Source organism: Streptomyces sp. NPDC029836 (genome assembly GCF_055574495.1).
This window is the reverse complement of record NZ_JBVHZI010000006.1, coordinates 168,227-281,020: the sequence shown is the minus strand read 5'-3', so window position 1 is coordinate 281,020 and position 112,794 is coordinate 168,227. Positions and strand designations below refer to the sequence as shown.

Here is a 112,794-nt window from a genome sequence, read left to right as displayed (position 1 = left end):
GATCTCCTCGCGCCCGACGACCGCCGCCGCCGCGAGGACGCCGAGCCCGCCGAAGAGCACCGCCCTGCGGGTCCTGCGCGCCGGTTTCCCGGCCTTGTCCGCCTGCTCCGTCATGTGATCCACCCCCCACAGCCGATAACGCGCCGTGACCCCGCTCGGTTCCCCGTACCCTGGACGGTGCTATGACTCAGAACCTGCCGCGCACCGCCCGTCCCCTTCGCGTCCTGGCCGCCATGTCCGGCGGCGTGGACTCCGCCGTCGCCGCCGCCCGCGCGGTCGAAGCCGGGCACGACGTCACCGGCGTCCACCTGGCGCTCTCCGCGAACCCGCAGTCCTTCCGGACCGGGGCCCGCGGCTGTTGCACCATCGAGGACTCCCGGGACGCCCGCCGCGCCGCCGACGTCATCGGCATCCCGTTCTACGTGTGGGACCTCGCCGAGCGCTTCCGCGAGGACGTCGTCGAGGACTTCATCTCCGAGTACGAGGCCGGCCGCACCCCGAACCCCTGCCTGCGCTGCAACGAGAAGATCAAGTTCGCGGCGCTGCTGGACAAGGCCCTCGCCCTCGGCTTCGACGCCGTCTGCACCGGCCACTACGCCACCGTCGTCCTGAACGAGGACGGCTCCCGCGAGCTCCACCGCGCCTCCGACATGGCCAAGGACCAGTCGTACGTCCTCGGCGTGCTCGACGAGAAGCAGCTCGCCCACGCCCTCTTCCCGCTCGGTGACACCCTCACCACCAAGGAGGAGATCCGGGCGGAGGCCGAGGAGCGCGGTCTGGCCGTCGCGAAGAAGCCCGACAGCCACGACATCTGCTTCATCGCCGACGGCGACACCCAGGGCTTCCTCGCGAACCGCCTCGGCAAGGCCGAGGGTGACATCGTCGACGAGAGCGGGGAGAAGGTCGGCACCCACGAGGGCGCCTTCGGCTTCACCATCGGCCAGCGCAAGGGCCTGCGCATCGGCCACCCCGCCGCCGACGGCAAGCCGCGCTACGTCCTCGACATCTCGCCGGTGAACAACACCGTCACCGTCGGACCCGTCGAGGCGCTCGACGTCGGCGCGCTCACCGCGATCCGGCCCCGCTGGTGCGGCTCCACGGCCGCCGCCCCCGGCACCTACACCGCGCAGCTGCGCGCCCATGGCGGTGAGACCGAGGTCTTCGCCGAGCTCGTGGACGGCGAGCTGCGCGTCGCCTTCACCGAGCCGGTCCGCGGCGTCGCCCCGGGCCAGGCGATCGTGCTCTACGACGGCACCCGCGTCGTCGGCTCCGCCACCATCGCGACGACGACCCGGGCCGCGGCCGCCGTCTGAGGCGGGCGCGGTCCGGGTCGTACGGTCGTCGGGTCCGCGCGGTCCTAGGGGCCGCCGCGGGTCCTGCGGGTCAGGCCACCGTCAGGACGATCTTGCCGGTGGTGCGGCCCAGTTCGCCGATCTCGTGGGCCCTGGCGGCCTGCTCCAGCGGCAGCACCGTGTCCACCAAGGGCTTCAGCAGCCCCTGGTCGGCCAGGTCGGCGATGCCCCGCAGGCCCGCCAGGTCGGGCTCGACCAGCAGCCACACGGCCCGCGCGGAGCCCGCGTCGGCCGGGACGGAGTCGGGGCCGGGCAGCGAGATCAGGTGGCCGCCCGGCTTCAGCACCTTGAGGGAACGCTCCGCGGTCCCGTCGCCGAGCGCGTCGATCACCACGTCCACGTCGGAGACGACCTCCGTGAAGTCCTGCTCCCGGTAGTCGACCAGCTCGTCGGCGCCCAGCCCGCGCAGCAGCTCGTGCTTGGCCGCGCTCGCGGTGCCGATGACGTACGCGCCGCGCGCCTTGGCGATCTGCACCGCCAGGTGGCCCACGCCGCCCGCCGCCGCGTGCACCAGGACCCGCTGACCGGCCGTGACGCCGGCGGTGTCCACCAGCGCCTGCCAGGCGGTGAGCGCCGCCAGCGGCAGCGCGGCCGCCTGTACGTGGTCCAGGGCGGCGGGCTTGCGGGCCAGGTGCCGGGCCGGGGCCACCACGTACTCGGCGTAGCCGCCCGCCTGCCGCGGGAAGAGCGGCATCCCGAAGACCTCGTCGCCCGCCCGGTACAGGGTCACGCCGGGGCCGACCGCCTCGACGGTGCCGGAGACGTCCCAGCCCAGGATCGGGGTCTCGCCCCAGGCGATCAGGGCGCCGCTGGCGCGGGTCTTCCAGTCGACCGGGTTCACGCCGGCCGCGTGGACCCGTACCAGGACCTCGCCCAGGCCGGGCTCCGGGCGCTCGACCTCCCGCTCGACCAGGTTCTCGGGTCCGCCCCACTCGTTCACGACCATCGCGCGCATGCTGTCCGCCTCGTTCCGTCCGATTGGTGTCCGTCGCCGGGCCGTTCCGTTCCCCGGCGACGTGTTCCACATTCGGACACCGCGCGCCCCGACGGTATTGGCCGTCCGGCCACTATGTGACAGGATCTGGCCATGAGCGAGGCGCGTACGGAACCGACGAAACCGACCGAACCCGTGCAATCCGCGCCACTCCCGGCACCGACCGGCCGGAGCGGGGTGGACGGCCGGCACCTGGTCGCCGTCCTGGCCCTGCCCGGCTTCCCGCCGTTCGAGCTGGGCATTCCGTCCCGGGTCTTCGGCAGCGCCGTGGACGAGCACGGCGCCGACCTGTACGAGGTCGTCGTGTGCACCGCCGACGGCGGCCCGGTGACCAGCGACTCCGGCTTCGCCATCCAACCCGCCGCCGGGCCCGAGGCCCTCGCCGCCGCCGACACCGTGATCATCCCGCCCACCCACGCGATGCCCGAACTGGCCCTCGGCGGGCCGCTGCCGCCCGAGGTGGCCGCGGCCATCGCCGGCATCCGCCCCGGCACCCGCCTGGTCTCCATCTGCAGCGGCTCCTACGTGCTCGCCGCCGCCGGGCTCCTCGACGGCCGGCCCGCGACGACCCACTGGAACCTCGCCCCCGAATTCCGCCGGGCCTTCCCCCGGGTCCTGGTCGACGAGGAGGTCCTCTTCGTCGACGACGGAGACATCCTGACCTCCGCCGGAGTCTCCGCCGGCGTCGACCTGTGCCTGCACCTGGTCCGCCGCGACCACGGCGCCGCCATCACCAACCGGGCCGCCCGGATGTGCGTCGTACCGCCGTGGCGGGACGGCGGGCAGGCCCAGTACATCGACCGGCCCGTCCCCGAACCCACCGTCGCCACCACTACGGCCACCCGCGCGTGGGCCCTGGAGCGGCTCGCCGAGCCCATCGCCCTCGCCGAACTCGCCGCCCACGCCCGGATGAGCCTGCGCACCTTCACCCGGCGCTTCCGCGACGAGGTCGGCATGACCCCCGTGCAGTGGCTCACCGCCCAACGCCTGGAGATCGCCCGCCAGTTGCTGGAGTCCAGCGACCTGCCGGTCGATCTCGTGGCGCACCGCGCCGGTTTCGGCTCCGCCAACTCCCTGCGCCAGCACATGCGCGCCGCCCTCGGGGTCTCCCCGATCGCCTACCGCCGCACCTTCCACCCGCACGGCCCGGCCGCCGAAGCCGAAGCCGCGGCCTCCGCCTCCCCGGCCCCCGTCGCGACCTGACATGACCTGTGAGGGAATCGACCCGGGGGGTACCCCCTCGGGCACGATGGGAGCCGAGGCCCCGGGGACCCGGGGCGCGTGACAGGGGAGACCGCCATGACCGCGTACGCCATCGCCCACATACGTCCCGCGGCGCCGAACGAGGACATCCTGCGCTACATCGAGGAGATCCAGTCGACCCTGGAGCCCTTCGGCGGCCACTTCCTCGTCCACGGCGCCGAGGTCGAGGTCCTCGAAGGCCCCTTCCCCGGCACCATCGTCATGATCGGCTTCCCGGACATCGAGCGGGCCCGCGCCTGGTACGCCTCGCCCGCCTACCAGGAGATCCTGCCGCTGCGCACCGCCCACATCGCGGGCGAGACGTTCCTGGTCGAGGGCGTCCCCGCCGGCTACGACGCCCGCACGACCGCCGCCGCGCTGCGGGCCCAGGCCGGCCTCTGACCCGGCCGACCCGCCCGCCCCGGCGCCCGCCCGGCCCGCCGGCCGGGCCGTGGACGGCGCCGGGCCGGGGCGATCACCGGCCCCCCCGCCACCTGCTTCCGGTCGGGGGCCGCGGGGCCCCCTCGGGGGTGCGAGCATGGCCCGTATGCCTACTCATCTCATCACCGGTGCCGGCTCCGGCATCGGCGCCGCCGTCGCGGCCCGCCTCCACGCCCGCGGCGACGACCTGGTCCTCCTCGCCCGTGACGCCGGCCGGGCTCGGCAGCTCGCCGACGCCCATCCCGGCGCGCGGACCCTCGTGGGAGACCTGGCCGACCCCGACCGGCTGTCGTGGGCCTTCTCCAAGCAGCCGATCCCGGAGCGCATCGACTCCCTCCTGCACATCGCGGGCATCGTCGACCTCGGCCCCGTCGGCGAGCTGCGCCCCAAGACCTGGCACCAGCAGCTCAACGTCAACCTGATCGCGCCCGCCGAGGTCACCCGGCTGCTGCTGCCCACCCTGCGCGCCTCCAAGAGCACCATCGTGTTCGTGAACTCCGGCGCCGGACTCGCCGCCCACGCCGACTGGAGCGCGTACGCCGCCTCCAAGCACGGCCTCAAGGCCCTCGCCGACTCGCTGCGCGCCGAGGAGAAGGAGCACGGCATCCGCGTCACCTCCGTCTACCCCGGGCGTACCGCGAGCCCCATGCAGGCCAAGGTGCACTCGCAGGAGGGCAAGGACTACGACCCCGCCGCCTGGATCGACCCCGAGTCGGTGGCCACCACCATCGTCATGGCCGTCGACCTGCCCCGCGACGCCGAGGTGAACGACCTGTCCGTCAGGCCCGGCCGATGACCGGCGCCACCGGAGTCGGCTCGCTGCCCGGCGGGGACGCCCGCGAGGCCGCCAAGACCGTCACCGGTTCCTTCGAGGAGTTCCCGTACCTCGCCGAGCTGCCCGCCCGCGGGCCCGGCGCGGACATGATCGGCCGGTCCCTCGGGCTACTCGTCGACCTGTACGCCCACGTCGAGCCGAGCGGCTGGCGCATCAGCGACCGCCCGGGCCGCGACACCCGCCGCGCCCGCTCCTGGCTCGGCGAGGACCTCGACGCCCTGGAGGAGTTCACCCAGGGCTACACCGGGAAGCTCAAGGTCCAGGCCGTCGGACCGTGGACGCTGGCCGCCTCCCTCGAACTGCACGGCGGCGAGGCCGTGCTCCAGGACGCCGGTGCCTGCCGGGACCTGGCAGCCTCCCTCGCCGAGGGCCTGCGCGCGCACCTGGCCGACGTCCACAAGCGCATCCCAGGCGCCGAGATCGTCCTCCAGTACGACGAGCCCTCGCTCACCTCCGTCCTCCTCGGCCGGGTCCGCTCGGCCAGCGGCTACCGCACCTACCGGGCCGTCGACCGGCAGGTCGTCGAAGGCACCCTGCGCGAGCTCTTCGCCGTCCACGACGGCGAGGTCGTCGTCCACTCCTGCGCCCCCGAGGTCCCCTTCGCGCTGTTGCGACGGGCCGGAGCGGCGGGCGTCTCGTTCGATTTCTCGTTGCTCACCGAGCGCGAGGACGACGTCCTCGGGGAGGCCGTCGAGGGCGGCCTGAAACTCTTCGCCGGAGTGGTGCCGGGCACCGACGCCGCGTTGTCCGACCCGGGCGGTAGCGTCATGGGGGTCAGGAAGCTTTGGCGCAGGCTGGGGCTGGCCCCGGGGACTCTCGCCGAGTCCGTCGTGGTCACTCCCTCGTGCGGCCTGGCGGGCGCCTCGCCCGCCTACGCCCGCGCGGTGCAGGCCCATTGCGTCAGGGCGGCGAGGTCGCTCGCCGATAACCCTGAGTGACGCTCGGGACGGGCCACGGGAGGACACGGCATGGCAGCCGAACAGCAGGACACGGCAGTACCGACGGCGGTGCGCGAACAGCACGCGCTGCTGGCCGAGCAGGTCGAGGAGCACCGCTTCCGGTACTACGTGAACGACCAGCCGGTCGTCAGCGACGCCGAGTTCGACACGCTGCTGCGCTCGTTGGAGGCGCTGGAGGAGCAGTACCCCCAGCTGCGCACGCCCGACTCGCCCACCCAGAAGGTGGCCGGGGCGTACGCGACGGACTTCGCCTCCGTCGAGCACCGGGAGCGGATGCTCTCCCTCGACAACGCCTTCGACGACGAGGAACTGGCCGCCTGGGCCGAGCGCGTGGCCCGGGACGCCAACACCTCCGACTACCACTACCTGTGCGAACTGAAGGTGGACGGCCTCGCCGTCAACCTCACCTACGAGAACGGCCGCCTCACCCGCGCCGCCACCCGCGGCGACGGCCGCACCGGTGAGGACATCACGCCCAACGTCCGCACCATCGCCGAGATCCCGGACCGGCTGAAGGGCGAGCGGATCCCGGCCCTCGTCGAGATCCGCGGCGAGGTCTTCTTCCCGATGGAGAAGTTCGAGGAGCTCAACGCGCGGCTCGTGGCGGCGGAGGGCAAGCCCTTCGCCAACCCGCGCAACGCGGCGGCCGGATCGCTGCGGCAGAAGGACCCCAAGGTCACCGCCGGCCGGCCGCTGCACATGGTCGTGCACGGCATCGGCGCCCGCGAGGGCTTCGACATCGAGCGGCAGTCGCAGGCGTACGAGCTGCTGCGCGAATGGGGCCTGCCCACCGCCCAGCACAACGCGGTGGTCTCCACGCTCGCCGAGGTGCGGGAGTTCATCACCCGCTTCGGCGAGAACCGGCACTCGGTGGAGCACGAGATCGACGGGGTCGTCGTCAAGCTCGACGAGATCGCCCTCCAGGGCCGGCTCGGCTCCACCGCCCGCGCCCCGCGCTGGGCCATCGCCTGGAAGTACGCCCCCGAAGAGGTCAACACCAAGCTGATCGACATCAAGGTCGGGGTCGGGCGCACCGGGCGGGTGACCCCGTACGCGCAGGTCGAGCCGGTCACGGTGGCGGGCTCCGAGGTCGAGTTCGCGACCCTGCACAACCAGGAGGTCGTCAAGGCCAAGGGCGTCCTCATCGGCGACACCGTCGTACTGCGCAAGGCGGGCGACGTCATCCCCGAGATCCTCGGCCCGGTGGTGGACCTGCGCGACGGCGGCGAGCGGGAGTTCGTCATGCCGGCCGAGTGCCCCGAGTGCGGGACGCCGCTGCGGCCGATGAAGGAAGGGGACATCGACGTCCGCTGCCCCAACGGGCAGACCTGCCCGGCCCAGTTGCGCGAGCGGCTCTTCTACCTCGGCGGCCGGCAGAGCCTGGACATCGAGAACTTCGGCATGGTCGCGGCGGCCGCGCTGACCGGCCCGCTGGAGCCGGCCACGCCCCCGCTGCTGGACGAGGGCGACCTGTTCGGCCTGACCATCGAGCAGCTGCTGCCCATCAAGGCGTACGTCCTCGACGCGGACAGCGGACTGCCCAAGAGGGACCCGAAGACCGGCGAGGAGAAGATCGTCACGGTCTTCGCCAACCAGAAGGGCGAGCCGAAGAAGAACGCCCTGGCGATGTTGGAGAACATCGCCGCCGCCAAGGACCGTCCGCTCGCCCGCATCATCAACGGCCTGTCGATCCGTCACGTCGGCCCGGTCGCGGCGGAGGCCCTCGCCCGCGAGTTCCGTTCCATCGAGCGCATCGAGCAGGCCTCCGAGGAGGAGCTGACCGCCACGGAGGGCGTCGGCGCGATCATCGCGGCCTCCCTCAAGGAGTGGTTCGCCGTCGACTGGCACCAGGAGATCCTCCGCAAGTGGCGGGAGGCCGGCGTCCGGATGGAGGAGGAGGGCTCCGCCGAGGAGCAGGGTCCGCGTCCGCTCGAAGGGCTGACCGTCGTCGTCACCGGCACCCTCGTGGGCCACACCCGCGACGGCGCCAAGGAGGCCCTGCAGAGCCGGGGCGCGAAGGTCACCGGATCGGTGTCCAAGAAGACCTCGTTCGTGGTGGTCGGCGACAACCCCGGCTCGAAGTACGACAAGGCCGTGCAGCTGAAACTGGCCATCCTGGACGACGCCGGGTTCGAGGTGCTGCTCGAACAGGGGCCCGACGCGGCACGCGAAGCCGCGCTCCCCCTGGACGACGGGGCCGCGGCGGAGTAGTAACCCCCACGGGAGCCGCCGAGAAGGGCGCGTCGGGGGCGAACGGATGCATGGCGTGCGGCCGTGCGGGCGGGCGCACGCCCGGCGCGGCACCCGGTGGTAAACGGCCGGTACAGGCCTGGTCGTGGCGGGGTGCGCTGTCGGATCATCGGTATGGCGACGGGGGGCCTGGTCCAAACTCACCCGTTCGGCGGATACCGTACTGATGAGGATGGCTGGGTCGCATTCGGGCAACCGCTGCCGACCGCTGCCCCTGGGTGCCCCTCGCGTCCTACTGTTGTGGGGTGCGCCTGTCGTGCACGGCTGCCCGGAAGCGATCGCGGCCGTGATGGCATGACATCGGGGCCATCGCGTGACATCGGCATCGCCGGCTGTGAGAGGGACGGGCATGAAACCCACCGAAAGCGCCGACCCGTCACCTGAGTTGGGCGGCGAACCCCCGCCCGTACGGACGGGCCGGCTCGGACTCCTGGGCGCCAGAACGCCGCAGACCCGCCCCCTCGACACCGGTACGGGCGGCGGAACCGGCGGACAACGGCGCACCGCACTGCCCCTGGTGGTCATCGGCATGGCCGCCGTGGTCCTCGCCGGCGGCATCGTCTCCACACTGACGAGCCGTCAAGCCCTGTTCCCCGGCGGTCGCGTGGGCTGGGCGCTGGCGATCCTCACCGGAGTCATCGTCGGCCACCTCGTCGCCCTCGGCCGGGACCGCTGGTGGGGCGGCACCGGCTCGGGCGCCGCCCTCACCCTCGGCGTGCTCCTCCTCTACGGCTGGGTCCCCGCCGGACTCGTCTCGCTGGCCGTGGTCACCCTGGTCGGCGCCGCCCGCCGGCACCGCTGGCGCCAGGGGCTGCTCCACGGTTGCGTCGACATCCTCGGCATCGGCGCGGGAGCCCTCGTCCTGGCCGCCTTCGACGACACCCCGACCGTCGAGGAACCCTGGCTGCCCGGCACCTGGGGTCCGGCCGACGTCCCCGAGGTCGTCCTCGTCGCCGTCTCCTACCTCGCCGTCACCCGGCTGCTGCTCTGGTGCTCGCTCGCGCCCCGCGGCGGCGGGCTGCCCACCGTCGCCCGCACCGCCCTGCTCCGGCAGGCCCTGGTCGCCGCCGCCCTGCTCGGCATCGCCCCGCTGATCTGCGTGGTCGCCGTCAGCCAGCCGGTGCTGCTGCCGCTGTTCGCCGTACCGCTCATCGCGCTCGACTCCACCCTGTGGATCGCCCGGGCCCGGGCCGAGGAGCAGTTGCGCGACCCGCTGACCGGGCTGCCGAACCGCCAGTGGCTGCTGGAACGTGCCTGGTCGGCCCTCGACGAGGCCGAACGTTCGGGCACCCGGTCCGCCCTCGTCCTGATCGACCTGGACCGCTTCCGGGCCGTCAACGACACCCTCGGCCACCTCGCCGGGGACCGGCTGCTGCTCCAGATCGCCGACCGGCTGCGCCAGGCCCTGCCCCAGGACGCGGAAGTGGCCCGGCTCGGCGGCGACGAGTTCGCCGTACTGCTGCCCGTCGCCGACTCCACCACCAGCGCCCAGCGGGTCGCCCGCCACCTCGTCGCCGAACTCAGCTCCCCGCTCGACCTCGACGGCCTCACCCTCGTCCTGGAGGCCAGCGCCGGACTCGCGGTCTTCCCCGACCACGCCCTGGACGCGGAAGGCCTGCTGCGCCGCGCCGACGTCGCCATGTACCAGGCGAAGCGCGACCGCACCGGCGTCGAGGTGTACGAGTCCAAGCGGGACAGCAACACCCCCGACCGCCTGGGACTCCTCGGCGACCTGCGGCGCGCCCTGGACGCGGGCGAGGTCGAACTCCACTACCAGCCGAAGGTCCGCTTCGACGGACAGGTCGCCGGCCTGGAGGCCCTGGTGCGCTGGGTGCACCCGGAGCGCGGGCGCGTCCCCCCGGACGAGTTCATCGCGATCGCCGAGACCTCCGGGCTGATGCCCCACCTCACCGAGTACGTCCTGGAGACGGCCCTCGCCCAGGTCGCCCGCTGGCGCGCCCAGGGCCTCAAGGTGCCCGTCGCCGTCAACGTGTCGCCGCGCGACGTCCACACCCCCGGCTTCGCCGGCGCCGTCGCCGCCCGCCTCGCCCGGCACGGGGTACCGGCGAGCGGCCTCCAGCTGGAGATAACGGAACACGTCCTGCTGGAGGACCCCCAGCGGGCCGCCGACACCATGGCCGGCCTGACCGGGTACGGCGTCAAGATGTCCCTGGACGACTTCGGCACCGGCTACTCCTCGCTGGTGCACCTGCGCCGGCTGCCCGTCAGCGAGTTGAAGATCGACCGCTCCTTCGTCGCCCGGCTCGCCGTGGACGCCCAGGACGCGGAGATCGTCCGGTGCACCGTCGACCTGGCGCACTCCCTGGGACTGCTCGTCGTGGCCGAGGGCGTCGAGGACGACGAGACGTGGGAGCGGCTGCGCGACCTGGGCTGCGACGCCGTCCAGGGGTGGCTGGTGGCGGCCGCGATGCCACCGCAGGAAGCCACCGCCTGGCTGCTGGCCCGGGGCGAGCGCGGCTGGCGCCGGCCGGCCGACATCGACGCCGAGCTCGCCGCCGCGGCGGCCGCCGCGGAGCCGCAGTCCTCGTGACCAGGTGACGGGACCGACGAGGTGACGATGTGAGTCGATGCCGGGCGGCGCCGCCCTCTAGGATTGGGCCCTACGCCCAGAACTCCAACCCCAGAGGATCGCCGCATGCCTGGCATTACGCGCGAGGAGGTCGTTCACCTCGCTCGGCTGGCACGTCTTGAGCTGGCCAGCGATGAGCTGGACCACTTCGCCGGACAGCTCGACGACATCATCGGCGCGGTCGCCCGCGTTTCCGAGGTAGCCGACCAAGACGTACCGCCGACCTCCCACCCGCTGCCGCTGACGAACGTCATGCGCGCGGACGAGGTCCGCCCGTCGCTCACCCCCGAGCAGGCGCTTTCCGGCGCTCCCGCCCAGGAGCAGCAGCGTTTCAAGGTGCCGCAGATCCTGGGGGAGGACTAATCACCATGACCACCGAAAACATCCTGAGCATCATCAAGCTCACCGCCGCCGAGACCGCCGCGAAGATCGCCTCCGGCGAACTCACGGCCGTCGAGGTCACCGAGGCCCACCTGGCCCGCATCGAGGCGACGGACGAGAAGGTCCACGCCTTCCTGCACGTCGACCGCGAGGGCGCCCTCGCGCAGGCCCGCGCCGTCGACGCCAAGCGCGAGGCGGGCGAGGAGCTCGGCCCGCTGGCCGGCGTACCGCTCGCCCTCAAGGACATCTTCACCACCATCGGGGTCCCGACCACCGTCGGTTCGAAGATCCTCGAAGGCTGGATCCCGCCCTACGACGCCACCCTCACGCGCAAGCTGAAGGAAGCCGACGTCGTCATCCTCGGCAAGACCAACATGGACGAGTTCGCCATGGGGTCCTCCACCGAGAACAGCGCCTACGGCCCCACCGGCAACCCGTGGGACCTCACCCGGATCCCCGGCGGGTCCGGCGGTGGCTCCGCCGCCGCGCTGGCCGCCTTCCAGGCCCCGCTCGCGATCGGCACGGACACCGGCGGTTCCATCCGTCAGCCCGCCGCCGTCACCGGCACCGTCGGCGTGAAGCCCACGTACGGCGGCGTCTCCCGCTACGGCATGGTGGCCTTCTCCTCGTCCCTCGACCAGGGCGGTCCCTGCGCCCGTACGGTCCTGGACGCGGCCCTGCTGCACGAGGTCATCGCCGGGCACGACCCGCTCGACTCCACCTCCATCGACGCGCCGGTCCCGCCGGTCGTCGAGGCGGCCCGCAACGGCTCCGTCGCCGGGATGCGCGTCGGCGTCGTCAAGCAGTTCTCCGGCGAGGGCTACCAGGCCGGTGTCGTCCAGCGCTTCAACGAGTCCGTCGCGCTCCTCAAGGAGCTCGGCGCCGAGATCGTCGAGCTGGACTGCCCCTCCTTCGACCTCGCGATGGCCGCGTACTACCTGATCGCGCCGTCCGAGTGCTCCTCGAACTTGGCCCGCTTCGACGCCATGCGCTACGGCCTGCGCGTCGGCGACGACGGTACGAAGTCCGCCGAGGACGTCACCGCCCTGACCCGTGAGGCCGGCTTCGGCGACGAGGTCAAGCGCCGCGTCATCCTCGGTACCTACGCGCTCAGCTCCGGCTACTACGACGCGTACTACGGCTCGGCCCAGAAGGTCCGCACGCTCATCACGAAGGACTTCGAGAAGTCCTTCGAGCAGGTCGACGTGATCGTCTCCCCGACGACCCCGACCACCGCCTTCCCCATCGGCGAGCGCTCCGACGACCCCCTCGCCATGTACCTCGCGGACCTGTGCACCATCCCGACCAACCTGGCCGGCAACTCCGCCATGTCGCTGCCCTGCGGCCTGGCACCGGAGGACGGTCTCCCGGTCGGGCTCCAGATCATCGCCCCGGCGATGAAGGACGACCGCCTGTACAAGGTCGGTGCCGCCGTCGAGGCCGCCTTCATCGAGCGCTGGGGTCACCCGTTGCTTGAGGAGGCACCGTCGCTGTGAGCACCAGTGCACTGTCCAAGGCCAAGGGCTTCAAGAAGTCCAAGACCGGGACCTACCTGTCGATCGGCACCACGGCCTTCGGCGCCCTGAGCGTGCTGAAGCAGGTCAAGAAGGCCCGTGTCGAGCGCGACACGCTGAAGCTGATCGACGCCGCCGTGTCCGCCGCCGCCATCGTCACCGGCCTCGCGATCCTGTACCGCGAGCTGAAGCGCCTGGGCGACGACGACGTCCTGCTGGGCTGAGAGGGAAAGTTTCACCGTGACCACCTTCACCGAACTCCTGTCGTACGAGGACGCTCTCGCCTCGTTCGACCCCGTCATGGGCCTGGAGGTCCATGTCGAGCTCGGCACCAGGACCAAGATGTTCTGCGGCTGCTCGACCGAGCTGGGCGCCGAGCCCAACTCGCAGACCTGCCCGGTCTGCCTCGGTCTGCCCGGCGCGCTCCCGGTCGTCAACGAGATCGGCATCGAGTCCGCCATCAAGATCGGCCTCGCGCTGAACTGCGAGATCGCCGAGTGGTGCCGCTTCGCCCGGAAGAACTACTTCTACCCGGACATGCCGAAGAACTTCCAGACCTCCCAGTACGACGAGCCGATCGCCTTCAACGGCTTCCTCGACGTACAGCTGGAGGACGGCGAGATCTTCCGCGTGGAGATCGAGCGCGCCCACATGGAGGAGGACACCGGCAAGTCGCTGCACGTCGGCGGTGCCACCGGCCGCATCCACGGCGCGTCCCACTCCCTGCTGGACTACAACCGCGCCGGCATCCCGCTCATCGAGATCGTCACCAAGCCGATCGAGGGCGCGGGCGAGCGGGCCCCCGAGGTCGCCAAGGCGTACGTCGCCGAGCTGCGCGAGGTCATCAAGGCGCTCGGCGTCTCCGAGGCCCGCATGGACAAGGGCCAGATGCGCTGCGACGTCAACCTGTCGCTGCGCCCGACCCCCGAGTCCGAGTTCGGCACCCGCTCGGAGACCAAGAACGTCAACTCCCTGCGGTCCGTCGAGCGGGCGGCCCGCTTCGAGATCCAGCGCCACGCGGCGGTGCTCTCGTCGGGCGGTTCGATCGTGCAGGAGACCCGGCACTTCCACGAGGAGGACGGCTCCACCACGGCCGGCCGCATCAAGGACAACGCCGAGGACTACCGCTACTTCCCGGAGCCGGACCTCGTGCCCGTCGCCCCGGCCCGCACCTGGGTCGAGGAACTGCGCGCCGGTCTGCCCGAGATGCCGCGCGTGCGCCGCAACCGGCTCCGCGAGGAGTGGGGCGTCAGCGAGCACGACATGCAGTCGATCCTCAACGCGGGCGCGGTGGACTCCATCGTCGCCACGATCGAGGCGGGCGCCGACTCGGCGGCCGCCCGCAAGTGGTGGATGGGCGAACTGGCGCGCAACGCGAACGAGCAGGGCGTCGTCGTCGACGAACTGCCGATCACCCCGGCGCAGGTGGCCCGGGTCGCGGCGCTGGTCGCGGACGGCTCGCTCAACGACAAGCTGGCCCGTCAGGTCATCGAGGGCGTCCTCGCCGGCGAGGGCACCCCGGACGAGGTCGTCGACAAGCGCGGCCTGAAGGTCGTCTCCGACGAGGGCGCGCTGGGCGCGGCCGTGGACGAGGCCATCGCGGGCAACGCGGCCATCGCGGACAAGATCCGCGGCGGCAAGGTCGCCGCCGTCGGCGCCCTGGTCGGCGCGGTCATGAAGACCACCCGCGGCCAGGCCGACGCGGCGCGCGTGAAGGAACTCATCCTGGAACGCCTGGGCGTCACCGAGGGCTGAGCCCCATCGGCCGACACTCGGACGTCCGCCTCGGCCGCGAGCCCGACCGCAAGGGCCCCGCCCCCCGATCAGGGGACGCGGGGCCCTTCCGCGTGACCGGCCTCCCGGTGGCCGGCCCGGACTGCGACAGTCTGGGTTAGGGTGACCTAACCAATGGGGTGTCGGTGAAGGGGTGGGTGGGCATGGTCGCGGGCAAGGGGTGGGAGGGCATGGTCCTCAAGTTGCTCAGGGGCAAGGACTTCACCTTCACCGTGACGCAGGTCGAGCAGGTCACCGAGCACTTCCGGCGGATCCGCTTCACCGACGGCGGGCTGCTCGCGGCCGCCGGGGAGTCCCTCCACCCGACCATGTGGGTGCGGGTCTGGTTCGAGGGCGGCAGCCGACCGCACCAGCGGGCGTACACCCTCGTCGACCCCGACCCGGCCACCGGCACCTTCGCGTTCGAGTTCGCCCTCCACGACGGGCTCGCCAGCCGGTGGGCGCGCGGCGCCGCGCCCGGTGACACCGTCGAAGCCACCGTGCAGGGCACCGGTTTCACCGCGCCCGACCCGGCGCCCGAGCGGCTGCTGGTGATCGGCGATCCGGCCTCCCTGCCCGCCATCAACTCCCTGCTGGACGCCTACCCGGCAACCCCGGCGACCGTCTGGTTCGAGACCCAGCACGCCTCGGACGTGGACCTGCCGCTGCGCACCGATGCCGGTCGGCACGACGTCCGGCGGGTGGAGCGGGGCGCGACGGCGCTCGCCGACCGGGTCCGGGCCGAACTGCCCGAGCTGGTCGCCGACCCGGCGTCCGCCTACGTGTGGATGGCCTGCGACACCGCGACCACCCGCGCCCTGACGGCGTACCTGCGCAAGGACCTGGCCCTGCCCAAGCAGCGGGTCAACAGCCTCGGGTACTGGCGGGCGGCCTGAGGCGCGCACCCCGGCGGCGCTCGTCGCCGTGAGGGGTCAGGCCCCGACCGTGCCGTCCACGGCCTCGCGGAGGAAGTCCGCGTGGCCGTTGTGGCGGGCGTACTCGTGGATCATGTGCAGCATCACCACGCGGGCCGAGACGTCCGCCTCCCACTTCGGGACGTGCGCCGTCACGTCGAGGGACACCAACGCGGCCTCGACCGACCGGGCGTGCTCCACCTCGGCCCGCCAGGCGGCGAACGCCTCCGCCATCGTGGCGCCGGTCGTGTCGTAGGCGGCCTGGAAGTCCCGCCGGTCGGACCACACGTGCGGCACGTCCGCGTCACCGCCCAGCGTGCGGCGGAACCACTGCCGCTCCACCTCGGCCATGTGGCGGACCAGCCCCAGCAGGGACAGCGTGGACGGCGGCGAGGCCGGGCGGCGCAGGTCCTCGTCCCCGAGGCCCTCGCACTTCATGGCGAGGGTGGCCCGGTGGAAGTCGAGGTACGCCCGCAGGGTCTCGCGTTCGCCCGCGGTCAGGGGCGGACCGACGCGCTCGACGTCCCGGACGACGGGGGCGACCACCGCCGGGTCCGGGGCGCCGGCGGGTGTGCCTTCGGTGCTCGTACGGCTGCTCATGGCGATCATCCTGCCGTCCCGTCCACCCTTCCGGGAAGGGCGCCGGTCCCGCCTCGGCCCCGCCACACGTACGGGACGGTGACCCCCAACACCCCGAAACCGAGGCGCTCCAGGATCGGCCGACTGTCGTCCGACGCGTCCACCTGAAGGTACGGAACACCCCGCTCCGCCGCCACGCGGGCGCGGTGGGCCACCAGCAGCCGGTAGATGCCCCGGCCACGCCAGTGCGGGTCGGTACCGCCGCCCCACAGCCCCGCGAAGGAGGACCCCGGCCGCATCTCCATCCGGGCCGCGCTCACCGGAACGTCGCCGGCCATCGCCACCACGGCCTCGACCGTGTCCGGCTCGTCGCGCAGCAGCCGCAGCAACGTCTCCCGGATCGCCGGCCGCTCGGTGCCGAAGGCCCGACGGTGGACCTCCATCATCAGATCCACCCCGGCCCGGTCCCGCACCACCCGCAGGGCGATCCCCCGCGGCGGCTCCACCGGCAGCCCGGCGAGATCGGCCGTACGGGCCACCAGCACCGTCTCCGCCGGCTCCGGTACGAAGCCCGCCGCGCGCAACCGGTCCCCGAGGTCGGCCGGCCGGTCGTGGGAGTACAGCTTCCACTCGAACTCCGTGCCCGCGCCGAACTCCGTGCCCGCGCCGAACTCCGTGCCCGCGCCGTGGTCGTCCCGCGCCGCGAAGAACGCCACCTGCTCCGCGATGGCCGCGTCCGCCGTCGTCTCGTCGAGGTCCGACCAGAGCACCCCGTTCCAGCCCGGGCCCGGCACGGTCTGCCGGACGACCGGACCGACCCGCTCCACCCGCGCCGCCGCGACGTCGGGCGCCGCGTCCCGGCGCATCTGGGCGTCGTGCAGGGCGCGCACCGTCAACAGCTGTTCATCATCCATCGGGTTGCTCATCGGGCCAGCCGATCAGTTGTCGGGGCGCCGCGGCAACTGCATTAACCTCGCCTGCGTGAACACTTCCTCCGGCGACGGCGACGGCGCGGACACCGCGGACGCCGCGAATGCCGTGCCCGCGGACTTCGTCGTCCACACCGGTAAGGCCGGCCCCGACGCCGCCGGCGACCGCGGCTGGCTGCTCGGGCACTTCAAGCCGTCCGGCGACCCCCGCCACAGCACGGACGTGGAGATCAAGTGGGGCGTCCACCCCAAGGGCGAGGAGCGCGGGCGCTGGGTGACCGGCGAGCGTCGCACCGCCCTCCAGGTGCTGATCAGCGGCCGGTTCCGGCTGGAGTTCCCCGGCCGCACCGTGGTCCTCGCCGAACAGGGGGACTACGTCGTGTGGGGACGGGGCGTCGACCACTCCTGGTACGCGGCGGAGGACAGCGTCGTCCTCACCGTCCGGTGGCCGTCGGTGGCGGGCTACCGCGCCGACGCCCCGTCCGACGGCGCTGTCGACGGCGCGGCCCACGTACCGGTCGGCCCCGTGAACGACTGACCGAGGTCCCGCACTTCCCCGCCGACCTGTGACGATGCACACGAATCGGGCCAACGATCACGAAACGCTGAGATCGTGGCCCCGAGGTGCGGACCATCCCGGCCGTGACGGGGCGACCCCCCGGGCGGCGGCCGTCCGCACGCGTTCAAGCGTTCTTTGCGTCGGGCCGACTCCCGGTGAAGATCCGAACCACCAGGGAGCACGTCCGTTGGCAGCAATCGCACGGTGGTGCATGCGGCACCGCCTGGCCACCGTCCTGATCTGGCTGCTGGCCCTCGGCGGGACCGCCGCGGCCGCCGGCGTCGCCGGGAGCGCGTTCTCCACCGACTACGAGGTCCCCGGCACCGAGTCCGCCAAGGCCCACGCCCTGCTCCGCGAGGGCTTCCGGGACCAGGGCGGGGACACCGACACCATCGTGTGGCGGACCCCGGAGCACCGCACGGCACGCACCCCGGACGTCGAACAACGCATGACCCGCGCCCTGGAGGACGTCGCCGCCCTCCCCGGCGTCGGATCCGTCGCGAGCCCCTACGGGCCCGGCCCGGGCAGCGCCGCGCAGATCAGCGCCGACGGCCGCACCGCCTACGCCGTCGTCACCTTCGACGAGCCGGCCGACGCCGTGCCCAAGGCGCAGGCCCGAGCCGTGGTCGACGCCGCGCGCAACGACACCACCCGGGCCGACGGCCTCCAGGTCGAACTCGGCGGCCGTGCCATCGGCCTGACGGAGGCGCCCGGAGCCCACCTCGCCGAGGTCATCGGCGTGGTCATCGCCGCCGTCGTCCTCTTCCTCGCCTTCGGCTCCCTCGCCGCGAGCCTGCTGCCCATCGCCACCGCCCTCGTCAGCGTCGGCAGCGCCTACTTCGGCATCACCCTCCTCGGGCACGCCATGCCCGTCGCCGACTTCGCCCCCATGCTGGGCACCCTCGTCGGCCTCGGCGTCGGCATCGACTACGCCCTGTTCATCGTCACCCGGCACCGCAAGGGCCTGACCCGCGGACTCACCGTCGACGAGGCGGGCGAGAACGCGGTGGCCACCACCGGCCGGGCCGTCGTCTTCGCCGGGGCCACCGTCTGCATCGCCCTGCTCGGCATGCTGGTGCTGCGGCTGAACTTCCTCAACGGCGTCGCGATGGCCGCCTCCCTCACCGTCGTGCTGACCGTGGCCGCGTCGGTGACGCTGCTCCCCGCGCTCCTCTCCTTCATCGGCACGCGCGCCCTCTCCGGCCGCGAGCGGCGCCGGCTCGCGGCGGAGGGGCCACGGCCCGAGCAGCCCAGCGGCTTCGCCGCCCGCTGGTCGGCCTTCGTCGAGCGGCACCCGAAACTGCTCGGGGCCGTCGCCACCGCCGTCATGGTGGCGCTGGCCCTGCCCACCTTCTGGCTCCACCTCGGTACCTCCGACCAGGGCAACAACCCGGCGGGCTCCACCACGCGCAAGGCCTACGACCTGCTCGCCGAGGGCTTCGGGCCCGGCACCAACGGCCCCCTGACCGTCGTCACCCGCCTCGACGGGCCCGGCGACCGGATCGCCGTCGACCGGATCGCCGAGGCGGTACGGGACACGCACGGCGTGGCCTCCGTGGGCCCGGCGGTCCTCAACCGCGCCGGGGACACCGCGGTCCTGACCGTCGTACCGGACTTCGCCCCGCAGGCCCGCGCCACCAGCGAACTCGTCGACACCCTCCGCCAGGACGTCATCCCGCGCGCCTCCCACGGCAGCTCGGCGCAGACCCACGTGGGCGGGGTGACGGCCGGCTACGACGACTTCGCCGAGGTGATCATCGGGAAGCTGCCGCTGTTCGTCGCCGTCGTGATCGCCCTCGGCTGCGTGCTCCTGCTGCTGGCCTTCCGGTCCGTGGGCATCCCGCTGAAGGCGGCCGTCATGAACGTCGCGGCCGTCGCCTCCTCGTTCGGCGTCGTCGTCGTGGTCTTCCAGTGGGGCTGGGGGAGCGAACTGCTGGGCCTGGGCAGCGCCGGCCCCATCGAACCCTTCCTGCCCGTGATCATGGTGTCGGTGCTCTTCGGGCTCTCCATGGACTACCAGGTCTTCCTCGTCAGCCGGATGTACGAGGAATGGCTCGAAACCGGCGACAACAAGCGGGCCGTCCGCGTCGGCCTCGCGGAGACCAGCCGGGTCATCAACTCGGCGGCCGTCATCATGATCGCCGTGTTCCTGGCCTTCGTACTGAGCGGCGACCGGATCATCGCGATGTTCGGCATCGCGCTGGCGGCCGCCGTCGCCCTCGACGCCTTCGTCCTGCGCACCCTGCTCGTACCGGCCCTCATGCACATGCTCGGCGGGGCCAACTGGTGGCTGCCCGGCTGGCTCGACCGCAGGTTGCCCCGCATCAGCATCGAGGCGCCGGAACGCCGCACCCGCGTGAGCCTGCCCGCCCAGCGACCGGACGCCGACCGCGCGGAGCCGCCCGTCCCGTCCCGCTGACCGGTCGAGGGCGGGCCGGGGGACCCCTTCGGACCACCCCGCCGCCGGCCCCGCCCCCGGGACCTGCGGACCCTGCGGGGGGACGCCGTCCCGGCCTCTCAGAAACCTCTCAGAAAGGCCGCCTACGGTGCGCGGCATGGACATCAAGAAGACCCCCGCCCCGACCGCCCCCGAGGCGGCCGCGGACGCCGTCGCGGACCCGGAGGCCGGGACCCCCGCCGCCCCCGCCGACACCACCGCCGCAGCGGGCCCGGCCGTCGGAACCCCCGCCGAGGTGGACGCGTCCGACGACGCCTCCGCGTACCCCGAGGATTCCGCGTACGACGACGAGGACGAGGCCCTCGCCCCGCGGGAGCACGCCGGCGTCGGCGCCGCGGCCTCCGCGATCGTCGCCGCCGGCCTCGGGCTGGTCGCCCTCAGCGGCAGCTGGGTCTCCCGCGTCATCGCCGAACGCCAGACACTGATCGGCCAGATCGAGTCGGCCAACGCGGCCACCGCCAAGGAGAAGATCGCCGCCCTCTACGGCGACGCCTGGCACATGACCGCCCTGGTCAACGGTGTCCTGTCCACCCTCGCCCTGCTCATCGCCGTCTTCGTCCTGGCCCGCCCGGCCTTCGGCGCCCCCGGCCGCGTCCTGCCCGTGTGGATCCGCTCCGTGTCCTGGGCCGCCGTCGCCCTGGGACTCCTCGGCGTCCTGCTGTTCGGCCTCATGTACTTCGACGTGCTCGTTCCCATGCCGACGGCCGCCGAGTAGGCACCCCCTTAGGGCGCTCCACCCGTTCTGGAGCGCCCGGGCCCGCGGCCTAAGGACCCCCACCCCGTACAGATGCGGCATGCGCCCGATGCGGCGGCACCCCCTGGGAAGCGAATCTTGGATCACACCGAACGAGGTGCCCGAGAAACACCACCAGGGAGTACGAGATGTTCGAGTACGAGATGGCCACCGCCCGCCGCGCCGACCTCATCCGCGAGGCCGACCGGTACCGCATGGTCCAGGAGGCGAAGAAGGCCCGCCGCGCCTCTTCCCGCGATCAGGAACCCGAAGGGCCGGTGAGAGCCGTCCGCAGTCTCTTCACCCGCGCCGCGTAACCCGCGCCGCACCCCGGGTGAGCTGATACGTGATGAGAAGCGCAGCGATATCCGGTGCCGCCGGGCCGCAGCTCTGTGCGATGCTCGGCGGCGTGGAGACCAGATCTGTCAGCCCGGTGTTCGTCGGCCGAGCCGACGAACTGGCCGTACTCGTGGACGCCCTGACGCGGGCCGCGGCGCAGGAGCCGCAGGCCCTGCTCATCGGGGGAGAGGCCGGGGTCGGCAAGACCAGGCTGACCGAGGAGTTCCTCGGCGAGGCCACCCGACGCGGCGCGGTCGTCGCCGTCGGGAGCTGTGTGGAGATCGGGGCGGAGGGACTTCCCTTCGCCCCTTTCTCGACGGCCCTGCGCGCCCTGCGCCGCCAACTCCCCGACGAGCTCGCCGTCGCGGCCGCCGGCCAGGAGGACGAACTGGCCCGGATCCTCCCCGAACTCGGCGAGACCCCGCGCGGTCCGCACGACGAGGAGAGCACCGCCCGGCTCTTCGAGCTGACGGCCCGGATGCTGGAGCGCCTCGCCGCCGACCGCACCCTCGTGCTCGTCCTGGAGGACCTGCACTGGGCGGACACCTCCACCCGTCACCTGCTCGCCTACCTCTTCCGCACCCTCGGCAGCGGCCGGCTCGTCGTCGTCGCCACCTACCGGGCCGACGACGTCCACCGCCGCCACCCGCTGCGTCCGCTCCTCGCCGAACTGGACCGGCTCCGCACCGTCCAGCGCATCGAGCTGCCCCGGTTCAACCGCGCCGAGGTGCGCCGCCAGCTCGTCGGCATCCTCGCCTCGCAGCCCGACGAGACCTTCGTCGACTCCGTCTTCGACCGCTCCGACGGCAACGCCTTCTTCGTCGAGGAACTCGTCGCCTCACGGCAGAGCGGCTGCCGCACCGGCCTCACCGAATCCCTGCGCGACCTGCTCCTCGTCCGCGTCGAAGTGCTCCCGGACGCCGCCCAGCGCGTGGTGCGCGTCGTCGCCGAGGGCGGCTCCACCGTCGAGTACCCGCTGCTGCGCGCCGTGGCCCGGCTCGGCGAGGACGAGCTCATCGACGCGCTGCGGGCCGCCGTCGGCGCCAACATCCTGCTCGCCACCTCCGACGGCGACGGCTACCGCTTCCGCCACTCCCTGGTCCGCGAGGCCGTCAGCGACGACCTCCTGCCCGGCGAACGCGCCCGCGTCAACCGGCGCTACGCCGAAGCCATGGAAGCCGACGGGACGCTGGTGCGCGCCGAGGAACGCGTCATCCGGCTCGCCCACTACTGGTACGCCGCCAACGAGCCCGCCAAATCGCTGCCCGCCGTCCTCGCCGCCTCGGTGGTCGCCCGGCGCCGGCACGCCTACTCCGAGCAACTGAGCCTGCTGGAGCGGGCCATGGACCTGTGGGACAGCACCCCGCAGGAGATCCGCGAGGCCCTGCGCCCGGCCGACTACACCGACGTCTACCCGCCCTGTGGCTGCGACCCGGAGACCACCCCGCTGCGACGCCTCGACCTGCTGGCCGAGGCCACCGTCGCCGCCCGCTTCGGCGGCGAACGCGAACGGGCCCTGAAGATAACCAAGTTGGCCCTGCGAACCCTCGCCGAGGACGGCGACGATCCGCTGCGCGCCGCCTGGTTCTGGGCCGAACGCTCCCGGCTCGTCGCCGGACTCGGCCGCAGCGACGGCTGGGAGGAGATCGCCCGGGCCCAGGAACTGGTCAAGGGGCTGCCCCCGTCCCAGGTGCACGCCGACGTCCTCGTCCTCGCCGCCGGCTGGGGCATGCTGCACAAGCCCGGACCCGGCAACCTCGCCGCCGCCGAACGCGCCGTCGAGTACGCGCGCATGGTCGGCGCCGAGGACACCGAACTCAACGCCCGCATCACCCTCGGCAGCCTCCTCACCGATTCCGGTGACGGCAGCGCCGGACTCGCCGAGATGCACGCGGTCAAGGACCGGGCCGCCGAACTCGGCCTCACCCCGATCGTGGGACGCGCCCACATCAACCTGACCTCCCAACTGGAAAGCCTGGGCCGCTCCCGCGAGGCCGTGGAACTGGCCGAACGGGGCGCCCAACTGGTGCGCAAGTCCCGGCTCATGGACACCGAGGCCTGGGTCTGCGGGAACATGGCGGAGAGCCTGTACAGCCTGGGCCGCTGGGACGAGGCCGCCGACGCCGCCCGGCGCACCCTGAGCGTCGGCCAGAGCGCGGCCCCCCGCGGATCCGCCGCGGCCCGCCTCGCCTACCTGGCGCTGGCCCGCGGCGAACTCGCCGAGGCCGCTCAGCAACTGGCCGCCGCACACGCGCATTTCGGCACCCACGACACCCAGCCCCAGCACCGGGTCCCGCTCTACCGGCTCGCCGTCGGCGTCGCCGCCGGCGAGGGCCGGATCGCCGACGTCCGCACCGAGATCGAGCAGGCCGTCAGCATCGGCTTCCGGCTCGGCCAGCACCGCTACGCCTGGCCCCTGCTCCTCGCCGGCGCCACCGCCGAAGCCGACTCGCGCGGCCTGCCCGCCGCCGAACCCGGCCGCAGCGCCGCCATCGGCCTGCTGCGCACCGCCGCCCGCACCCTGGCCGCCCCGGCCCCGGTGTGGAGCGCCCACGCCGAGTACGTGCGCGCCGAGCTGCTGCGCGCCGAGGCCGCCGACACCGTCGCCGACTGGACGGCCGTCGAAGCCGCCGTCCGCGCCCTGGAGCGGCCCTACCTGCTGGCCCGCGCCCGCCACCGGCTCGCCGAGGCGCTGCTGGCCGCGGGCGGCGACCGGACCGCGGCCGTGGCCCTACTGCGCGACGCCCACGCCACCGCCGACCGGCTCGGCTCCCGCCGACTGCGCGAGGACCTGGCCCTACTGGCCCAGCGCGCCCGGATCCCGCTGGACGCCGAGGCCGACGCCGACCCGCACCCGCCCGTCGCGGACACCGACCCGGCCGAGGCCCTCGGCCTGACCGGTCGCGAACGGGAGGTGCTGCGCCTGGTCGCGGGCGGCAGCACCAACCGCCGGATCGCCGAGGAGCTCTTCATCTCCCCGAAGACCGCCAGCGTGCACGTGTCGAACATCCTGGCGAAGCTGGGCGTCGCCGGCCGCGGCGAGGCAGCCGCCCTCGCCCACCGCCTGCACCTCTTCACCCCCCTCCCGCCACCGCCCCCACCTACCCCGAACACTCCGGCGGCTCCGGGCAGGACACCTGCCGGCCGCCGCTAGCGCTGTGACCGGAGCGTTTGGACAGTGGCGCCGGGCGCCCGAAGGGCGCGGCGAAGGCGGACCGGTTCGGCGCCCCGGAGGGACCTGTGCGAGGTGCTGTCCACCCCCCACGGCGTCCGCCTCGTGGTCGCCGATGTCCAGAGCGAGGGGGGCGGCACCGTCCGCTGCGCGGCCGTGGTGCTGACCGCGTGCCGGGAAGCCGGGCCAGGCTCGACGACCCGGCGGGGGTCGGCCGCGTGTCGATGCCGCCCTGGACCGCAACCGGCGGTCAGGGGCCGACCCCCGGGACCGCGTCGTCATCGTGTTCCTCGGACGGGCGTATGAGCACTCTGCCCGAATCCAGGTCTATCGGCCCCCGCCCCGGGTCGCCGTCGTTCACGTCCGTCCGGGACAGCTCCAGGCGCTTGCGCTCCTCGTCCGTGTGCTTGCTGCCGGGATTGAACAGTTGGTCGATCATGTTGAACACCGTGCACCGTGCCTTCCACCCCGCCGGGGCCTCGTTCGCTCACTGCACCTTCAGCGTCAGGATCCTGTCGTCGTCCGCCTCCGGCGATCCCCGTCCGTCCGTCTCGCTCGTCACCAGCAGCAAGCCGTCCCCACCGAGCGGGACCACCGTGCGCAGCCGCCCGTACTTGCCCTCCAGGAAGGCCTCCGGCTCCGCGACCGGTACGGCCCCGTCCAGCGGGATCCGCCACAGCCGCTGCCCCTTCAACCCGGCCATCCAGATCGAGCCCTGCGCCCAGGCGATCCCGCTCGGCGAGGCCTCGTTCGTTCTCCACACCGCCACCGGATCCCGGAAGCCGGGCTTCGACGCCTTCCCTTCCGCCTCCGGCCAGCCGTAGTTGCCGCCCGGCTCGATCAGATTCAGCTCGTCCCAGGTGTTCTGCCCGAACTCGGCGGCCCAAAGCCGTTTGTCCTTGTCCCAGGCCAGACCCTGCACGTTGCGGTGTCCGTACGAGTAGACGACCGAGTCCGCCTCGGGATTGCCGTGCACCGGCTCACCGTCCGGCGTCATCCGCAGGACCTTCCCGGCGAGCGACTTCTTGTCCTGGGCCAGCCCCGTCTCACCGGTCTCGCCCGTCCCCGCCCAGAGCATCTTGTCCGGCCCGAACGCGATCCGGCCCCCGTTGTGGATGACCCCCTTGGGGATGCCCCGGAACACCGTGTCGGGCGCGCCCAGTTGCTGTCCGGGGGCTCTCTGTTCCTCGTACCGCATCCGGGCGATCCGGTTGTCGGACTCGGTGGTGAAGTACGCGTACACCAGCCGGTCCGTCGCGAACGTCGGGGACACCGCCAGGCCCAGGAGGCCCCCCTCGCCGCCCGGAGCGACCCCGGGGACCTCGCCGATCGGCGTCACCGCCCCCGTGTCGGCGCGGATCCGGCTGATCGTGCCCTTGTCCCGGGAGGCGACCAGCAGGTCCCCGCCGGGCAGCGCCGCCACGCCCCACGGCGACTCCAGACCCTTGGCGAGCTCGCCCGTCACCGCCACCGAACCCTTCGCCGGCGCCGCGGGGGCCTTCGCCGGGGCCGAGGCGCCCGGGGACGCCGACCCGGCCGGAGGTGAGCCCGGGGGAGAGCCGCCCGGGCCCGCCTGGGCCCCGCCCGAACCGGAGCAGCCGGCCGCCAGCAGGGCCCCGCACCCGGCCAGCGCGAGCGCCGTCAGCCCACCGCGCCGGCCCGCGCCGGCGGACCCGTACGCCCCCGGCCGCGGCTCTCGCGGACCGCCCCGGTCCCCGACCCCGCCGACCGGGCGCGCCCCGCCGACGCCGCCGATCCGTCCGTCGTCCCACATGGCCCCGCTCCCCTCCGTCGCCTGCCTGCCTTCCCTCTGTTCCAACAGCCCGGGCAGCTCACGAAGTTCCACCGCTCGTACACCCGATCGAGTGCACTTGCCCGGGACCGCTCAGTCCCAGGCTCCCACCGCCGAGGGCAGCGCCGCTATCTCGGACAGCTCGGCGGCCGTCAGCCGCACCTCCGCCGCCCCGGCGTTCTCCGCCGCCCACCGGGCCCGCTCGGCCCCCGGCACCGGTATCACGTGCGGCCCCTGCGCCAGCACCCAGGCCAGCGCCACCTGCGCCGCCGTGACCTGCGGGCCGTGCCGCAGCGCCACCCGGCGCAGCCCCGCCGGCAGCACCTGGTTCGAGGCCATCGCGTGCGCCGTGAACCTCGGGTGCCGGGCCCGCACGTCCGCGTCCTCGAACCCCTGCCCCGGCGTCAACGTCCCGGTCAGGAACCCGCTGCCCAACGGCATCGCCGCCAGCACCCCGACCCCCCGCGCCGCGCACCACGGCAACAGCTGCCACGCCGCCTCCGGGGACCACACCGACAGCTCGGCCTGCACTGCCGTCACCGGGAACACCTGCTGGACCCGCTCCAGCCGCCGCAGGGTCGTCGCGTACGCCCGGTCGCCGCGCCGCCCCGCGCCCGGCCCGGCCCCCGCCCCCAGCGCGCAGTACCCCAGCGCCCGCACCTTCCCAGCGCCCACCAGCTCCGCCATCGCGCCCCAGGTCTCCTCCACCGGAACGTCCGGGTCCACCCGGTGCAGTTGGTACAGGTCGATGACGTCGGTCCGCAGCCGCCGCAGCGAGGCGTCGCAGGCCCGCCGCACGTAGCCCGGCCGCCCGTCCGCCACCACGTGCTGCTCGCCGGCCCGCAGCCCGACCTTCGCCGCCACGAAGGCGTCCGCCCGCCGCTCCCGCAGGACCCGCCCGACCACCAGTTCGTTGGTGAACGGCCCGTACAGATCGGCCGTGTCCAGCAGGTTCGCCCCCAGATCCAGCGCCGTGTGCACGGTCCGCAGTGACTCCTCGCCCCGGCGGAGCGACGGCGCGTAGGCCCAGCTCATCGGCATGCAGCCGAGCCCGATGGCGCCCACCGTCAGCGGTCCCGACCCGATCGACCTGCGCTCCACTCCCGCGTCCCCCTCCCGGTCCGGCCCTCAAACTAACGGCTCGATCCGGATCCCTTGGCATAGCCTCGTGATCATGACTGCACCGACCGCCGACGTCTGGCTCCCCTTCCCCGCCGGGGAGATCGACGGCCTGCCCGATTCGTTCCGCTACCGTCGCTGGGACGGCGAGGACGAGTTCCCCGCGGACCCCGCCGCCTGCGTCTTCTACGTCACGCCCTACATGAAGTCCCCGGAGGTGACCCTGCGGCCGCTGGCGGCGATGCCCGACCTGAAGGTCGTCCAGACCCTCACCGCCGGCATCGACCACGTGCTCGGCGGGCTCGCCGACCTCGGCCCCGGCGTACGTCTGTGCAACGCACGCGGCGTCCACGAGGCCAGCACCGCCGAACTCGCCCTGACCCTGACCCTCGCCTCCCTGCGCGGCATCCCCCGCATGGTCCGCGGCCAGGACCGCGAGGAGTGGCGCGACGGCTTCTACGAGTCCCTCGCCGACAAGTCGGTCCTGATCATCGGCTACGGATCGATCGGCGCGGCCGTCGAGGACCGCCTGACCGTCTTCGAGTGCGGGCGGATCACCCGCGTCGCCCGCTCGGCGCGCACCGCCCCGCACGGCCCGGTGCACGCGCTCACCGACCTCCCCGGGCTCCTCCCGGACGCCGACGTGGTGATCCTCTGCACGCCGCTGACCGAGGAGACCAAGGGCCTGGCCGGAGCCGACTTCCTGGCCCGCATGAAGGACGGCGCCCTGCTCGTCAACGTCTCCCGCGGCCCCGTGGTCGACACCAACTCCCTGCTGACGGAGGTCGGATCGGGCAGGCTGCGGGCCGCGCTCGACGTCACCGACCCCGAACCGTTGCCCGCCGGCCACCCGCTCTGGCACGCGCCGAACGTCCTGATCACCCCTCATGTGGGCGGCAGCAGCTCGGCGTTCGAGCCCCGCGCGAAGCGACTGGTGGCCCGCCAGCTCGTCCGCTTCGCGGCCGGGGAGCCGGTGGAGAACACCGTGCTCGTCACCGACTGAGGCGCCCGGCGCGCACGCTCCGCGACCGCCCCCGCGCAGGCAGTGGCCACAACTCCCCGGATGGTGACGGAGAGTAGAGATGCTATGTCGCTGAGTGACGAAAGTGGTGTATCGTCCGGAAGAAGGGGCTGCGCCGCGTACGTCTGGCGCTGGGGAGTGATCGGACCATTTGGGGGGCGACGGGCGATGCACGGCCAATGGACGAAGGATCCGACGCGGCACAGCCGCCGGAGGCGACGATGGGGCGCGCCGAAACAAGCCGGCGAGGTGGACCGGTGAGCACCCCGGGGGCGGCGCTCCTGACCCGGCCCCCCGCCGCGGCCGACGGGGGCAGAGGACTGGCGGCGCAGCTCCTCCTCGCGGTGGTCAGCGGCGGGTACGCCGTCGGAGCCGCCCTGGGATGGGGGTCCAAGGACGTCGCCAAGATCATGGGCGACTTCGGGCTCAGCACGGCCGGCTTACTCGCCGCCGTCTCGTGCTACCACTACGCGCGGACGATCGACCGCCGCGAACGCCCCGCCTGGATGATGTTCGCCTTCTCCTCGCTCATGGGCGCCCTCGGCAACGCGATCTGGGGCTGGTACGAGGTCATCCTCGGCCAGGAGGTGCCCGAACCCTCCCTCGCGGACTTCGCCTTCCTCTGCTTCGCCCCGCCCGCCATCGTGGGCCTGCTCGTCCTCGCCAAACGCCCGGTCACCCGCGCCGGTTGGGTCTGCCTCGGACTGGACTCCTGGCTCATCGGCGGTTCGCTCCTGACCCTGTCCTGGAGCCTGGCACTGGCCAACGCCGCCCGCACCGCCCAGTCGGGAGCCCCCGGCAGCGTTCCGCGCGCCGCGCTCTCGCTCGCCTACCCGCTCCTGGACATCGCCCTCGTGTCGATGGTCCTGGTACTGCACTTCCGTCGCTCGGCGAACAACCGCTCCGCGGTCAACACGGCCATCGCGGCCCTCGCCCTGACCGTCCTCAGCGACGCCCTGTTCACCTCGCCGCTGCTGAACACGACCTACCGCTCCGGCGAGATCCTCGACGCCGGCTGGTTCGCCGGCTCCCTCCTGCTCGCCTACGCGCCCTGGGGCGCCCGGCGGGCCGACTCCGCCCGGCGCGCCGATCCCACCGGCCGGGCGGCGCCCCCCGGCGTCGAGCGGCCGCACAGCCGGCCCATCACGGGCTCGCTGCCCGCCCTCACCCCGTACCTCGCCGCGGCGGTGTGCACCCTCGGGATCCTCTACAACGTCGTGGACGGGCGGAAGGTCGACCGCATGGTCGTCTTCACCGGCTGCACCGTCGTCCTGGCCCTCGTCATCCGCCAGGGCATCATGCTCCTCGACAACATCGCGCTGACCCAGGAACTGGCCCAGAAGGAAAATCACTTCCGCTCCCTGGTCCAGGGCTCCAGCGACGTCATCATGATCGCCGCACCCACCGGAACCCTGCGCTACGTCAGCCCCGCCGCCGCCGGCGTCTACGGCCGTGAGGCGGAGGAACTGATCGGTAGCGAACTCGCCGCCCTCATCCACCCCGACGACCTCGGACAGGTCGTCCACGAGGTGCGCCGCTTCCTCGCCGCCCAGCCGACGGAGGAGCCCACCACCCGCATCGAGTGCCGGTTCAGGTCGGGCAGCGGCGATTGGCTCAACGTGGAGTCCACCGTGAACCGGCACCAGGGCGGGCTCATCCTCAACAGCCGGGACGTCACCGAGCGGGTCCGCCTCCAGGCCCAGCTCCAGCACAGCGCCGAGCACGACCCGCTGACCGACCTGCCCAACCGCGCCCTGTTCACCCGCCGGGTCCGCCAGGCCCTCACCGGCCGCCGGTCGGGTGACCACAGCACCGCCGTGCTCTTCATCGACCTCGACGGCTTCAAGGCCGTCAACGACACCATCGGCCACCAGGCCGGCGACGAACTGCTCGTCGAGGCCGCGCACCGGCTCCGGGCCGCGGTCCGCGCCGGGGACACCGCCGCCCGACTCGGCGGCGACGAGTTCGCCGCCCTGATCCTCGGCGACGGCAGCCGCGACCGCGGCGCCCGCGAGTACCAGGTCCACGAGATCGCCGACCGGCTGCGGACCACCCTCGCCCAGCCCTACCGGATCGCCGGGAGCGAGGTCCGCGTGGCCGCCAGCATCGGCGTCGCCTTCGCGGACCCCGGCATCACCCCCTCGGACCTGATGCGCAACGCGGACCTCGCGATGTACCGGGCCAAGGCCGGCGGCAAGGACCGCGTCGAGCTGTACGCCCCGCAGATGCAGGCCGAGGTGGTCCGCAAGGCGGAGCTCGCCGGCCGGCTGCGCACCGCCCTCCACGAGGGGGAATTCACCCTCCTGCACCAACCCGTGGTCTCGCTGGCCACCGGGGAGGTCACGGCGGTGGCCGCGCAGGCCCGCTGGCGCTCCGCCCAGGGGATCCTCTTCACCCCGGCCGAGTTCCTCAGGGTGGCCGAACAGAGCGAAGCCGCCGGCCCCGGGCAGGAGGCCGCGCGCAGCGCCGAACTGGGCCGCTGGCTGCTGGAGGAGGCCGTGGAGCAGGCCGCCGAGCGCCACCGCGCCGGGCGCGCCGTACCAGTGGCCGTCCGGATGACCGCCCAGCGGCTGTTGGACCGCTCCATGCCGCGCGGCTCCGTGGAGGCGCTGCTGACGCGCCACGGGCTGCCCTCCGGCGCGCTCGTCCTCGAACTGGCCGCATCCGACCCCAGAGTCCCCTTCGATGAGCTGGAGCGCCGTCTGACGGCCCTGCACCGGTTGGGCGTACGCATCGCCCTCGACGGCTTCGGCAGCGGCTACGCGGCCATCAGCGCCCTGCGGCGGCTTCCCGTGGACCTGCTGAAACTGGACCGCGGCCTGGTGGAGGGCGTGGTCGAGTCGGCCCGACTCCACAAGATCACCGCCGGATTGTTGCGGATCGCAAACGACCTGGGGATGCAGTCCGTGGCCGACGGCGTGGACCTGCCCGAACAGGTGATGGCGCTGCGCGCGATGGGGTGCACCCACGGCCAGGGAACGGCCTTCTCCGGACCACTCGACGAATACAGGCTGCGGCGCGCGCTCGTGCGCGGTACGTTCCCAGTACCGGGCGGTACGGCCCAGCCGGCCTTGGCCGGAGGCTCGTCCGGCGGTTCGATGATCATCCGTAGAGGCTCACATAATGAGACGCCCGTCCCACCCGCTTGACATCCCCCTCCCGCCGGAGGGAGGGTCAATGCCATGCGCACCCGAATTCTCGTACTTGGAAAGCGCGTCGGCTGAAGCCGGGACCTGCATGTCCCCGCTCAACACCCCCGACGCGCTCCCCTCGCTTGCCACCCGGCACGAGGGGTTTTTTGTTGCACTGGCACACGCCCCCGGTTCTTATCCGGGGGATCCCCGCTCCTCGTAAAACCCTCAGCTTCGAGAAGAGAATGCCGATGACCGAGCAGGCCACCGGGGCCCACCATCCGCAGCCGCGGCCCCGTACGGGTGGACACCAGCCCACCGCAGTTGAGCACGTCACGGGTGCGCAGTCCCTCATCCGCTCTCTCGAAGAGGTGGGGTGCGACACCGTCTTCGGGATTCCGGGGGGCTGCATCCTCCCCGCGTACGACCCGATGATGGACAGCAAGAAGGTCCGTCACATCCTCGTCCGCCACGAGCAGGGGGCCGGCCACGCCGCCACCGGCTACGCGCAGGCCACCGGCAAGGTCGGCGTCTGCATGGCGACCTCCGGCCCCGGCGCCACCAACCTGGTCACCCCGATCGCCGACGCGCACATGGACTCGGTCCCGCTCGTCGCCATCACCGGCCAGGTCTCCTCCAAGGCGATCGGCACGGACGCCTTCCAGGAAGCGGACATCGTCGGCATCACGATGCCGATCACCAAGCACAACTTCCTGGTGACCAAGGCCGGGGACATCGCGAAGACCATCGCCGAGGCCTTCCACATCGCCGCCAGCGGCCGACCGGGCCCGGTCCTGGTCGACATCGCCAAGGACGCCCTCCAGGCCAAGACCACCTTCTCCTGGCCGCCCACGCAGGACCTGCCCGGCTACCGGCCGGTCACCAAGCCGCACGCCAAGCAGATCCGCGAGGCCGCCAAGCTCATCTGTCAGGCCAAGCGCCCGGTCCTGTACGTCGGCGGCGGCGTCATGAAGTCCGGCGCCACGGCCGAGCTGAAGGTCCTCGCCGAGCTGACCGGCGTCCCGGTCGCGACCACCCTGATGGCCCTGGGCTCCTTCCCCGACAGCCACCCCCTGCACGTCGGCATGCCCGGCATGCACGGCAGCGTCACCGGCGTCACCGCGCTGCAGAAGTCGGACCTGCTGATCGCGCTCGGCACCCGCTTCGACGACCGCGTCACCGGCAAGCTGGACAGCTTCGCCCCCTTCGCCAAGGTCATCCACGCGGACATCGACCCGGCCGAGATCGGCAAGAACCGCGAGGTCGACGTCCCGATCGTGGGCGACGCCCGCGAGGTCATCGCCGACCTGATCCAGGCGGTCCAGGCCGAGCACACCGACGGCAACGCGGGTGACTACAGCGCCTGGTGGAAGGACCTCAGCCGCTGGCGCGAGACCTACCCGCTCGGCTACGACCAGCCCGAGGACGGCTCGCTCTCCCCGCAGCACGTCATCGAGCGGATCGGCGAGCTCGCCCCGCAGGGCACGATCTTCACGGCGGGCGTCGGCCAGCACCAGATGTGGGCCTCGCACTTCGTGAAGTACGAGGAGCCCCGCACCTGGCTGAACTCCGGCGGCGCCGGAACGATGGGCTACGCGGTCCCGGCCGCGATGGGCGCCAAGGTCGGCATGCCGGACCGCGCGGTCTGGGCGATCGACGGTGACGGCTGCTTCCAGATGACCAATCAGGAACTGGCCACCTGCGCGCTGAACAACATCCCGATCAAGGTCGCCATCATCAACAACGGCGCCCTGGGCATGGTCCGCCAGTGGCAGACGCTGTTCTACAACCAGCGCTACTCCAACACGGTGCTCCACGGCGACGCGACCGGCGCCGACGTGGGCTCCCAGCTCGGCGAGTCCAGCGCCCCCCGTCAGGGCACCCGCGTCCCGGACTTCGTCAAGCTGTCCGAGGCCATGGGCTGCGTCGCGCTGCGCTGCGAGGACCCGGCCGACCTGGACAAGGTCATCGCCGAGGCCAACGCGATCAACGACCGTCCCGTCGTGGTCGACTTCATCGTCCACGAGGACGCCATGGTGTGGCCGATGGTCGCCGCCGGCACCTCCAACGACGAGGTCATGGCAGCCCGGGGCGTCCGCCCCGACTTCGGCGACAACGAAGACGACTGAGCCGAGAGAGCCGAAGAGAGAGAACGACCCACATGTCCAAGCACACGCTCTCCGTCCTGGTCGAGAACACGCCCGGCATCCTCGCCCGGATCGCCGCCCTGTTCTCCCGCCGCGGGTTCAACATCGACTCCCTCGCGGTCGGCGTCACCGAGCACCCCGACATCTCGCGCATCACCATCGTCGTGAACGTCGAGGACCTCCCGCTGGAGCAGGTGACCAAGCAGCTGAACAAGCTGGTCAACGTGCTCAAGATCGTCGAGCTGGAGGCGCACAACGCCATCGAGCGCGAACTCGTTCTGGTGAAGGTCCGCGCCGACAACGAGACCCGCTCGCAGATCGTCGAGATCGTCCAGCTGTTCCGCGCCAAGACCGTCGACGTCTCCCCGGACGCCGTCACCATCGAGGCCACGGGCGGTACCGACAAGCTCGGCGCGATGCTCAAGATGCTGGAGCCCTTCGGCATCAAGGAACTGGTCCAGTCCGGCACGATCGCCATAGGGCGTGGCGGCCGGTCCATCACGGACCGCAGCCTGCGCTCGCTCGACCGCAGCGCCTGACGGGCCGGACACGCTCCCGGCTCGCATCGCGAGACCAAGAACCTCAGATTCCGTTCCCCGCCGTACGGTGGGTGCAACATCAGCGCACCAAGGAGATATCCCAGTGGCCGAGCTGTTCTACGAGAACGACGCCGACCTGTCCATCATCCAGGGCCGCAAGGTCGCTGTCATCGGATACGGCAGCCAGGGCCACGCCCACGCGCTGTCGCTCCGTGACTCCGGCGTCGACGTCGTCGTCGGCCTCAAGGAGGGCTCGAAGTCCAAGGCCAAGGCCGAGGAGCAGGGCCTGAAGGTCGTCCCCGTGGCCGAGGCGGCCGCGTGGGCGAACGTCATCATGATCCTGACCCCGGACCCGCTCCAGGCCGAGATCTACGAGGAGTCCATCAAGGAGCACCTCGAAGAGGGCGACGCGCTCTTCTTCGGTCACGGCTTCAACGTGCGCTACGGCTTCATCAAGCCCCCGGCCAACGTCGACGTCGCCCTGGTCGCCCCGAAGGGCCCGGGCCACCTCGTCCGCCGCCAGTACGAGGAAGGCCGCGGCGTGCCCTGCATCGCCGCCGTCGAGCAGGACTTCACCGGTTCCGCCTTCGCCCTCGCGCTGTCGTACGCGGCCGGCATCGGCGGCACCCGCGCCGGCGTCATCAAGACCACCTTCACCGAGGAGACCGAGACCGACCTGTTCGGTGAGCAGGCCGTTCTCTGCGGTGGCGCCTCCGCGCTGGTCAAGGCCGGTTTCGAGACCCTGACCGAGGCCGGCTACCAGCCGGAGATCGCGTACTTCGAGTGCCTGCACGAGCTGAAGCTCATCGTGGACCTCATGTACGAGGGCGGCCTGGAGAAGATGCGCTGGTCGGTCTCCGAGACCGCCGAGTGGGGCGACTACATCACCGGCCCGCGCGTCATCACCGACGCCACCAAGGCCGAGATGAAGAAGGTCCTCGCGGAGATCCAGAGCGGCGAGTTCGCCAACACCTGGATGGCCGAGTACAAGGCGGGCCTGCCCAAGTACAACGAGTACAAGAAGGCCGACGAGGCCCACCTGCTGGAGACCACCGGCAAGAAGCTGCGCAAGCTGATGAGCTGGGTCGACAACGACGAGAGCTGATCCCCTGCGCGGCGGGGCCGGGACGCGCGTCCCGGCCCCGCCCCGCATCTCCGGCACGGCCGGAAAGCAACCCTCGTACTGCACGGATTGTCCACCCCGGCCAATCTCGGACGGGTGATCCTTCCGTACAGGCGGAATTCCGCTGTGGATCCGCTACTACACTGCTCAACACAACGCGTCAGGCCCACAGTGTCGTGCGTCTTCCACGCGGCTACCCCCTCCACGCCTGCGGCCGTCGGGACGGCCGTCCGCACTGGACTTGTGAGGACCCACGTGAGCTCGAAACCTGTCGTACTCATCGCCGAAGAGCTGTCGCCCGCCACGGTGGACGCGCTCGGTCCGGACTTCGAGATCAGGCACGTCAACGGCGCGGACCGCGCCGAGCTGCTGCCCGCGATCGTCGACGTCGACGCGATCCTGGTCCGTTCCGCCACCAAGGTGGACGCCGAGGCCATCGCGGCCGCCAAGAAGCTGAAGGTCGTCGCCCGCGCCGGTGTCGGCCTGGACAACGTCGACGTCTCCGCCGCCACCAAGGCCGGCGTGATGGTCGTCAACGCGCCGACCTCGAACATCGTCACCGCCGCCGAGCTGGCCTGCGGCCTGCTCGTGGCCACGGCCCGCCACATTCCGCAGGCCAACACCGCCCTGAAGAACGGCGAGTGGAAGCGGAACAAGTACACGGGCGTCGAGCTCAGCGAGAAGGTCCTCGGCGTCGTCGGTCTCGGCCGCATCGGCGTCCTGGTCGCCCAGCGCATGTCGGCCTTCGGCATGAAGATCGTCGCGTACGACCCCTACGTACAGCCCGCGCGCGCCGCCCAGATGGGCGTCAAGATGCTCGCGCTGGACGAGCTGCTGGAGGTCGCCGACTTCATCACCGTGCACCTGCCCAAGACCCCCGAGACCCTCGGTCTCATCGGGGACGAGGCGCTGCACAAGGTGAAGCCGTCCGTCCGCATCGTCAACGCCGCGCGCGGCGGGATCGTGGACGAGGCCGCCCTGTACGCGGCCATCAAGGAGGGTCGTGTCGCCGGCGCCGGCCTCGACGTGTACGCGAAGGAGCCCTGCACGGACTCCCCGCTGTTCGAGCTCGACCAGGTCGTCTGCACCCCGCACCTCGGCGCGTCCACGGACGAGGCCCAGGAGAAGGCCGGTGTCTCGGTCGCGAAGTCGGTGCGCCTCGCGCTCGCCGGTGAGCTCGTCCCGGACGCGGTCAACGTCCAGGGCGGGGTCATCGCCGAGGACGTCCGTCCGGGCCTGCCGCTCGCCGAGAAGCTCGGTCGCATCTTCACCGCCCTCGCGGGCGAGGTCGCGGTCCGCCTCGACGTCGAGGTCTGCGGCGAGATCACCCAGCACGACGTGAAGGTGCTGGAACTCTCCGCGCTCAAGGGCGTGTTCGAGGACGTCGTCGACGAGACGGTCTCCTACGTCAACGCCCCGCTGTTCGCGCAGGAGCGCGGTGTCGAGGTCCGCCTCACCACCAGCTCGGAGTCCCCGGACCACCGCAACGTGGTGACCGTGCGCGGCACCCTGTCGGACGGTCAGGAGGTGTCGGTCTCCGGCACCCTGGCGGGCCCGAAGCACCTGCAGAAGATCGTGGGCGTCGGCGAGTACGACGTGGACCTGGCCCTGGCCGACCACATGATCGTGCTGCGCTACACCGACCGTCCCGGCGTGGTCGGCAAGGTCGGGCAGCTGCTCGGCGAAGCCGGTCTGAACATCGCGGGCATGCAGGTCGCCCGCGCCGAGGAGGGCGGCGAGGCGCTCGTCGTGCTCACCGTCGACGCGGAGGTCCCGGTGGACGTCCTCGCGGCCATCTCGGCGGAGATCGGCGCGGCTTCGGCCCGTACGGTCAACCTCGTCTGAGCGGAACCAGCAGCGCGCGAAGGGCCCGGGGTGTTCACCTCGGGCCCTTTCGCGTACCCCCGTCCCGCGCGGCTCAGCGGGCCGGCACCGGGGGAGTCGCGGCCGGTTCGGCGTCGACGGGGGCGTTCTGCGCCGGGCCCCGCAGCAGGACCGGCGCCAGCAGCGCCGCGCCGAGCAGGAGGGCCGCGCCGCCCCAGGCCGCGTACTGCATGCCGTGCACGAACGCCTCGCGGGCCAGGGTCAGCAGGTGGTCGCCCGCCCCGCCCCCGAGTCGGCCGGCGGCGGCGACCGCGCCGCCCAGGGTCTCCCGTACGGCCGGGTCCGTACCGGCGAGGTCGGCGCGGTAGACCGCGGTGCCGAGGCTGCCCAGCAGGGCCATGCCGAGCGCGCCGCCGAACTCCTGGCCCGTCTCCAGCAGGGAGGCGGCCGAACCGGCCTTCTCGGCGGGGGCGGCGGCCAGCGCCATGTCCGAGACCAGGGACATCACGGTCACGATGCCGGCGGCCAGTACCCCGGCGGCGGTGAGCAGCAGCCACAGGGAGTCGCTGCCGGTGAGGGCCATCAGGACGAATCCGGCCGCGGCGAGGACGAAGCCGCCGGCGATGACGGGGGTACGGCCGATCCGGCGGGCCAGGGCGGCGCCGGCCGGGGCGGCGGCGCCGATGAACAGCGAGGGGGCGAGGCTCCACAGGGCCGCCGCCAGGGTGCCCATGCCGAGGACGGACTGCAGGTACTGCGTGGTGTAGTAGGCCGAGCCCATCATGGCGAAGGCCGCCACCGCGTTGAGGGCGATGCCCGCCCCGAAGCCGCGGCCCCGGAACAGGGCCCGGCCGATCATCGCGTCGGGCCGGGAGCGCTGACGGAGGACGAAGAGCCACCCGAAGGCCACGCCGATGGCCAGGCAGCCCAGGCGGAAGGGGGTGAAGCCCTCGGCGGCGATCTCCTTGAGGCCGTACACCACGGGCAGGACGGCGGCCGTCGACAAGGGGACGCTCAGCAGGTCGAAGCGACCGGGGGCCGGGTCCTTGAACTCCGGTACCAGCACCGGGACGAGGGCCAGCAGGAGCAGCATCGCGGGCACGTTGATCAGGAAGACCGAACCCCAGTGGAAGTGGTTCAGCATCACCCCGCTCAGCACCGAGCCCAGGGCGATGCCGCCGGTCATGGCGCCGGACCAGATGGCGATGGCCTTGCCGCGCTGGGCGTCGTCCTGGAAGAGGTTGCGCACGAGGGCCAGCGTGGACGGCATCAGGGTCGCGCCGCCGATGCCCAGCAGCACGCGGGCCGCGATGAGCATGTCGGCGCTGGTGGCGTACGCGGCGGCGACGGAGGCCAGCCCGAAGGCGGCCGCGCCGATCAGCAGCAGCTTGCGGCGGCCGATCCGGTCGCCCAACGAGCCCATCGTGATGAGCAGTCCGGCGAGGGCGAAGGCGTAGCTGTCGAAGATCCAGAGCTGTTGGGATGCGCTCGGGTCGAGCTCGCGGGTGATGGCCGGGACGGCGAAGTAGAGGACGGACACGTCCATCGCGACCAGCAGCAGGGGCAGCAGGAGGACGGTGAAGGCGGTCCATTCGCGGCGGCCGGCGAGGCGCGCCGTGGCGGCGGGATTGGTCATGAACAGGAATGTACAGACGTCATAAACGTCTGTCTATGACGAATGTATGGAACGATCGTCTGGAACTTCTGTCTGAGACGCCTGTCTTGCTACCGTGGCGGCATGGGACATCGTGAAGATCTGCTCGAAGGCGCCAAGAAGTGCCTGGCCGAGAAGGGATTCGTGCGCACCACGGCGCGCGACATCGTCAGCGCGTCCGGAACCAACCTGGCGTCGATCGGCTACCACTACGGCTCCAAGGACGCCCTGCTCACGCAGGCGTTCATCGCCCTGATGGAGGAGTGGGGCGAGGGCTTCCAGACCGGACTCGGCGCCGACGCCGCCTTCCCGGACCGGTTCCGGGCACTGTTCGAAGGGGTGCTGGACCGGCACGAGGAGACGGCGCCGATCTGGGCCGCCAGCCTCGAAGTGGCCCTGAACCGGGACCGGATGACGGAGCTGCGGACGCTGCTCGCCGCCTCTCAGGACGAGGGCCGCAAGGGCCTGATCGCGATGATGACGGGCGTCCGGGAGGAGGACATCACCGAGGGCGAGGTCCGCACGGTCGGGGCCGTCTACCAGGCGCTGCTCAACGGCCTGATGGTCCAGTGGCTGTTCGACCCCGCGAGCGCCGCCACCCCGGAGGAGTTCACGGAAGGCATGCGGCAGGTGGCGCGGGGGTTCAACACGGGGGAGTAGGGGTGGCGGAGGGCGCGGCCCGTCTCACCGGTGGAGGCGGGAGGCCTTGAGGGCCATGTGGAGCAGGAGGCGGTCCTCGCCCTCGTCGAGGTCGAGGCCGGTCAGCTGCTCGACCTTGCCGAGGCGGTAGTACAGCGTCTGCCGGTGCACCCCGAGGACCGCCGCCGCGCGGCCCGCCTGCCCGGCGCAGTCGAGGAACACCTCCGCCGTACGGGCCAGTTCGCGGTGGGCGGGGCTCAGCAGGGTCCGGACCGCCGGGTCGTCCGCCGGGCCGGCGGGGAGCGCCGCCAGCATCCGGTACGGGCCGATCCGTGACCACTGGGCCACCGGGCCGAACCGGGGCTGCGCGGTCGCGGCCCGCGCCGCGGCGCAGGCCTGCGCCCAGGCGGCCGGCAGCTCCCCGAGGGCCCGGACGGGATCGGACACCCCCGCGTTCATGCCCGGGGCCCGCGCCGACGTCGCCGACCCGGCGGGCGGCCTCCCCCCGGCCGACGGCGCGGCCCGCGGGCCGCCGGTTCCCGCCCCGGCCGCGCCACCCGGCGACTCCGCCGCGCGCGGCAGGAGCCGTCCGAGGGCGGTCAGGGCCGGGGCCAAGGCGTCCGTACCGCGCATCCGGACCAGCGCCGCGAGCCGTCCACCCGCTTCGCCCTCCTGGGCCGGGACCACGCACACCGCCGCCGCACCCGGGACCGACTGGGGGATCTCCCCGGCCCACGGCGCCACGCACACCACCGTGTGCGGGCCCTCCCCGGCCGCCCCGAGGGCCAGCCGCAGCGCGGCGACCGCCATGTCCTGTTGCCAGCCGCGCCCGGCGGTGAGCACGGCGAGGAACTCCCGCGACAGGTCGGCGCCGGCCTTGGCCTCCTGCGCGAGCAGCACCCCGATCCGCTGGGCCACCTCCATGGCGGCGGCCAGCGCCTGCGGGCCGGGCCCGGCGGCCTCGGCGTCCGGGCCCTCCTGGTCGAGGAGCCACACGTACCCCTGCACGATGCCGCGGTAGCGCACCGGCAGGCAGATCCGTCCCCGGAAGACGCCCGCGTCCGGCGCCGCGGGGATGCGGACGGGGCCCGTCGCGCGGGCGATGCCGAAGCCCTCGAACCAGGACCGGACGGCGGAGGTCGACTGCCGGGTCAGGATCGAGCGGGTCCGTACGGGATCCAGGACGAGTTCCTCGCCGTCGCTGTCGCTGTCGTGCGCGCCGAAGGCGATCAGGCGGAAGTCCCGGTTCTCCAGCGTCGCGGGGGCGCCGAGGAGCGCGGAGATCTCGTCCACCAGGTCCTGGTACTCGTCCTTCACCCGGACATTCTCCCACTCCCCGACCGGCCCTTCAGACAGATGTATGAGATCCGGGCCACGGATGCGTGACAGCTGTCGATGGCCGAGGATCGTGGGGATCCTTAGGTTTCACGGTGGTTTCACTTGCGTTTTCCTTACGGCCGCGGCCCATCCGGCGACGGACCGTATGTCTGCTTCTGCCACCCGTTGGAGGTGCCCCGTGCTGGGTCCCGCGATCCTCGCCGCTTCGCGCAGCGACAAGATGCGCCGAATCGTCTCTGCCGCCCCGGTGACCAAGCCCGTGGTGAACCGGTTCATCCCCGGTGAGACGGTCGACCAGGTCATCCCGATCGTCGAGGAGCTCACGCGCAAGGGCCTGGAGGTCACGCTCGACGTCGTCGGTGAGGACATCACCGCCGTGGAGCAGTCCCACGCCGCCCGTGACGCCTACCTCCTGCTGATCGAGCGGCTGGCCGAGCTGGGCCTCGGCGAGACGGTCGAGATGTCGGTCAAGCTGTCGATGTTCGGCCAGGCGCTGGAGGGCGGTCACGAGCTGGCCCTCGCCAACGTCCGCCCGGTCGTCGAGGCCGCCGCCGCCATCGGCACCACCGTCACCCTCGACGCCGAGGACCACACCACCCTCGACTCGATGTTCGCCATCCACGAGGAGCTGCGCCGGGACTTCCCGCAGACCGGCTGCGTGATCCAGGCCTACCTGTTCCGCACCGAGGCCGACGCCCACCGGCTGGCCGCCGCCGGCAGCCGCGTGCGGATCGTGAAGGGCGCCTACAAGGAGCCCGCAGAGGTCGCTTACCTCGACAAGGCCGAGATCGACAGGGCCTACGTCCGGATCATGAAGATCCTGATGGAGGGCGAGGGCTACCCGATGATCGGCTCCCACGACCCGCGCCTGATCGCCATCGCCCAGGAGCTGGCCCGGCAGGCGGGGCGCAAGCTGGACGAGTACGAGTTCCAGATGCTGTACGGCATCCGCGGCGAGGAGCACCTGCGGCTCGCCGCCGAGGGCCACCGCATGCGCGTCTACACGGCGTACGGCACCGACTGGTACGGATACTTCATGCGCCGCCTCGCGGAGAAGCCGGCCAACCTGCTGTTCTTCCTCCGCTCGATGATCACCAAGAACTAGGCACCCCACTAGCTCAAGGCCCGTCCCCCTAGCTCAAGGAGTTCCCGCCCCATGGATGCTGTGACCCAGGTCCCCGCGCCCGTCAACGAGCCGGTTCACTCGTACGCCCCCGGCAGCCCGGAGCGCGCGCGTCTCGAAATCCAGCTCAAGCAGCTGTCCGAGAACCCGATCGACCTCCCGATGACCATCGGTGGCGTCAAGCGGATGGGCGGCGGCGAGCGCTTCGACGTGGTCCAGCCGCACGACCACAAGTCCGTCATCGGCACCTACGCCAACGCCACCGAGGCCGACGCGCAGGAGGCCGTCGACGCGGCCCTCGCCGCCGCCCCCGCCTGGCGCGCGATGGACTTCGACGACCGTGCCGCGATCATCCTGCGCGCCGCCGAGCTGCTGGCCGGCCCGTGGCGCGAGAAGCTGGCCGCGTCCACCATGCTGGGCCAGTCCAAGACCGCCCAGCAGGCGGAGATCGACACTCCCTGCGAGCTCGTCGACTTCTGGCGCTTCAACGTCCACTTCGCCCGGCAGATCCTCGCCGAGCAGCCCGCCGCGAACTCCGCGGGCGTGTGGAACCGCAGCGACCACCGCCCGCTGGAGGGCTTCGTCTACGCGATCACGCCGTTCAACTTCACGGCCATCGCCGGCAACCTGCCGACCGCCCCGGCCCTGATGGGCAACGTGGTCGTCTGGAAGCCGTCCCCGACGCAGACGCACTCCGCGGTCCTGCTGATGGAGGTCCTGGAGGCGGCCGGTCTGCCCAAGGGCGTCATCAACCTGGTGACCGGCGACGGCATCGCCGTCTCCGAGGTGGCGCTGAACCACCCCGAGCTGGCCGGCATCCACTTCACCGGCTCGACCAAGACCTTCCAGTACCTGTGGAAGACGGTCGGCAACAACATCGAGAAGTACAAGTCCTACCCGCGTCTGGTCGGCGAGACCGGCGGCAAGGACTTCGTCGTCGCGCACCCCTCCGCCGACCACGACATCCTGAAGACCGCCCTGACCCGCGGCTCCTTCGAGTTCCAGGGTCAGAAGTGCTCGGCCTCCTCGCGCGCCTACGTGCCGGCCTCCATCTGGAACGCCGGCTTCAAGGAGCGCTTCGCGGCCGAGGTCGACGGCATCACCATGGGCGACGTCCGCGACCTGGACAACTTCATCGGCGCGGTCATCGACGAGCGCTCCTTCGCGAAGAACAAGGCCGCGATCGACCGCGCGAAGGCCGACCCGACCTGCACCATCGTCGCCGGCGGCAGCTACGACGACTCGGAGGGCTACTTCGTCCGCCCGACCGTCATCGAGTGCACCGACCCGGAGAACGAGGTCTTCACGACCGAGTACTTCGGCCCGATCCTCGCCGTCCTGGTCTACGAGGACGAGAAGTACGACGAGATGCTGGCCCAGATGGAGTCCGTCTCGGCGTACGCCCTGACCGGCGCCGTCATCGCGCAGGACCGCTACGCGGCCGCCGACACGATGGAGAAGCTCCGCTTCGCGGCGGGCAACTTCTACATCAACGACAAGTCGACCGGCGCCGTCGTCGGCCAGCAGCCCTTCGGCGGCGGCCGTGCCTCGGGTACGAACGACAAGGCGGGCGCGGCCTCGAACCTGCTGCGCTGGACCTCGACGCGCTCCATCAAGGAGACCCTGGTCCCGCCGACCGAGTACGGCTACCCGCACATGGGCTGATCACCGCCCACCGCTGAACCCCGCCCCCGCTCCGGTACCCCCAAGTCCGGAGCGGGGGCGGTTCCAGTTGCCCGACCGGTACCGGTCCTGGTACCGGTACCGGTCAGACCTCGACCATCACCTGGTCCAGGGACTTGCGGACCAGGTCCGGGACCTCGCAGTCGTCGGCGGGGTAGCCCACCGGGATGACCGCGAACGCCTTCTCGTTCGCGGGGCGGTTCAGGACGTGCCCGAGGAAGCGCATCGGACTCGGGGTGTGGATCAGCGCGGAGAGCCCGCTCAGGTGCAGGGCGGACAGCAGCATGCCGACGGCGATGCCGACCGACTCGTCCACGTAGTAGTGCTTGCGCTTCGCACCGTCCGGGCCGAGCCAGTAGCGCTGTTGGAACACCACGATCAGCGCGGGCGCGTCGGTCAGGTGGGTCTTCACGGCGTCCGTGCCGATCGGGCGCAGCGCGGCGAGCCACTCGTCGCCCAACCGGCCGTCGTAGGAGATCTGCTCCTCCTGCTCGGCGGCGGCGCGGATCTGGAGGCGGATGTCCGGATCCTTGACGAGGACGAACGTCCACGGCTGCTGGTGGGCTCCGGAAGGGGCGGTGGCGGCGCAGGCGACGGCGTCGCGGACGACCTGCTCGGGGACCGGATCGCCGGCGAACTGGCGCACGGTCCGCCGTTCGTCCATCCGCTCCCTCAGTTCCGCGGCCCGCGCGAGGGATTCCCGGCTCGGCATGCGCGCCGGCCGGTAGGCGACGGGCCGGTAGGGCCGGCCGTGGGTGGGCGTCCACTGCTGCGTTTCTGGCGACATGGGCAGATCTTCGGTCCGCGCCACCGCCCGAGGCCAGCGCCGCGTCATGGCTCCCTGTCCGTTGTGTACTGACAGGGGGCCTATGACCGTGGCGATCGTCGGTCGATTCGTGGACCGGGAGGGCTGCCACTACGCCCGCGACCTGGGCGGGGTCGCAGGCCTGCGGCCGGGCCGCCTCGTGCGGCCCGACAGCCTCGACGGGCTGACCTCCCGGGGCTGGACCGCGCTCGCCGCGCACGGGGTGCGGACCGTCATCGACCTGCGGAACGACGACGAGCGGGGAGTGGACCAATCCCCGCGACCGGCCGGTACGACCACCTGCGAGTCCCCCTCGACGGCATCGAACACCGGGACTTCCGGGACGCGTGGTGGGGCACTCCGGGATGCGGAACCCCCGCGCATTTCCGGCCTTTCCCGGTCGCCTCGTCGGGGAGGGGGTCGGGGTGGCGCTGGTAGCGTCCACCGGCGGGGCCCGCCGCGCGCCCGGAGCCGCCGGCCGACCGCCGGAGGACGAGCAGTGACCGTGACCCTGACGCTGACCCACACCGCCGGGCTCGGGTCCGCGGCGTTGGGGGAGGTCCGCGCCCTGCTGGACGCGGCCTTCGAGGGGGACTTCGCCGACGAGGACTTCGAGCACGCCCTCGGCGGGATGCACGTACTGCTGCGCGAGGGCGGCCCCGGCGGCGCCCTCGTCGCGCACGGCAGCGTCGTACAGCGGCGGGTCCTGCACGGCGGCCGGGCCCTGCGCACCGGCTACGTGGAGGCGGTGGCCGTCCGCGCCGACCGGCGCCGGCGCGGACTCGCCGGGCAGGTCATGGCCGAGCTGGAACGGGTGATCGGCGGGGCGTACGTACTGGGCGCGCTCTCCGCGTCCGAGGCCGGCGCGGCCCTGTACGAGAGCCGCGGCTGGCGCCCGCACCCCGGCCCGATCGGGGTCCTCGGACCGACCGGCCCCGAGCGGCTGGCCGAGGAGGAGGGCTCGACCTATGTGTGGACGCCGCCGGGCGCGACCCCGCCGGACCCGGCCGGGCGGCTCGACTTCGACTGGCGCGACGGGGACGTCCTGTAGCGCGGCGCACGCCCTTGAGCCGGCCGAAGTAGTGGTCCAAGCCGCGGTTCTCCTGCATCCCGATCACCACGTGCTTCACGTCGGTGATCGTGCCCGTCGCGGCGGCCGCCGCCGCGGACGCCGGTCCAAGGTCCAAGGTCCAAGGTCCAAGGTCCAAGGTCCACAAGCGTGCGGTAAGAACTCGGTGAACGTCCGGAGGGGTGCGGTCAGCCGGTGACGCGCACCAGCATCTCGCCCGTGTTCTGCCCGTGGAGCATTCCGAGGAAGGCCTCCACAGTGCGGTCAAAACCCTCAAAAACGGTGGTGTCCGTGCCCACGCGACCACTGCGTAGGTGGGGGACCAGGAAATCCTCCAGCTCCTCCTGGAGATTGGTGTGGTGACGTACCAATACCCCTTCCATCCGCAGGGACTTGTGCACGACCTCGAAGAGGTTGTGGGGTGCGGCGGGCGCCCGGTCGCCGTTGTACGTCGAGATCGCACCGACCCAGGCGATGCGCCCGAACTCGCGCAGCGAGGCGATCGCACCCTCCAGGTGTTCCCCGCCGACGTTGTCCACGTAGACGTCGATCCCGTCCGGCGCCGCCTTCGCCAGCTGCTCGGCGACGGGGCCGTCGTGGTGGTCGAAGGCCGCGTCGAAGCCGAGTCGATCCGTCAGGTGACGCACCTTCGCCGCCGAGCCCGCGCTGCCGATGACGCTGCGGGCGCCGAGCAGGCGGGCGATGTGCCCGGTGGCCGTGCCGACCCCGCCGGCGGCGGCGGACACGTAGAGGTCCTCGCCCGGGCGCAGGGCCGCCGTCCGGGTGAGGGCGGCGTACGCGGTCAGACCGGTGCCGCCCAGGATGGACAGGTACGCCTCCAGCGGGACGCCCGCGTGCCCCGGCAGCCTGCGGGCCCCGTCGACGCCGCGGGCGACCAGGGCGTGGGTGCGCCAGCCCGCGCGGTGGAAGACCAGGTCGCCCTCGGCGAGCCCCGGATCGCGGGAGGCGAGGACCCGGCCCACGGAGCGCCCCTCCAACGGGACGCCCAGCGCGAAGCCGCCCTCGCCGCCGTCCATCAGCCCCCGGTGGTAGGGGTCCACGGACAGGAGCAGGTTCTCCACCAGGGCCGTCCCGGGGGCCGGTTCGGGGACCGGGTACGCGGCGTACGCGAAGTCGGTCGCGGCGGGGAAGCCGGTGGGGCGGGCGGTCTGGTGGACGGCGAGAGCGGTCTTCGTGGTCATGGCGCCGACGCTACGAAGGAATCCCCGGGCCGGGCAGGAGGTTGCGTTCATGACAGCCGTTCCGCCATGAACACCGCTCATGGAACGAGGTGAGAGCCCCGTGGCCGATCTGCTCCCGCAGGAACTGCGGATCCTGGTCGCCGTCGCCGAGACGGGCGGCTTCACCGCCGCGGCCGCCCGGCTCGGGATCGGCCAGTCCGCCGTCTCGCACTCCGTGCGCGGCAGCGAGCGAAAGGTCGGCGCGGTCCTCTTCGAGCGCGGCCGCGCCGGGGCCTCGCCCACCCCGGCGGGGGAGCGGGTCGTCGCCCTCGGTCGGCGCATCCTGCGGATGTACGAGGTCCTCGGCGCTGAGGCGCGCGCCGCCGGTCGCGCCGGACCCAACCGGGGCGAACCGGCGGGAACCCTGCGCATCGCCGCGTTCCGCAGCGCGGCCCTGCACCTGCTGCCGCCCGCGCTGGAACGCCTGACGATCCGGCACCCCGGCATCCGGCCCGAGGTTCGGGTGGTGCGCGAACTCGGCGCCGGTACCGCGGGGGAGGTGGCCGCCGGCCGCGCCGACCTGGGCATCGCGACGCTGTACCCGGGGGATCCCCTACCGCCCGGCCTGCTGACCGGGGTCCTCGCGGACGAGGCGTACGCCTTGGTCCACCCGGTCGGACATCCGGACCCCAGGGCGTTGCCGCTGCTGGACTGGGACGAGAACTGCGGTTCCCGGACCCGCGACTGGTGGCGGGCCCAGGACTGGATCCCGTCGGCGACGGTGAAGGCGCAGGACGACGCGATGGTGCTCACGATGGTCGGCCGGGGTCTGGGCATGGCGATCCTGCCGGAACTCTCGCTGCGGGAGGCCACGGACGCGGTGCAGATCGTCGCGCTGGGGCCCGAGGGGCCGGTGCGGCAGGTGGGATACGTCACCACACCGGAATCGGCGTCAACCCTCGCCGTCAGGGCTCTGATCAGGGAACTCAGGGCCGAGAAGGGCTGAAAGGGGAACCGGCGGAGGGGCGGATTCGGCGGTTCGGCGTCTCAGATACTAGGAAGTCCGAGTAATTGCCGAGACATACAGCCGGACCTGCCCTAGCTTTGTAGGAGCCGAACGTCTCGCTGATCCAGCGAATGGCGGTCGAGAGCGCGCGCCCCTGGCAGGCAACCCCTGCGGCGCACCGCTCCCCGCCTCTTCCGGCGCCTTGAAGGAACCCCTCATCCGTGGCCCCGCCACGCCGTGATCTCAAGGAGTCGATCACCATGACCCCCACCACCGCCGCAGTCCGCCGCGTCCGCCACTCATCCCCGGCCGACGCCGACCGCAAGAACGCCGCCGCAGCCCTCCAGCGCGCCCTGGACCGCCGTGACAACGGCGGCTCGACCGGCCACTGAGCTGCCGCTTCCTCCCTCGCACACCCCCCCCGGCCGACTGACGTCTCGCGTCCACACGGGTCCACATCGTGGACGCGAGATGTCTGAGGGCTAAGACGCGGAGTACGGTTCCGTCATGTCGACCAGCATCAATCTCGCAGTGATCCCCGGCGATGGCATCGGCCAGGAAGTCGTGGCTCAGGGCCTCAAGGTCCTTACCGCGGTCCTGCCCCAGGACGTGAAGCTGGAGACCAAGCAATACGACCTCGGCGCCCAGCGCTGGCACCGCACCGGTGAGACCCTCCCGGAAGCGGAGCTCGAAGCCCTCAAGCACCACGACGCGATCCTCCTGGGCGCCATCGGTGACCCCTCGGTCCCGTCGGGCGTGCTGGAGCGCGGTCTGCTGCTGAAGCTCCGCTTCGCCTTCGACCACTTCATCAACCTGCGCCCGTCGAAGCTCTTCCCCAACACGGCCACCCCGCTCGCCGGCCGCCCGGAGATCGACTTCGTCGTGGTCCGCGAGGGCACCGAAGGCCCGTACACCGGGAACGGCGGCTCGCTGCGCACCGGCACCCCGGCCGAGGTCGCCACCGAGGTCAGCGTCAACACCGCCTACGGTGTCGAGCGCGTCGTGCGCGACGCCTACGAGCGGGCCAACGCCCGCCCCCGCAAGAAGCTGACGCTGGTCCACAAGAACAACGTCCTCGTGTACGCGGGCCACATGTGGAAGAACATCTTCGACCGGGTCGGCCAGGAGTACCCCGAGGTCACCACCGACTACCTGCACGTCGACGCCGCGACGATCTTCTTCGTCACCCAGCCCGAGCGCTTCGACGTCATCGTCACGGACAACCTCTTCGGTGACATCCTCACCGACCTGGCCGCTGCCGTGACCGGCGGCATCGGCCTGGCCGCCTCCGGGAACATCAACCCGACCGGCTCCTTCCCGTCCATGTTCGAGCCCGTCCACGGCTCGGCCCCGGACATCGCCGGCACCGGCAAGGCGGACCCGACCGCGACGATCCTCTCGGTCGCCCTCCTGCTGCGCCACCTCGGCTACGAGGCCCAGGCCGTCCGCATCGAGGACGCCGTCTCCGCCGACCTCGCCGAGCGCGACGGCACCTTCCGCTCCACCGACGCCATCGGCGACGCACTCGCCGCTCGCGTAGCCGGCTGACCCGGTAGCTCCATCCCAGGAAGCCGCCGGGTCGCGACCAACGCACCCGGCGGCTTTTCCTGTGCGGCCCCGGGTGCCACCATCTCCCCTGGGCCGCTCATGCCCCGTTTCACCGAAGCCTGGCCGCGGGCGATAATCGAACGCGAGGCCGCGGAATACGGGGAAGCTCGGACGTCCTAGTACGCCGTGAGCGCGGTCCGCCCTACCCAACCGGTGAAGGACAAGCACTCATGACGACGCCCACGATCGAGCTGAAGCCCTCCTCGAACCCTCTGTCCGACACGGAGCGGGAAGCGATCCTGGCCAGCCCCGGTTTCGGCCGCCACTTCACCGACCACATGGTGACGATCAAGTGGACCGAGGGACGCGGCTGGCACGACGCCGAGCTGGTCCCGTACGCGCCGCTGTCGATGGACCCGGCGAACATGACCCTGCACTACGCGCAGACGATCTTCGAGGGGCTCAAGGCGTACAAGCAGCCCGACGGCACCGTGGCCACCTTCCGCCCCGAGGCCAACGCCGAGCGCTTCCAGGCCTCCGCCCGCCGCATGGCCATGCCGGAGCTGCCGTCCGAGCTGTTCATCGGCGCCTGCGACGCCCTCATCACGCAGGACCGCGCCTGGGTCCCGGACTCCGGCGAGGCCTCCCTCTACCTGCGGCCCTTCATGTTCGCCTCCGAGGTCGGCCTGGGCGTCCGCCCCGCGAACGAGTTCCTCTTCATGGTCATCGCCTCCCCGGCGGGCGCCTACTTCCCCGGCGGCGTGAAGCCGGTCTCCGTCTGGCTCTCCGAGGAGTACGTCCGCGCGGTCAAGGGCGGCACCGGCGCCGCGAAGACCGGCGGCAACTACGCGGCCTCCCTCGTCGCCCAGGCCCAGGCCGCCTCGCACGGCTGCGACCAGGTCGTCTGGCTCGACGCGGTCGAGCACCGCTGGATCGAGGAGATGGGCGGCATGAACCTGTACTTCGTGTACGCCGAGAAGGACGGCACCCGCAGGATCGTCACGCCGGAACTCACCGGCTCGCTCCTCCCGGGCATCACCCGCAACTCCCTCCTCACCATCGCCCGCGACCTCGGCTACACCGCCGAGGAGGGCCGGATCACCACCGAGGACTGGAAGCGCGACAACGAGAACGGCACCCTGACCGAGGTGTTCGCCTGCGGCACCGCCGCCGTGATCACCCCGGTCGGCTCGGTGAAGTCCGAGCGCGCCAACTGGACCCAGGGCGACGGCGAGCCCGGCGAGGTCACGATGGAGCTCCGCAAGGCGCTCCTCGACCTTCAGACCGGCCGCGCCGCCGACGCGCACGGCTGGATGCACCCGCTCGGTTAGTCGTCCCGGCGCGCTCGTCGCCCGCTCGCGCGAAAGGCCCCCGACCGGACCGGTCGGGGGCCTTTCGTACGGTGCGCCCGCGCGGTGCGCGGGCACGCCGTCAGCGGGCGCGGCGGGCCGCCCGCCGCGCGCGACGGGCGTCGGCGCGGGCCGAGCCGTCGGGCAGCAGCGCGACGAGGGCGTCGCCGAAGAGGTACACCACCGCGCCGATCCCCTTGAGGACCCGGATGATCACAGGGCCTGCGAGCTCGTCCATGTCTGCTCCGCGTTCTTCACCTGCTCCTGTGCGTCCGCGGCGGGCGCGTCCGCCGACCGCGGGGTCAGCGCGGCGTAGACGAGTCCGCCGACCAGCCCCGAGAGGACGAAGCTGCAGTCCACGCCGCCCGTCAGGGCCAGCAGGGGGCCCTCGTAGAACGGTGTGGTGACGGCCGCGAGGCCGGTTGCCGCTCCGAGTGCCCAGGACACCGTCGCACGCGGGTTCCACCCCCCGCTGTACCAGTAGACGCCGCCGCGGGCGCGCTGGTTGAACACCTGGAGCGACTGCTCGTCGTACCGGCCGCGGCAGCGCACGTACCCGATCAGCGTGATCACGGCCCACGGGGTGCCGATCGCGGTGAGGACGAGGACGAACGAGGTCATCGCGGCCTGGGCGTTCCAGCCGAAGGAGCCGATGAACACGAAGGCGGTGGCCACGGCCGCGGCGACCAGGGTGGCCGTGGTGCGGGTGGCACGCGGGACGATCGCGTCGAGGTCCAGGCCCATCGAGTAGAGCATCAGGCCGGCGTTGCCGATCGAGCCGGCCGCCGCCGCCACCAGCAGCGGGACCAGGTACCAGAACGGCGATGCGGCCACGAGCGGCCCGGCGTAGTCCGCCCCGGCGCGGGCGGCGAGCGCCGTGTACGTACCGAAGAGCTGCGGGATCAACAGGCCGAAGAGCAGACCGACCACGGTGGCCCACAGCACCGTGCGGGAGCTGTGCCGGCGCGGGGAGATGTAGCGGGTGTAGTCGCCGAGCAGGGTGATGAAGGCGACCGGGCCGCTGAGCCCGGCGGCGACGGTGGCGAGCAGCCAGGTCGGCCAGAAGGAGCCCAGCAGGTACGAGGTATCCGGCGGCGCGGCGCCGGTGAAGTCCGGGGCGTACGCGATGACGCCGATGGCCAGCAGGATCACCATGGCGACGGACAGGATCTTGCTCATGCGCAGCAGCAGTCGGTAGCCGAACACGGCCCCGACGACGGTACAGGCGGCGAGTACGCCGTACATCGCGGCCCGGGAGACGCCCGTGTCGGGCAGTCCGGTGAGCCGGGACAGCGCCCCGACCATCACGTCGCCGCCGATCCACAGGGTCAGCGCGGTGTAGCCGAGCGAGAGCAGCAGTCCCACCACCGATCCGACGAGCCGGCCCCGGACGCCGAACTGGGCGCCGCTGGAGGTGGACAGGTTGGTCGCGGTGCGCAGGGAGACCAGCGCGAGCGGGGCGGTGAAGGCGATGCCGACGAGGGTTCCGATCACCACGGCGGTGACCGAGGGCCACAGCCCCAGCCCGAAGGACGGGGGCAGCCAGCCGAAGACGATCACACCGAGGCAGAGATTGGAACCGAGCAGGATCGAGACGAGGTCGCGGGGACCACTCGTCCGTTCCTCCTCGGGGACGGTGTCGACTCCGCGCTGTTCGATGGGCATGGGGGACTCCCTTGGCAGGGCGGGGGGTGGTTGTGCTGGTGTTTGAGCGACACTCAATGTGACTCAGGCTTTGCCTTCCGGTCAATGGTTCCCCGCAAGGAACTGAAGAGTTAGAGTGATGCTCTAACCCATCGACTCAAGAGGTGGTGGATCGGCGTGCGGCTGACCCCTACGGAGCGCGACCGGCTGCTGCTGCGCAGCGCCGCGGAACTGGCCAGGGCCCGGCGGGCCCGCGGCCTGAAGCTCAATGTCCCGGAGGCCACGGCGCTCATCGCGGACACCGTCTGCGAGGCTGCCCGGGACGGCAAGCGGCTGGCGGAGGCCATCGAGGAGGCCCGCGGCGTGCTCGGCCCCGACGACGTGCTGCCCGGCGTGTCCGACGTGGTCACCGAGGTGCACGTGGAGGCCGTCTTCGACGACGGCTCCCGCCTCGCGGTGGTCTCCGCGCCGATCGCCGGCGCCACCTCGCTCGGTGAGGACGCTCCGGGCGCGGTGGTACCGGGCCCCGGCGCCCCGCAGCCGCAGCCGCAACTCCACCTGCACGTGCGCAACACCGCGTCCGTGCCGGTCAGCGTCACCTCGCACTTCCACTTCTTCGAGTCGAACCCGCGCCTGGACTTCGACCGCTCCGCCGCCTACGGCATGCGCCTGTGCGTGCCGGCCGGCTCCTCCGTACGGTTCGACCCGCACGGCGGGGCCGAGGTCGGGCTGGTCCCGATCGGCGGCGAGCGGATCGCCATCGGCTTCGCGGGCCTGGTCGACGGGCCGCTGGACGCGCCCGGCGCCAAGGAGGAGGCCCTGCGCCGTGCGGCGGCCTGCGGCTACCTCGGCGTGACCGCGGGTAGCGCGGACGGGGCCGAAGGAATCGATGACGTGGACGGAGATCCGGCGTGAGCAAGAAGACCCCGCACAGCGACCACTGCGCCCCCGGCAGTCGACACGTCGACCCGCACGAGTACGCCTCCGTGTTCGGCCCCCGCGCCGGCGACCGGGTCCGTCTCGGCGACTCCGGCCTCACCGTGCGCGTCGAGCACGACGCCCAGAAGCCCGGGGACGAGTTCCTGGCCGGCTTCGGCAAGACCGCCCGTGACGGCCTGCACCTCAAGGCGGCGGCGGTCCGCGAGACCTGCGACGTGGTGATCAGCAACGTGCTGGTCATCGACGCGGTCCTCGGCATCCGCAAGGTGTCCATCGGCATCCGCGAGGGCCGCATCCACGCGATCGGCCGGGCCGGCAACCCCGACACCCTCGACGGCGTCGACGTCGTCGTCGGCACCGGCACCTCGATCGTGTCCGGCGAAGGCATGATCGCCACCGCCGGAGCCGTCGACACCCACGTCCACCTGCTCTCCCCGCGGATCATGGAAGCCTCGCTCGCCGCGGGCGTCACCACGATCATCGGCCAGGAGTTCGGCCCGGTCTGGGGTGTCGGCGTGAACTCGCCGTGGGCGCTCAAGCACGCCTTCAACGCCTTCGACGCCTGGCCCGTCAACATCGGCTTCCTCGCCCGCGGTTCCTCCTCGGACGCCGCCCCGCTGATCGAGGCCCTCGCCGAGGGGGGCGCCAGCGGCTTCAAGGTCCACGAGGACATGGGCGCCCACACCCGCGCGCTGGACACGGCGTTGCGGGTGGCGGAGGAGTACGACGTGCAGGTGGCCCTGCACTCGGACGGCCTGAACGAGTGCCTGTCGGTGGAGGACACCCTGCGGGTCCTGGAGGGGCGGACGATCCACGCCTTCCACATCGAGGGGTGCGGCGGCGGGCACGTGCCGAACGTGTTGAAGATGGCGGGGGTGGAGAACGTCATCGGTTCCTCCACCAATCCGACGTTGCCCTTCGGTCGGGACGCGGTGGCCGAGCACTACGGCATGATCGTCTCCGTCCATGACCTGAAGCCGGACCTGCCGGGTGACGCGGCGATGGCCCGTGACCGGATCCGGGCCGGGACGATGGGCGCGGAGGACGTGCTCCACGACCTCGGGGCGATCGGCATCACCTCCTCGGACGCGCAGGGCATGGGTCGGGCGGGCGAGACCATCCGGCGGACCTTCGCGATGGCCGCCAAGATGAAGGGCGAGTTGGGCCCGATGGACGGCGACGGCGAGGGCGACGACAACGCCCGCGTGCTGCGCTACATGGCCAAGCTGACGATCAACCCGGCCATCGCCCACGGTCTGGCGCACGAGATCGGCTCGATCGAGATCGGCAAGCTCGCCGACATCGTGCTGTGGCGCCCCCAGTTCTTCGGTGCCAAACCCCAACTCGTCCTCAAGTCCGGGTTCCCGGCCTACGGCGTCACCGGCGACCCCAACGCCGCCACCGACACCTGCGAACCCCTCGTCCTCGGACCGCAGTTCGGCTCCTACGGGGCCACCGCCGCCGACATTTCCGTCGCCTTCGTCTCCGCCGCGGCCGCCGCGCTCGGCTCCGACGAGATGCCCACCCGCCGGCGCCGCGTCGCCGTCCGCGGCACCCGCGGCATCGGACCGAAGGACATGCTCCGCAACTCCCGGGTGGGCGCGGTCGATGTGGACGCGCGCAGCGGACTCGTCTCCCTCGACGGGGAACCGCTGCGCTCCGAAGCGGCCGAATCGGTCTCCCTGAACCGCCTGTACTTCCTGTAAGCCAAGCCAAGCCCAGCCAAGCCCAGCCAAGCCAGCCAAGCCCAGCCGCCGGCCAAGCCCAGCAGCCGGCCGGCCCGGCCGGCTCAGCCCAGCCCCAGCCCAGCCTGTGAGGACCCTGCCATGACCCAGCCGACGCAGCCGGCCCAGCCGGCCAAGCCCGTCGACGCCGGATTCCGGATGCCCGCCGAGTGGACCCCGCACGAGCGCACCTGGATGGCCTGGCCCAGCCCCAACCCCACCTTCACCAACGAGCAGGAGCTCGCCGAGGCCCGCGAGGCCTGGGGCGCCGTCGCCCGCGCGGTCCGCGCGTACGAACCGGTGACCCTCGTCGTCTCCCCGGGCGACGCCGAGAGCGCCCGCGCGGTCGTCGGCGACGACGTCGACCTGGTCGAGCGCGAGCTCGACGACGCCTGGATGCGCGACATCGGCCCCACCTTCGTCACCAACGAAGCGGGCGAACTGGCGGCCGTCGACTGGACGTTCAACGGCTGGGGCGCCCAGGAATGGGCCCGCTGGGACCACGACTCCAAGGTCGCCCGGCACGTGTCCGACCTCATCGGCACCCGCACGTACAGCACCCGCCTGGTCAACGAGGGCGGCGCCATCCACGTCGACGGCGAGGGCACCGTGCTGCTCACCGACACCGTGCAACTGGGCCAGGGCCGCAACCCCGACTGGACCCGCGCGCAGGTCGAGGCCGAGATCCACGCCCACCTCGGCACCACCAAGGCGATCTGGCTCCCGTACGGCCTGGCCGGCGACTACGGCACCTACGGCACCCAGGGCCACGTCGACATCGTCGCCGCCTTCGCCCGACCCGGCGTCGTCATGGTCCACAGCCAGCCCGACCCGGCCCACCCGGACCACGAGCGCTGCAAGACCGTCGCCGCCCTGCTGCGCGCCGCCACCGACGCGCGGGGCCGGCTGCTGGAGGTCGTGGAGGTCCCGGCGCCGACGGTGCTGGAGGAGGACGGCGAGTGGGTCGACTACTCGTACATCAACCACTACCTGTGCAACGGCGGCGTCGTACTGTGCGCGTTCGACGACCCGCGCGACGAGGAGGCCGCCGAGATCTTCCGCGGTCTGTTCCCCGAGCGGACCGTGACGCTGGTTGACGCACGTACGATTTTCGCCGGGGGCGGCGGTATCCACTGCATCACCCAGCAACAGCCGAAGGTCTGACCTGCGGCGGACCTCATGAAGGAGTGGCCCATGGTGGCGGGTGGAGTACCGGTACGGGCAGCGCGCAAGAACGCGCCCCCGCGCGAGGACGTACTCGTCGCCGCCATGGCCACGATCGCCGAGCGCGGCCTGGAAGGCCTGACCATGGCCGGTCTGGGCCGCCAGGTCGGCATGAGCAGCGGCCACCTCCTCTACTACTTCCGCAGCAAGGACGAACTCCTGCTGCAGACCCTGGAGTGGAGCGAGGCCGCCCTCGGCACCGAGCGGCGGGCCCTGCTCTCCCGCCGCGACCCGGTCGGCGCCCGGCTCCGGGCGTACGTCGACCTGTACGTCCCCGACGGCCCCCGGGACCCGCACTGGACCCTGTGGCTGGAGGTCTGGAACCGTTCCCAGAACGCCGGCCCCCAGGAACGCGAGCGACAGGCCGCCATCGAGGGCGCCTGGCACCGAGACCTGGTCGCCCTCCTCGCCGAGGGCGTCTCGCGCGGGGAGTTCCGCCAGGTCGACCCCGACCGCTACGCCGCCCGGCTCCGGGCCCTCCTCGACGGCTTCAGCATCCAGGTCGCCGTCGGGCTGCCCGGCATAGGCCGGGCCGACATCCTCGAACACGTACGGGAGTTCCTCACCGAGAGCCTCACCGTTCCCGTCCCCGGCGGCCCCGGGGACCACCCCGTGCGGGGGCTGCCCGCATCGTGAGATCTCCGTCCACGGACGGCGGGTCGTGTGGCACACTGCGGACGTGCCTGCTCAGCTCATGATTATGGACAGCAGCGCGCCGGTCCTCTGTGACCGCTGAACCGTGGAAGACCTTCGCGGCAGCGGCCACCGTGCCTCGGACCCGCGCGCAGACCTCTCGCACCCGCGAGGGGTCTTTTCGTTTCCCGGCCCGAAATCATGCCGGGACCGGGCGGCGCGCGATGATGGGGGCAGTGGATCCCGGGCTTCCGGAACCACTCATCCGACAGGAGTCAGATCAGCATGACGACGACAGAGGCGACGGAGTCGACCGAGCCGACGGAGCCGCGCACCGGTCCCGACGACAGCTTCCACGTCTTCGACACCACGCTGCGCGACGGCGCCCAGCGTGAGGGCATCAACCTCACGGTCGCGGACAAGCTGACCATCGCCCGGCACCTCGACGACTTCGGCGTCGGCTTCATCGAGGGCGGTTGGCCCGGCGCCAACCCCCGCGACACGGAGTTCTTCGCCCGCGCCACCGCCGAGATCGACTTCAAGCACGCCAAGCTGGTCGCCTTCGGCGCGACCCGTCGCGCGGGCGGCTCCGCCGCCAAGGACCCGCAGGTCCGCGCCCTCCTGGAATCCGGCGCACCGGTGATCACCCTGGTCGCCAAGTCCCACGACCGGCACGTCGAACTCGCGCTGCGCACCACCCTCGACGAGAACCTGGAGATGGTCCGCGACACCGTCGCCCACCTGGTGGAGCAGGGCCGCCGGGTCTTCGTCGACTGCGAGCACTTCTTCGACGGCTACCGCGCGAACGCCGAGTACGCCAAAGCCGTCGTGCGCGCCGCGTACGAGGCCGGCGCCGACGTCGTCATCCTCTGCGACACCAACGGCGGCATGCTGCCCGCGCAGATCTCCGCGACGGTGGCGACCGTCGCCGCCGACACCGGCGCCCGGCTCGGCATCCACGCCCAGGACGACACCGGTTGCGCCGTCGCCAACACCCTGGCCGCCGTCGACGCGGGCGCCACCCACGTCCAGTGCACCGCGAACGGCTACGGCGAGCGCGTCGGCAACGCCAACCTGTTTCCCGTCGTGGCCGCGCTGGAGATCAAGTACGGCCGGACCGTCCTCCCCGAGGGCGCCCTCGCCGAAATGACCCGGATCTCGCACGCCATCGCCGAGGTCGTCAACCTCACGCCCTCCACGCACCAGCCGTACGTCGGCGTCTCCGCCTTCGCGCACAAGGCCGGCCTGCACGCCTCGGCCATCAAGGTCGACCCCGACCTGTACCAGCACATCGACCCCGAGCGGGTCGGCAACACCATGCGGATGCTGGTCTCCGACATGGCCGGGCGCGCCTCCATCGAGCTGAAGGGCAAGGAGCTCGGCGTCGACCTCGGCGGTGACCGCGCGCTGATCGCCAGGGTCGTCGAGCGGGTCAAGGAGCGCGAGCTCCAGGGCTACACCTACGAGGCCGCCGACGCCTCCTTCGAGCTGCTGCTGCGGGCCGAGGTCGAGGGCCGGGCCCGCAAGTACTTCCGCATCGAATCCTGGCGCGCGATCGTCGAGGACCGCCCGGACGGCACCCACGCCAACGAGGCCACGGTCAAGCTGTGGGCCAAGGGCGAGCGGATCGTCGCGACGGCCGAGGGCAACGGCCCGGTCAACGCCCTGGACCGGGCGCTGCGGGTGGCGCTGGAGCGGTTCTACCCGCAGTTGGCCAAGTTCGAGCTGGTCGACTACAAGGTCCGCATCCTGGAGGGCACGCACGGCACGGAGTCCACGACCCGCGTACTGATCGCCACGACGGACGGCGTCCGCGAGTGGTCGACCGTGGGCGTCGCCCCGAACGTGATCGCCGCGTCCTGGCAGGCCCTGGAGGACGCCTACACCTTCGGTCTCCTGCACGCGGGCGTGGTACCGGCGGAGTAGTCCGGCTTCGGGCACAACAGGCGGTGTCCCGCACTTTTCGAAACGCCCCCCGGGACCTCGCCCGTCCGTCGACCCACACCTCGCCGGGCGCCGACCCGGCGAGGTCGTCCTCCGCGAACTGCGCCTGCCCGTAGTACACGCCGTCGTCCGGACCTGGCCCTTATGTCCTGTTAACACAGGAAACGACCTGTTCGGGTAGCGTCGTAGGCATGAGGACCAGGCTGATATCCGCACGTGTCGGACCGCTGCTGGCCGGTCTGCTGCTGGCCCTGTCGACGACCGCGCTCGTGGCCGCCCCGCAGGCATCGGCCGCCACCGGGGTCGCCGCGGTGGGGGAGGCCCTCAAGCAGGGCCCGGTCTACGTGGACCCCGGCGCCCGCGAGCAGTTGTCCGCGGCGCAGGCCGACGCGCTGGCCCGGAAGATCAAGGACTCCGGGAAGCCGGTGTTCCTCGCCGTACTGCCGGCCACCGCACAGTTCCCGCAGGACAAGGTGCTCTCCGCCGTCCGCGCCGAGACCGGCATCACCGGCCTGTACGCGATCCGCCTCGGCGACGGCTTCAGCGCCGGCGCCGACCCGGCCGTCATGCCGAGGAACGCGGTGCGCAACCTCAGCGACGCCGTGAAGACCGGCGCCCCGGTGGACGCGGCCACCCAGCTCGACAACTTCGTCGACCAGGCCCTGAGCCAGGCCAAGGGGTCCGCCCCCGCTTCCTGGGGCACTACCGGCGCCTCCGACGGGGCGCCGGTCGGCGGGCTGGTCGCGCTCGGCGCGGTCGCCGTCGCGGGAGGGGGCGGCGCCTACCTGCTGGTGAAGCGGAACCGCAAGAAGAAGGAGGAGACCCGGCGCGAGGCGATCGAGCGGCTCTCCGTGGTCGTGGACGAGGACATCACGGCCTTCGGCGAGGAACTGGAGCGGCTGGACTTCCACCCGGGCGAACCCGGCGCCGACGACGCCATGCGCCGCGACTACGAACAGGCCCTCGACTCGTACGAGAAGGCCAAGCAGATCATGGCTTCGGTGCGGCGCCCCGAAGAGGTGCAGGACGTGACCCAGGCGCTGGAGGACGGCCGGTACGCCCTGGCCCGCCTGGACGCGCGCCGTCAGGGCGCGCCGGTGCCCGAGCGCCGATCGCCCTGCTTCTTCGACCCGCGGCACGGACCGAGCACCGAGGACGCCGCCTGGGCGCCGCCCGACGGGGCCGCCCGTACCGTTCCGGTCTGCGCGGCGGACGCCGTACGGCTGCGCGACGGCCTCGACCCCGCGGTCCGTACGGTCGACACCGAGCGCGGGCCGCGTCCGTACTACGACGCCGGCCCGGCGTACGGTCCCTGGGCCGGCGGGTACTTCGGCGGGGGCATCCTGCCGGGACTGCTGATGGGCACGATGCTCGGATCGATGATGGCCGGTCCCGCCTACGCCTCGGACTTCGGCGGCGCGGGGAGCGGCTTCGCGGGCGGGGACGCCTCCGGGGCCGACTTCAACCCGTCCGACTTCGGCGGCGGGGACTTCGGCGGCGGGGGCGGGTTCGACGGGGGCGGCGGGTTCGACGGCGGGGGCGGCTGGTAGCAGCGGTGGCCGAGGTGGCTCGGGCGGCTGCGGTGGCCGCCCCCGGGCCGGCGTCGCGAGCGGGTGGTCAGGCCTGCTTGATCGCCGAGATGTCGAAGGTCAGCTTCACCTTGTCGCTGACCATGACGCCGCCGGCCTCCAGTGCGGCGTTCCAGGTCAGGCCCCAGTCGGAGCGCAGGATCTCGGCGGCGCCCTCGAAGCCGACGCGCTCGTTGCCGTAGACGTCCGTGGCGGAGCCGGTGAACTCCAGGTCGATGGAGAGCGGGCGGGTGACGTCCTTGATCGTGAGCTCGCCGGTGATCCGGTACGCGTCCCCGCCGAGGGTCTCGGCCGAGGTGGAGTGGAAGCTCATCACGGGGAAGGCCTCGGCGTCGAAGAAGTCGCCGCTGCGCAGGTGGGTGTCGCGGTCGGCGATGCCGGTGCCGATCGAGGCGATCTTCACGTCGATGACCGCGGTGGAGCGGGACGGGTCGCCGCCGTCGAGGTGGAGGGTGCCCTCGTGCTCGGTGAAGCTGCCGCGCACGTTGGTGACCATCGCGTGCCGGACGGTGAAGCCGATGCTGCTGTGCGCGGCGTCGATCACGTAGTCGCCGGTCAGGGCGGCCAGTGCCGGGTCCACTTCGAGCGTGGCGACGGCGGTGGGGGCGGTGCGGCGGGTGAAGAGACCCATGACTTCCTCCTCGGAAGATCCTGCTGCCGGCGTGTCCGGCGAGGTGTCCGACGGGTTCGGCGGGGCCCGAACTCGTTGAACTTTCAACGAGATAGACGCTAGACCCATTCCGTTCAAATTTCAACTTTCATGGCAGCGAGTCCGTTGTTTTGTGGAACCTCCACAAAGGGCCACGGTCTCGACTGGGGGAGTCCATGCATTCATCGCCGGTTCTGTCCGGGCCGGACAGCGGATCGGGTCCGAGACTGTGCGGAACCAACGGAGGGTTTTCGCCGTCGGACTTCGTAAGGTCGGTACATGACCGTTGTGGACCAGACTTCGAGCGAGCCGACCGACGCCCGTGGACGCGTGGCCGAGCTGCACTCCCTCCGTGAGGAGGCGCGGCGCGGGCCGAGCGATCGGGCGACGGAGGCGCAGCACGCCAAGGGCAAGCTGACGGCCCGGGAGCGGATCGCGCTCCTGCTCGACGAGGGGTCCTTCAAGGAGGTCGAGCAGTTGCGTCGGCACCGGGCGACCGGTTTCGGCCTGGAGGCGAAGAGGCCCTACACGGATGGTGTGATCACCGGGTGGGGGACGGTCGAGGGTCGTACGGTCTTCGTCTACGCGCACGATTTCCGGATCTTCGGCGGTGCGTTGGGCGAGGCCCACGCGACGAAGATCCACAAGATCATGGACATGGCGATCGCGGCCGGTGCCCCGTTGGTGTCGCTCAACGACGGGGCGGGGGCCCGTATCCAGGAGGGCGTTTCGGCGCTGGCCGGGTACGGCGGGATCTTCCAGCGCAACACGCGGGCGTCGGGTGTCATCCCGCAGATCAGTGTGATGCTGGGTCCGTGCGCGGGTGGCGCGGCGTACTCGCCGGCGTTGACGGACTTCGTGTTCATGGTCCGTGAGACCTCGCAGATGTTCATCACCGGTCCGGACGTGGTCCGCGCGGTGACGGGTGAGGAGATCACCCAGAACGGGCTCGGCGGGGCCGATGTGCACGCGGAGACCTCGGGCGTGGCGCACTTCGCGTACGACGACGAGGAGACCTGCATCTCCGAGGTCCGCTACCTCATCACGATGCTGCCCTCCAACAACCGCGAGAACCCGCCGGTCCACGAGACGGACGACCCCAAGGACCGCCGCTCCGACGTCCTGCTGGACCTGGTGCCGGCCGACGGGAACCGCCCGTACGACATGCTCAAGGTGATCGAGGAGCTCGTCGACGAGGGCGACGTCCTGGAGATCCACGAGCGCTGGGCGCGCAACATCATCTGCGCGCTGGCCCGGATCGACGGCCAGGTCGTGGGCATCGTCGCCAACCAGCCCGGTCACCTCGCGGGCGTCCTGGACATCCACGCCTCGGAGAAGGCGGCGCGTTTCGTCCAGCTGTGCGACGCGTTCAACATCCCCATCGTCACCCTGCTCGACGTCCCCGGGTTCCTGCCGGGTGTCGACCAGGAGCACGGCGGCATCATCCGGCACGGCGCGAAGTTGCTGTACGCGTACTGCAATGCGACCGTGCCGCGGATCTCGCTGATCCTGCGGAAGGCGTACGGCGGTGCGTACATCGTCATGGACTCGCAGTCCATCGGGGCCGACCTGACCTACGCCTGGCCCACCAACGAGATCGCGGTGATGGGCGCCGACGGCGCCGCCAACGTCATCTTCCGCAAGCAGATCGCGGACGCCGAGGACCCCGAGGCGATGCGCGCGCGCATGGTCAAGGAGTACAAGGCCGAGCTGATGCACCCGTACTACGCGGCCGAACGCGGTCTCGTGGACGACGTCATCGATCCCGCCGAGACCCGCGAGGTCCTCGCGGGCGCGCTCGCGATGCTCCGCACCAAGCACGCCGACCTGCCGTCGCGCAAGCACGGCAACCCGCCGCAGTAAACGAAGGAGACATGCCACCGATGAGCATCGCCACCGACACCCTGTTGAAGGTCGAGAAGGGCAACGCCGAGCCCGAGGAGCTGGCCGCGATCACCGCGATCCTGCTCGCCCGCGCCGCCGCGACCCCCGAGGCCGTCAACATCCCCCGCCCCCCGGCGGGCTGGCGGCGCCTGGAGCGCAGCCGGGGCTTCCAGGCCCCGCACAGCTGGCGCTGACCCGGCGCGGTACGCACCCCGCTCGCCCGACGGCCGCTCAGCCGCTCCTGACCTTGATGCCCTCCGGCACCGAGTCGAGGCGCGGCGGGCGGCCGTCGGCCGTCCGGCACCCGGACAGCCGCAGCGTCCGGCAGCCGAGCACACCGAGGCCGCTCAGGTCCTCGGGCAGCGTGCAGCCGTGCAGGACCAGCTGTTCCAGGTGCGGGGGCCCGCTCTCCAGACGCGGGAGCCAATCCCGCAGGTCGTAGCCGAACAGCGTGAGACCGGTCAGGCGCTCCAGCCGGTCGAGGCCGGTGAAGCCGCGCGGTGTGCCCTCGCCCTGGAGCACCAGCCGACTCAGGCGGACGCCGAGGCGGAGGGAGTCGAGTCCGACATCCGCGGGGAGCCGTCCCAGGGACAGGCCACGCAGCTTCGGGACGTCCGATATCTCGTCCGGCGCCGGGCAGGTGCTCCAGTTCAGGAGCTGGAGGAACTCCAGGTCCGGCAACTCGCGCAGCGGCCCTACGTCGCGCAGCGGTACGTTGCCCCAGGCGTCGAGCGCCGTCAGGCCGGTGAGGGAGGCCACGGGCGCGAGGTCGGCGTCCTCCCGCAGATCGGTCACCGACAGCCTCTCCAGCGGCCCCAGTTCCACGAACGCCCCCAGGCCTCGGGTGAAGGGGTGGTGCACCGCGATCCGCCGGGCATGGGCCAGCAGCGGTATCGCCTGCCACTGGGCGGCGTGCGTAGTCCTGCGGGTCGAAGTGCTCCCAGGCGTCGGCGAGTTCCCGCTGGGACGTGGGCCGCGGGTCATCGGTCCACTGCCCCAGCCTGTGCAGCGCCCCCTCGCCGCCGATCAAGGCCGTCGTCCGGACGAGGGCCCGTACCGCCGCCTCGGACTCGCCCCTCAGGGACGCCGGCAGGAGCCGCAACACCGGCGGGCCCACCGCCGACAGGGAGGTGGCCTCGCTCGCCCGGCGGGGCGGGACCAGCGAGCCCAGGGCCTCGTCCAACGGCCCGACCAACGCGTCGGGCACGGAGGGCATCGTCTCCAGGCAGGAGGCCGCCAGCAGGCGCAGGCGGCGGGCGTGACGGGGTTCGGCGGCGGCCCGGGCCAGCACGCCCTCGATCAGCTCCTCCCGCTGCGTACGGTTGGCGTGGCCCGCCGTCATCACGAGCGTCTCGTGCCACGGATCCAGGTGCGCCCGCTCCACCAGGTTGCCGATGCGGTCCTCCGAGGCCGCCTCGGCCGCCGCCAGGTACTCCTGGAAACTGCGGTGGACGAAGTCCACCCGGTCCTCGGCCGGCGCCCGCAGCACGCCCGAGCGCACCAGCAGGTGGTCCAGTACGGCCGCCCCGTCCGCCCCCTCCAGGTGCCGCATCGCGGAGATCGCGCCGCGCACGTGCTCGGCGGCCCGGTCCCGGGCGATCTCGCTGCGGTTGTTGTCCGACAGCCGCCAGGCCAGGTCCTGGAGCAGCAGGAGCTTGTCCGCCAGGGTCAACGGGACGACGAGGTCGCCCGGGACGCCCCGCTCCGTGTCCCGCCGGTGCAGCAGGATCTCCAACGCCGTCCGGTACAACTCCATCCGACTGCGGGGCAATTGCCGACGTCGCTCCAGGTGGAGCGCGCACAGCAGCGCGGCCATCAGCGGGCTCGCGGCCAGGGCCTGCAGCTCCACCTCGTCCAACGTCCCGCTGATGAGCTCCAGGTACTCCCGCCGGAACGCCTCGTCCTCGCCCTCGGGCGCGTACAGCGAGCGGACGGGCAGCCGGTCCAGCGCGCGGGCCACCTCGGCGGCCAACGTCGTGGTACGGGCCAGCAGTTCGGTGACGGCCCGCTCGGTGCGCGCCAGCAGCGGCTCCAGGCGCGCGGCCACGGCATCGGCCATGTCCTCGAACTGTCGCTCCAGGCCCCGCTGATGGCGCAGCCCCGGTACGCGGAAGCGAATCAGGTCCGCCATGGAGGAGTCGGCCTCCTGCGCACGCCGGCGTGGCGCGAGCCACAAGGACACCGCGCGGGTGGCCAGCACCCTGCCCAGATTGATGGCCGCGACCTCGGCGCTCACGCCTACCCCCCTCCGTCAGAAGGAGAGAACGCCGGGAACCCGTCACGGGTTCCCGGCGTCCCGGGTGAAACGTCCGGGCGGAGCGCCTACCGCAGGCGGGCCATCAGGGCGTGCTCGACGAGCGTGATGAGCGCGCTCTTGGCGTCGCCGCGGTGCCGGGCGTCGGTGGTGATGATGGGGGCGTCCGGGCCGATCTGCAGGGCCTCGCGGACTTCCTCCGGCGTGTACGGCTGGTGCCCGTCGAAGCCGTTGAGGGCGATCACGAACGGCAGGCCGCTGTTCTCGAAGTAGTCCACCGCGGGGAAGCAGTCCGCCAGACGGCGCGTGTCCACGAGCACGACCGCGCCGATGGCGCCGCGCACCAGGTCGTCCCACATGAACCAGAAGCGGTCCTGACCCGGGGTACCGAAGAGGTACAGGATCAGGTCCTGGTCCAAGGTGATGCGGCCGAAGTCCATGGCGACCGTGGTGGTCGTCTTGTCACCGGTGTGGGTGAGGTCGTCGATGCCGGCGGAGGCGCTGGTCATGACGGCTTCGGTGCGCAGCGGGTTGATCTCGGAGACCGCGCCGACGAACGTGGTCTTGCCCACGCCGAAGCCGCCCGCCACCACGATCTTCGCGGAGGTGGTGGAGCGCGGTGCTCCTCCGGCAGAACCTCCGTTAGAGCTTGCGAAGTCCACTGAGCACCCTTTCGAGCAGTGTCACATCTGGCTGGCCGCCCGCGGACTCGTCGCCGCCGGGCTGGTGGATGGCGACGAGGCCCGCCTCCGCCAGGTCGGCGACGAGGATTCGGGCGACACCAAGAGGAATGGAGAGGAGTGCCGAGATCTCCGCGACGGATTTGATCTCCTGGCACAGGCGGCAGATGCGCTGGTGCTCGGGCAACTGCCCTTGCAGCCGCGCGGGATCGGCCGTGGTACTGACCAGCGCCTCGATGGCGAGCTGGTAGCGCGGCCGGGTACGGCCGCCGGTCATGGCGTACGGACGCACCAGCGGGTTGTGCGCCTTCGGAGCCGGGGGCTGCGAGGACCGCATGGGACTCTGCGAGGGCCGATGGCCCTGCGGAGGCTGCTGCGGCTGCTGGGGCTGGCCGTACTGCTGGTACGGGTTGTGCTCCGGCACGGGCCGGCTGGGAGCGGAGGGGAAGTTGAAGCGGTTCTGGTCGTGCCCACCCTGCGGCTGCTGCGCGCCGCCATAAGGATGTCCTCCGGGTGTTGTCACGTTTCCTCCTCCGACTCCAAGAACGCAGTACTCCCTGTGGAACCGCGCCACCGCACCCTATGGTGCGGTGACGCGAAACGCACTGCTTGTTTGCTAGTTGAGAAGACTTCCCTGGAGCTCCGCGCGCAGGTCCGGGGTGAGGACGCTGCCCGCGCGGTCCACGAGGAGGGCCATCTCGTAGCCCACGAGGCCGATGTCGCACTCGGGGTGCGCGAGCACCGCGAGCGAGGAACCGTCCGACACGGACATGAGGAAGAGGAACCCGCGGTCCATCTCCACGACGGTCTGGTTGACGGCGCCACCCTCGAAGATGCGGGAAGCACCGGCGGTCAGCGACGTCAGACCGGAGGCCACGGCCGCCAGCTGATCGGCGCGGTCGCGCGGGAATCCGTCGGACATCGCCAGAAGGAGTCCGTCGGCGGAGACCACCACCGTGTGCGACACCCCTGGGGTGTTGTCCACGAAGTTGGTGATCAACCAGTTCAGGTTCTGTGCCGCCTGGCTCATCGGGCTCACACTAACGCTCCTGGTCATAGCTGTTACTTGACTGCTCGGATCCCGCGTTGCGTCCCTGCTGGACACCACGCCGCAGGTTGCTCAACCTGCCACGGACGTCCTCCGGTGCGCGGGAGACCTGGGGGCCGCCCTGCGGAGTCGTCTCCGCAGCACCCTCGACCAGGTTGGCCTTGGGCACCCGCCGAGGGAGACCGGACGGGGTGACCCCGCCCGCCTTCGGCTCACGGAGCTTGCCGGCCTGTTGCCAGCGCTCGTCGTTCGTCGAGCGCCAGGACTCGGTGCCTTCGGATTCCTCCGGGGCCCGCTTCGGTTCGGCGGGCTGCTGCTGACGCTGCGGCCGCTGCTCGAAGAGAGATCCGGTGGACTCCGCTTCCTGCTTCGCCGGCTGCCACTGCTGCTGGCTGCCGCGTCGCGGCAGGCCCGCTCCGGTCATCTGGTGACCGGTGTCGGCAGCGGCGCCCGGACGGTCGAAGCCTACGCGCTCCGCGGCCGGTTCGGGAGCGGACGTCGATTCCGATTCGGTCCCGTAGCTCTGCTGGTAGGAGCCCGAATAGGTGTTCTGCTGGGGCCACTCGCCCTGCTGGGACTGGTCCTCGTAGCCACCCTCGTACGACGGGGCGGGCTGCTGGGGGTCCTGGTAGCCGACCTCCGGATAGGCATATGCCTGGTCCGGGTAGGCCTCCTGGCCCACCGGCTGCTGCGGAGCGTCCCAGGTGTTCTGGTAGCCCTGCGCGGCCGGTTCCTCGTAGCCCTGGTACGGCTGGTAGCCGTGTTCCGGTTGAGGTTCCGGATAGTCCTGGGACGGGTACTCGGCCTGCCCCTGCGGGAAGCCGACCTGAGCCTCCAGCGCGGCCCGGCGCTCCTCGCGGCCCAGCGACCGTACGACGGGGTCCGCGGGCGCAGCGTCGGCGCTGCGGTCGCCCTGGCGGTCGTACGCCGAGTCGTCGAAGCCGAGTTCGGCGGCGGTGCGCAGCGGGGCGGCCTGCTGGGACTTCTGCTCCGGAATCATCGAGGAGACCGTGAAGTCGTCGTCCGGGATGCCCTCGCCACCGCCACCGTGGGTGATCGCGTCCGGGAGCATGACCAGCGAGGTGGTGCCCGCGGCCTCGCCCGAGGGACGCAGCTGGACGCGGATGCTGTGGCGGTCCGCCAGCCGGCCGACCACGAACAGACCCATGCGCTGCGAGATCGCGGCGTCCACGGTCGGCGGGTTGGCCAGCTTGTGGTTGATGTCCGCGAAGTCCTCGGCGGTGAGGCCGATGCCCTTGTCGTGGATCTCGACCATGACGCGGCCGTCCGGCAGACGCGTGGCGTTCACCCGGACCTTGGTCTGCGGGGAGGAGAACGTGGTGGCGTTCTCCAGCAGCTCGGCCAGCAGGTGCACGAGGTCGGTCACGGCCTGGCCGTGGATCTCGGCCTCGGAGACGCCGGAGAGCTCGATGCGCTCGTACTGCTCCACCTCGGAGGAGGCGGCGCGCAGCACGTCGACGAGGGGCACCGGCTGGTCCCAGCGGCGGCCCGGGTTCTCACCCGCGAGGATGAGGAGGTTCTCGCCGTTGCGGCGCATGCGGGTGGCCAGGTGGTCCAGGCGGAAGAGGTTCTCCAGCTGGTCCGGGTCGGCCTCGTTGTTCTCCAGGTCGGTGATGAGGGTCAGCTGGCCCTCGATCAGCGACTGGTTGCGCATGGAGAGGTTCGTGAAGATCGCGTTGACGTTCCCTCGCAGGAGCGCCTGCTCGGCGGCGAGCCGGACCGCTTCCCGGTGGACCTGGTCGAAGGCGCGGGCGACCTCGCCGATCTCGTCCTGGGAGTTGATCGGGATCGGCGCGACGCGGGTGTCGACCTTGCCCGGGTCGGTGCGCGAGAGCTGGTCGACGAGCATCGGCAGGCGCTGCTCGGCGATGTCGAAGGCCGAGCTGCGCAGGTGGCGCATCGCACGGCCCATCTGGCGGGCCATCATGCCGGCCAGGATGAAGGCGGCGAGCAGGGCCACGACCACGATCGCGCCGGTCAGGATGGCGTCGCCGCGGGACTCGTCGGAGACCGCGACGGCGTCGTCGACGGCCTTTTCGAGGAGTTCCTTCTCGATCTCGGCGTAACCGTCGAACTTGGCCGTGGAGGCGGCCTGCCAGGCGGCCGGCGTGGTGCCGTTCAGGGCCAGCTTCGTGTTCTTGTCGCCGCCGGCTATCGCCTCGGTCATGCCGACCAGCGGGGAGCCGTTGACCACGGGCGGAGCCTTGAAGGCGGCGCCGGACTGCTCGGCGGCCTGCTTGGCCTGCGCGAGCTTGGCGGCGCCCTCCTGGGACTTCTTGCCCATGACCTCCTTGAGCCGGTTCGTCTCCTCGTCGGTACCGGCGGCGACGTACTCGCCGATGGCTATCTCTTCGAGGTAGGCGTAGGAGGAGAAGGCGACGAGCTGGGCCTTGCGGACCTCCTCGTTCTCGTTCGGACGCACCAGCAGGTGCGTGCCGACCGAGCGCTGGAGGGAGTTCGCGGCCTTCGCCAGCTCGATCGCGTAGACCATGCGGCCGTAGCTGGTGACGTTGCCGGTGCCGAGGCCGAGCTCGTTGGAGAACTGCATGAGGTAGTGCTGGACCAGCACGTACCCCTCTTCGGTCGGGATGGGACCCGCCGAGGCCGGGAGGTTCTTCTTCGCCGACTCGGGCACCGCGTAGGCGGTCTTGCGGACCTGCTCCAGCTTCGGCTCCTCCTGGCGGAAGAGCTCCAGCCGGCGCTCCAGGCCCTGCTTCGAGGGCAGGTCCTTCGCGGCCGTCGCGAACTTGGCCTTGGCGGCGTCGGTGGCGGCGTACGCCTTCGACACGACCTCGCTGTTGCGGTCGCCCTTGAGGAGCGGCTCGGCGGTCAGGTCGCGCTCGTTGAGCAGAGCCTGGCCGTACTCGGCAGCCGCCTGGACGATGCGCGCGGTCTTCTCGGCGTCCTTCGCCTCGTTCCAGCTGTCGACCGAACCCTTGACCTGGAAACCGCCCATGACCAGTCCGACGAGGACGGGTACGAGGAGGATGGCGTTCAGACGGGTCGGTACGCGCCAGTTGCGGGGGGACAGCTTGCTGGTGCTACCGCCGCTCGTGGGTGGGTCCACGGGCACGTCGACGGATGACGTGGCCGCGCGCGGCGGCGGGGTGAAGTTGCCGCGCGCGGGTTCATCCGCGGGGCTCGAGTTGCTTCGCCTCACTCGACCAACAACCTCTCGGCGGTGCTACTAGCTAGTTCGTTGAATTCCAGCACGGTTGACGGCCGTGTTCCAAACAGTTGAAATCGGCGATTCACAGAGCCTTGAGCCCCACATAAACCGGACATAAAGAGCGAGCTGCGGCAAAAACCGGGCCATATGTGCGCGCAGCGGTACCGGACGAACGCACCGTGTGCGCACGCCCTCGATAATTCTCTGTCGAAACGTTATGAACGACAGGGGCGGGCCGTGTCGTAGGACACAGCCCGCCCCGGTGCACGGCGTGCGGAATCGTGTTACTTGAGCCGCGCCATCAGGGCGTGCTCGACGAGCGTGATGAGCGCGCTCTTGGCGTCGCCGCGGTGCCGGGCGTCGGTGGTGATGATGGGGGCGTCCGGGCCGATCTGCAGGGCCTCGCGGACTTCCTCCGGCGTGTACGGCTGGTGCCCCTCGAAGCCGTTGAGGGCGACGACGAACGGCAGGCCGCTGTTCTCGAAGTAGTCCACCGCGGGGAAGCAGTCCGCCAGGCGCCGCGTGTCGACCAGCACGATGGCGCCGATGGCGCCGCGCACCAGGTCGTCCCACATGAACCAGAAGCGGTCCTGACCCGGGGTACCGAAGAGGTACAGGATCAGGTCCTGGTCCAGGGTGATGCGGCCGAAGTCCATGGCGACCGTGGTGGTCGTCTTGTCACCGGTGTGGGTGAGGTCGTCGATGCCCGCGCTCGCGGACGTCATCACGGCCTCGGTGCGCAGCGGGTTGATCTCGGAGACCGCGCCGACGAACGTGGTCTTGCCCACGCCGAAGCCGCCCGCGACCACGATCTTCGCGGAGGTGGTGGAGCGAGGAGCCGCTCCGCCGTCAGAGCTTGCGAAGTCCACTGAGAACCCTCTCGAGCAGCGTTACATCCGGCGTTCCGCCGGCCTCTCCATTGCCCGGCTGGTGGATGGCCACCATTCCGGCCTCGGCCAGGTCGGCGACGAGGATCCGGGCGACACCGAGCGGCATCGACAGCAGTGCGGAGACCTCCGCGACCGACTTCACCTCACGGCAGAGCGTGCAGATGCGCTGGTGCTCCGGCAGCAGGCCGGACAGGTGCATCGGATCGGCCGTGGTGCTGACCAGCGCCTCGATGGCGAGCTGGTAGCGCGGACGGGTCCGGCCACCGGTCATCGCGTACGGACGTACCAGCGGCTGGTCGCCATCCGAGTACGAATCTCCGTACGCATCGGGATAGGCGGGGGGCGGGGTCATTGATCCTCCGGGCTGGACAGCAGTGGTCAGCGTGCCGTCTGACGGGGCGGCCGGTGGGGGGACGTGATGACGGCCTGTCGGGGGTACTGGGTACCGGGGGTGGGGTCCCGGCTCCCCCGGCCGGAAGTACCGTCCGGCCGGGGGACGTGCAGTCAGATGAGCAGGCTTCCCTGGAGCTCGGCGCGCAGGTCCGGGGTGAGGACGCTGCCCGCGCGGTCCACGAGGAGGGCCATTTCGTAGCCCACGAGGCCGATGTCGCACTCGGGGTGCGCGAGTACGGCCAGCGAGGAGCCGTCCGAGACGGACATGAGGAAGAGGAATCCCCGGTCCATCTCCACGACGGTCTGGTTGACGGGGCCGCCCTCGAAGATGCGGGAGGCACCGGCGGTCAGCGACGTCAGACCGGAGGCCACGGCCGCCAGCTGATCGGCGCGGTCACGGGGGAATCCTTCGGACATCGCCAGAAGGAGTCCGTCGGCGGAAACCACCACCGTGTGGGACACCCCTGGGGTGTTGTCCACGAAGTTGGTGATCAACCAGTTCAGGTTCTGTGCCGCCTGGCTCATCGAACTCAACTAACGCTCCTGCTGGTAAGTGGGGTCGATGTGGTAACTGCCGGTCGCGGGGCCGGTGGTGCCGGCCTGGCGCCCCTGCTGGATACCGCGTCGGAGGTTGGTGAGACGGCCACGGACGTCGTCCGGAGCACGCGAAACCTGCGGGCCCGCCTGGGCTTCGGCCTGCTGCTGCGCGGTGCCGGCCACGAGGTTCGCCCGCGGTACCCGGCGGGGCAGCCCCGACGTCGTGATCCCTCCGGCGGCGGGCTGACGGACGCGCTCGGCCTGCCGCATCAGCTCGTCGTTGGGGGAGGAGCGCCAGCTGACGGTCGGCGAGGTGCCGGTGACCGCCGCGGCGGGCTCGGCGGCGAGTTCCGTGCCGCGCTGAGCCTGTGCCTGCTGCTGGGGTACGGCCGGTGCCTGCGCGGCGGGCTGTTCGCCCTCCTCGCGGAACCAGTTCGACTCCAGCGTGTCGAAGATCGGGCTGCGGCCCGGACCGCTCGTGGGCTGCGCCGGCGGCAGGGCCTCGGGCTGTGTCTGGGGCAGCCGGGGCGCGTCGGGACGCTGAACCGGGAGGGGCGCCGGCGCGTAACCGCCGGGCTGCTGCTCCTGCCCGTAGCCACCGACACCCGGACCGCCGGGCAGCGGTGCCGGAGCGTGCTGCTGCGGCGGGACCGGACGGGCGAACTGGCCCGTCGAGGCCGGGTCGAGGGGGCCGCCCAGCTGCGGGCGCTCGAACTGGCCCGTGGTGGACGGGTCCAGGGGACCCCGTACGTCGGGACGCTCGAACTGGCCGGTCGTGCTGTTGGCGGGGTTGCCGCCGGTGGCCTGGGGCGGGTAGGGGGCGTTGTAGTCCGGGCGGGCGAACTCGGAGGTCGAGCCGGGGCCCGAGAGCTCGTCGTGGCCGCGCGGGACCTCGTGGCCGCCCTGGGCGGAGCCCCAGCTGGCGGACTGCGGGATCCCGGCGGGCGAAGCGCCGGTGCCCGGGAGCTCCGCACGGGGGGCGCCGCCGCGCGGCGGCAGCTGCGGCCGCTTGCGCTGGACCGGAGCGGCGGGCTGCTGGCCGGCCTGCTGCTGGCCGCCGGGCTGCTGCTGTGCGGCCTGCTGCGGCTGCTGCTGTCCGGGCTGCTGACCCTGCTGGAACTGGCCCTGCTGACGGCTCTGCTGGGGCTGCTGCGGCCGCTCGAAGCCGTTGCCCTGGGCGAACGCGCCGGGCCCGGAGGACTGGGGCGCCGCCGGACGGGCCTGCGGGCCGCCGGACGGGCCGCGCGTGGGCAGCGGGCCACCGCTGCCGAAGGCCGCCTGACCCTGGCCGGTCGGAGCCGAGGGGCCGCCCTGCTGCGGGCGACCGCCCTGCGGGCCCTGACCCTGGCCCGGACCCTGCCCCTGGGGGCGCTGCTGCTGACCGGGGCCACCGCCCTGGCCGGGCAGCGCGGGGCGCTGTCCGCCACCGGCGACCTGACCGCGCTGCGGCCCGGCGCCGACCGGGGGACGGGTACCCGCACCGGCCATCGAAGCCTGACCACCGGGGCCACCCGCGCCGGGACCGCCCGTGCCGCCGGCGTTGCCCTGGGATCCCGGGCCGCCCTGGCCCGGCATCGGAGCCGGCTTCTTGCCGCCCTGGGCGACGTCCACCGGCAGCATGACGAGAGCCGTCGTACCGCCCGAGTCGGAGGGGCGCAGCTGGATGCGGATGCCGTGTCGCAGGGACAGGCGGCCGACCACGAACAGGCCCATGCGGCGGGAGACGGAGACGTCCACGGTCGGCGGCGCCGCGAGGCGCTCGTTGATCGCGGCCAGGTCCTCGGGGGAGAGGCCGATGCCGGTGTCGTGGATCTCGACGAGCACGCGGCCGTCGGGCAGCGCGTGACCGGTCACCTTGACCTTGGTCTGCGGGGAGGAGAACGAGGTGGCGTTCTCCAGCAGCTCGGCGAGCAGGTGGACGAGGTCGTTGACGACGCGGCCGGCGACGTCGGTGCCGGGCACCGACGAGAGTTCGATGCGCTCGTACTGCTCCACCTCGGACGCCGCGGCGCGGAGCACGTCGACGAGCGGGACGGGGCGGGTCCACCGGCGGCCCGGCTCCTCACCCGCGAGGACGAGGAGGTTTTCGCCGTTACGGCGCATGCGGGTCGCGAGGTGGTCGAGCTTGAAGAGCGAGGACAGCTGGTCCGGGTCGGCCTCGCGCGACTCCAGCTCGGAGATGAGCGAGAGCTGACGCTGGATGAGGCCCTGCGAGCGGCGCGAGAGGTTGGTGAACATCGCGTTGACGTTGCCCCGGAGGAGGGCCTGCTCGGCGGCGAGGCGGACGGCCTCGCGGTGCACGTCGTCGAAGGCCGCGGCCACCTGGCCGATCTCGTCGCGGGTGTGCAGACCGACGGACTCCACGGAGGTGTCCACGTCCTGCGGGTCCGACTCGGAGAGCTGCTTGACGAGCTCGGGCAGACGGTCCTGGGCGACGCGCGTCGCGGTGTCCTGCAGGCGGCGCAGCGAGCGGATCATCGACCGGGCCATGACGAAGGCGCCGACGAGGGAGACACCGAGGACGAGGAGGATCAGGGCACCGTTGATGATGGCGTCCTGCTGCGACTCGCTCTTGAGCTCGCGGGCCTTCTGCTCCATGTCCTCGAGCAGCGTCAGCTCGATGACCTTCATCGCCTGGAGCTTGGTGTCGTCGGCGTCGTACCAGTCCATCCAGGACCGGTTCTTCTCCTTGCCGAGCTGTCCCGGGGTGGTCAGGACGCGGCGGGCGTAGTGGTCCGCGGTGCCGATCTCCGAATTGCCGTCCCCGAGCGAGGCGAGGAGGTCCTCCGCCTTGCCCTGGTAGGCCACGTCGAAGGCCTTCCGGGACTGGCTCTCACCGCGGAGCGCGGAGAGCGCGTAGAGGCGGTCGTTCTCCTCCAACTTGCCCGGCTGGGCGCCGTTCTCGGGGAGCGAGGCGGCGATGACCGCGCGCTGGATGGAGGCGTACTCCTTGGCGGACGAGAAGGCCGCCAGGGCGCGGGTGCGCTTGATCATCTCGGGGCTGGAGGTGGCCTGGGCCATGTCCTGCGACAGCGAGAGGAGCGAGGTGATCAGTGCGTTGTACTCGGTGACGGTCTGCTGGGCGCCGTTGGCGTACGCCTTCTTGCGGATGTCCTCGATGCCGGTCAGCTGGCGCGCGATCTGCAGGATGTTGCTGCGGATCGACTGGAGGGTCTCGTCCTGGTCCTTGGTGTTGTTGACCTTCTCCGTCGCCGCCGTGAAGGCGATGGCGGCGGCGTCGGTCTGGTCGCGGACGCCCTCGACGAGGCTGTTGGTCTTGCCGTCCTTGGCGACGGACATCGGACCGGCCGACTTGTCCCGCTCCTCCTGGAGCATGGCGGCCAGGTTGGTGGCCTGCCGGGTCATCGTCGTCAGCAGCTGCATGTGCTCCAGCTGCGAGATGTCGTTCATCGAGTCGTTGATGCGGAAGCCACCGAGCGTGGTGGCGGCGACGACCGGCAGGGTCAGCAGCGACACCAGTCGCGTGCTGATGCGCCAGTTCTGCATGGCGAGACGGGAACCGGGCCCGGGAGCCTTCGGTATCGCCTCGGCCGCCGGCTGGGGCGCGTCGAGCTTGCCCTTGGGCTTGGCCTTGACGGCCTTACCGGGCTTGCCCGACTTTCCGCGTCCCTTCGCCTTCACCGAAGCGGAGGCATCGGGTCCCGCTCCTTCGACAGCCGGCCCGCGGTTCTGGGCGTGCTGGGGCGAGGAGCCACGGTCGGTCCCGCCGCGCGGCTCCTGCTCCGCCGCAGCGCTGCCATCCCTCTTGAATCGTCCCTGCACTAGCGTCGCAACCTCTGGACCAGGCGCCCCGCCGGGTGAGCGGTGGGACGGTGTCGAGTCTTGGGGCACTGACGGCCCCATGGTGGTCGTCGGTGACCGGCGCGTCTCCCTCTCCGTTGCCACCGCGCTCGGCGCTGTCTCGCGCCACCTGCGCGCCGGCTGATTCCCGCGGCGGTCCCGCGAATTCCAGCACAGTGGGGGATCTCCAACAAGGTGCGCGTGTCGCCCCGGCGAGCCGTCACGGCACGTGACAGGAACGCTACGCGACGTGGAACCGCTACCGGGACGAACCGGACTTACGCCAATCAAAGCTCGCGCCTGGCAAGGTGTCCCAGTCCTGATGATCAGGAGCGGAATGGCGCATTCAGTGGCGCAATGTCCGATTGGTCGGTCGGAATCCACTGTCTGGTATGCCGGGAATGCCCGGTCATTGGTGAGCAAACTCACACGCCCATGGCCATTACTTCCCGGTTCAGCCGGGGATTCAGATGTTTAGCCTTGCCCATTGAAGGGTTGGCGCCAGGGTTGGCGCATCACACAACCACCACCCACCACGACCGAACCGAGGGCCCCGGACTCCGATGAAGACGACGATGCTGTTCCGCAACATAGCCAACCCCCGCCGCACCACCCTCGCGCACCTCGAGGACGCCGAGGAGCTGCAGGCGGCCCCGGCCACCCCGGAGCACTCCGTCGAGCTGCCGGCCCAGACCGCGAACCCCCGCCGCACGATCCTGATGGACGCCCCGGTCGCGGTCGCCGCGCCGTAGTCCCCCGGGTACGGAGCGCCGAACGCCCCCGCCCGCCGCGTTAGCCTGGAGTCCGCAGACTCCAGCAAGCGGACATACAGAGGGGCAGACGCAACACGTGCGCATCGCCAGGTTCTCGATCGACGGCAACGTCGCCTTCGGCGCGGTCGAGGGCGATGCCGCCCCCGGCGCCGAGGGCGAGCTCGTCCTCGACATCATCAAGGGCATCCCGTTCGCGGACTTCGAGCTCTCCGGCACGAAGGTCCCGCTCGCCAAGGTCCGGCTGCTGCCGCCCGTGCTCCCGAACAAGATCGTGGCCGTCGGCCGCAACTACGCGGAGCACGCGGCGGAGCTCGGGAACTCCCTCGTCGACGAGCAGGGCGCGCTCGAACCGCCCCTCACCTTCTTCAAGCCCTCCACCTCGGTGGTCGGCTCCGGCGACCCGATCACGTACCCCTCCTTCTCGCAGGACCTCCACCACGAGGCGGAACTCGCCGTGGTCATCGGCCGCATGTGCCGCGAGGTCCCCAAGGAGCGCGTCAAGGACGTGATCCTCGGCTACACCTGCGCCAACGACGTCACCGCCCGCGACGTGCAGCGGCGCGAGAAGCAGTGGGCCCGGGCCAAGGGCTTCGACAGCTCCTGCCCCCTCGGCCCGTGGATCGAGACCGACCTCGACCCGAGCGACCTGACCATCCAGTGCACCGTCAACGGCGAACAACGCCAGCTCGGCCGCACCAGCGACATGGTCCGCTCCATCGAGGACCTGATCGTGCACATCAGCGAGGCCATGACCCTGCTCCCGGGCGACGTCATCCTCACGGGGACCCCGGCCGGAGTCGGCCCCCTCAACGTCGGCGACGAGGTCGCCGTCACCATCGAAGGCATCGGCACTCTCACCAACAAGGTGATCAAGCGTGGTTAACGGACCCGTCCGCGTACGTTTCTGTCCCTCCCCGACCGGCAACCCCCACGTGGGCCTGGTCCGCACCGCCCTGTTCAACTGGGCGTTCGCGCGCCACCACGGCGGCACGTTCGTCTTCCGCATCGAGGACACCGACGCGGCCCGCGACTCCGAGGAGTCGTACGACCAGCTGCTCGACTCGCTGCGCTGGCTCGGCTTCACCTGGGACGAGGGCCCCGAGATCGGCGGCCCGCACGCCCCGTACCGCCAGTCGCAGCGCATGGACATCTACGCGGACGTCGCGAAGAAGCTCCAGGACGGCGGCCACGCCTACAGCTGCTACTGCACCACCGAGGAGCTCGACCAGCGGCGCGACGCCGCCCGCGCGGCCGGCAAGCCCTCCGGTTACGACGGCCACTGCCGCGAGCTGACCGCGGAGCGGAAGGCCGCGTACGAGGCCGAGGGTCGCGCCTCGATCGTCCGCTTCCGGATGCCCGACGAGACGATCACCTTCACGGACCTGGTCCGCGGCGAGATCTCCGTCACCCCGGAGAACGTCCCGGACTTCGGCATCGTCCGGGCCAACGGCGCCCCGCTGTACACCCTGGTCAACCCGGTCGACGACGCGCTGATGGAGATCACCCACGTCCTGCGCGGCGAGGACCTGCTGTCCTCCACCCCCCGCCAGATCGCGCTCTACCGGGCACTGATCGAGCTGGGCGTCGCCAAGGCCGTCCCCGAGTTCGGCCACCTGCCGTACGTCATGGGGGAGGGCAACAAGAAGCTCTCCAAGCGCGACCCGGAGTCCTCGCTCAACCTCTACCGCGAGCGCGGCTTCCTGCCCGAGGGCCTGCTGAACTACCTCTCGCTGCTCGGCTGGTCCTTCTCCAAGGACCAGGACATCTTCTCGATCGAGGAGATGGTGGCGAAGTTCGACATCCCGGACGTCAACGCCAACCCGGCCCGCTTCGACCTCAAGAAGGCCGAGGCGATCAACGCCGACCACATCCGGCAGCTCGACCCCAAGGACTTCGCGGACGCCTGCGCCCCCTGGCTCACGGCCCCGCACGCCAATTGGGCGCCCGAGGACTTCGACGCCGAGGCGTGGGCCCGCATCGCCCCGCACGCCCAGACCCGCGTCACCGTCCTGTCGGACATCACCGCGAACGTGGACTTCCTCTTCCGCCGGGAGCCCGTCGAGGACCAGGCGTCCTGGGACAAGGCGATGAAGGGAGAGCCCGCGGCCCTGCTGACCACGGCCCGCGCCAACCTGGAGACGGCCGACTGGTCCGACCCGGAGGCCCTCAAGCAGGCCGTCCTGACCGCGGGCGAGGCCCACGGCCTCAAGCTCGGCAAGGCCCAGGCCCCCGTCCGCGTCGCCGTGACCGGCCGCACCGTCGGCCTGCCGCTCTTCGAGTCCCTGGAGATCCTGGGCAAGGAGCGCTCGCTGGCCCGCATCGACGCCACCCTGGCCAAGCTCACCGCCTGACCCGCACCACCCCCGCGGGGGCGACGGCCGCGCCGGCCGTCGCCCCCGCGGCGTTCCCGGTCGTACTTCCCCGTTGCCCTCCCGAGGCCGGGCGCCCCGGCGTAGGCTCGGCCGTATGCCGATCCGCGCCGTGCTGTGGGACATCGACGACACCCTCTTCGACTACACGAGCGCCGACCGGGCCGGACTGGCCGCGCACCTGCTCGCGGAGGGCACCGCCGGACGGTACGGGGCCCCGCACGAGGCGCTCGCACGGTGGCGGCGGATCACCGAGCGGCACTGGAACCGCTTCGCCGCGGGGCACGGAACCTTCCAGGGGCAGCGCCGGGACCGGGTGCGGGAGTTCGCGGGGCTCCCCGCGATGAGCGACGCCGAGGCCGACGACTGGTTCGCACGGTACGTGGAGCACTACCGGGGCGCCTGGGCGCTCTTCCCGGACGTCGTGCCCGTGCTGGACGCCCTGGCCACCACCCACCGGCACGGGGTGCTCTCCAACTCCTCCGTGGCCAACCAGGACCCCAAGCTGCGCCACCTCGGGCTGCGCGACCGCTTCGAGGTCCTGGTCTGCGCCGCCGAGCTGGGCATCAGCAAGCCCGACGCGGGCGCCTTCCGCGCGGCGTGCGCGGAGCTGGCCCTGGAGCCGCACGAGGTGGTCTACGTGGGGAACGAGCCGGAGATCGACGCCCGCGGCGCCCACGACGCCGGGCTCGCGGCCGTCTGGCTGGACCGGGACGGCGGCCGTGGTTCCGGACCCGACGGCGTGCACCGGATCACGGGACTCGACGGGCTCCTGCGGCTACTGGCCGCCGATACCCGTTTTGGAGCACGGTCAGGCATCCGGTAATGTTCTTTCTGCGCCGCCCGAGCGGGCCGAAAGGGCCGGGCCGGAGGCGCTAACCGAACGAAAGCCCCTCAGGGTCTTGAGTTTTGGTGGGCTATAGTGTAATTGGCAACACGAGGGTTTCTGGTTCCCTTATTCTAGGTTCGAGTCCTGGTAGCCCAGCGCAGTTCAGTAGTGACGCAGTGCTTGCCCCCGTTGTGTAGCGGCCTAGCACGCCGCCCTCTCAAGGCGGTAGCGCCGGTTCGAATCCGGTCGGGGGTACAGATCCTTCCCGCGAGATCTCCAGGGTCGCACCCGGATGTTTTGATGCAGGATCGCTAGGGCCCCCGTTGTGTAGCGGCCTAGCACGCCGCCCTCTCAAGGCGGTAGCGCCGGTTCGAATCCGGTCGGGGGTACGGTGTCTAGTTGGTCTAGACCTTTGGGCTATAGTGTAATTGGCAACACGAGAGTTTCTGGTTCTCTTATTCTAGGTTCGAGTCCTGGTAGCCCAGCGCAGTACCGCAGTAAACAGGCCCCCGTTGTGTAGCGGCCTAGCACGCCGCCCTCTCAAGGCGGTAGCGCCGGTTCGAATCCGGTCGGGGGTACATGAGGAAGAGGCCCTCCGCGATCATCGCGGAGGGCCTCTTCGCCGTTCCCGGCCACCGGTCGGGCCGGCGGACAAGTGCGGGCCCGGAGGCGCGAGTTCGGACGTGTGCGGCGTCGTACGCGCCCCCGGACCCGGGGGGATGGGTGAGAGGTCCTTCGGGTCGGGGGGTGCTCAGCTGGAGCGGCGCAGGGCCTCCGTCAGACGGGCGGCCGCGTCGATGACGGCCTGGGCGTGCATGCGCCCCGGGTGGCGGGTCAGGCGCTCGATCGGGCCGGAGACCGATACGGAGGCCACCACGCGGTTCGACGGCCCGCGCACCGGCGCGGAGACGGAGGCCACGCCGGGCTCCCGCTCGCCGATCGACTGGGCCCAGCCCCGGCGTCGTACGCCCGACAGGGCCGTGGCCGTGAAGCGCGCGCCCTGCAGGCCACGGTGGAGCCGCTCGGGCTCCTCCCAGGCCATCAGGATCTGCGCTGCCGAACCCGCCTTCATGGGCAGGGTGGAGCCCACCGGGACGGTGTCCCGCAGGCCCGACAGTCGTTCCGCCGCTGCCACGCAGATGCGCATGTCGCCCTGACGGCGGTAGAGCTGCGCGCTCTCGCCCGTCACGTCACGGAGGTGCGTGAGCACCGGTCCGGCCGTGGCCAGCAGACGGTCCTCGCCGGCCGCGGCGGCAAGTTCTGCCAACCGCGGGCCGAGGATGAACCGGCCCTGCATGTCCCTCGCCACCATGCGGTGGTGTTCCAGTGCCACGGCCAGGCGATGTGCCGTGGGTCGTGCGAGCCCTGTCGCCGCGACCAGCCCGGCGAGGGTGGCCGGACCGGACTCCAGTGCGCTCAATACCAGAGCTGCCTTGTCGAGAACGCCGACGCCGCTAGAGTTGTCCATGAAACGATATTCGCGTCTCACACTGTGAAACGCAAGTTCAATTTTTCCAAGAACAGGCGAGTCTGTATGTGCGGGTCCACGAACCACTGGGTCCGAGCCGTCGATCCGCGCGGGGGGTGCGGGCGATCAGGCGCACCAGGTCTCTATGAAGCGCCGGCACAACCGGCCGGCCGGAGGGAAAGCGATGGGTAGGACACTCGCGGAGAAGGTCTGGGACGACCACGTCGTCCGGCGCGCCGAAGGCGAGCCCGACCTCCTCTTCATCGATCTGCACCTGCTGCACGAGGTGACCAGCCCGCAGGCCTTCGAGGGTCTGCGCCAGGCCGGCCGCAAGGTCCGACGCCTCGACCTCACCATCGCGACCGAGGACCACAACACCCCCACCATCGACATCGACAAGCCGATCGCGGACCCGGTCTCCCGGGCCCAGCTGGAGACGCTGCGCAAGAACTGCGCCGAGTTCGGCGTACGCCTGCACTCGCTGGGCGACGTCGAGCAGGGCGTCGTCCACGTCGTGGGCCCGCAACTGGGGCTGACCCAGCCGGGCACCACGGTGGTCTGCGGCGACTCGCACACCTCCACGCACGGCGCCTTCGGCGCGCTGGCATTCGGCATCGGCACCAGCCAGGTCGAGCACGTGCTGGCCACCCAGACGCTGCCGCTGGCCCGCCCCAGGACGATGGCGATCACCATCACCGGCGCGCTGGCCGAGGGCGTCACCGCGAAGGACCTGATCCTGGCGATCATCGCCAGGATCGGCACCGGCGGCGGCCAGGGCTACATCCTGGAATACCGCGGCGAGGCCATCGAGCAGCTCTCGATGGAAGCCCGCATGACCATCTGCAACATGTCGATCGAGGCCGGCGCCCGCGCGGGCATGATCGCCCCCGACGCCACCACCTTCGACTACCTCAAGGGCCGCGACCACGCCCCCGAGGGGGCGGACTGGGACGCGGCCGTCGAGTACTGGAAGACGCTGCGCACCGACGACGACGCGGTCTTCGACGCCGAGGTCGTCATCGACGGCACGACGCTGGCCCCGTTCGTCACCTGGGGCACCAACCCCGGCCAGGGCGCGCCGCTGTCGGCCAACGTCCCCGACCCGGCTTCGTACGAGGACGCTTCGGAGCGGTACGCCGCCGAAAAGGCCCTGGAATACATGGGGTTGACCGCCGGCCAGCGGCTGCGGGACATCAAGGTCGACACCGTCTTCGTAGGTTCCTGCACCAACGGCCGCATCGAGGACCTGCGTGCCGTCGCCGGGATCGTCGAGGGCCGCAAAGTCGCCGACGGCGTACGGATGCTGGTCGTCCCCGGCTCGGTGCGCGTCGCGCTCCAGGCCGTGGAGGAGGGCCTGGACAAGGTCTTCAAGGAGGCCGGCGCCGAATGGCGGCACGCGGGCTGCTCGATGTGCCTGGGCATGAACCCCGACCAGTTGGCCCCCGGTGAGCGCTCCGCGTCCACCTCCAACCGCAACTTCGAGGGCCGGCAGGGCAAGGGCGGACGCACCCACCTGGTCTCCCCGCAGGTGGCCGCGGCCACCGCGGTGCTGGGCCATCTGGCCTCGCCCGCCGACCTGTCCGACGCCCCCGCGACCGCCGGAGTCTGAACCATGGAAGCCTTCACCACCCACACCGGCCGGGCCGTCCCGCTGCGGCGCAGCAACGTCGACACCGACCAGATCATCCCGGCCCACTGGCTGAAGAAGATCACCCGCGACGGCTTCGAGGACGGGCTCTTCGAGGCCTGGCGCAAGGACCCGGAGTTCGTCACGAACCGTCCGGAGCGCGCGGGCGCCACCGTGCTGATCGCGGGCCCCGACTTCGGTACGGGTTCCTCGCGCGAGCACGCCGTCTGGGCGCTGCAGAACTTCGGCTTCAAGACGGTCATCTCCTCCCGCTTCGCCGACATCTTCCGCGGCAACTCGCTGAAGAACGGTCTGCTGACCGTCGTTCTGCCGCAGGAGACCGTCGAGCGGCTGTGGGAGCTGACCGAGGCCGACCCCACCGCCGAGGTGACCGTCGACCTGGTGGACCGCAAGGTCCGAGCCGCTGGCGTCGAGGCGGAGTTCGAACTCGACGACAACGCCCGCTGGCGCCTTCTGGAGGGGCTGGACGACATCTCGCTCACCCTTCAGAACGAAGGGGACATCAGCACCTACGAAAGCACCCGCCCGGCGTTCAAGCCGCGCACGATTAGGGCGTGATTCCAGCCTGATCAGCGCTTATTCACCTACGGGTGATCACATCGACAACACTGTGCCCCTCGCCTTCCGGCGGGGGGCACAGCTGTATGTTGAGGCCCCGTGAGGCGACAACTCGCCCCAGATGGCACAATCTGTGCATGGAACGCGACAGTCAACTGGAGCTCTGGGAACTCGTCGCCGACCGACTGAAAGAAGCACACACAAGGGTGCGCACACTGCAAGTCCCGGAGGGCGTAAGGATGGCGCTGTCCCGGAAGCTGTTGGTCGCCACTGCCGCGGCGAAGCATGATCTCGCCGACGCGGCAAGGCGCCTGGACAGGTTGATGAAGGACCTCGACGAGGGTCGATTCCCTGAAGGCGACTGATGCGAAGGAACTCCGTAACGGACTGCATCGTTGCGGCACTAGGGTGATTAGCCCGTTTCGTGTTTGATTTGCGGTATATATCCGCCTAACGTGCGAAATAAGCTTGAACACATTCGTTCTGGCGAAGTCTCCGAAGGGGAAGACGTGAACAAGGCGCAGCTCGTAGAAGCGATTGCCGACAAGGTGGGCGGCCGCCAGCAGGCCGCCGACGCCGTCGATGCGGTACTCGACGCGATCGTCCGCGCAGTCGTCGCGGGCGACCGGGTCTCGGTCACGGGCTTCGGCTCGTTCGAGAAGGTCGACCGGCCGGCCCGCTACGCCCGTAACCCGCAGACGGGTGAGCGCGTCCGGGTCAAGAAGACCTCTGTTCCCCGCTTCCGCGCGGGCCAGGGCTTCAAGGACCTGGTCAGCGGCACCAAGAAGCTGCCCAAGGGCGGCGAGGTGTCCGTGAAGAAGGCGCCCAAGGGCAGCCTGAGCGGCGGCGGCGCCTCGGTGACCGTCAAGAAGGCCGCGGCCAAGAGGGCCACCACCGCGAAGAAGGCCGCGGCGAAGACCGCCGTCGCGAAGAAGACCACGGCCACGCCGGCGAAGAAGACGACCGCCACCGCCAAGAAGGCCACCGCCACGGCGAAGAAGGCCGGCGCGACGGCCAAGAAGACCACGGCGACCGCGAAGAAGGCGGCCGTGAAGTCCACGACGGCGGCGGCGAAGAAGACCACCGCCAAGAAGACCGCTCCCGCGGCCAAGAAGGCCACCGCGAAGACCACGGCGCCCGCCACCAAGACGGCGACCGCCCGCAAGACCACCGCGAAGAAGACCACCGCTCGCAAGAAGTAGGGCACGAGTCACACACGCCGGGCCGGTTTCCCCACCGTGGGGAAGTCGGCCCGCGGTGCTTTCCCCGCAGGTCAACGGGGTGCGTGGTGACGCAGCGCCCGCCGGCGCCGGCAGGCGCGTCAGAAGGTCTGCAGCGTGACCAGCGTGATGCGCAGGGCCGCGCCCTCGCCGTCCGTCTCGATCCGCACCCGCTGTCCGGGGCGCAGCAGTCGCAGACCGCCCGCGTCGAAGGCCGGGGCGCCGAAGGGCACCGGGGTGCCGTCGTCCAGCAGCACGCTGCCGCTGCGGGTCTGGGAGTCGTACGTGTACGCGGTCGCCTGCATACGCGCACTGTATCGGGCGGTGTGGCGGCCCACACCGAGGGTGAGGGCCGTGCGCAGATCGGCCGCGGTGTCCACGTCCCGACGCACGCTCTCGACGTCCGGCAGGGCGATTTCCACCGCGCCCGACGCCGAATGCCGGGCCCGGGAGGGCCCTCCGAACGAGGGTGCCAATTCCACGTCCGGAGCAGCGGAAAGCAGAGTCGTCCCGATTCCCGCCGCATCCGCCAGAAATGCCCGGGGAAATGTCGAAGCGTTATCGAGCACGCGTAGCAATTCCGGTGACCGCAAAGCGGGCAGATCGGCGTTCATCGCGGCCACCCGAGCCCCGGGGCGCCCCCGGCGCACCGCCCCGGCGCCGTGCGCGAGGGCCGCGTTGAGGCCGGCGCCCGGGGCGTCGGCCAGGATCCGCGCCCCCAGCCTGGCCAGTTCCGCACCGGCCAGGGAGTCGTCCGTGACGACCACCACATCCGCCACCGCCGCGCAGGCCAGCGCCCCCGCCACGGTGTCCTGCGCGAACGCCAGCGCCCATCCCGGGCGGGACGAGCCGACGGCCGCCGCGAGCCGGCTCTTGGCCACCGCCAAGGGCTTGAGCGGAACCACCAGACTCCACACGGCGTTCGTGGCGGACTCCTTCCCTCCGGCGCGTTCACGCACCCCCCGGCCATCGGCAGGTCATGGCCTGGTCATCAGTCGGCCCATTGTCGCCCCCGACCGGCCACTGGGGGGCCCGGTGGTGCGGGCGGGGCGTACGGTGTCCTCGACAGAGACCGGACCTGGGGCGAGACTTGTCCGGCCGATGAGGTGCCCAAGCCGCGCACCGGTCCTAGAGGAAGGTGTCCGAGTGTCCCGCCGCAGAATCGGCTTCTGGTACCGCCTGGCAGCGGTCATCGCGAAACCGCCGCTGGTAGTGCTCTTCAAGCGGGACTGGCGGGGAATGGAGCACATTCCGGCCGACGGTGGATTTATCACCGCCGTCAATCACAACTCGTATCTGGACCCGCTGTCCTACGCGCACTTCCAGTACAACACCGGCCGGGTGCCCCGATTGCTCGCCAAGGCCGGACTCTTCAAGGTGCCTTTCGTCGGCATGATCCTCCGCGGATCGGGCCAGATCCCCGTCTACCGGGAGACCACGAACGCCCTGGACGCATTCCGGGCCGCCGTGGACGCCATCGAACGCGGTGAATGCGTCGCCTTTTACCCGGAAGGCACCCTGACCCGGGATCCCGAGATGTGGCCGATGGCCGGCAAGACCGGCGCCGCACGGGTGGCGCTGATCACCAAGGCGCCCGTCATTCCGGTGGCCCAATGGGGCGCGAATCTCGCGATGCCGCCCTATGCCAGGGAGAACAAGCTCAGCCTGTTCCCCCGCAAGACCCTCCAGGTCCTCGCCGGACCGCCCGTGGACCTCTCGGCCTTCCACGACCTGGAACCCACGCCGGACGTCCTCAAGGGCGCCACCGAGGCCATCATGGCCGACATCACCAAACTCCTGGAGGAGCTGCGCGGGGAGAACGCCCCCGCGCAGCCCTACGACCACCGCAGGGCCAGGGCGCAGCAGCGGCGCGACGCCGCGGGGGAGGACAACAAGTGACACGTCCCGTGAAGGTGGCCGTCTTCGGAACCGGCTCGTGGGGAACGGCCTTCGGCATGGTGCTCGCCGACGCCGGCTGCGAGGTGACCCTGTGGGGCCGTCGGCAGGAACTGGCCGACGCCATCAACAACGGCCGGACCAACCCCGACTACTTCCCCGACGTGGAACTGCCCGCGAACATGCGGGCCACCACCGACGCCGCACAGGCCGCGGACGGCGCCGACTTCGCGGTCCTCGCGATCCCCTCGCAGACCCTGCGCGGCAACCTCGCCGCCTGGGCCCCGCTGCTCCCGGCCGACGCCGTCCTCGTCTCCCTGATGAAGGGCATCGAACTCGGCAGCGCCAAGCGGATGAGCGAGGTCATCGAGGAGGTGGCCAAGGTCCCCTCCGAGCGGGTCGCCGTCGTCACCGGCCCCAACCTGGCCCGCGAGATCGTCGCCCGGCAGCCCGCCGCGTCGGTCGTCGCCTGTGTGGACGAGGCCGTGGCGCAGCGGCTCCAGGCCGCCTGCCACACCCCGTACTTCCGCCCGTACACGAGCACCGACGTCATCGGCTGCGAGCTCGGAGGCGCCGTCAAGAACGTCATCGGCCTCGCCGTCGGCATCGCGGACGGCATGGGGCTGGGCGACAACACCAAGGGCTCCCTCATCACCCGAGGCCTCGCCGAAGCCACCCGCCTGGGCCTGGCCATGGGCGCCGACCCGCTGACCTTCTCCGGACTCGCCGGGCTCGGCGACCTCGTCGCCACCTGCTCCTCGCCGCTCTCCCGGAACCACACCTTCGGCACCAACCTGGGCCGCGGGATGACCCTGGAGGAGACCATCGCGGTCACCAAGCAGACCGCCGAGGGGGTCAAGTCCTGCCAGTCGGTGGCGGATCTGGCCAACCGGTACGGAGTGGACATGCCGATCACCGACACCGTCGTCGACATCGTCCACCACGGCAAGCCCACGCTGGTCGCCCTGAAGGAACTCATGGGACGCAGCGCCAAACCGGAACGGCGCTGACTCCGTTCCGGCCGTTCGAACGGGTACCCTCGTGGCGATATGAGCAGCGAGAACCTCCCCCAGACCCCTGAGCAGCAGGGCCGCAAGCCCCGCGTGGCCGTCGTGTTCGGCGGCCGCAGCTCGGAACACGCCATTTCGGTCGTCACGGCAGGCGCCGTGCTGCGTTCCATCGACCGCTCCAAGTACGAGGTGCTGCCCATCGGCATCACCACGGACGGCCGGTGGGCGCTGACCGCCGACGAGCCCGAGCGCATGGCCATCGCGGACCGCGAGCTGCCGAGCGTGGAGACGCTCGCCGACTCCGCCGACGGCAGCGTCGTGCTCTCCGTCGACCCGGCCAGCCGCGAGGTCGTCTACACCGAGCCCGGCGCCGTTCCCAAGGCCCTGGGCGAGGTCGACGTCGTCTTCCCCGTCCTGCACGGCCCGTACGGCGAGGACGGCACCCTCCAGGGCCTCCTGGAGCTCTCCGGGATCCCGTACGTCGGCTCGGGCGTCCTCGCCTCGGCCGTCGGCCAGGACAAGGACTACATGAAGCGGGTCTTCACGTCCTTCGGGCTGAAGGTCGGCCCGTACGTGACCATCCGCCCCCGCGAGTGGGAGGCCGACCAGGACGCGGCCCGCGCCAAGGTCCTGGACTTCGCCGCCGAGCACGGCTGGCCGCTGTTCGTGAAGCCCGCCCGCGCGGGCTCCTCCATCGGCATCACCAAGGTCGACGACGCCGCCGGACTGGACGCCGCGATCCGCGAGGCCCGCCGCCACGACCCGAAGATCATCGTGGAGGCGCTGCTGCGCGGCCGCGAGATCGAGTGCGGGGTGCTGGAGTTCGAGGACGGCCCGCGCGCCAGCGCGCCCGCCGAGATCCCGCCGGTCTCCAGCCACGACTTCTACGACTTCGAGGCGAAGTACATCGACTCCGCCTCCGGGATCGTGCCCGCCCCGCTCACCCCGGAGCAGACCGCGGAAGTGCAGCGCCTGGCGATCGAGGCGTTCGACGCCGCGTCCTGCGAGGGCCTGGTGCGCGCCGACTTCTTCCTCACCGAGGACGGCGAGTTCGTCATCAACGAGATCAACACGATGCCGGGCTTCACCCCCATCTCGATGTACCCGCGCATGTGGCAGGAGGCCGGCATCGAGTACCAGCAGCTGGTGGACCTGCTCATCCAGGCGGCGCTGCGCCGCTCCACCGGGCTGCGCTAGCAGGCGGCCCGGACCCCGGACAGCCGACCGCCCGCCGCCGCGCTCATCGAGCGCGGCCGGCGGGCGGCGGTGTGCGGGCGGCGGATCCGGTGGGACGGATCCGGTGGGGGAACGCGTCGACGGACTCAGTAGGACGAGATGCCGACGGGCACGGACTCGGCAACGGCGCCGGACAGCCCGACCAGCATCCCGGCATCCGTGGCATGCTCCTCGTCGACCAGGACCTCGGTGTAGGCCAGCCGTGACCCGGTGGTGAACCGGTACCCGCCGTCGTCCGTCTTCTCCAGCAGCCAGCCGACGCCGTTCACCTCGACGCCCTCCTGTTTCGGATCCGCCATCTTGGGGGGCTTGGGGATACCGCACCGCAGTACGATCGCCGAGCCGCCCCACGCGGCCGTCAGATCCGAGCGCGGTTCGGTGGTGGTCCGCGCCAGCCCGGCCACCTCTTCGGGGAGCTTCTCGTGCAGCGTCGCACAGAGCCCCGCGACGTCGGCGGGCGGAGCGGGCGGCGGATCCACCGTGACCCCGGAATCCCCCGGGGCGCAGCCCGCGAGGGCCAGGAGGACCGCGGCGGCGGGCGGGGCGAGCAGACGGAGCGGCCGGCGGTGCAGTGACATCACCGGCCCAGAGTAGACGGGGGCTACAGATGGACCACCGGGCAGGTCAAGGTGCGGGTGATGCCCTCCACCTGCTGGACCTTGGCCACCACCATGCGGCCGAGATCGTCGACGGTGTCGGCCTGGGCGCGCACGATCACGTCGTAGGGGCCCGTCACGTCCTCGGCCTGGATCACCCCCGCGATCTGGCTGATGGACTCGGCGACGAACGACGCCTTGCCCACCTCGGTCTGGATGAGGATGTACGCCTGTACCACGGAACCTCCAGGGCGGCCACGGGGATCATTTCCCCTAACCTTCGGATGGGCCCGGGGACAACGGGCGGGCCCCGGCACGAAGGGACGCCACGGTACCGCGTCGCCGCGTGCCGCGGGGAGACCCTTCCCGCACGTGCCGTGGGGAGATCCGATGGACCCGGCGCCACGCACCGCGGGGCGTACGGAAAGCAGCAGTTGACGTATCTGTTGACGGTACCCAGAGCTGTGACGGCTCGCGACCGCAAGCGGACTTGCCAAGAAGGGGCACAGCGATGAAGGGCACTGTGGGCGAGCTGGGGGAGTTCGGGCTCATTCGGGAGCTCACCTCACGGCTCACCACCACCCCGGCGGTCCGGCTCGGACCGGGCGACGACGCCGCGGTGGTGTCGGCACCCGACCGCCGGGTCGTGGCGAGCACGGACATCCTGCTGGAGGGCCGGCACTTCCGGCGCGACTGGTCCACGGCCTACGACGTCGGCCGCAAGGCCGCCGCGCAGAACCTGGCCGATATCGCCGCCATGGGCGCGGTACCGACCGCGCTCCTGCTCGGCCTGGTCGTGCCGGCGGAACTGCCGGTCACCTGGCCCACCGAGCTGATGGACGGCATCCGCGACGAGTGCCAGGTCGCGGGCGCCGCGGTGGTCGGCGGCGACGTCGTACGCGGCGACACCATCACCGTCGCCATCACGGCCCTCGGTGACCTGCGCAACCACGAGCCCGTGCTGCGCTCCGGCGCCCGCCCCGGCGACGTGGTGGCCGTGACCGGCTGGCTCGGCTGGTCCGCCGCCGGGTTCGCCGTGCTCTCGCGCGGCTTCCGCTCTCCGCGCGCCTTCGTCGAGGCCCACCGCAGGCCCGAACCGCCGTACCACGCGGGTCCGGCGGCCGCCGGACTCGGCGCCACCGCCATGACCGACGTCAGTGACGGGCTGATCGCCGACCTCGGGCACATCGCCGAGGCGAGCAAGGTGCGCATCGACGTGCGGTCGGGGGCCGTGGACATCCCGACCCAGATGCACGACATCGGCCAGGCCGTCGGCGTCGACCCGCTCCAGTGGGTGCTCACCGGGGGAGAGGACCACGCCATCGTGGCGACGTTCCCGCCCGACGTGAAGCTGCCGGCGCGCTGGAAGGTCATCGGGGAGGTCCAGAACCGCTCCGCGCTGCCCCAGGTGACGGTGGACGGCGCCCCCTGGACCAGCACCGGCGGCTGGGACCACTTCGGCGCCGACCCGGCCCCCGAGGAGAACCTGCGATGAGCGGCCCCGTACCGCCGCTGTGCCTGACCGTCGCCGGATCCGACTCCGGCGGCGGCGCCGGCGTCCAGGCCGACCTCAAGGCCATGCTCGCGCTGGGCGTGCACGGCATGAGCGTGCTCACCGCCGTGACCGCCCAGAACTCCCTCGGCGTGCACGGGGTCTGGGAACTGCCGCCCGAGGCCGTCACGGCCCAGTACCGGGCCGTCGTCGACGACATCGGGGTGGGAGCGGTCAAGACCGGGATGCTGGCCTCGGCCGTCCTCGTCGAGACCGTCGCGGAACTGCTGGCCGGTACGGACGCCCCGGCGGTCGTGGACCCGGTGGGCGTCTCCAAGCACGGGGACGCGCTGCTCGCGGCCTCGGCGCTGGACGCCGTACGCGAGGAACTGCTGCCCCGGGCCACGGTCGCGACGCCGAACCTGGACGAGGTCGCCCAGCTCACCGGCATCGTCGTCGAGGACGAGGACGGGATGCGGCGGGCCGCCGACGCGATCCTGGGCCACGGAGCGCGGTGGGCGCTGATCAAGGGCGGACACCTCGCGGCGCACGGCGGCGAGGCCGTCGACCTGCTGACGGACGGGACCGAGGAGCACTGGCTGCGGGCGCCCCGCCACGACAACCGGCACACGCACGGCACGGGCTGCACGCTGGCCAGCGCAGTCGCGGCCGGCCTGGCCAAGGGGCGGACGGTCCCGGAGGCCGTCACGGAGGCCAAGGCGTACGTCACCGGCGCCATCGCGGCCGGCTTCGCCCTCGGCGCGGGCATCGGCCCCGTGGACCACGCCTGGCGGTGGAAGGGCACCACCAAGCGCTAGAACCCGTGCGCGGGTCCCCGGTTCACGCCGGGGGCCGGCGGCTCAGGAAGGTTCCGGGCAAGGCAAAAGGCCGGTTCACCTGGGTGAACCGGCCTTTCTGGCAACCGAGAAGGGCTGCGCGACGACGACGGAGGCCGTCAGCGCGAGACCTTGCCGGCCTTGATGCACGAGGTGCAGGCGTTGAGGCGCTTCGGCGTCCCATTGACCACGGCACGGACGCGCTGGATGTTCGGGTTCCAGCGACGCGAGGTGCGGCGGTGCGAGTGGGAGATGCTGTTGCCGAAGCTCGGCCCCTTGGCGCAAACGTCGCAGTTGGCAGCCACAGGTCACTCCAAAGACTTCAGATGCACTTACAGTGAAATCCGGCGCACCGGAATCAGAGATCTGAAGTGGCTTGCCGGACGAATGGCCCGACTCTCGACGGGCAACCTGAGCAGCATACAACGACTGCTTCGGTCCAAGAAAACTACCATGTGAGCCACCGGCCCTGCCCCGGGGTCCCGGGCCGGCGGCCGCCCTTCGTTACCCTGCGGTGAACCCTGGCCCGCACAAGGAGGAACGCCCGGTGGCGAACGAGCCCGGCCCGCACACCCTCGACGCCGAAGCGGTGCGCACCTGGAGCTCGCTGGCCCTGGCCGCACTGGGCCGGGCCCGCGAGGACATCGACGCGATCAACGTCTACCCGGTCGCGGACGCCGACACCGGCACCAACCTCTACCTGACCGCCGAGGCGGCCCACCGCGCGCTCACCGAAGCCTTCGAGAAGACCGACGGCGGGGTGACCGAGGGCACACCCGGGACCGCCTCCCTGGCCGAGGCCGTACGCGCCTACGCGCACGGGGCCCTCATAGGCGCCCGCGGCAACTCCGGCACGATCCTCGCCCAACTGCTGCGGGGCGTCGCCGACGTCCTGGGCGCCGAGCGCGCGCCCGCCGAACGCGCCCCCGGCACGCTGCTGGCCCGGGCCCTGACCAGGGCCGCGGAGGAGGCGTACCAGGCCGTCGCGCACCCCGTCGAGGGCACCATGCTCACCGTCGCGGGCGCCGCGGCCCGCGCCGGGGCCGCCGCGGAGAGCGCCGCCGCCACCGCCGCCGACGTCGCCAGGGCTGCGTACGACGGCGCCCGCGCGGCCCTCGCCGAGACCCCGGGACAACTCGCCGCGCTGAGCCGCGCCGGCGTCGTCGACGCCGGGGGCTGCGGGCTCGTCGCCGTACTCGGGGCCCTGTGGCAGGCCCTGTCCGGCGAGGCGCCCGCCGAGGAGCCGGTGCGCGGCCGGGCCGTGCCCGTACCGTCGACGCCGCAGCCCTGCGCCGAGGAACAGGGCGGACCCGGCTACGAGGTGATCTACCTGCTGGAGGCCGCCGAGGAAGCCGTCGGCGAGCTGCGCGAGCGCCTCGACGGACTCGGCGACTCCCTGGTGGTGGTCGGCGGCGACGGCCTGTGGAACGTCCACGTGCACGTCGACGACCCCGGCGCCGCCGTGGAGGCCGGAGTCGTCGCCGGCCGGCCGTACCGGATCCGCATCACGCACTTCGGCGACGAACGCCGCCGCGCCAAGGCCCCGCGCGCCCAACGGGCCGTGGTCGCCGTGGTCCCGGGCGAGGGGCTGGCCGCCCTGTGCGGGGAGGCCGGCGCGACCACCGTGCTGGCCCGCCCCGGCGAGGCGCCCGCCGTCACCGAACTCCTCGACGCCGTCGGCCGGGCCCACGCCCGCGAGGTGATCCTGCTCGCGGGCTCCGTCGAACTGCGCGCCGCCGCCGGCGCCGCCGCCGAACGGGCCCGCGCCGACGGGGTCCGCGTCGCCGTGATCCCCACCCGGTCCGCCGTCCAGAACCTGGCCGCGCTCGCCGTGCACGACCCCGACGCCAGCTTCGACGAGGACGTCGTCGCGATGACGGCCGCCGCCGGCGCCACCCGGTACGCGGAACTCGCCGTCGCCGAGGCCCGGTCCTTCACCTCCGTCGGCATCTGCCAGGCCGGCGACGTGCTCGGCCTCATCGACGGGGACGTCGCCGTCATAGGCTCGGGCCTGCCCGAGACGGCCGAGGCGGTGCTGGAGCGGATGCTCGGCTCCGGCGGCGAACTCGTCACCCTCGTACTGGGACCCGAGGTCCCCGACACCCTGGCCGCGCACCTGGAGGCGTACGTCCAGCACGGACACCTGGCCGTCGACACCGTCACCTACCGGGGCGGACGCTGGTCGGCGCCCCTCCTCATCGGGGTGGAATAGCCGGCTTGTCGGCGCCATGGTGTGCAATGGAACACGTGCCCGCGCTCGACGAAGACCTCAAGAAGACCCTCGGCCCCGCCACCGCCAAGGTGCTGGCCGAGCAGCTCGGCCTGCACACGGCCCTGGACTTGCTGCACCACTACCCCCGGCGGTACGCCGAGCGCGGCGAGCTGACCCCGCTCGCCGAACTCGCCGACCAGATCGACGAGCACGTCACCGTCGTCGCCCAGGTCGCCGACGCCCGACTGCTGACCTACCAGGGCAGCCGAGGCGGCGGAAAGCGCCTGGAGGTGACCATCACCGACGGCAGCGGCCGCCTCCAACTGGTCTTCTTCGGCGCCGGCGTCCACAAACCGCACAAGGACCTGCTGCCCGGCAGCCGCGCCATGTTCGCGGGCAAGGTCTCGAAGTTCAACAACAAGCTCCAACTGGCCCACCCGGCCTACGAACCGCTCGGCGCGGACGCCTCCGACCAGGACGCCGCCAGCGCCTTCGCGGGCCGGCTCATCCCGATCTACCCGGCCTGCGCCAAGATGGAGTCCTGGAAGATCACCAAATGCGTCGACGCGGTACTGCCCGGCGTCGGCGAGATCGTGGACCCGCTCCCGCCCGCCCTGCGCGAGGGCCGCGGGCTGCTCCCGCTCACCGAGGCCCTCCTCAAGATCCACCGACCCACCACCAAGGCCGACATCGAGGACGCCCGCCAACGCCTCAAGTGGGACGAGGCCTTCGTCCTCCAAGTGGCCCTGGCCCGCCGCCGGCACGACGACTCCCAGCTCCCGGCCGTCCCGCGCCGCGCCACCCCCGGCGGCCTCCTCGACTCCTTCGACGCCACCCTGCCCTTCACCCTCACCGAGGGCCAGCAGACCGTCTCGAAGGAGATCTTCGACGGCCTGGGCACCAGCCACCCCATGCACCGACTCCTCCAGGGCGAGGTCGGATCCGGGAAAACGATGGTGGCCCTGCGGGCCATGCTCGCCGTCGTCGACTCCGGCGGACAGGCCGCGATGCTCGCGCCGACCGAGGTGCTCGCCCAACAGCACCACCGGTCCATCACCGAGATGATGGGCGAACTCGCCGAGGGCGGCATGCTCGGCGGCTCAGACCGGGGCACCAAGGTGGTGCTGCTCACCGGCTCTATGGGCATGCCCGCCCGCCGGCAGGCCCTGCTCGACCTGGTCACCGGCGAGGCCGGCATCGTCATCGGCACCCACGCCCTGATCGAGGACAAGGTCCGCTTCCACGACCTCGGCCTGGTCGTCGTCGACGAACAGCACCGCTTCGGCGTCGAACAGCGCGACGCCCTGCGCTCGAAGGGCAAGCAGCCCCCGCACCTGCTCGTCATGACGGCCACCCCGATCCCGCGCACCGTCGCCATGACCGTCTTCGGCGACCTGGAGACCTCCGTCCTGGACCAGCTGCCCGCCGGGCGCTCCCCGATCGCCACGCACGTGGTGCCCGCCAAGGACAAGCCGCACTTCCTCACCCGCGCCTGGGAGCGGGTCCGCGAGGAGGTGGAGAACGGCCACCAGGCGTACGTGGTCTGCCCCCGGATCGGCGACGGCGAGGACGAGCCCAAGAAGAAGAAGGCCGCCGAGGAGGACGGCGACCGGCGGCCCCCGCTCGCGGTCCTGGAGATCGCCGAACAACTGGTCAAGGGACCCCTGTCCGGGCTGTCCGTCGAAGTGCTGCACGGCCGGATGGACCCCGCAGACAAGGACGACGTGATGCGCCGCTTCGCCGCCGGCGAGGTCAAGGTGCTGGTCGCGACCACCGTCATCGAGGTCGGGGTGAACGTACCGAACTCCACCGTCATGGTGATCATGGACGCGGACCGGTTCGGCGTCTCCCAACTCCACCAGCTGCGCGGCCGCGTCGGCCGCGGCTCCGCCCCCGGCCTGTGCCTGCTGGTCAGCGAGATGCACGAGGCGAGCCCCGCCCGGGCCCGGCTCGCCGCGGTCGCCGCCACCCTCGACGGGTTCGAACTCTCGCGGATCGACCTGGAACAGCGCCGCGAGGGCGACGTCCTCGGCCAGGCCCAGTCGGGCGTGCGCTCCTCGCTGCGGATGCTCGCCGTCATCGAGGACGAGGAGGTCATCGCCCAGGCCCGGGAGGAAGCCACCCGCGTCGTCGCCGCAGACCCCGACCTGGAGCGGCTGCCCGGACTGCGCACCGCGCTGGCCGCCCTGCTGGACACCGAACGGGAGCAGTACCTGGACAAGGGCTGAACGGCGGCCCCCCGGCGGCACGACCTATCGTGGGGCGGGAGACCGACATCCCGCCCACCCCAGCGAAGGACCCCAGATGACCCGCGTGATCGCCGGCACCGCCGGCGGGCGGCGGCTGACCGTGCCGCCCGGCACCGGCACCCGCCCCACCTCCGACCGGATGCGCGAGGGGCTCTTCTCCACCTGGGAGTCGCTGCACGGCCTGGAGGGCGCCCGGGTGCTCGACCTCTACGGCGGCTCCGGCGCCGTGGGCCTGGAAGCCCTCTCCCGGGGCGCGGCCCACGCCCTGCTCGTCGAGGCCGACGCCAAGGCCTCCCAGGCCATCCGGCAGAACATCACGACCCTGGGACTGCCCGGCGCCGAGTTCCGCCCGGGCAAGGCGGAGCAGATCGTCGCGGCCACCGCGCAGGGGGACCCGTACGACATCGTCTTCCTGGACCCCCCGTACGCCGTCGAGCACGGCGATCTTGGCGAGATCCTGCTCACACTCCGGTCCAATGGCTGGCTCACCGACGATGCGCTCGTCACCGTGGAGCGCAGTACGAGGAGCGGTGCGTTCCCGTGGCCCGAGGGCTTCGAGCCGCTCCGCTCGCGCAAGTACGGCGAGGGCACGCTTTGGTACGGTCGCGCCGCCTTCACCAGCGAAGATTCATGATGCCCGCACGGGAGAGCGAGGGACTTCAGTTGCGCCGCGCCGTCTGTCCGGGGTCGTTCGACCCCATCACCAACGGACACCTCGACATCATCGGCCGGGCCTCCCGGCTCTACGACGTGGTCCACGTCGCCGTGATGATCAACCAGTCCAAGCAGGGTCTCTTCACCGTCGAGGAGCGGATCGAACTCATCCGCGAGGCGACCGCCGACTACGGGAACATCGAGGTCGAGTCCTTCCACGGGCTGCTCGTCGACTTCTGCAAGCAGCGGGACATCCCGGCCATCGTCAAGGGCCTGCGCGCGGTCAGCGACTTTGACTACGAACTCCAGATGGCCCAGATGAACATGGGCCTGTCGGGAGTCGAAACGCTGTTCGTGCCGACCAACCCGACCTACAGCTTCCTGTCGTCCTCCCTGGTCAAGGAGGTCGCGGCCTGGGGTGGCGACGTCGCCCACCTGCTCCCCGCGCACGTGCACGCGGCGCTGATCGAGCGACTCGGTTCCAAGTGACCGGGCGGCGGCCGGACCGGGGTTCCCCGGTCCGCGTCGCCCGCCGGTCCGGTGGCCCTACAGTCGACTCCTCAGCCGTCCCGTCCGTCCCGGCACCGGCCCGGGGCAGAGAGTGCGAGCCCCCATGGACGTACAGAAGAAGCTGGACGAGATCGTCGCGGCCGTCGGCGCCGCCCGGTCCATGCCCATGTCGGCCTCCTGCGTGCTCAACCGCACCGAGCTCCTCGCCCGACTCGACGAGTTGCGCCAGGCCCTGCCCGGCTCCCTCGCCCAGGCGCGCGAGCTCCTCGGCGGCCGGGAGCAGATGGTCGAGGAGGCCCGCCGGGAGGCGGAGCGGATCATCGGATCCGCGCACGCCCAGCGGGGCGCGCTGATCGCCGACACCGAGGTCGCCCGCCGCTCGCAGGCCGAGGCGGACCGGATCCTGGCGGACGCCCGCCGCGAGGCCGAGGAGATCAGGGCCGAGGCGGACGACTACGTCGACAGCAAGCTCGCCAACTTCGAGGTCGTCCTCGGCAAGACCATCGGCGCGGTGGACCGCGGCCGGGAGAAGCTGTTGGGTCGCGGCCCCGGCCACGGCCGGGAACACCCGGACGACGCGGACGCCCCCGAGCGCAGCGAGGACCCGCGCACGCAGCGCGAGCAGGCGGACGCGTACGTCGACACGAAACTGGCGACCTTCGAGGCGGTGCTCGCCAAGACCCTGGAGGCCGTCGGTCGGGGCCGCCAGAAGCTCCAGGGCCGGGGCCGGAGCGACGACCTCGGGGCCCACGTGGCCGCCCAGGACGCCGTCGGGGGCCGGGCGGGACGCCCGTCGAGCGACGCGGACTTCCTGGCGGGCCTGGCCGAACCGGCCCCGGCGCACGTTCCGATCCCGGCGCAGGCGCAGCCGGAGCCCGCGTACGAGGCCTACTACCCGCAGCCGGTGGCCGCGCAGCAGGACGCGTACGGCTACCAGGACCCCTACGGGGGGCAGGCGTACGGCACGCAGCAGCAGCCCGCGTACGTCGATCCGTACGGCGGCGGGCAGCAACCCGACCCGTACGCGGCGTACCAGCAGCAGCCGCAGCAGCCGCAAGCGCGGCAGCCGGCGCTCGACGAGACCAGCTTCTTCGACACGGGCATGATCAACCTGGACCAGCTGCGCCCGTACGAACAGGGGCGCTAGCCCGGATTGGGTCCAGGGCGCGTCGCCGGGTATCCTGGCACTTCGGTCGCGCGTATGCACCGCGATCCATGCTGCCCGTAAGCGGTTCCCCGCTTGTGCGGCAGGTGTTTGATCTTCAACGATCCGTGAAAGCAGGAACGGCCCTGAATACCCGCCTTGACCACCGCGACCCCCTCGTGTTCGACACGCACGAACTGGGTCGGCGTCCGGGTGCCATGCAGCGGCTGTCCCGTGAGATCGCGACCCCGGCGGACTTCGGTCTCGCCGGTGTCATCGGAGTGCCGGAAGGCACCCCGCTGAAGCTCAAGCTCCGCCTGGAGTCGGTCATGGAAGGGGTGCTTGTCACAGGCACCGCCCGTGCATCGGCCGTGGGGGAGTGCGTAAGGTGTCTGGAGACCGTCGAGCGTGAGCTCAAGGCGGACTTCCAGGAGATGTTCTCGTACCCTGACGCCGACGACCGGACCCGCTCCAAGGCGGAGCCGGCCGACGACGCCGAGGACGACGAGGACACTCTCTTCCTCGAGGACGGCTTGTTCGACCTCGAACCCGTGCTGCGCGATGTGGTGGTGCTCGCACTGCCCATGCAGCCGGTGTGCCGGGAGGACTGTCTCGGACTGTGCCCCGATTGCGGGCTCAGCCTGAACGACGACCCGGACCACCACCATGACGCCGTCGACATCCGTTGGGCGGCATTGCAGGGACTCGTCGTGACCGATCAGGACGACGAGAAGGACAACATGAGCGGCACTGCCTCTGACGGAGTTCAGGGCGCCGCCGAGAAGCAGGAGAAGTAGCCGTGGCTGTTCCGAAGCGGAAGATGTCGCGCAGCAACACGCGCCACCGCCGGTCGCAGTGGAAGGCTGCGGTCCCCACCCTGGTTTCGTGTGAGCGTTGCCAGGAGCCGAAGCTCCAGCACATTGCGTGCCCGAGCTGCGGCACCTACAACAAGCGCCAGGTCCTCGAGGTCTGAGCGGCTGGTGAGAGGCGCAATGTCTGAGCTGTCCAACGCTGAGAAGCAGGCAGACAGTAAGAACGCGGCCTCGTCCCACACGCTTCTGGAAGGGCGGCTCGGGTACCAACTCGAGTCCGCCCTTCTGGTGCGTGCGCTGACCCACCGTTCGTACGCGTACGAGAACGGCGGTCTGCCCACCAACGAACGCCTGGAGTTCCTCGGGGACTCCGTGCTGGGCCTGGTGGTCACGGACACGCTGTACACCACCCACCCCGACCTGCCTGAAGGCCAGCTGGCCAAATTGCGGGCCGCGGTGGTCAACTCGCGTGCGCTGGCGGAGGTGGGGCGCGGCCTCGAACTCGGCTCCTTCATCCGGCTCGGCCGGGGCGAAGAGGGCACGGGTGGCCGGGACAAGGCCTCCATCCTCGCCGACACCCTTGAAGCGGTGATCGGCGCGGTCTACCTCGATCAGGGCCTCGACGCGGCCTCGGAGCTGGTTCACCGGCTCTTCGACCCGCTCATCGAGAAGTCCTCCAACCTCGGGGCCGGCCTGGACTGGAAGACCAGTCTCCAGGAGCTCACGGCGGCTGAAGGCCTCGGCGTACCGGAATATCTGGTGACCGAGACCGGACCGGACCACGAAAAGACCTTTACCGCTGCTGCCCGCGTCGGTGGTGTCTCGTACGGCACCGGCACCGGCCGCAGCAAGAAGGAAGCGGAACAGCAGGCAGCGGAGTCCGCCTGGCGCGGGATCCGTGGCGCGGCGGACGAGCGGATCGCGGCGGCCGCCGCGCCCGTCGCGATGCCCGCCGCCGCTGCGGCCGAGGACGACGGGGCGCCGACGCCCGCCGAACCGACGCCGGGCGCCTGACGGCACCGCCCCTTCGGGTGTTTCCCCGCCCGCCCCCTGCCCCGGCAGGAGGCGGGCGGATCCGTTTCCGGGGGCTGTTTCCGGATCCCTTTCCGGGCGGGACGGGGAGGCCGGTAGGCTCGCCGGAGCCCCCAGTCCGTGGATCTCCGGAGGAGAACGCCGTGCCCGAGCTGCCCGAAGTCGAAGTGGTGCGGCGCGGGCTGGAGCGATGGGTGGCCGGGCGGACCGTCGCGTCCGTGGAAGTGCTGCACCCCCGCGCGGTACGCCGCCACCTCGCCGGCGGCGCCGATTTCGCCGCGCGCCTGGCCGGCCGGACGATCGGGGTGCCGCGGCGGCGCGGCAAGTACCTGTGGCTGCCGCTGGAGGGCGGGGACCTCTCCGTACTCGGCCACCTCGGGATGAGCGGGCAGCTGCTGGTGCAGCCTGCCGACGCCCCCGACGAGAAGCACCTGCGCATCCGGGTCCGCTTCGCCGACGACGCCGCCACCGAGCTGCGCTTCGTCGACCAGCGCACCTTCGGCGGGCTGTCCCTGCACGAGATCGTCGGCGACGGCGCCGAGGGGCTGCCCGACGTCATCGCGCACATCGCGCGCGACCCGCTGGACCCGCTCTTCGACGAAGCGGCCTACCACCTCGCGCTGCGCGCCAAGCGCACCACCGTGAAGCGGGCCCTGCTGGACCAGTCGCTGATCAGCGGGGTCGGCAACATCTACGCCGACGAGGCGCTGTGGCGCGCGAAGCTGCACTACGAGCGCCCCACCGGCACGCTGACGCGCCCCCGGAGCACGGAACTCCTGACCCACGTACGGGACGTCATGAACGCCGCGCTCGCCGTCGGCGGGACCAGCTTCGACAGCCTGTACGTCAACGTGAACGGCGAGTCGGGCTACTTCGACCGCTCGCTCGACGCGTACGGCCGGGAGGGTGAACCCTGCCGCCGCTGCGGCACGCCCATGAGGCGCCGGGCCTGGATGAACCGGTCCAGCTACTTCTGCCCGCGCTGTCAGCGGCCGCCGCGCTCGGAGTCGTAGGCGCCGCGGGAGACCATGACCTGGTCCATGCTGCCTTCGAGGAAGTGGATGAGCGCGAGCAGTCGGTCCGCGACCTCACGGCCGAGCGCCGTGAGCTCGTAGTCGACGCGCGGCGGGTTGGTCGGCTGCGCCTCGCGGTGCACGATGCCGTCGCGTTCCAGCGCGTGCAGGGTCTGCGAGAGCATCTTCTCGCTCACCCCGTCGACCCGGCGGCGCAACTCGTTGAAGCGGCAGGGCCCTTCGCGCAGGGCGCCGACCGTCAGGCTGCCCCAACGGCCGGTGACGTGCTCCAGGGTTTCCCGGGACGGACAGGCGCGCGCGAAGACGTCGAACGGCAGGTCCGCGCCGGCGGCCTCGGTACAGACAGGTGTCTCCATACGCACAAGCGTACCGCCGGGCAGCGCTAACTGTCTGCTTGCGCTTTCGAAAAGTTAGTGCTTTTCTTTCTCTCGTCGCACCGCGCCACCCACCGCACCGCTCCTGAGGAGAACAGTCATGTCCGCAGTCACCCCCGCACCCGTCGTGTCGATCGCCTACCACTCCGGCTACGGGCACACCGCGGTCGTCGCCGAGGCCGTCCGAGCGGGAGCCGCCGCGGCCGGCGCGACGGTCCACCTGATCAACGTCGACGGGATCGGCGAAGCCGAATGGGAGCTGCTCGACGGCTCCGACGCCATCGTCTTCGGCTCCCCGACCTACATGGGCACCGCCTCCGGCGCCTTCCACGTCTTCGCCGAGGCCACCTCGAAGCGTTGGTTCGGCGACGTCTGGCAGGACAAGGTCGCCGCCGGCTTCACCAACTCCGGCTCCAAGAGCGGCGACAAGCTGCACACCCTGCAGTTCTTCCAGACGCTCGCCGCGCAGCACGGCATGAGCTGGGTCAACCTGGGCCTCAAGCCCGGCTGGAACTCGACCACGGGCTCCGAGTTCGACCTCAACCGTCTCGGCTTCTTCTCCGGCGCCGCGGCCCAGACCAACTCCGACGAGGGTCCGGAAGGCGTGCACAAGGCAGACCTCGCTACGGCCGAGCACCTCGGCCGCCGCGTCGCCGACCACACCCGTGTGATCGTGGCGGGCCGGGCGGCGCTGTCGGCGACCGCCGCCGTCTGATCGGGCGAGGGGGCGGGGGCTTCTAGAAGCCGAAGTCCTGGGTCCACCAGGGGCCGCCGGACGCGACGTACACGCCGACGCCCAGGGTGCGGAATTCGCAGTTGAGTATGTTCGCCTTGTGGCCCGGGCTGTTCATCCAGGCCTTCATCACGGCGTCGGCGTCACCCTGGCCGCGCGCGATGTTCTCGCCGCCCATGCCCGAGATCCCGGCCCGGTCGGCCCGCGTCCAGGGGGTGTTCCCGTCCGGGTCGGAGTGGTCGAAGAAGCCCCGGACCGCCATGTCCTTGCTGAAGGCTCCGGCCAGCGCGGCCAGCGGCGGGTTCGCCCGGACCGGTCCGCAGCCCGCCATCGCGCGCTCCTGGTTCACCAGGGTGAGGACGGCCGCCTCCTCGGCGTTGTGGCCGTCGTCGGGCGTGGGGGCGGTGGGCTTGGCGGTGGTCGGCTTCGGGGCCGGCGGCTCGGGTTCCGCGGGCTTGGGCGCCACGGGCTTGGGGGTCGGCGGCTCGGGTTCCGCGGGCTTGGGCGCCACGGGCTTGGGCGCCACGGGCTTGGGCGCCGGCGGCTTGGGGGCCGGCGGGGCGGGCGTCCGCTCCGGTTCCTTGGTGGAGGGGGAGGGCGAAGGGGCTGCCGAGGACGGGGACGGGGCCGAAGCCGACGGGGACGGCGAGGCGGAGGTCGAGCCCGACGGGGACGGCGAGGCCGAAGTGTCGGCAGGGGTAGGCGGGCTGGTCACGCCGCCCTTGCCGGCGGGGGCCGACGAGGCGCGGCCCGACAGGCCGGCCAGCCCGCCCTGCCGCTCCGGCGTCCGCTCCGCGCTCGCGACCGGCTTGGCCTTCGTCTCGGACCGGTCGGCGCCGGGGCCCACGTAAGGGAACGACCCGCCGACCGGGACGAAGCCGGTCGTGACGGCCGCGGTGCCGAGGGCCACGGCCACCGAGACGCCGAGCAGGCCGGTGCGTACGGCCGTGCGGCGCGTGACGCCGCGGCGGGGCGGTGCGGCGTGGAGTCGGTGGCGTCCCATCGGCGGCTCGCCCTTCCTGGCAAGATCAACCCAAACTCACCCGAACGGGTGCGGCATTGGTGGGGGACTGTAGTCCATGACGGGAGGGGGCGATGTGACCCGAAAGTGTTTGCCCCGTTAGCGTTCACGCATGGATGAAGAGGTCCGGCTGACCGCCTGGGTGCGCGGCCGTGTACAGGGAGTGGGCTTCCGTTGGTTCACCAGGGCGAATGCTCTGGAGATCGGCGGCATGGTCGGTTTCGCCCTCAATCTGGACGACGGCAGGGTCCAGGTCGTGGCGGAAGGTCAACGTGAGAATTGCCACCGGCTGCTGGAGTGGCTCGGCTCCGCCGACACGCCCGGGAGGGTGGACGGAGTGACGGAGATCTGGGGCACGCCCCGCGGCGGTTACGACGGGTTCGGAATCCGTTGATCTTTCGACTGATCATGAACTGATCAGATCCCGGGGTCGCGCGCACCTGGTCGGATCTGCGCATTCATCGCCGACGCGTTGCCGTGGGCGCCGATCCGTGGAAGGCTCGGAGACGAGGATGATCTCCGCGCCCCTTGTGCGGACCGGGCCGCCCGCCGATACGGGGCGTGATCGTGTTGACCGTCAAACTTTTTGGTGAGACGCTGGAAGCCCCGCGCACCTGAGCTGTTTGGCAGTGTTGGCAGTAGTAAGCGCAGTGACTGTCAGTCGCTGCCGGACATCCGCGGGTGCGATTCCCTCACGACCCACACCGCTCTCGGTCGGTCACTCAGTGTGGAGGACCATCCATCATGGCAAAGGCGCTTCTCGGTTACGTCGGCGGTTCCGACCCGCGACTCCTCGCCGAGATGCGACGGCTTCAGCAGCGCGTCCAGGACCTCGAGTCCGAGCTCGGACGAATCCAGTCCGAGAATGACGCACTGAACGCGGCCGCCGCTCAGCACGGAGACTCGCTGCTCGACAGCATCGACCTCGACGTACCCCAGGCGGAGCCTGCGCTCACCTGATCCGCGCTCACCCGTCGCAACTCCAGCCCCGCATGATCTGCAAGGGACGCTCCGGCGTCCCTTCTTTCTTTCACCCGCCGCCCCCTCCGTTCCTCGGCGGCCCGCCGGCGGCCCGGTCCTCGGCCCTTCGCGTTCCCACTTCGCCGTCGGACGTGCGTTGGGCCGGGCGGGGGGCCGCGTCCTTCGGCGTCCGATCTGCCCTGCACCTTCATGGGTGAAACCGGACGCGAAAGGTAGAGTCCGGCGGCGTGCACCTCAAGTCCCTGACCCTGCGCGGCTTCAAATCATTTGCCTCCGCGACCACCCTGCGCTTCGAACCGGGGATCACCTGCGTCGTCGGCCCGAACGGTTCCGGCAAGTCCAACGTGGTGGACGCGCTGTCGTGGGTCATGGGGGAGCAGGGAGCCAAGTCCCTGCGCGGCGGCAAGATGGAAGACGTCATCTTCGCCGGGACCACCGGCCGCCCGCCGCTCGGCCGCGCCGAGGTCTCCCTGACGATCGACAACTCCGACGGCGCGCTGCCGATCGAGTACGCCGAGGTCACCATCACGCGGATCATGTTCCGCGGCGGCAGCAGCGAGTACCAGATCAACGGGGACACCTGCCGGCTCCTCGACATCCAGGAGCTGCTCTCCGACTCCGGCATCGGCCGCGAGATGCACGTCATCGTCGGGCAGGGGCAGCTGGACTCCGTGCTGCACGCCGATCCCATGGGCCGCCGCGCCTTCATCGAGGAGGCGGCGGGCGTGCTGAAGCACCGCAAGCGCAAGGAGAAGGCGCTGCGCAAGCTCGACGCGATGCAGGCCAATCTCGCGCGGGTGCAGGACCTCACCGACGAACTGCGGCGCCGGCTCAAGCCGCTCGGACGGCAGGCCGCGGTGGCCCGGCAGGCCGCCGTGATCCAGGCCGACCTGCGGGACGCGCGGCTGCGGCTGCTCGCCGACGACCTCATGACGCTGCGGGGCGCGCTGGACGCCGAGCTCGCCGACGAGGCGGCGCTCAAGGAGCGCAAGGAATCGGCGGAACGGGACCTCGCCGCTGCCCTGCGTCGGGAGGCCGAGCTGGAACAGGCCGTACGGGAGCTCTCGCCCCGGCTCCAGCGCGCCCAGCAGACCTGGCACGAATTGGCGCAGCTCGCCGAACGGGTCCGGGGAACCGCCTCGCTCGCCGACGCCCGGGTCAGGAGCGCGACGGCCCCGGTGGAGGAGGAACGGCGCGGCCGGGACCCGCAGGACATGGAGAAGGAGGCCGAACGGATCCGCGAGCAGGAGGCGGAGCTGACGGCCGCGCTGGAGGCCGCCGAACGGGCGCTGGAGGACACCTCCGAGCACCGTGCCGAGCTGGAACGGGCGCTCGCCGCGGAGGAACGCCGGCTGCGGGACGCGGCCCGGGCGATCGCCGACCGGCGCGAGGAACTCGCCCGGCTGACCGGGCGCCTCGGTGCGGCGCGCTCCCGGGCGGGCGCCGCCCAGGCGGAGATCGACCGGCTGGTGGCGGCCCGGGACGGCGCGCAGGCCCGGGCGGTGGCGGCCCGGGAGGAGTACGAGGCCCTGGCCGAGGAGGTCGGCGCGCTGGAGGACCCCGGGGCGGAGGGCGCGTACGAGGAGGCCCGCGCCGAACTGGTCGCGGCCGAGGCCGCGCTCGGGGTGGCCCGGGAAGCGTCGACCGCGGCGGAACGCTCCCGCGCGGCGGTCTCGGCGCGCCGGGACGCCCTCGCGCTGGGGCTGCGCCGCAAGGACGGTACGGGGGCGCTGCTCGCGGCGCGCGAGAAGCTGTCCGGGCTGTTCGGCCCGGCGGCGGAGCGCCTGACGGTGACGCCGGGGTACGAGGTCGCGGTGGCCGCGGCGCTCGGGGTCGCGGCCGACGCGCTGGCGGTGGACTCACCGGGGGCTGCGGCGCAGGCCATCCGCCTCCTCCGCGACACGGACGGGGGCCGGGCGGGCTTCCTGATCACCCCGCCGCCGGCCGGGGCGGCGGGCGCGAACGGCTGTGGGGCGAACGGTGTCGGCAGCCCCCGTCCGGCCCCCGGCGGGGTTCCGCATCCGGCGCCGGGCCGGGACCGCAGCGTCGCCGCCGAGGCGGGTGCGGCGCGGGGCGGGGCCGACGCCCGGACGGCCGTCGGGGTGCTGGCGCCGCCGTGGCGGGAGGCCGCGGCCCTGGTCGGCGGGGACGCCGAGGTGCGGCGGGCCGCCGCCTGGGTGCTGCGGGACCACGTGGTGGTCGGGACCCTGGAGGAGGCCGAGGCCGTCGTGACGGAGCATCCGCACCTGGTGGCGGTGACCGCGGAGGGCGACGTACTCGGGGCGCACGCCGCGCACGGCGGCTCGGCGGGGGCTCCGAGCCTGATCGAGGTACAGGCCGCCGTCGACGAGGCGGCGGCGGAGCTGGACCGGCTGGACGAGCGGTGCCGCGAGCTGGCCGGGGCGCAGGACGGAGCCCGGGAGCGGCGTACCGGGGCGGCGGCCCGGGCCGATGAACTCGCCGAGCGGCGCCGCGCGGGCGAGCAGGCGCGCGCCGGGGTCGCGCAGCAGCTCGGGCGCCTCGCCGGGCAGGCGAAGGGGGCCCTCGGCGAGGCCGAACGCAGCGCCCAGGCGGCGGCCACCGCGCAGGAGGCGCTGGAGCGGGCGCGGGTCGACGTGGAGGAGTGCGCGGAGCGGCTCGCGGTGGCGCAGGAGCTGCCGGCGGAGGAGGAGCCCGACACCGCGGCGCGGGACCGGCTCGCCGCCGACGGGGCGAACGCCCGGCAGACCGAGATGGAGGCCCGGCTCCAGCTGCGCACCCACGAGGAGCGGGTCAAGGGCCTGGCCGGGCGCGCGGACGCCCTCGACCGGGGGGCCAGAGCCGAACGCGAGGCCCGGGCGCGGGCGGAGCGGCGCCGCGCCCGGCTGCGCCACGAGGCCGAGGTGGCCCGGGCCGTGGCCGACGGGGCGCGGCAGCTGCTGGCGCACCTGGAGGTGTCGATCGGCCGGGCGGAGCAGGAGCGGGCGGCCGCCGAACGGGCGAAGGGGTTGCGCGAGCGGGAGCTCGGGGAGGCCCGCGGTCGGGGGCGTGACCTCAAGGGCGAACTGGACAAGCTGACCGACTCGGTGCACCGGGGCGAGGTGCTCGGCGCGGAGAAGCGGCTGCGGATCGAGCAGTTGGAGACGCGGGCCCTGGAGGAGCTGGGCGTGGACCCGGTCGCCCTGGTGGCGGAGTACGGACCCGACCAGCCCGTCCCGCCGTCCCTGCCCGCCGAGGGGGAGGGCGGCCCGGCCGGCCCCGTCGCGGAGGGTGGGGATCCGCAGGACCCGCGCCGGCTGCCCGGACCCTTCGTACGGGCGCAGCAGGAGAAGCGGCTGCGCGCGGCGGAGCGTGCGTACCAGCAGCTCGGCAAGGTCAACCCGCTCGCGCTGGAGGAGTTCGCGGCGCTGGAGGAGCGCCACCGGTTCCTCAGCGAGCAGCTGGAGGACCTGCGCAAGACCCGGACCGACCTCCTTCAAGTCGTGAAGGAGGTCGACCAGCGCGTCGAGCAGGTCTTCACGGAGGCCTACCGGGATACCGCCCGGGAGTTCGAGGGGGTGTTCTCGCGTCTGTTCCCCGGTGGCGAGGGCCGGCTGATCCTCACCGACCCGAGCAACATGCTGACGACCGGGGTGGACGTGGAGGCCCGGCCGCCGGGCAAGAAGGTCAAGCGGCTGTCGCTGCTGTCCGGCGGCGAGCGATCGCTGACGGCCGTGGCGTTGCTGGTCTCCATCTTCAAGGCGCGCCCCAGTCCGTTCTACGTGATGGACGAGGTCGAGGCGGCGCTGGACGACACCAACCTGCAACGTCTGATCCGCATCATGGTGGAGCTCCAGGAGAGCTCCCAGCTGATCGTCATCACGCACCAGAAGCGGACGATGGAGGTCGCGGACGCGCTCTACGGAGTGTCGATGCAGGGGGACGGGGTATCCAAGGTGATCAGCCAGCGGTTGCGTTGAGTTCCGGTCCCTGATCTCAAACCTTCAAGAAGTTAACTCAAGTAGCGAGCCTGTAGTCCATCGGACCTTCGCACCCCGCCTCTTGACTTCAGAAAATGAACACATAGGCTCGCTCCGCTGTCCCCCGACTTCGGGTGGTGCCCGATCTTGACCTGTGCGCCACTAGGAGAACGGACAAAACCCCCACGGAGCGCACCTTGACCAGCAGCACAGCGAAGGCACCCGCGCCGGGCGGCGGCTCGCCGCAGCCCGAGCACCTCGGGCACGTCATCTTCATCACCGCGGCCGCGGCCATGGGCGGATTCCTCTTCGGCTACGACAGTTCCGTCATCAACGGCGCCGTCGAGGCGATCCGCGACCGTTTCGACGTCGGTTCCGGCACCCTCGCCCAGGTGATCGCCGCCGCGCTCATCGGCTGCGCCCTCGGCGCGGCCACGGCCGGCCGCATCGCCGACCGGATCGGCCGAATCCGCTGCATGCAGATCGCCGCGGTCCTCTTCACCGCGAGCGCCATCGGCTCCGCCCTGCCGTTCGCCCTCTGGGACCTCGCCCTGTGGCGCGTCATCGGCGGCTTCGGCATCGGCATGGCCTCGGTGATCGGCCCCGCCTACATCGCCGAGGTGTCCCCGCCCGCCTACCGCGGCCGGCTCGCCTCCTTCCAGCAGGCCGCCATCGTCATCGGCATCGCCATCTCGCAGCTGGTCAACTGGGGCATCCTCAACCTCGCCGACGGCGACCAGCGCGGCGAGCTCGGCGGGCTGGAAGCCTGGCAGTGGATGCTCGGCGTGATGGTCGTCCCGGCCGTGCTCTACGGCCTGCTGTCGTTCGCGATCCCCGAGTCCCCGCGCTTCCTGGTGTCCGTCGGCAAGATGGACAAGGCCAAGACGGTCCTGCGCGAGGTCGAGGGCGAGGGGATCGACGCGGACGCCCGGGTGCGCGAGATCGACAACGCCATCCACTCGGAGCAGAAGTCGACGTTCAAGGACCTGCTCGGTGGCGGCTTCGGCTTCCTGCCGATCGTCTGGATCGGTATCGGCCTCTCCGTGTTCCAGCAGCTCGTCGGCATCAACGTGATCTTCTACTACAGCTCCTCGCTGTGGCAGTCGGTCGGCATCGACCCCAGCTCCTCGTTCCTGTACTCCTTCGAGACGTCCGTCGTGAACATCATCGGTACGGTGATCGCGATGCTGCTCGTCGACCGGATCGGCCGCAAGCCGCTGGCCCTCATCGGCTCCGTCGGCATGGCGATCTCCCTCGCGCTCGCCGCGTGGGCCTTCTCCTACAAGGACACCAGCGGCGGCGACATCGCCCTGCCGCACACGCAGGGCCTCGTCGCCCTCATCGCCGCCAACTGCTTCGTCCTCTTCTTCGCCCTGTCCTGGGGCGTGGTGGTCTGGGTGCTGCTCGGCGAGATGTTCCCCGGCCGGATCCGCGCCGCGGCCCTCGGTGTGGCCGCCGCCGCGCAGTGGATCGCCAACTGGGTCATCACGGTGTCGTTCCCGACCCTGTCGGACTGGAACCTGTCCGGCGCCTACGTCATCTACGCGGTCTTCGCCGTGCTCTCGATCCCCTTCATCCTCAAATGGGTGCCGGAGACCAAGGGCAAGGCGTTGGAGGAGATGGGGTAATCATCCCCGCCACCACCCCCTCTCCTCCTGCGGCGCTGCCCCGGCTCAGTCCTTGAGCCGGGGCAGTACCCGTTCGCACAGCAACTGGAGGCTGCGCCGACCCTCCTCCAGCGGCATCCCCCCGCACAACGGGTGCAGCACCAGGTTCCCCGCCTCGCCCGCGTCCCGGGCGAAGTCCACCGCCTGCTCCGGGCTCAGGATCCGGTACACCCCCTCCGCGCGGAGCTCCTCGACCGTGCGCGCGCCCGAGCGCACCGCGCTGCGGATGTCCTTGGACTGCCAGGAGGCGTACGTCGCGGCCTCGTGCAGGAAGTGCCCGCCGTACTCGGCCCACGCCCGGTCCGGGTCCTCGGCGATGTGCAGCAGCGGGGTCACGGCCGCGGGCATCATGCAGAACCCCTCCGTGCCGTACTCCGCGAGCTTCGTCAGGTAGTACGCCTCCAGCTCCGGCAGGTGCGCGCTCGGGAAGAAGGGCAACCCCAGCCGGGCCGCGCGCCGGGCCGCCGCCTGCGAGCTGCCGCCCACCAGGAGCAGCGGGTGCGGCCGGCTCAGGGGGCGCGGGGTGACCCGTACGGTCCTGCCGCGGAAGGTGAACGGCTCGCCGGTCCACGCCTCCAGCAGGGTCTCCAGCAACTCGTCCTGCAGCTTGCCGCGCCGGCCCCACTCCACGCCGTGCTGCTCGTACTCCTCGGGCCGGTAGCCGATCCCCGCGACGGTGACCAGGCGTCCGCCGCTGAGCAGGTCCAGGACGGCGATGTCCTCGGCGACCTTCAGCGGGTCGTGCAACGGGCCGATGATCGCCGAGACGGTGACCGTGAGCCGGCGGGTCGCGCCGAGGACCGCGCCCGCGAAGGTGAAGGGCGAGGGCATCCAGTTGTTCGCGGTGCCGTGGTGCTCCTCGGTCTGGAGGGTGTCGATGCCGTGCCCGTCCGCGTAGACGGCCATCTCCAGCGCCGCCCGGTAGCGGGCGGAGAGGGTCTCGGGGGTGCCGTTCGGGTCGACCAGGTTGAACCGGGCCACGGTGATGGGCATGGAGGAGTCCCCCTTCGCCGGAGGTGGGTGGGCGGGCGAAGGGGGACGTTAGCTGACGTTGCGTCAGTTGGACAGGGTTCCCACCGGCGACCCGCCCTCGGCGGGGGCGGGCGCCGGCTCGACCGGCGCCGTGCGCGGCAGGACGGCGTACAGCACGCCGGACGTCACGATGCCGGTCACCCAGCCCAGGCCGTTCCGCCCGATCCAGGTGGAAGCCAGCGGGCCGCCGAACCAGTCCACCTTGGTGAACAGCAGGCCCGTCACCAGGGCGAGGGCCCAGGCCGTCATGGCCTGCCAGGCGAACCCGCCGCGGTACCAGTAGGCGCTGGTGGGCGTGGTGTCCAGGAGCGCGGCGCCGTCGTACGTCCGGCGGCGCAGCATGTCCACGCCGAACACGCCGATCCACGCGGAGAAGGCCACGGCCAGCAGCGTCAGGAAGGAGATGAACGAGCCGAAGAAGCTCGTGGCCACGACCATCAGCAGGAAGCCGAAGACCAGGCTGATGACGGCGTTGACGCTGACCGCCCAGGCGCGCGGGACCTTGATGCCGAGCGTCTGCGCGGTGAAACCGGCCGAGTACATGGACATCGAGTTGATCAGCAGCATCCCGATCAGCGCGATGAGCAGGTAGGGGACCGCCAGCCAGATCGGCAGCAGCTCGCCGATGAAGGAGACCGGGTCCTGGGCGGTGGCCAGGTCCGGCGTACCGACGGCCATCACGGCGCCCATCAGGACCATCGGCAGCACCACGACGCCCGCGCCGCCGATCGTCGCGCCGACCATGCCCCGCGAGGAGGCGGTGCGCGGGAGGTACCGGGTGAAGTCCGGGCCGGAGGGCACCCAACTGATGCCGCCCGCCGCGATGGTGCCGATGCCCGCGATCATCATCGCCGTGGAGCCGGCCGGCTTGTCGAAGACGGCCGACCAGTCGGTGGTGAACAGCAGGTAGCCGAGCACGAGCACGCTGAAGCCGCCGAAGAGGTACGTCGACCAGGTGGAGCAGACGCGCAGCGCGTTGATGCCGAGCCCGGACACCACGAAGGTGCAGCCCACGAAGAGGAGCAGGGTGAGGACGATGAGCGGGGTGTTGCTCCGGATCCCGAAGAGCAGGTCCAGGACGGTCAGCACGGCGTAGGCCCCGCTGACGGCGTTGATGGTCTCCCAACCCCACCGGGCCACCCAGATCAGCGCGCCCGGGAACAGGTTGCCCCGCTGCCCGAAGACGGCCCGTGAGAGGGCCATGCCGGGCGCCCCGCCGCGCTTGCCCGCGATGGAGATCAGCCCGACGAGCCCGTACGAGATCACGGGCGCGGCGATCGCCACGACCAGCACCTGCCAGATGTTCAGCCCGTTCAGGATCACGAGCCCGGCGCCCATGGTGAGCAGCAGCACGCTGATGTTCGCGGCGACCCAGGTGGGGACGAGCTCGCGCACGCGGCCGGTGCGCTCGCCGTCCGGTACGGGCTCCAGGCCGCGGGTCTCGACCGCGGTCTCGGTCGGGGCGGTCATCGCGCCGTCGGCGGTCTCGGCAGGCATGCGCTACTCCGTGGGGGCAGGGAGGGTAATCCGACCATCATCATGGATTCCTCGCGAAAAGCCCAAACAGCTGCTTAGTGCTCAAGGGGGAAGGGCCGAAAACGCCCGGGCGGGACCGACGGACCGCCGCGGACGCGGTCGCGCATACTGACCCTGTTATGGAAATCCTGATCCTTGCTGTAGTCATCGCCCTGGTCGCGGTCGGCGCGATCAGCGGGCTCGTGGTCAGCAGCCGCAAGAAGAAGCAGCTGCCCCCCACGGCGCCGCCGAGCACGCCGACCATCACTGCCCCGCCCGCCGAGCCGCAGGTGGGGGAGGACGCCGCACCGACGGCGCAAGAGCCGCGCCGCACCATCGAGGAGGTCGACCTCCCCGACGCCGAGGCTGCCCTCGCCTCCCCGGTCGCGGTCGAGGATCCGGTCGTCGAGGCGCCCGCCGCCCCCGAGATCGAGGTGCCCGAGCCCACCGCCGGCCGCCTGGTCCGGCTGCGCGCGCGACTCGCCCGTTCACAGAACTCCCTCGGCAAGGGGCTGCTCACGCTGCTCTCGCGCGAGCACCTCGACGAGGACACCTGGGAGGAGATCGAGGAGACCCTCCTCATCGCCGACGTGGGCGTCGCGCCGACCCAGGAGCTGGTCGACCGGCTCCGCGAGCGGGTCAAGGTGCTCGGCACCCGCACCCCCGCCGAGCTGCGCGCCCTGCTCAAGGAAGAGCTGGTGGCCCTGCTCGGCACCGACTTCGACCGCGCCGTGAAGACCGAGAGCGGCGTCGACACCCCGGCCGTCGTGATGGTCGTCGGCGTCAACGGCACGGGCAAGACCACCACCACCGGCAAGCTGGCCCGG

General features: G+C 71.8%; 99 protein-coding genes, 5 tRNA genes and 3 pseudogenes (2 of these 107 only partly in view). 73 read left to right on the top strand and 34 right to left on the bottom strand.

The window, feature by feature from the left end:
• Nucleotides 1-114: the 5' end (the start) of an N-acetylmuramoyl-L-alanine amidase gene (locus ACZ4XJ_RS19975; RefSeq protein ID WP_468496902.1), read on the bottom strand. 558 nt of this gene lie to the left of the window's left edge; the window shows 114 of its 672 coding nt (coding positions 1-114); the start codon lies at nt 112-114; its stop codon lies off the left edge, out of view.
• Between the two features lie 68 nt (nt 115-182).
• Here ACZ4XJ_RS19975 and mnmA point away from each other — a divergent pair, with 68 nt between their 5' ends.
• Complete coding sequence (gene mnmA / locus ACZ4XJ_RS19970; RefSeq protein WP_468496901.1) at nt 183-1,313, top strand: tRNA 2-thiouridine(34) synthase MnmA; 1,131 nt, start codon at nt 183-185, stop codon at nt 1,311-1,313.
• A 70-nt stretch (nt 1,314-1,383) separates the two neighbouring features.
• Here mnmA and ACZ4XJ_RS19965 read toward each other — a convergent pair whose 3' ends face one another.
• Nucleotides 1,384-2,307, bottom strand: coding sequence for an NADP-dependent oxidoreductase (locus ACZ4XJ_RS19965; protein ID WP_468496900.1), 924 nt, complete (start codon nt 2,305-2,307; stop codon nt 1,384-1,386).
• Between the two features lie 132 nt (nt 2,308-2,439).
• Between ACZ4XJ_RS19965 and ACZ4XJ_RS19960 the strand changes: the two genes are divergently transcribed.
• From ACZ4XJ_RS19960 to ACZ4XJ_RS19910, 11 genes are all read left to right on the top strand, one after another.
• A complete protein-coding gene (locus tag ACZ4XJ_RS19960) occupies nt 2,440-3,549 on the top strand; it encodes a GlxA family transcriptional regulator (RefSeq protein WP_468496899.1) in 1,110 nt (369 codons plus the stop codon).
• A gap of 96 nt (nt 3,550-3,645) precedes the next feature.
• Entirely contained in the window at nt 3,646-3,990 is a 345-nt protein-coding gene (locus ACZ4XJ_RS19955) for a DUF1330 domain-containing protein (RefSeq protein WP_362880286.1), read from the top strand.
• A 145-nt stretch (nt 3,991-4,135) separates the two neighbouring features.
• Nucleotides 4,136-4,825: an SDR family oxidoreductase gene (locus tag ACZ4XJ_RS19950; RefSeq protein WP_362880287.1), complete on the top strand. Its 690-nt coding sequence runs from the start codon at nt 4,136-4,138 to the stop codon at nt 4,823-4,825.
• Nucleotides 4,822-5,802 carry a methionine synthase gene (locus tag ACZ4XJ_RS19945; RefSeq protein ID WP_468496898.1) on the top strand — a complete coding sequence of 327 codons (981 nt, stop codon included), beginning with the start codon at nt 4,822-4,824 and terminating at the stop codon, nt 5,800-5,802. The genes ACZ4XJ_RS19950 and ACZ4XJ_RS19945 overlap by 4 nt, the downstream gene beginning before the upstream one ends.
• A gap of 30 nt (nt 5,803-5,832) precedes the next feature.
• A complete protein-coding gene (gene ligA, locus ACZ4XJ_RS19940) occupies nt 5,833-8,034 on the top strand; it encodes an NAD-dependent DNA ligase LigA (protein ID WP_362880291.1) in 2,202 nt (733 codons plus the stop codon).
• Between the two features lie 388 nt (nt 8,035-8,422).
• Nucleotides 8,423-10,624, top strand: a complete 2,202-nt coding sequence (locus ACZ4XJ_RS19935) for a putative bifunctional diguanylate cyclase/phosphodiesterase (RefSeq protein WP_362880293.1) — start codon at nt 8,423-8,425, stop codon at nt 10,622-10,624.
• Between the two features lie 105 nt (nt 10,625-10,729).
• Complete coding sequence (gene gatC / locus ACZ4XJ_RS19930; RefSeq protein ID WP_281206952.1) at nt 10,730-11,026, top strand: Asp-tRNA(Asn)/Glu-tRNA(Gln) amidotransferase subunit GatC; 297 nt, start codon at nt 10,730-10,732, stop codon at nt 11,024-11,026.
• 5 nt (nt 11,027-11,031) lie between these two features.
• Nucleotides 11,032-12,540: an Asp-tRNA(Asn)/Glu-tRNA(Gln) amidotransferase subunit GatA gene (gene gatA / locus ACZ4XJ_RS19925; protein ID WP_362880295.1), complete on the top strand. Its 1,509-nt coding sequence runs from the start codon at nt 11,032-11,034 to the stop codon at nt 12,538-12,540.
• Entirely contained in the window at nt 12,537-12,782 is a 246-nt protein-coding gene (locus ACZ4XJ_RS19920) for a hypothetical protein (protein ID WP_362880297.1), read from the top strand. Before gatA ends, ACZ4XJ_RS19920 begins: the two co-directional genes overlap by 4 nt.
• A 16-nt stretch (nt 12,783-12,798) precedes the next feature.
• Complete coding sequence (gene gatB / locus ACZ4XJ_RS19915; protein WP_281206949.1) at nt 12,799-14,313, top strand: Asp-tRNA(Asn)/Glu-tRNA(Gln) amidotransferase subunit GatB; 1,515 nt, start codon at nt 12,799-12,801, stop codon at nt 14,311-14,313.
• 182 nt (nt 14,314-14,495) lie between these two features.
• Nucleotides 14,496-15,227, top strand: coding sequence for a siderophore-interacting protein (locus ACZ4XJ_RS19910; RefSeq protein WP_362880298.1), 732 nt, complete (start codon nt 14,496-14,498; stop codon nt 15,225-15,227).
• A 36-nt stretch (nt 15,228-15,263) separates the two neighbouring features.
• Here ACZ4XJ_RS19910 and ACZ4XJ_RS19905 read toward each other — a convergent pair whose 3' ends face one another.
• Entirely contained in the window at nt 15,264-15,845 is a 582-nt protein-coding gene (locus ACZ4XJ_RS19905) for a DinB family protein (protein WP_468496897.1), read from the bottom strand.
• 5 nt (nt 15,846-15,850) lie between these two features.
• Nucleotides 15,851-16,738, bottom strand: a complete 888-nt coding sequence (locus ACZ4XJ_RS19900; RefSeq protein WP_468496896.1) for a GNAT family N-acetyltransferase — start codon at nt 16,736-16,738, stop codon at nt 15,851-15,853.
• 124 nt (nt 16,739-16,862) lie between these two features.
• On the opposite strand from ACZ4XJ_RS19900, the gene ACZ4XJ_RS19895 reads away from it, so the two are divergent.
• The 5 genes from ACZ4XJ_RS19895 to ACZ4XJ_RS19875 all read left to right on the top strand — a co-directional run bounded on the left by ACZ4XJ_RS19895 (nt 16,863) and on the right by ACZ4XJ_RS19875 (nt 23,996).
• Complete coding sequence (locus ACZ4XJ_RS19895) at nt 16,863-17,291, top strand: cupin domain-containing protein (RefSeq protein ID WP_468496973.1); 429 nt, start codon at nt 16,863-16,865, stop codon at nt 17,289-17,291.
• A 208-nt stretch (nt 17,292-17,499) separates the two neighbouring features.
• On the top strand, nt 17,500-19,731 hold the full coding sequence (locus tag ACZ4XJ_RS19890; protein ID WP_468496895.1) for an MMPL family transporter: 2,232 nt from the start codon (nt 17,500-17,502) through the stop codon (nt 19,729-19,731).
• A 136-nt stretch (nt 19,732-19,867) separates the two neighbouring features.
• A complete protein-coding gene (locus ACZ4XJ_RS19885) occupies nt 19,868-20,485 on the top strand; it encodes a hypothetical protein (RefSeq protein WP_468496894.1) in 618 nt (205 codons plus the stop codon).
• A gap of 167 nt (nt 20,486-20,652) precedes the next feature.
• On the top strand, nt 20,653-20,820 hold the full coding sequence (locus ACZ4XJ_RS19880; RefSeq protein ID WP_362880305.1) for a hypothetical protein: 168 nt from the start codon (nt 20,653-20,655) through the stop codon (nt 20,818-20,820).
• An 80-nt stretch (nt 20,821-20,900) separates the two neighbouring features.
• Nucleotides 20,901-23,996: a helix-turn-helix transcriptional regulator gene (locus tag ACZ4XJ_RS19875; RefSeq protein WP_468496972.1), complete on the top strand. Its 3,096-nt coding sequence runs from the start codon at nt 20,901-20,903 to the stop codon at nt 23,994-23,996.
• Nucleotides 23,997-24,264: 268 nt separating this feature from the next.
• On the opposite strand, the gene ACZ4XJ_RS19870 is transcribed toward ACZ4XJ_RS19875, so the two are convergent.
• From ACZ4XJ_RS19870 to ACZ4XJ_RS19860, 3 genes are all read right to left on the bottom strand, one after another.
• On the bottom strand, nt 24,265-24,453 hold the full coding sequence (locus tag ACZ4XJ_RS19870; RefSeq protein ID WP_468496893.1) for a DUF6191 domain-containing protein: 189 nt from the start codon (nt 24,451-24,453) through the stop codon (nt 24,265-24,267).
• Between the two features lie 48 nt (nt 24,454-24,501).
• Complete coding sequence (locus ACZ4XJ_RS19865; RefSeq protein WP_468496892.1) at nt 24,502-25,788, bottom strand: PQQ-dependent sugar dehydrogenase; 1,287 nt, start codon at nt 25,786-25,788, stop codon at nt 24,502-24,504.
• A 111-nt stretch (nt 25,789-25,899) separates the two neighbouring features.
• Nucleotides 25,900-26,907, bottom strand: coding sequence for an aldo/keto reductase (locus ACZ4XJ_RS19860; RefSeq protein WP_362880310.1), 1,008 nt, complete (start codon nt 26,905-26,907; stop codon nt 25,900-25,902).
• A 73-nt stretch (nt 26,908-26,980) separates the two neighbouring features.
• Between ACZ4XJ_RS19860 and ACZ4XJ_RS19855 the strand changes: the two genes are divergently transcribed.
• From ACZ4XJ_RS19855 to serA, 6 genes are all read left to right on the top strand, one after another.
• A complete protein-coding gene (locus tag ACZ4XJ_RS19855; protein WP_468496891.1) occupies nt 26,981-27,928 on the top strand; it encodes a 2-hydroxyacid dehydrogenase in 948 nt (315 codons plus the stop codon).
• A gap of 275 nt (nt 27,929-28,203) precedes the next feature.
• Nucleotides 28,204-31,095 (top strand): putative bifunctional diguanylate cyclase/phosphodiesterase, encoded by a 2,892-nt coding sequence (locus ACZ4XJ_RS19850; protein WP_468496890.1) that lies wholly within the window; start codon nt 28,204-28,206, stop codon nt 31,093-31,095.
• A 227-nt stretch (nt 31,096-31,322) separates the two neighbouring features.
• Entirely contained in the window at nt 31,323-33,206 is a 1,884-nt protein-coding gene (locus ACZ4XJ_RS19845; RefSeq protein WP_362880313.1) for an acetolactate synthase large subunit, read from the top strand.
• 32 nt (nt 33,207-33,238) lie between these two features.
• Nucleotides 33,239-33,763: an acetolactate synthase small subunit gene (gene ilvN / locus ACZ4XJ_RS19840; protein ID WP_362880315.1), complete on the top strand. Its 525-nt coding sequence runs from the start codon at nt 33,239-33,241 to the stop codon at nt 33,761-33,763.
• A 103-nt stretch (nt 33,764-33,866) separates the two neighbouring features.
• Nucleotides 33,867-34,868: a ketol-acid reductoisomerase gene (gene ilvC, locus ACZ4XJ_RS19835; RefSeq protein WP_281206934.1), complete on the top strand. Its 1,002-nt coding sequence runs from the start codon at nt 33,867-33,869 to the stop codon at nt 34,866-34,868.
• A gap of 273 nt (nt 34,869-35,141) precedes the next feature.
• A complete protein-coding gene (gene serA, locus ACZ4XJ_RS19830; RefSeq protein WP_362883946.1) occupies nt 35,142-36,731 on the top strand; it encodes a phosphoglycerate dehydrogenase in 1,590 nt (529 codons plus the stop codon).
• A 73-nt stretch (nt 36,732-36,804) separates the two neighbouring features.
• On the opposite strand, the gene ACZ4XJ_RS19825 is transcribed toward serA, so the two are convergent.
• Nucleotides 36,805-38,346, bottom strand: coding sequence for an MFS transporter (locus tag ACZ4XJ_RS19825; RefSeq protein WP_468496889.1), 1,542 nt, complete (start codon nt 38,344-38,346; stop codon nt 36,805-36,807).
• 102 nt (nt 38,347-38,448) lie between these two features.
• Here ACZ4XJ_RS19825 and ACZ4XJ_RS19820 point away from each other — a divergent pair, with 102 nt between their 5' ends.
• Nucleotides 38,449-39,024: a TetR/AcrR family transcriptional regulator gene (locus ACZ4XJ_RS19820; RefSeq protein ID WP_362883950.1), complete on the top strand. Its 576-nt coding sequence runs from the start codon at nt 38,449-38,451 to the stop codon at nt 39,022-39,024.
• Between the two features lie 24 nt (nt 39,025-39,048).
• Here ACZ4XJ_RS19820 and ACZ4XJ_RS19815 read toward each other — a convergent pair whose 3' ends face one another.
• Nucleotides 39,049-40,320: a PucR family transcriptional regulator gene (locus ACZ4XJ_RS19815; RefSeq protein WP_468496888.1), complete on the bottom strand. Its 1,272-nt coding sequence runs from the start codon at nt 40,318-40,320 to the stop codon at nt 39,049-39,051.
• Between the two features lie 199 nt (nt 40,321-40,519).
• Here ACZ4XJ_RS19815 and ACZ4XJ_RS19810 point away from each other — a divergent pair, with 199 nt between their 5' ends.
• Nucleotides 40,520-41,446 (top strand): proline dehydrogenase family protein, encoded by a 927-nt coding sequence (locus ACZ4XJ_RS19810; RefSeq protein WP_362883954.1) that lies wholly within the window; start codon nt 40,520-40,522, stop codon nt 41,444-41,446.
• A 51-nt stretch (nt 41,447-41,497) separates the two neighbouring features.
• Nucleotides 41,498-43,129: an L-glutamate gamma-semialdehyde dehydrogenase gene (pruA, locus tag ACZ4XJ_RS19805; RefSeq protein WP_468496887.1), complete on the top strand. Its 1,632-nt coding sequence runs from the start codon at nt 41,498-41,500 to the stop codon at nt 43,127-43,129.
• Between the two features lie 103 nt (nt 43,130-43,232).
• On the opposite strand, the gene ACZ4XJ_RS19800 is transcribed toward pruA, so the two are convergent.
• The gene (locus ACZ4XJ_RS19800; protein WP_468496886.1) at nt 43,233-43,934 is read right to left on the bottom strand and encodes a nitroreductase family protein; all 702 of its coding nucleotides are present in this window, start codon (nt 43,932-43,934) and stop codon (nt 43,233-43,235) included.
• Here ACZ4XJ_RS19800 and ACZ4XJ_RS19795 point away from each other — a divergent pair.
• Nucleotides 43,933-44,208: pseudogene (locus tag ACZ4XJ_RS19795) on the top strand (tyrosine-protein phosphatase); the annotation flags it as partial. The gene ACZ4XJ_RS19800 and the pseudogene ACZ4XJ_RS19795 sit on opposite strands and share 2 nt — an antisense overlap.
• Before the next feature lie 249 nt (nt 44,209-44,457).
• Nucleotides 44,458-45,003, top strand: a complete 546-nt coding sequence (locus ACZ4XJ_RS19790) for a GNAT family N-acetyltransferase (RefSeq protein ID WP_362883988.1) — start codon at nt 44,458-44,460, stop codon at nt 45,001-45,003.
• Between the two features lie 4 nt (nt 45,004-45,007).
• Here ACZ4XJ_RS19790 and ACZ4XJ_RS19785 read toward each other — a convergent pair.
• Nucleotides 45,008-45,169 (bottom strand): annotated as a pseudogene (locus tag ACZ4XJ_RS19785) (alkaline phosphatase family protein); the annotation flags it as partial.
• 40 nt (nt 45,170-45,209) lie between these two features.
• On the bottom strand, nt 45,210-46,223 hold the full coding sequence (locus ACZ4XJ_RS19780) for an NADP-dependent oxidoreductase (RefSeq protein ID WP_468496885.1): 1,014 nt from the start codon (nt 46,221-46,223) through the stop codon (nt 45,210-45,212).
• Between the two features lie 100 nt (nt 46,224-46,323).
• On the opposite strand from ACZ4XJ_RS19780, the gene ACZ4XJ_RS19775 reads away from it, so the two are divergent.
• The 4 genes from ACZ4XJ_RS19775 (at nt 46,324) to ACZ4XJ_RS19760 (ending at nt 50,087) form a co-directional block, all read left to right on the top strand.
• Nucleotides 46,324-47,208, top strand: a complete 885-nt coding sequence (locus ACZ4XJ_RS19775; RefSeq protein WP_468496884.1) for a LysR family transcriptional regulator — start codon at nt 46,324-46,326, stop codon at nt 47,206-47,208.
• A gap of 260 nt (nt 47,209-47,468) precedes the next feature.
• A complete protein-coding gene (locus ACZ4XJ_RS19770; protein ID WP_362883963.1) occupies nt 47,469-47,600 on the top strand; it encodes a hypothetical protein in 132 nt (43 codons plus the stop codon).
• A 115-nt stretch (nt 47,601-47,715) separates the two neighbouring features.
• Nucleotides 47,716-48,756: a 3-isopropylmalate dehydrogenase gene (locus tag ACZ4XJ_RS19765; RefSeq protein WP_468496883.1), complete on the top strand. Its 1,041-nt coding sequence runs from the start codon at nt 47,716-47,718 to the stop codon at nt 48,754-48,756.
• A gap of 230 nt (nt 48,757-48,986) precedes the next feature.
• The gene (locus ACZ4XJ_RS19760; RefSeq protein WP_468496882.1) at nt 48,987-50,087 is read left to right on the top strand and encodes a branched-chain amino acid aminotransferase; all 1,101 of its coding nucleotides are present in this window, start codon (nt 48,987-48,989) and stop codon (nt 50,085-50,087) included.
• Nucleotides 50,088-50,187: 100 nt separating this feature from the next.
• Here ACZ4XJ_RS19760 and ACZ4XJ_RS19755 read toward each other — a convergent pair whose 3' ends face one another.
• Both ACZ4XJ_RS19755 and ACZ4XJ_RS19750 read right to left on the bottom strand, forming a co-directional pair.
• Complete coding sequence (locus ACZ4XJ_RS19755) at nt 50,188-50,343, bottom strand: hypothetical protein (RefSeq protein ID WP_384005001.1); 156 nt, start codon at nt 50,341-50,343, stop codon at nt 50,188-50,190.
• Nucleotides 50,319-51,770 (bottom strand): cytosine permease, encoded by a 1,452-nt coding sequence (locus ACZ4XJ_RS19750; protein WP_468496881.1) that lies wholly within the window; start codon nt 51,768-51,770, stop codon nt 50,319-50,321. Before ACZ4XJ_RS19750 ends, ACZ4XJ_RS19755 begins: the two co-directional genes overlap by 25 nt.
• A 156-nt stretch (nt 51,771-51,926) precedes the next feature.
• Between ACZ4XJ_RS19750 and ureA the strand changes: the two genes are divergently transcribed.
• From ureA to ACZ4XJ_RS19720, 6 genes are all read left to right on the top strand, one after another.
• Nucleotides 51,927-52,664, top strand: a complete 738-nt coding sequence (gene ureA, locus ACZ4XJ_RS19745; RefSeq protein WP_468496880.1) for an urease subunit gamma — start codon at nt 51,927-51,929, stop codon at nt 52,662-52,664.
• Nucleotides 52,661-54,394 carry an urease subunit alpha gene (locus tag ACZ4XJ_RS19740; protein ID WP_468496879.1) on the top strand — a complete coding sequence of 578 codons (1,734 nt, stop codon included), beginning with the start codon at nt 52,661-52,663 and terminating at the stop codon, nt 54,392-54,394. Before ureA ends, ACZ4XJ_RS19740 begins: the two co-directional genes overlap by 4 nt.
• A 120-nt stretch (nt 54,395-54,514) precedes the next feature.
• Nucleotides 54,515-55,576 (top strand): agmatine deiminase family protein, encoded by a 1,062-nt coding sequence (locus ACZ4XJ_RS19735; protein ID WP_468496878.1) that lies wholly within the window; start codon nt 54,515-54,517, stop codon nt 55,574-55,576.
• A gap of 30 nt (nt 55,577-55,606) precedes the next feature.
• The gene (locus tag ACZ4XJ_RS19730; protein ID WP_362883978.1) at nt 55,607-56,272 is read left to right on the top strand and encodes a TetR/AcrR family transcriptional regulator; all 666 of its coding nucleotides are present in this window, start codon (nt 55,607-55,609) and stop codon (nt 56,270-56,272) included.
• Between the two features lie 282 nt (nt 56,273-56,554).
• Entirely contained in the window at nt 56,555-58,195 is a 1,641-nt protein-coding gene (cimA, locus tag ACZ4XJ_RS19725) for a citramalate synthase (RefSeq protein WP_362883980.1), read from the top strand.
• 209 nt (nt 58,196-58,404) lie between these two features.
• A complete protein-coding gene (locus tag ACZ4XJ_RS19720; protein WP_468496877.1) occupies nt 58,405-59,763 on the top strand; it encodes a hypothetical protein in 1,359 nt (452 codons plus the stop codon).
• 67 nt (nt 59,764-59,830) lie between these two features.
• Here the strand turns inward: ACZ4XJ_RS19720 and ACZ4XJ_RS19715 are convergent, their stop codons facing one another.
• Complete coding sequence (locus ACZ4XJ_RS19715) at nt 59,831-60,433, bottom strand: YceI family protein (RefSeq protein WP_468496876.1); 603 nt, start codon at nt 60,431-60,433, stop codon at nt 59,831-59,833.
• Between the two features lie 297 nt (nt 60,434-60,730).
• Between ACZ4XJ_RS19715 and ACZ4XJ_RS19710 the strand changes: the two genes are divergently transcribed.
• Both ACZ4XJ_RS19710 and ACZ4XJ_RS19705 read left to right on the top strand, forming a co-directional pair.
• The gene (locus ACZ4XJ_RS19710) at nt 60,731-62,314 is read left to right on the top strand and encodes an acyl-CoA carboxylase subunit beta (protein ID WP_468496875.1); all 1,584 of its coding nucleotides are present in this window, start codon (nt 60,731-60,733) and stop codon (nt 62,312-62,314) included.
• 20 nt (nt 62,315-62,334) lie between these two features.
• On the top strand, nt 62,335-62,529 hold the full coding sequence (locus tag ACZ4XJ_RS19705) for an acyl-CoA carboxylase subunit epsilon (RefSeq protein WP_362875849.1): 195 nt from the start codon (nt 62,335-62,337) through the stop codon (nt 62,527-62,529).
• Between the two features lie 37 nt (nt 62,530-62,566).
• On the opposite strand, the gene ACZ4XJ_RS19700 is transcribed toward ACZ4XJ_RS19705, so the two are convergent.
• The 10 genes and pseudogenes from ACZ4XJ_RS19700 to ACZ4XJ_RS19655 form a co-directional block, all read right to left on the bottom strand.
• A complete protein-coding gene (locus ACZ4XJ_RS19700) occupies nt 62,567-63,319 on the bottom strand; it encodes a leucine-rich repeat domain-containing protein (RefSeq protein ID WP_468496874.1) in 753 nt (250 codons plus the stop codon).
• Between the two features lie 1,000 nt (nt 63,320-64,319).
• Nucleotides 64,320-64,517, bottom strand: a pseudogene (locus tag ACZ4XJ_RS19695) (NACHT N-terminal Helical domain 1-containing protein); the annotation flags it as partial.
• A 140-nt stretch (nt 64,518-64,657) separates the two neighbouring features.
• A complete protein-coding gene (locus ACZ4XJ_RS19690) occupies nt 64,658-65,251 on the bottom strand; it encodes a GTP-binding protein (RefSeq protein WP_319192543.1) in 594 nt (197 codons plus the stop codon).
• Nucleotides 65,232-65,792, bottom strand: coding sequence for a DUF742 domain-containing protein (locus tag ACZ4XJ_RS19685; protein WP_362875851.1), 561 nt, complete (start codon nt 65,790-65,792; stop codon nt 65,232-65,234). The genes ACZ4XJ_RS19690 and ACZ4XJ_RS19685 overlap by 20 nt, the downstream gene beginning before the upstream one ends.
• Before the next feature lie 93 nt (nt 65,793-65,885).
• On the bottom strand, nt 65,886-66,299 hold the full coding sequence (locus ACZ4XJ_RS19680; protein ID WP_030037347.1) for a roadblock/LC7 domain-containing protein: 414 nt from the start codon (nt 66,297-66,299) through the stop codon (nt 65,886-65,888).
• Between the two features lie 10 nt (nt 66,300-66,309).
• Nucleotides 66,310-69,498: a sensor histidine kinase gene (locus tag ACZ4XJ_RS19675; protein ID WP_362875852.1), complete on the bottom strand. Its 3,189-nt coding sequence runs from the start codon at nt 69,496-69,498 to the stop codon at nt 66,310-66,312.
• Nucleotides 69,499-69,791: 293 nt separating this feature from the next.
• A complete protein-coding gene (locus ACZ4XJ_RS19670) occupies nt 69,792-70,376 on the bottom strand; it encodes a GTP-binding protein (RefSeq protein ID WP_362875853.1) in 585 nt (194 codons plus the stop codon).
• A complete protein-coding gene (locus ACZ4XJ_RS19665) occupies nt 70,357-70,749 on the bottom strand; it encodes a DUF742 domain-containing protein (protein WP_215149806.1) in 393 nt (130 codons plus the stop codon). The genes ACZ4XJ_RS19670 and ACZ4XJ_RS19665 overlap by 20 nt, the downstream gene beginning before the upstream one ends.
• 152 nt (nt 70,750-70,901) lie before the next feature.
• A complete protein-coding gene (locus ACZ4XJ_RS19660; RefSeq protein ID WP_150207164.1) occupies nt 70,902-71,315 on the bottom strand; it encodes a roadblock/LC7 domain-containing protein in 414 nt (137 codons plus the stop codon).
• 9 nt (nt 71,316-71,324) lie between these two features.
• Nucleotides 71,325-75,110, bottom strand: a complete 3,786-nt coding sequence (locus ACZ4XJ_RS19655; protein WP_468496873.1) for a nitrate- and nitrite sensing domain-containing protein — start codon at nt 75,108-75,110, stop codon at nt 71,325-71,327.
• Nucleotides 75,111-75,691: 581 nt separating this feature from the next.
• Between ACZ4XJ_RS19655 and ACZ4XJ_RS19650 the strand changes: the two genes are divergently transcribed.
• The 9 genes from ACZ4XJ_RS19650 to ACZ4XJ_RS19610 all read left to right on the top strand — a co-directional run bounded on the left by ACZ4XJ_RS19650 (nt 75,692) and on the right by ACZ4XJ_RS19610 (nt 79,677).
• Complete coding sequence (locus ACZ4XJ_RS19650; protein ID WP_362875855.1) at nt 75,692-75,880, top strand: hypothetical protein; 189 nt, start codon at nt 75,692-75,694, stop codon at nt 75,878-75,880.
• A gap of 97 nt (nt 75,881-75,977) precedes the next feature.
• Complete coding sequence (locus ACZ4XJ_RS19645; RefSeq protein ID WP_468496872.1) at nt 75,978-76,784, top strand: fumarylacetoacetate hydrolase family protein; 807 nt, start codon at nt 75,978-75,980, stop codon at nt 76,782-76,784.
• Complete coding sequence (gene gltX, locus ACZ4XJ_RS19640) at nt 76,777-78,252, top strand: glutamate--tRNA ligase (RefSeq protein WP_362875857.1); 1,476 nt, start codon at nt 76,777-76,779, stop codon at nt 78,250-78,252. Before ACZ4XJ_RS19645 ends, gltX begins: the two co-directional genes overlap by 8 nt.
• Nucleotides 78,253-78,367: 115 nt before the next feature.
• Nucleotides 78,368-79,096, top strand: coding sequence for an HAD family hydrolase (locus tag ACZ4XJ_RS19635; RefSeq protein WP_362875858.1), 729 nt, complete (start codon nt 78,368-78,370; stop codon nt 79,094-79,096).
• Between the two features lie 87 nt (nt 79,097-79,183).
• Nucleotides 79,184-79,255 (top strand) — tRNA-Gln (locus ACZ4XJ_RS19630).
• A gap of 26 nt (nt 79,256-79,281) precedes the next feature.
• Nucleotides 79,282-79,354 (top strand) — tRNA-Glu (locus tag ACZ4XJ_RS19625).
• A gap of 61 nt (nt 79,355-79,415) precedes the next feature.
• Nucleotides 79,416-79,488, top strand: a tRNA-Glu gene (locus ACZ4XJ_RS19620).
• Nucleotides 79,489-79,512: 24 nt separating this feature from the next.
• A tRNA-Gln gene (locus tag ACZ4XJ_RS19615) sits at nt 79,513-79,584 on the top strand.
• Nucleotides 79,585-79,604: 20 nt separating this feature from the next.
• Nucleotides 79,605-79,677: transfer RNA gene (locus tag ACZ4XJ_RS19610), tRNA-Glu, on the top strand.
• Nucleotides 79,678-79,850: 173 nt separating this feature from the next.
• Here the strand turns inward: ACZ4XJ_RS19610 and ndgR are convergent.
• Entirely contained in the window at nt 79,851-80,567 is a 717-nt protein-coding gene (gene ndgR, locus ACZ4XJ_RS19605) for an IclR family transcriptional regulator NdgR (RefSeq protein WP_112450208.1), read from the bottom strand.
• Between the two features lie 184 nt (nt 80,568-80,751).
• On the opposite strand from ndgR, the gene leuC reads away from it, so the two are divergent.
• From leuC to ACZ4XJ_RS19585, 4 genes are all read left to right on the top strand, one after another.
• Nucleotides 80,752-82,176, top strand: a complete 1,425-nt coding sequence (leuC, locus tag ACZ4XJ_RS19600; RefSeq protein ID WP_468496871.1) for a 3-isopropylmalate dehydratase large subunit — start codon at nt 80,752-80,754, stop codon at nt 82,174-82,176.
• 3 nt (nt 82,177-82,179) lie between these two features.
• Nucleotides 82,180-82,773 (top strand): 3-isopropylmalate dehydratase small subunit, encoded by a 594-nt coding sequence (gene leuD, locus ACZ4XJ_RS19595; RefSeq protein WP_362875860.1) that lies wholly within the window; start codon nt 82,180-82,182, stop codon nt 82,771-82,773.
• Nucleotides 82,774-82,910: 137 nt separating this feature from the next.
• The gene (locus ACZ4XJ_RS19590) at nt 82,911-83,138 is read left to right on the top strand and encodes an SCO5555 family protein (RefSeq protein WP_362875861.1); all 228 of its coding nucleotides are present in this window, start codon (nt 82,911-82,913) and stop codon (nt 83,136-83,138) included.
• A gap of 144 nt (nt 83,139-83,282) precedes the next feature.
• Entirely contained in the window at nt 83,283-83,975 is a 693-nt protein-coding gene (locus tag ACZ4XJ_RS19585; RefSeq protein WP_362875862.1) for an HU family DNA-binding protein, read from the top strand.
• Nucleotides 83,976-84,094: 119 nt separating this feature from the next.
• On the opposite strand, the gene cofC is transcribed toward ACZ4XJ_RS19585, so the two are convergent.
• The gene (cofC, locus tag ACZ4XJ_RS19580) at nt 84,095-84,898 is read right to left on the bottom strand and encodes a 2-phospho-L-lactate guanylyltransferase (RefSeq protein WP_468496870.1); all 804 of its coding nucleotides are present in this window, start codon (nt 84,896-84,898) and stop codon (nt 84,095-84,097) included.
• Between the two features lie 241 nt (nt 84,899-85,139).
• Here cofC and ACZ4XJ_RS19575 point away from each other — a divergent pair, with 241 nt between their 5' ends.
• From ACZ4XJ_RS19575 to ACZ4XJ_RS19565, 3 genes are read left to right on the top strand one after another with little or no spacing between them, the layout of a single operon-like run.
• The gene (locus tag ACZ4XJ_RS19575) at nt 85,140-85,892 is read left to right on the top strand and encodes a lysophospholipid acyltransferase family protein (RefSeq protein ID WP_362875863.1); all 753 of its coding nucleotides are present in this window, start codon (nt 85,140-85,142) and stop codon (nt 85,890-85,892) included.
• Entirely contained in the window at nt 85,889-86,899 is a 1,011-nt protein-coding gene (locus tag ACZ4XJ_RS19570) for an NAD(P)H-dependent glycerol-3-phosphate dehydrogenase (RefSeq protein ID WP_362875864.1), read from the top strand. Before ACZ4XJ_RS19575 ends, ACZ4XJ_RS19570 begins: the two co-directional genes overlap by 4 nt.
• Before the next feature lie 39 nt (nt 86,900-86,938).
• Nucleotides 86,939-88,096: a D-alanine--D-alanine ligase family protein gene (locus tag ACZ4XJ_RS19565; RefSeq protein WP_362875865.1), complete on the top strand. Its 1,158-nt coding sequence runs from the start codon at nt 86,939-86,941 to the stop codon at nt 88,094-88,096.
• Between the two features lie 125 nt (nt 88,097-88,221).
• Here ACZ4XJ_RS19565 and ACZ4XJ_RS19560 read toward each other — a convergent pair whose 3' ends face one another.
• Both ACZ4XJ_RS19560 and ACZ4XJ_RS19555 read right to left on the bottom strand, forming a co-directional pair.
• Nucleotides 88,222-88,713: a DUF3515 domain-containing protein gene (locus tag ACZ4XJ_RS19560; protein WP_362875976.1), complete on the bottom strand. Its 492-nt coding sequence runs from the start codon at nt 88,711-88,713 to the stop codon at nt 88,222-88,224.
• A 23-nt stretch (nt 88,714-88,736) separates the two neighbouring features.
• Nucleotides 88,737-88,970: an Lrp/AsnC ligand binding domain-containing protein gene (locus tag ACZ4XJ_RS19555; protein WP_281206340.1), complete on the bottom strand. Its 234-nt coding sequence runs from the start codon at nt 88,968-88,970 to the stop codon at nt 88,737-88,739.
• A gap of 272 nt (nt 88,971-89,242) precedes the next feature.
• Here ACZ4XJ_RS19555 and ACZ4XJ_RS19550 point away from each other — a divergent pair, with 272 nt between their 5' ends.
• A complete protein-coding gene (locus tag ACZ4XJ_RS19550; RefSeq protein ID WP_362875866.1) occupies nt 89,243-90,226 on the top strand; it encodes a thiamine-phosphate kinase in 984 nt (327 codons plus the stop codon).
• Nucleotides 90,223-91,041, top strand: coding sequence for a bifunctional hydroxymethylpyrimidine kinase/phosphomethylpyrimidine kinase (gene thiD / locus ACZ4XJ_RS19545; RefSeq protein ID WP_362875867.1), 819 nt, complete (start codon nt 90,223-90,225; stop codon nt 91,039-91,041). The genes ACZ4XJ_RS19550 and thiD overlap by 4 nt, the downstream gene beginning before the upstream one ends.
• Before the next feature lie 137 nt (nt 91,042-91,178).
• Here thiD and rpmB read toward each other — a convergent pair whose 3' ends face one another.
• On the bottom strand, nt 91,179-91,364 hold the full coding sequence (gene rpmB, locus ACZ4XJ_RS19540) for a 50S ribosomal protein L28 (RefSeq protein ID WP_073911113.1): 186 nt from the start codon (nt 91,362-91,364) through the stop codon (nt 91,179-91,181).
• Nucleotides 91,365-91,606: 242 nt separating this feature from the next.
• Here rpmB and ACZ4XJ_RS19535 point away from each other — a divergent pair, with 242 nt between their 5' ends.
• From ACZ4XJ_RS19535 to mutM, 9 genes are all read left to right on the top strand, one after another.
• The gene (locus tag ACZ4XJ_RS19535) at nt 91,607-93,271 is read left to right on the top strand and encodes a DAK2 domain-containing protein (RefSeq protein WP_468496869.1); all 1,665 of its coding nucleotides are present in this window, start codon (nt 91,607-91,609) and stop codon (nt 93,269-93,271) included.
• 26 nt (nt 93,272-93,297) lie between these two features.
• Nucleotides 93,298-95,499 (top strand): ATP-dependent DNA helicase RecG, encoded by a 2,202-nt coding sequence (gene recG, locus ACZ4XJ_RS19530; RefSeq protein WP_362875869.1) that lies wholly within the window; start codon nt 93,298-93,300, stop codon nt 95,497-95,499.
• A gap of 76 nt (nt 95,500-95,575) precedes the next feature.
• Complete coding sequence (gene rsmD / locus ACZ4XJ_RS19525) at nt 95,576-96,154, top strand: 16S rRNA (guanine(966)-N(2))-methyltransferase RsmD (protein WP_362875870.1); 579 nt, start codon at nt 95,576-95,578, stop codon at nt 96,152-96,154.
• 29 nt (nt 96,155-96,183) lie between these two features.
• Entirely contained in the window at nt 96,184-96,663 is a 480-nt protein-coding gene (coaD, locus tag ACZ4XJ_RS19520) for a pantetheine-phosphate adenylyltransferase (RefSeq protein WP_281206353.1), read from the top strand.
• 124 nt (nt 96,664-96,787) lie between these two features.
• On the top strand, nt 96,788-97,831 hold the full coding sequence (locus tag ACZ4XJ_RS19515) for a DivIVA domain-containing protein (RefSeq protein WP_468496868.1): 1,044 nt from the start codon (nt 96,788-96,790) through the stop codon (nt 97,829-97,831).
• Nucleotides 97,832-97,974: 143 nt separating this feature from the next.
• Entirely contained in the window at nt 97,975-98,625 is a 651-nt protein-coding gene (locus tag ACZ4XJ_RS19510) for a YceD family protein (RefSeq protein ID WP_468496971.1), read from the top strand.
• Nucleotides 98,626-98,627: 2 nt separating this feature from the next.
• Entirely contained in the window at nt 98,628-98,801 is a 174-nt protein-coding gene (gene rpmF / locus ACZ4XJ_RS19505) for a 50S ribosomal protein L32 (RefSeq protein WP_003965982.1), read from the top strand.
• A 19-nt stretch (nt 98,802-98,820) separates the two neighbouring features.
• Nucleotides 98,821-99,654 carry a ribonuclease III gene (gene rnc / locus ACZ4XJ_RS19500; protein WP_362875872.1) on the top strand — a complete coding sequence of 278 codons (834 nt, stop codon included), beginning with the start codon at nt 98,821-98,823 and terminating at the stop codon, nt 99,652-99,654.
• Nucleotides 99,655-99,815: 161 nt separating this feature from the next.
• The gene (gene mutM / locus ACZ4XJ_RS19495) at nt 99,816-100,685 is read left to right on the top strand and encodes a bifunctional DNA-formamidopyrimidine glycosylase/DNA-(apurinic or apyrimidinic site) lyase (protein WP_468496867.1); all 870 of its coding nucleotides are present in this window, start codon (nt 99,816-99,818) and stop codon (nt 100,683-100,685) included.
• Here the strand turns inward: mutM and ACZ4XJ_RS19490 are convergent.
• Nucleotides 100,658-101,062, bottom strand: a complete 405-nt coding sequence (locus ACZ4XJ_RS19490; protein ID WP_362875874.1) for a winged helix-turn-helix transcriptional regulator — start codon at nt 101,060-101,062, stop codon at nt 100,658-100,660. The two genes, mutM and ACZ4XJ_RS19490, sit on opposite strands and share 28 nt — an antisense overlap.
• 118 nt (nt 101,063-101,180) lie before the next feature.
• Here ACZ4XJ_RS19490 and ACZ4XJ_RS19485 point away from each other — a divergent pair, with 118 nt between their 5' ends.
• A complete protein-coding gene (locus ACZ4XJ_RS19485) occupies nt 101,181-101,795 on the top strand; it encodes a flavodoxin family protein (RefSeq protein WP_362875875.1) in 615 nt (204 codons plus the stop codon).
• A 22-nt stretch (nt 101,796-101,817) separates the two neighbouring features.
• Here the strand turns inward: ACZ4XJ_RS19485 and ACZ4XJ_RS19480 are convergent, their stop codons facing one another.
• Nucleotides 101,818-102,816 carry a CAP domain-containing protein gene (locus tag ACZ4XJ_RS19480; protein WP_468496866.1) on the bottom strand — a complete coding sequence of 333 codons (999 nt, stop codon included), beginning with the start codon at nt 102,814-102,816 and terminating at the stop codon, nt 101,818-101,820.
• A 130-nt stretch (nt 102,817-102,946) separates the two neighbouring features.
• Here ACZ4XJ_RS19480 and ACZ4XJ_RS19475 point away from each other — a divergent pair, with 130 nt between their 5' ends.
• From ACZ4XJ_RS19475 to ACZ4XJ_RS19460, 4 genes are all read left to right on the top strand, one after another.
• Nucleotides 102,947-103,228: an acylphosphatase gene (locus ACZ4XJ_RS19475; protein WP_362875877.1), complete on the top strand. Its 282-nt coding sequence runs from the start codon at nt 102,947-102,949 to the stop codon at nt 103,226-103,228.
• 350 nt (nt 103,229-103,578) lie between these two features.
• Nucleotides 103,579-103,794, top strand: coding sequence for a hypothetical protein (locus ACZ4XJ_RS19470; protein ID WP_030227372.1), 216 nt, complete (start codon nt 103,579-103,581; stop codon nt 103,792-103,794).
• A gap of 248 nt (nt 103,795-104,042) precedes the next feature.
• The gene (locus ACZ4XJ_RS19465; RefSeq protein WP_468496865.1) at nt 104,043-107,753 is read left to right on the top strand and encodes an AAA family ATPase; all 3,711 of its coding nucleotides are present in this window, start codon (nt 104,043-104,045) and stop codon (nt 107,751-107,753) included.
• Between the two features lie 197 nt (nt 107,754-107,950).
• Nucleotides 107,951-109,381, top strand: a complete 1,431-nt coding sequence (locus ACZ4XJ_RS19460) for a sugar porter family MFS transporter (RefSeq protein WP_362875879.1) — start codon at nt 107,951-107,953, stop codon at nt 109,379-109,381.
• Between the two features lie 45 nt (nt 109,382-109,426).
• Here ACZ4XJ_RS19460 and ACZ4XJ_RS19455 read toward each other — a convergent pair whose 3' ends face one another.
• Entirely contained in the window at nt 109,427-110,413 is a 987-nt protein-coding gene (locus ACZ4XJ_RS19455; protein WP_468496864.1) for an LLM class flavin-dependent oxidoreductase, read from the bottom strand.
• A gap of 63 nt (nt 110,414-110,476) precedes the next feature.
• Nucleotides 110,477-111,949, bottom strand: coding sequence for a cytosine permease (locus ACZ4XJ_RS19450; RefSeq protein WP_468496863.1), 1,473 nt, complete (start codon nt 111,947-111,949; stop codon nt 110,477-110,479).
• 158 nt (nt 111,950-112,107) lie between these two features.
• On the opposite strand from ACZ4XJ_RS19450, the gene ftsY reads away from it, so the two are divergent.
• Nucleotides 112,108-112,794, top strand: partial view of a signal recognition particle-docking protein FtsY gene (gene ftsY / locus ACZ4XJ_RS19445; protein ID WP_362875882.1) — the 5' portion only. It continues 537 nt past the right edge of the window; only the first 687 of its 1,224 coding nucleotides appear in the window; the start codon lies at nt 112,108-112,110; the stop codon falls past the right edge of the window.

What these genes read in the sequence shown, in the direction of transcription:
- ACZ4XJ_RS19450 (WP_468496863.1), bottom strand. Translation starts at nt 111,949, where the DNA reads ATGCCTGCCGAGACCGCCGACGGCGCGATGACCGCCCCGACCGAGACC.
- ACZ4XJ_RS19885 (WP_468496894.1), top strand. Translation starts at nt 19,868, where the DNA reads ATGGACATCAAGAAGACCCCCGCCCCGACCGCCCCCGAGGCGGCCGCG.
- ACZ4XJ_RS19880 (WP_362880305.1), top strand. Translation starts at nt 20,653, where the DNA reads ATGTTCGAGTACGAGATGGCCACCGCCCGCCGCGCCGACCTCATCCGC.
- ACZ4XJ_RS19870 (WP_468496893.1), bottom strand. Translation starts at nt 24,453, where the DNA reads ATGATCGACCAACTGTTCAATCCCGGCAGCAAGCACACGGACGAGGAG.
- ACZ4XJ_RS19965 (WP_468496900.1), bottom strand. Translation starts at nt 2,307, where the DNA reads ATGCGCGCGATGGTCGTGAACGAGTGGGGCGGACCCGAGAACCTGGTC.
- leuD (WP_362875860.1), top strand. Translation starts at nt 82,180, where the DNA reads ATGGAAGCCTTCACCACCCACACCGGCCGGGCCGTCCCGCTGCGGCGC.
- ACZ4XJ_RS19485 (WP_362875875.1), top strand. Translation starts at nt 101,181, where the DNA reads ATGTCCGCAGTCACCCCCGCACCCGTCGTGTCGATCGCCTACCACTCC.
- ACZ4XJ_RS19650 (WP_362875855.1), top strand. Translation starts at nt 75,692, where the DNA reads ATGAAGACGACGATGCTGTTCCGCAACATAGCCAACCCCCGCCGCACC.
- ACZ4XJ_RS19680 (WP_030037347.1), bottom strand. Translation starts at nt 66,299, where the DNA reads ATGAGCCAGGCGGCACAGAACCTGAACTGGTTGATCACCAACTTCGTG.
- ACZ4XJ_RS19455 (WP_468496864.1), bottom strand. Translation starts at nt 110,413, where the DNA reads ATGCCCATCACCGTGGCCCGGTTCAACCTGGTCGACCCGAACGGCACC.
- ACZ4XJ_RS19780 (WP_468496885.1), bottom strand. Translation starts at nt 46,223, where the DNA reads ATGACCACGAAGACCGCTCTCGCCGTCCACCAGACCGCCCGCCCCACC.
- ACZ4XJ_RS19960 (WP_468496899.1), top strand. Translation starts at nt 2,440, where the DNA reads ATGAGCGAGGCGCGTACGGAACCGACGAAACCGACCGAACCCGTGCAA.
- rnc (WP_362875872.1), top strand. Translation starts at nt 98,821, where the DNA reads ATGTCTGAGCTGTCCAACGCTGAGAAGCAGGCAGACAGTAAGAACGCG.
- ACZ4XJ_RS19845 (WP_362880313.1), top strand. Translation starts at nt 31,323, where the DNA reads ATGCCGATGACCGAGCAGGCCACCGGGGCCCACCATCCGCAGCCGCGG.
- ACZ4XJ_RS19865 (WP_468496892.1), bottom strand. Translation starts at nt 25,788, where the DNA reads ATGTGGGACGACGGACGGATCGGCGGCGTCGGCGGGGCGCGCCCGGTC.
- recG (WP_362875869.1), top strand. Translation starts at nt 93,298, where the DNA reads ATGGAACACGTGCCCGCGCTCGACGAAGACCTCAAGAAGACCCTCGGC.
- ACZ4XJ_RS19900 (WP_468496896.1), bottom strand. Translation starts at nt 16,738, where the DNA reads ATGGATGATGAACAGCTGTTGACGGTGCGCGCCCTGCACGACGCCCAG.
- ACZ4XJ_RS19665 (WP_215149806.1), bottom strand. Translation starts at nt 70,749, where the DNA reads ATGACCCCGCCCCCCGCCTATCCCGATGCGTACGGAGATTCGTACTCG.
- ACZ4XJ_RS19905 (WP_468496897.1), bottom strand. Translation starts at nt 15,845, where the DNA reads ATGAGCAGCCGTACGAGCACCGAAGGCACACCCGCCGGCGCCCCGGAC.
- ACZ4XJ_RS19590 (WP_362875861.1), top strand. Translation starts at nt 82,911, where the DNA reads ATGGAACGCGACAGTCAACTGGAGCTCTGGGAACTCGTCGCCGACCGA.
- ACZ4XJ_RS19515 (WP_468496868.1), top strand. Translation starts at nt 96,788, where the DNA reads ATGGACGTACAGAAGAAGCTGGACGAGATCGTCGCGGCCGTCGGCGCC.
- ACZ4XJ_RS19710 (WP_468496875.1), top strand. Translation starts at nt 60,731, where the DNA reads ATGACCGTTGTGGACCAGACTTCGAGCGAGCCGACCGACGCCCGTGGA.
- ACZ4XJ_RS19765 (WP_468496883.1), top strand. Translation starts at nt 47,716, where the DNA reads ATGTCGACCAGCATCAATCTCGCAGTGATCCCCGGCGATGGCATCGGC.
- ACZ4XJ_RS19475 (WP_362875877.1), top strand. Translation starts at nt 102,947, where the DNA reads ATGGATGAAGAGGTCCGGCTGACCGCCTGGGTGCGCGGCCGTGTACAG.
- ACZ4XJ_RS19770 (WP_362883963.1), top strand. Translation starts at nt 47,469, where the DNA reads ATGACCCCCACCACCGCCGCAGTCCGCCGCGTCCGCCACTCATCCCCG.
- ACZ4XJ_RS19750 (WP_468496881.1), bottom strand. Translation starts at nt 51,770, where the DNA reads ATGCCCATCGAACAGCGCGGAGTCGACACCGTCCCCGAGGAGGAACGG.
- ligA (WP_362880291.1), top strand. Translation starts at nt 5,833, where the DNA reads ATGGCAGCCGAACAGCAGGACACGGCAGTACCGACGGCGGTGCGCGAA.
- leuC (WP_468496871.1), top strand. Translation starts at nt 80,752, where the DNA reads ATGGGTAGGACACTCGCGGAGAAGGTCTGGGACGACCACGTCGTCCGG.
- ACZ4XJ_RS19945 (WP_468496898.1), top strand. Translation starts at nt 4,822, where the DNA reads ATGACCGGCGCCACCGGAGTCGGCTCGCTGCCCGGCGGGGACGCCCGC.
- ilvN (WP_362880315.1), top strand. Translation starts at nt 33,239, where the DNA reads ATGTCCAAGCACACGCTCTCCGTCCTGGTCGAGAACACGCCCGGCATC.
- ACZ4XJ_RS19705 (WP_362875849.1), top strand. Translation starts at nt 62,335, where the DNA reads ATGAGCATCGCCACCGACACCCTGTTGAAGGTCGAGAAGGGCAACGCC.
- ACZ4XJ_RS19910 (WP_362880298.1), top strand. Translation starts at nt 14,496, where the DNA reads ATGGTCGCGGGCAAGGGGTGGGAGGGCATGGTCCTCAAGTTGCTCAGG.
- mnmA (WP_468496901.1), top strand. Translation starts at nt 183, where the DNA reads ATGACTCAGAACCTGCCGCGCACCGCCCGTCCCCTTCGCGTCCTGGCC.
- ACZ4XJ_RS19935 (WP_362880293.1), top strand. Translation starts at nt 8,423, where the DNA reads ATGAAACCCACCGAAAGCGCCGACCCGTCACCTGAGTTGGGCGGCGAA.
- ACZ4XJ_RS19700 (WP_468496874.1), bottom strand. Translation starts at nt 63,319, where the DNA reads ATGACCCGCGGCCCACGTCCCAGCGGGAACTCGCCGACGCCTGGGAGC.
- ACZ4XJ_RS19565 (WP_362875865.1), top strand. Translation starts at nt 86,939, where the DNA reads ATGAGCAGCGAGAACCTCCCCCAGACCCCTGAGCAGCAGGGCCGCAAG.
- ACZ4XJ_RS19735 (WP_468496878.1), top strand. Translation starts at nt 54,515, where the DNA reads ATGACCCAGCCGACGCAGCCGGCCCAGCCGGCCAAGCCCGTCGACGCC.
- ACZ4XJ_RS19875 (WP_468496972.1), top strand. Translation starts at nt 20,901, where the DNA reads ATGCTCGGCGGCGTGGAGACCAGATCTGTCAGCCCGGTGTTCGTCGGC.
- gatA (WP_362880295.1), top strand. Translation starts at nt 11,032, where the DNA reads ATGACCACCGAAAACATCCTGAGCATCATCAAGCTCACCGCCGCCGAG.
- pruA (WP_468496887.1), top strand. Translation starts at nt 41,498, where the DNA reads ATGGATGCTGTGACCCAGGTCCCCGCGCCCGTCAACGAGCCGGTTCAC.
- ACZ4XJ_RS19950 (WP_362880287.1), top strand. Translation starts at nt 4,136, where the DNA reads ATGCCTACTCATCTCATCACCGGTGCCGGCTCCGGCATCGGCGCCGCC.
- ACZ4XJ_RS19755 (WP_384005001.1), bottom strand. Translation starts at nt 50,343, where the DNA reads ATGGACGAGCTCGCAGGCCCTGTGATCATCCGGGTCCTCAAGGGGATC.
- gatC (WP_281206952.1), top strand. Translation starts at nt 10,730, where the DNA reads ATGCCTGGCATTACGCGCGAGGAGGTCGTTCACCTCGCTCGGCTGGCA.
- ACZ4XJ_RS19550 (WP_362875866.1), top strand. Translation starts at nt 89,243, where the DNA reads ATGAAGGGCACTGTGGGCGAGCTGGGGGAGTTCGGGCTCATTCGGGAG.
- ACZ4XJ_RS19855 (WP_468496891.1), top strand. Translation starts at nt 26,981, where the DNA reads ATGACTGCACCGACCGCCGACGTCTGGCTCCCCTTCCCCGCCGGGGAG.
- ACZ4XJ_RS19490 (WP_362875874.1), bottom strand. Translation starts at nt 101,062, where the DNA reads ATGGAGACACCTGTCTGTACCGAGGCCGCCGGCGCGGACCTGCCGTTC.
- ACZ4XJ_RS19715 (WP_468496876.1), bottom strand. Translation starts at nt 60,433, where the DNA reads ATGGGTCTCTTCACCCGCCGCACCGCCCCCACCGCCGTCGCCACGCTC.
- ACZ4XJ_RS19720 (WP_468496877.1), top strand. Translation starts at nt 58,405, where the DNA reads ATGAGGACCAGGCTGATATCCGCACGTGTCGGACCGCTGCTGGCCGGT.
- ACZ4XJ_RS19635 (WP_362875858.1), top strand. Translation starts at nt 78,368, where the DNA reads ATGCCGATCCGCGCCGTGCTGTGGGACATCGACGACACCCTCTTCGAC.
- ACZ4XJ_RS19825 (WP_468496889.1), bottom strand. Translation starts at nt 38,346, where the DNA reads ATGACCAATCCCGCCGCCACGGCGCGCCTCGCCGGCCGCCGCGAATGG.
- ACZ4XJ_RS19480 (WP_468496866.1), bottom strand. Translation starts at nt 102,816, where the DNA reads ATGGGACGCCACCGACTCCACGCCGCACCGCCCCGCCGCGGCGTCACG.
- thiD (WP_362875867.1), top strand. Translation starts at nt 90,223, where the DNA reads ATGAGCGGCCCCGTACCGCCGCTGTGCCTGACCGTCGCCGGATCCGAC.
- rsmD (WP_362875870.1), top strand. Translation starts at nt 95,576, where the DNA reads ATGACCCGCGTGATCGCCGGCACCGCCGGCGGGCGGCGGCTGACCGTG.
- ndgR (WP_112450208.1), bottom strand. Translation starts at nt 80,567, where the DNA reads ATGGACAACTCTAGCGGCGTCGGCGTTCTCGACAAGGCAGCTCTGGTA.
- cimA (WP_362883980.1), top strand. Translation starts at nt 56,555, where the DNA reads ATGACGACGACAGAGGCGACGGAGTCGACCGAGCCGACGGAGCCGCGC.
- ACZ4XJ_RS19800 (WP_468496886.1), bottom strand. Translation starts at nt 43,934, where the DNA reads ATGTCGCCAGAAACGCAGCAGTGGACGCCCACCCACGGCCGGCCCTAC.
- ACZ4XJ_RS19820 (WP_362883950.1), top strand. Translation starts at nt 38,449, where the DNA reads ATGGGACATCGTGAAGATCTGCTCGAAGGCGCCAAGAAGTGCCTGGCC.
- ACZ4XJ_RS19560 (WP_362875976.1), bottom strand. Translation starts at nt 88,713, where the DNA reads ATGTCACTGCACCGCCGGCCGCTCCGTCTGCTCGCCCCGCCCGCCGCC.
- ACZ4XJ_RS19730 (WP_362883978.1), top strand. Translation starts at nt 55,607, where the DNA reads ATGGTGGCGGGTGGAGTACCGGTACGGGCAGCGCGCAAGAACGCGCCC.
- ACZ4XJ_RS19470 (WP_030227372.1), top strand. Translation starts at nt 103,579, where the DNA reads ATGGCAAAGGCGCTTCTCGGTTACGTCGGCGGTTCCGACCCGCGACTC.
- ACZ4XJ_RS19955 (WP_362880286.1), top strand. Translation starts at nt 3,646, where the DNA reads ATGACCGCGTACGCCATCGCCCACATACGTCCCGCGGCGCCGAACGAG.
- ACZ4XJ_RS19760 (WP_468496882.1), top strand. Translation starts at nt 48,987, where the DNA reads ATGACGACGCCCACGATCGAGCTGAAGCCCTCCTCGAACCCTCTGTCC.
- ACZ4XJ_RS19660 (WP_150207164.1), bottom strand. Translation starts at nt 71,315, where the DNA reads ATGAGCCAGGCGGCACAGAACCTGAACTGGTTGATCACCAACTTCGTG.